Origin of the sequence: Paraburkholderia kururiensis JCM 10599 = LMG 19447 (assembly GCF_003986935.1) — a bacterium.
Classification (GTDB): Bacteria; Pseudomonadota; Gammaproteobacteria; order Burkholderiales; family Burkholderiaceae; genus Paraburkholderia; species Paraburkholderia kururiensis.
Window position 1 is genome coordinate 57,672 of the sequence record NZ_RJZE01000004.1, and the last position, 115,343, is coordinate 173,014.

Here is a 115,343-nt window from a genome sequence, read left to right on the forward strand (position 1 = left end):
CCACGAGCGCCGGCGCATAGCAGGGCGGCCGCGCGACCACGACCGGGCCGGGCACCCACGCCCACACGCGGTCGATATATGCCCAACGTCCATAGTGGAACGGCGCGAAGCCCCAGGGCGCGTCGTCGATCCAGGTCCAGCCCCATGGCGCGATCCAGGCCCAGTGCCCGGCGTGGTATGGCACCCAGCCGGCCGAGACGGCGACCGTCGGAACCCACACCTCGCCGTAGGTCGGATCGTGCCGCCACGTGCCGTTGGCATCCAGTGCTTCGTAACCCGGCATTTCGCGCGAGACGTAGCGGGCCGAGACCGACGCGTCTTCGGCGCGGTCGCGCGCGGCGACCCAGCGGTCGAAGCTGTCCGGTGCGGGGGCCGCGCCGCCCGCCTGCTGCTGGAGGTTCGTGCCGACGAAGCGGATCTGCTCGCCCGCGCTCATGGCATACGAGCCGCCGTCGCCGTACAGGGTGGCCGTTCCCGAGCGCAGCGTGACCGTCGTGGCGCTGCCGTCCGGCGCCACGTCGACGCGAAAGAGGCCGGCGTTCGTGGCGACGAGCGCGACGTTCGGCGTGTCGACCTCGAAGCTCTGGCCGGCGGGCAACGCGCGCACGTGCGCCGAAAGAGAGCCTTGCGTGACCTTGAGCTGTGTGACCGTGTCGGTGAGGTCGACGATGTCGAGCGCGGTCTGCTGGTCGAGCCGCAGCGCGGTGGAACCGGCATGCAGTTCGGCGCGCGCGCCGCTGTCGGCCCAGAGCTGGTCGCCGGTGGTGAGCGGGCGGTTCAGCACGGCGTAGGACCAGTCGGTGAGGCCCGCAGGCTCCATCGTGACCGTGCCGTTGAAGTAGTCGAGACGCGCGACGCGGCCCGGCGGATCGCCGGCCGCCGCGCCTGCCGGCACGCCGCCCGGTGCTGCGGGCGATGGCACGGTGTCCTGAGCAAATCCAGGTGGGGCAATGAGGGCGAGCGCCGCGCATAGCGATAGCGCGCCCGCGTGGATGCGATGCAAGCTTGTTGTCATTATTGGAAGCTCCGTTGTTATGGATCTGTCAGCGTGGACCGTCGCAAGCGGGATCAGGCCGGCTTCACCTGCGTCGTCACGTCTGCTAACGCCGTGATTGTTAAACGCGATGACACGCGCGAACCCGTCGCTGCGCACGACATTGCAACGAAATGTGAGTCCTGTATCGCGTACGGTATGAGCCGTCTGCATAGGGCGCGACAGGACCCGAAAGGGCACGAGCAGGCGTGCGTTGGTGGTATGGTCGGGCTTCGGTGTGTCCGTTTTCGGCGCGTCGGTGCAGTGCGTGCGCGGGCGTTGTTCGTTCGGCGCGCTGCGCCGGCCGTTGCACCCATAACCACAAGACAGGGAGCCCGCATGATCGATGCCGTCAAGGAAATCGCGGACTGGAACGCCAACCGCGAGCCAGAGCGGCTCGCCATGAAATACCGCGCCATGCGCACCTCGCCGTTCGTGTTTCTGCGCGGCACGTGCCATCTCTTCTACCGCCGCGTGCCGGCGCAAGGCGTGCTCGCCCAGGCCCCCGCGGTGTGGATCTGCGGGGACATGCATCTGGAAAACTTCGGCAGCTACAAGGCCGACAACCGGCTCGTCTACTTCGACATCAACGACTTCGACGAGGCCTGTCTCGCGCCCGCGCTTTACGAGATGGTGCGGCTCCTCACGAGCGTGCTGGTGGGCGCCGCGGACCTGAAGCTCTCGCGCGCCGAGGCGCTGGGCCTGTGCCATTCGGCCGTGGACGCCTACGCGCGTGCGCTCGCGTTCGGCAAGGCGCGCTGGGTGGAGCCCGAGACGTCGGACGGCATGGTGCGCGAACTCTTCGACGGCCTCGCCAAACGTACACGCGTGGATCACCTCGACCGGCGCACCGAACTCAAGGGCAAAAAGCGCGCGCTGCGCGTGGACGGCAAGAAGGCGCTGCCCGTGGACGACCCCACGCGTGAAGCCGTGACCGCGTTCATGGCGAGCTTCGCGAAAGAGGCCCAGACACCCGACGCCCCCGCGTTCTATCGCGTGATCGACGTGGCGCGGCGCATCGCGGGTACGGGCAGCCTCGGCGTGGACCGATACGTCGTGCTGGTGGAAGGCAAGGGCTCGCCGGACGGCAACTATCTGATCGACCTGAAAGAGGCGCTGCCTTCCTCCGTGGCGCCGAACCTGAAGACGAAGCAGCCGCACTGGCCCACCGAAGCGCAGCGCGTGGTGGCCGTGCAGCAGCGCATGCAGGCTGTCTCGCAGGCGTTCCTGCATGCCGTCACGTTCAACGGCCGCCCGTATGTGCTGCGCGGCCTGCAACCTTCGGAGGACCGCGTGGCGCTCGCGGGCTGGGACAGCAAACTGCCGCGGCTCGAAGGCGTGGTCAATACGATGGCCGAACTCTGCGCATGGGCGCAGTTGCGCAGCGGCGGCCGCCAGGGCTCCGCGATTGCCGACGAGATGATCGCCTTCGGCGAGAAGACCGACTGGCAGATGCCGCTCATCGAACTGGCGCTGCAATGCGAAAAACAGGTGCAGGACGACTGGCGCGCGTATTGCGAGGCATACGACCGCGGCGCGTTCGGGGCGGCGGCGAAGGCGTAGTGGCGTGACGGAACGAGGGTCAGAGAGAGGCGGAGAGAGGCGGAGAGAGGGCCAGCAAGAGGTGCGGCGGCGGGCCATCGAACGATGACTGGCGTCGCGCGCAACGTCGTCGGTCTGCGCGTGCGCGTATGAGGCCGCGATCGGCATCATCGCGGCGCTCCTTGCCGGGTGCGTGCTGCTCGTCAGCAGTGCGGGTCGTTTGCGCGCATGGGGCGCCGCGAGCAGTGGGCTGAAGCGAAAGCGCGTGGTGGTCTGCGGTCCTGCCTGCATCCATACGTGCACCAACGCTCGCACTAATGCGCACGCCATCGCCAGCGCCGCCATCGACAACGTCGCTATTTGCCGCGCCGCTTCCCAGGCTGACGGGCCAGCCTCGCGCGCGCCTCGGCCGCCGCTTGCGGATGCCCCAGGTCGCGGGCCACGAAGTGCGCGATCTTGCGCCCGGCGAGGCTCACGTTCACGTAGTCGTTGGGCGCCTTGGTCTGCGCGCCGTCGGCGGCCGAGTGGTACTCGATGCGCAACTGGCTCTGCGTGGCCACCACGCGCAGGTAGCCGTAGTGCGTGTCGTCGTAGTTTTCGAGCACCACCTGGTCCGTGTCGTTCGATGCGGCCTGCACGACTTGCGGCGCGCGCGGCGCGGGCGAACCGGGCTTCGCGAGCTTGACGAGCCCGTGTCCGCCGTTGCCGCACACCACATACGGAATCTGCGTGCCGTCCGAGCCGCGCGTGCGCGTGTAGCGCTGATAGTTGTGCGCGTGCCCCGAGAGAAACGCGTGCGGCCATACGCCGTGTCGTTCGCAGATGGCGTCGATCTGCGCGAGCATATCGACGCTCGAACTATGCCGGCCTATCGCATAGGGCGGGTGGTGCGTCGCGAAGAGAAGCGCGCCTTCGTAGCCTTCGTCTTTGATCCGCTTGAGCGCCGCGTCGAGAAAATCGAGCTGGCTCGTGCCGATGTGCGGATCGGCGATCACGCCCGGGTCTTCGAGCGTATTGCTGTAGAGCGCCAGCACGCGCACGAAGGGTGCTTCGAACGTGAAGAACACGCCGGGCTGGATCTGCGCGGTGCGCGAGAGGCCGCCCGCTTCGGGCGTCACCGCGAAGTCCGACGCGCAGAAGTTGCGCAGGTACGCATCGAGGCTGGTGGCGTGCGCCTCGGGCGACACCATGCCGTCGTGGTTGCCCGCGCAGGCGAGGATGGGCGCGGGATAGTCGCGATAGGGCTCGTAGAACTGGTCGTAGTAATACTGGCCCTCGCCGAAGCTGTAGACGATGTCGCCCAGCAGCAGCGCGAATTGCGGCACTTCGGCGGGGTCGGCTTCGGTGAAGTCGGCGGTCATCTTGTCCGCGACTTCGTTTTGCGTGGCAGGGCCTTTGACGCTGCCGCAGTCGCCTGTGGCGTGAAAGACGAGCTGCCCCGCCGACGTGATCGAATCAATCGCTTTCTGGTTGCCGCCGAAAACATCCGCGAGCGCGACCTGCGGCTCGACGCCGCCGCGCGGCGCGGGAAACGGTAGCGCAAACAGCTTGTGCTCGGCGTTGAGCTTGTCGATTTCCTTGTAGGCCGCATCGTCGGAAGGATGCGGGACGCGAAACACGCTGGGGTCCGGCGTGGGCTGCGGCTGCGCGAACACGGGATGGTCGAGCACGCGCGGCGCGGCGAACGCGTTCATACCCGCGGTGGTGTTCGTGCTCGCACCTGGCGTTGTGCCGCTGTCCGGCCGGCGTTTTTCTTTCGCTGCGGTTGCGCTTTTCTTCGATTGCGTTTTCGACGTCGATTTCGCGGCCATGGGGCGTTCTCCTGTCGGTGGGCATCGGGCTGCAAGTCGCGGCGGCGCCATCGGGCACGGCGCGCGGCGTGCTGCGTACGACAGGAAGGCGGGGGGAAAGTGCCGTGCAGGGAGCGGTGAAAAAAGCAGCGAAAAAGCAGCGAAAAAGCAGCGAAAAAGCAGCGAAAAAGCAGCGAAAAAGCGGGGAAGGAGCGTGAAAGACGTGTGAAAGAAGCGGCGATTGCACCGCTTCCCGGTCGACTCGTTCAGCCGCGTCGTTTAGCCGAAGCACTCAATCAAAGCAGTTCCTGAACGCCACCGCGGCGATCACCGGCACGGAAAGCACCAGCGGAATCGCGAAGTAGGGCACTTCGAGGTCCACGACCCAGCTATAGACCAGCCAACCGATTCCGGCACCGAGCGTGGCGAGCCCCACGAGCACCGTGAGGATATTGAGCACGAGGTTCGACGGGCGCCAGCGCGGTCGTTCCTCTTTGGAAGACGTCTTCATCGCAGTTCCGGCGCAATGCGCGGCAAGGGGACAACGGGATATGCGATGAATTTTACTCTGCGGTGAGGCAGCGACGCATGGGGACTATCGGCACGGTCCGGGCGCGGACGTGTCCTCGGGCGTCGACTGAAAGCTATCCGTCGCGGCTTCATGCTCACCGGTTTCTTGCCACGCATGAATCGCAACGCGAAGCGCACGGGTTTCAGCATCGTTTGCGGGCGCGGTCGCCATCACGCGCCGGTTCGCCCCATTTGCGGCTTTTCGGGGACGCATTGACGTATCCGCTCTCGGACTGCCGCCCCATTTCTGGCCACATTTCCGGCCATATTTCCCACGTAATTCCCGGGCTCATGCGAATGGATGTCCGCCAATGCGAAACGCCGGTGTTGTAATGTCGCGACATTTCAAAAGAAAAGGCGCGGTCGAAATGCGCAAATGCGAAAACGTTTGCGCTTGTTTAGTTTCAAGTATTTGAAGCGGGTTGTTAAAACCGCGTGATGGGCGAAAACCACGTCAGCTAACAAAGTTTGACGCTTGAACAAAATACTCCGCCATGCTCATGCGGTTAGAATCCACGCGCAGGACAGAACAGGCGCGAGGCGCGATTCGGTAGGACGAGGCCGGCAGAGGCTCGCCGCGGGGTGCGGCGGGGATATTGCCAGCGCACCGGAAAAATGGACGCAGTAGCGAATTTCCGGTGAAATACACGAATTGCGAAGACCTGGATTCACGATAAGCAACATTCCGGACGCACGCGGCCGCATTCGAATTTTGCCGCAATCGCATTGCGCGAATTTGATGAGCGCCCGGCGACCATAAAAGGGCAGGATGTTGACGACGAAGAAGAACGCCGGGCAATACGGCGGTAATGAGAGCAGGTGCCGGGGGGCTCATTTTCAGCGCGCGGCTGCGGGCTTTTCGGCCGCATTTTTCATTGCGCTGGCTGTCAATGCCGTGCCGTCGCGTGTGCTCGCTCAAGAAGCGCAGGTGACGGCGGCCGGTGGCGAATCTCGCGCCCACGCAAGCACGCAGGAAAGCAAGGAAAGCCCGCGTCCGAACATTGCCTTCTTCGACGGTGCCGATCCGCCCGTCGATTTGCTGCAGGCATTCGACGCCGTGGTGCTCGACCCCTCGCGCGGCTTCGATCCCGCCGCGCACCCCCTGCCGCACACGCTCTGGCTGGCCCGAACCGACACGGCGAACGCGGGCACGCAGGTTCTTCCCTACGTCGAGTCGCTCTGGCAGAAAGGCTATCGCGGCTTTCTGCTCGACACGCCCGCCGCCGTCGAAGCCTTCGACGCCATTCACGCCGCGCATCCCGAAGCGCGCCTCATCATCGGCGGCAGTCATCCGTTGCAGGCCGCGCGGCCTCATGCTGGGGCGGCCGGCGGCCTTCGTGCGGGCGCGGCCGGCGGCCTTCGTGCGAGCGCGGCCGGCGGCCTGTATGCCGTGGTGGGCGGCTCGCTAGTGAAGGGCGGCGCCTCCGCGGACAACGCCTCTACGGACAACGCATCGGCCGGCACAACAGACCAGCCCCCCACGCTCGCCGAGGCACGCGCCTTCACCGAACAAACCGGCGTGCCCGTCATCTCCATCGATTACTGCCAGCGTACCGACCGCGCCTGCGCACGCGACACGGCGGCGAAGGCCCTCGCGGCCGGCGTGCTGCCCTACGCGACGGACCCGGCGCGCGACATCGTGGGCATCGGCGCCATCGAGGTGCTGCCGCGCAAGGTGCTCGTCGTGCAGGACCGCGACCCGAAGGCGAATCTCGACATCACGCCGGGCGTGGACTATGTGTCGACGCCGCTTAACTACCTGGGCTACGACGTCGAGTTCGCCGACTTCAACGCGCCGCTGCCGCGCGACGTGACGCCCGACCGCTACGCGGGCGTCGTGGTGTGGATCACCGGCAACTCGGTGCCGAACCCCGTGCAGTGGGAGCGCTGGCTCGGCGCGCGCATTGCCGACCACGTGAAGGTGGCGGTGTTCGGCCACTTCGGCTTCGACGCCGCCAACGACATGGGCCCGCAGCTCGACCTGCTGCCGGTGGCCGGCAGGCCGGCCGGCGCGCTTTCGGTGGTGGTACGCGACCCGATGATGGGCTTCGAAGTGGACCCGCGTGCCGATCCGCGCGACCTCGCAGGCCTGCGCGCGGGCGCGAAAAGCCGGCCGCTGCTGCGGCTGTCGGCGGGCGACGGCGTGGTCTTCGATCAGGCCGCCATCACGCCGTGGGGCGGCTTTACGCTCGACCCCTACGCCGTCTACACGCTCGATGCCATTTCGCAGGACCGCTGGGCCATCAATCCGATGGCGTTCCTCAAGGACGCGCTGCGCCTGTCGCCCATGCCGTCGCCCAACGTGACCACCGAAAACGGCCGGCGCCTTTTCATGTCGCACGTGGACGGCGACGGTTTTGCCTCGCGCACCGAGTTTCCCGGCCCCGACTTCTCGGGCGAAGCGCTCTACGAGCGCATCTTCACGAAGTACAAGGTGCCGATGACGCTCTCCGTCATCGAAGGCGAAGTGGGTCCCGCGGGCCTGCATCCCGACATCTCGCCGCGGCTCGAACAGATCGCGCGCAAGATGTTCGCGCTGCCGTACGTGGAGATCGGCTCGCACACGTACTCGCATCCGTTCCGCTGGGACTGGCTGGACCTCGTCACGGGCAAGCGCATCGACAACGGCGAATCCGACGACGGCTTCTCGCTCAACATCCCAGGCTACAAGTTCAACATCGACCGCGAGATCACCGGCACCATCGACTACATCAACTCGCGGCTCGCGCCCCCCGGCAAGCGCACCATGGTGCTGCAGTGGCCTGGCGACTGCCAGCCGCCCGGCGTGATTGTGCGCAAGGTCTACGCGGCACACGTCTACAACATCAACGGCGGCGACACGATCATCACGAAGTCGGCGCCCAGCTGGACGAACATTGCGCCCATCGGCGTGGAGAAGGGCACGGGGCCTGACTCGTTCCAGCTCTACGCACCCAACCAGGACGAGAACGTCTACACGAACGACTGGCTCGGCCCGTTCTACGGCTTCACGCGCGTGCTCGAAACGTTCGACATGACGGATCGCCCGTATCGCTTCAAGCCCATCGACGTCTACTACCACATGTACAGCGGCACGAAGATCGCGTCGCTGCGGGCGCTCGACCAGATTTTCGCGGCGGTCTTGAAGCAACCCGTGCTGCCCGTGCATATCACCGACTACGCGCGCAAGGCGCTCGACTGGCGCACTTTCGCGGTGGCGCGCGAGGTGGACGGCAGCGGCTGGCGCGTGCGCGGCAACGGCGAAGTGCGCGAGCTGCGCTGGCCGCAGACGCAGGCGCCGGACCTCGCCACGGCCACGGGCGTGACGGGCTATAGCGACGGACCGGACGGCACCTACGTGCACATCGACGGCGGTAGCGCGCGCTTTGCGTTCGAACCCGTGGGCACTCAAAGCGGCACGGATGCAGGCCCGCGCGCGCTGCCCTACATCGCCGAGGCCAACGGCTTCGTGCGCAACTTCCGCCGCACCGCGAACGGCATGACCTTCGACTTCGGCGGCTACTACGAACCGTTCGTGCGCATTGCCAACGGTGCGCGCTGCACGGCGAGCGTCGCGGGCCGCGCGGTGGCCGCACGGCGCGACGGGGCGTTCCTGCGCTTCGATACGCCGGGCGTGGCGGGCGAAACGGTGGACTATCAACCCGTGAGCGTGACCTGTGGCAACTGAGCGCTCATCCCTTCGTCCCGTCCAGGGCGCGCATGGCGCCGTGCAGGTGCGCGCGGCGTTGCCCGCGAAGCGCCCGCGCATCGCACCGCTCTGGCTCGTGCTGCTGATGGCCGGCGTGGTGGTGCTCACGCTCTACGCCGCGTGGCCGGGCGGCGGCCTGCGGGCGCGCGTGGCCACGTCGCCCACGAGCGCGCTGAGCGTCGCCTATCTCGAAGCGTGGCTGCGTGTACAGCCCGACAATGAGGAGTTCCTGCAACTGCTCGGCACGCAGTATCGCGAAGTGGGGCGGCTTGACGACGCGCTTCGCGTCGCGCAGCGCATGGCGCGCTCGCAGAGTCCCGACATGCGGCGCGCGGCGCTGCTGCTGCGCCTTGGCATCGACGAGCAGAAAGCCTTTGCGTACCCCGAAGGCAGCCGCGAGCGCGAGGAAGCGCTCGAACAGGTGCGCGAGGAACTGCACGCCGCCGCGGCCATGCAATGGGACACGGACGACCTGCAACACCTCGCGTCGCGCGCCGCGGCCACGGGCACGCCCGCGCTCGCACGCGATCTGTATGCGCGGCTTTCGCAGCAGGACGCGGCGGGGCGCCGCCAGTGGGATGAAGCGCTGGTCCGCTACGCTGTGGAAACGGGCGCGTATCGCGAAGCGGCCGACGCGTACTTCCGCCTGCAAGACAGCGCGACGACGCTCGACGCGCGGCGCAGCGCATTCCTCTCCGGCATTCGTACGCTGCAGGCGGGCAATCTGCTCGCCGATGCGCTCGAGGCGGCCCAGCAACACGCGGGCGCGCTCGAAAACGACAAAGCGACGCTGATCGTGCTGCTCAACCTGGCGCGTGCCGCGCAGCGGCCGGATCTCGTGGACCGTTATGCGAAGGCGCTGGCGAAATACGCGGCAGCGCGGCCATTGCCATTGCCGGAAGACACGCAGCGTGCGGCGCGGTTTGCTTACATGGATGGCCCGGTCGTGGTGGCGAACGCGCGCGGCATGCGCGAGCCGGCGGGCCTGTACGTCGCAGCGTGGCGTGAGGGATTCGGCGCGCGCATCGTGCGGGTAGCGGCGTCGGCACCGGCACCGCAGGCCTCGGCCGCAGCGCCGGCTTCGGCTGCGTCCGCCAACACAGCCGCCACTGCAGCCGCCAACACAGCCGCCACCGCAGCCGCCACGGCAGCCGCAAAGCCCGCCGCTTCCAGCGCCCCCGGCTCGACCGACGACGTCGCGAGCCTCGTCTTCACCTCGTTTGTCGAATCGCGCGATCTCGACAACGCGCAGAAGATCGCCGAACAACAGGTGGCGCGGCATCCCGATTCGGCGCTGTGGTTAAAGCGCCTCGCGCAGGTGGCCGAGTGGAACCACGCGCCCGCGCTCGCGCTGAAGACGTGGCTTGCCTACGCGCGCACCTCAAACGATGCCGAGGCGTGGCAGACCGTGCAGCGCATGGCGCCCATGCTCAACGACGACGAAGCGTACCTCGCCGCCATGATCCACGCGTCGGCCGCCGCGCCCGCCGACATGAAGCTCGTGGACGCCGTGACCTCCACCTACGAGCGGCTGGGCCGCCCCGAGGACGGGCTCGCGTTCCTGCGCGCCCATCCGCGCGACGGCGCGGGCGATGCCGTTGACGAACGCATCGCCACGCTCGCCGAGCGCGCGGGCCATGACGATCAGGCGCTCGCCGTCTACCGGCAGCTGCTGGCGCGTCATCCGGGCAACACGCTCTATGCCGTGCGGGCCGCGAGCCTGCTCTTTCGCCGCAGCGACTTCGCGGGTGCCTACGCGACGCTGCAAAAGTCGTACGACGCGGCGAAAGACGACGACGTGCTCTACTGGCGCAACTACGCGCAGGTCGCGCGGCTGCTGCAAAAGGACAGCGGCGCGAACGACGCCTACCGCCATCTGCTCGCGGGCGGCAAGGAAAGCCCCGACGACCTCGCCGCGATGACCTACTTCTACAGCGCCTGGCCGCTCGATGCGGGCCGCACCGCCGAGCTTCAGTACCGGCGCGACGGCACCGTGCGCGCGCTGCAGCTCGCGCTCTTCAACTACACGAGTGCGCGTGCCTGGGACCGCGCGGCCGCGCTGCTCGCAAGCCTCACGCCGAAGCAGCGCGAGCAGGCCGAAGCGTCGGTGGAATTTCTCACCACGCGCGCCGAGTACGAACGGCAGATCGACCACGTCGCGGACGCACTACGCGACCTCGAACGCGCGGTCACGCTGCCGGGCGCCACGGACGACGCCCGCGCCGCGCTCTTGTGGACGCTCGTCGACGACGGCAACGACACCGCGCTCAAGAGCGCGCGCTGGCAGTGGTGCGAGAACGCGCAGCAGTTGCCCGCGCTGTGGGGACCGTGCGCGGCGGCCCTGATGCGCATGGACCGACCTGTGGCGGCATTGCGTCTGTTGCGCCTGCAATCGGCCACGATGCAGCGCGACCCGCTCTGGCTGCTCACCTACGCCGATGCCGAGGAACAGGCGGGGCACCCCGACCTCGCGCGCTCCATTCGCCGTCATGTGTGGCGCCGGCTGCAGCGCGAGAACCCGGCGACGCTCGCGGCAACCGGGCAGGTGGCGAAGACCGGGCTGCTGCAGGACGAAGACATGCGCGAGCAGTTGAGCGGCCGGCGCGTGACGCTCGCGCAGACCTTCGAGCGTGCCGATGTTTCGCTGGCGCTGCTCGATGACCTGATTGCGTCGGACGCGGGCCGCGCCGGGAGCGGCAAGGGCGGCAACGGCCAGCCGCAGCCGGAGCAGCGCACGCTGCTGGGCAACACGCCGGGCCTGCTGCCGTTGCATCCGGCGAACACGGGCGGCAAAGCAGCCGCTCAACCCGTCGACCCCCAACGCCTGAAGTCGGCGGTCGCCAAGGACGTGGCGCTCGCGTGGGCGCTCTCGCAGGAAGCGAATCCGCTTGCCAAGCGCTGGCTCGCGCAGCAGTATGCGAACCGGCTCGCGCAGCCTGCCGACGCACGGCTCACGCTCGCGCTCGCCGACGGCGACACGGCCACGATGGAACGTCTGCTCGACGAGGAGGGCGGCAAGCTGCCCGTCACGTCGCGCATCGACGCGTCGATTGCCGTGGATCGTCCCACCGATGCCGAGCAGCTCGCCTTCAATGCGCTCGAAGGCGCGCCGGACAACACGGACTACCAGACGCGCCTGACCGACACGGCGCTCGCCTGGCCGCAATCCATCGACGCCGACATCTCGAACCACATCGAGCATCCGCTCGACTACACGGAGCTAGCTCTGTCGGCGAGCCGCAAGCTGACGGGGCGCTACCTCGTGGGCGTGACGAGCGTGCAGCGCTTCCAGCATTCGGCCGACGAGACCCAGCTCGTGAACGTGCCCGCGCAGGACCGCTCGATCGGCTTCTACGTGGAGCGGCGCACCAACGACACGTCGGTCACGCTCACGGGCGGCCGGCGCGAAGGGCTCGACAGCTTCTATACGGCCAACGTCGAGGCGGAAGTGGGCCGCAACTCGCCCGTCACCTTCACCGTGCGCGCGGGCCGCAACCAGACGGCGACCGAATCGCAGGCGCTGCTGGTGGGCGGCATGAAGGACAACGTGGCCGGCACGCTGCTCTGGAACGTCACGCCGCGCTGGTACGTGTCGGGCAACGTGGAGGCCGACCGCTTCTACAGCCAGGCGCGCAACTACCTGGGCAGCGGCGTGCTGACGACCGGCGAGATCGGCTACCGCATTCGCACCACGTACCCCGACTACACGCTGCGCGTGGTCGGCACGCGCGGCAGCTACGGCGCAAGCGGCGCCGCGGACGCGCTGATTTCGCGGCTCCTGCCCGCTACGGCCGGGCCCGCGACGGCCGCGACCTTCGTGCCCCAGACCTACGCGCAGTACGGCTTCTTCGCCAGTGTGGGCGGCGCACTGCGCGAGCAGTACACGCACGCGTGGCGGCCGTTTGCGGAAGTGGGCATCGTCCACGACTCGCTGCAGGGCTGGGGCCCGCAACTGAGCGCGGGCGTGGCGGGCAGTGTGTTCGGCGGCGACCATGCCGCTGTCTACGTGGAGTATCAGCGCGTGTCGCAACTCGGCACTTCGGTGCGGGTGATCGGCGGGCGCTACAGCTGGTTCTATTGAGGCAGGCGAGCGGAGCGGCGAAGGCGAAGGTTCGCGGGACCGCTCCGGCAGAAACTGGCAGAAACGGGCAGACCCGGGCAGACCGTCGAACGGCGCTGCCCGCGAGCCGGCCAGATGCGAAGTATCTTGAGGAGAATATCAATGAAAGAAGAACGTGGTTCGTGGTTCGCGCGGTTTGTTCCGATGGTCTCGCGCGCGTCGTTGTTCGTCGCCGCGGCGGCACTGATCGCCGCGTGCGGCACCGTCCGGCAGACCAGCGCGCCGGCTCTTTCGGCACGCGATGCAGTGGCTGTGGCGTCTATCGCCAACTACACTGAAACGCCCGCGGCGGGTCGCAGCACCGAAGCTATCGCGGCCAGCGTGCTGCGCGCCAACGGCTTGACCGACGTGCGCGTGGCGCCCGCCGGCACGGGCGGCGGCGCAGCGCTCTTCGATACGGCGCAGCGCGCGGACATGGACCAGCAGCTCGAATGGGCGCGCTCGCAGCAGGTCCGCTACGTGCTGACGGGCGCGGTGGAAGAGTGGCGCTACAAGGCCGGCGTGGACGGCGAGCCCGTGGTGGGCCTCACGTTCGAACTCGTCGACGTGCAGTCGGGCCACATCGTGTGGAGTTCGACGGGTTCGAAGAGCGGCTGGAGCCGTTCGAGCCTCGCGAGCGTGGCGACGTCGCTGATCGGCAACGTGCTCTCGCCGCTCTCGGTGCGCCGTTGATCTTGCTTCTCGTGGGACGTTGCGCGGTGCCTCATATGCCACATGAGGTGGCACATCAGCCGGTGCCGCGCGGCGCACGCCCCGTTGTCCGATCGCTCACAGGAAATCAGCCGTGAACAGCGCTGCTGCCTCAACCGAAACCCGCGAGTCCAGGGCGCGTAGCGCCAACCCGCTGGGCAACCTCAGCCCCGTGCGCCGCTTCGTGGCGCCCGCGGTGCCCGGCCCGTTCGCCATCGTCGAGACGGTGCTGTTCATGGCGATCGCGATCGGCCTCGCCTGGGCGTACGACCACGCCGACCCGCTGATGCTGCACGCCGGCTTCGCGTGGCTGTGGCTCGCGCCGCTCGTCGTCGCGCTGCGCTACGGCACCTTGCTGGGGCTGCTCGCGGGTGGCGTGGTGGTGGCGGCCTGGTACGGGCTCTATCCGCGCGGCAGCGCGTGGCCGCTCATGTACTTCACGGGCGGCTTCATCCAGAGCATCGTGGCGGGCCATTTCGGCGACACGTGGGGCAGCCGCGCGGCCCGTTCGCGCGCACTCAACGACTACCTGAACGACCGGCTCGTCGCGATCACGAACAGCCACTATCTGATGCGCCTCTCGCACGAGCGCCTGGAAAAGGACCTGCTCTCGAAGCCCACCACGCTGCGCGATTCCATTACCGAACTGCGCCGGCTGTCGGTGGCCCAGTCGGTGGGGCAGTCGAACGGCGGGGGGCAGCCGGGCGTTGCGCCGGCAGTTCGTGCGGACGCGCTGCCCGGTGCGCAGCCGCTGCTCGAATTCGTCGCACAGGCGTGCCAGATCGAAATCGCCGCGCTGCATCCCGTGCGCGGCGGCCGTATCGCGGAGCAGGCGGCGGCGCGCATCGGCGAGCCGTTCGATCTGGACATGCACGACGAACTCGTCGCGCACGCGGTCGAAACGCTGGGCGTGGCGCATCTGAAGAGCGTGCAGAACGGCACGAACGGGGAAGCCACCATCACGAGCACGCGCTACGTGGTCTGCGCGCCCGTGGTCTCCGCCGACGGCGAACTCATCGCGCTCGTCGTCGTGAAGCGCATGCCGTTCCTCTCGCTCAACTACGACAACCTCCAGCTGCTGCTCGTGCTGCTCGGCTACTACGCGGACGGCGTGGAGCACACGAGCCTCGTGCAGGGCGTGCTGGACGCCGTGCCGGGCTGCCCCTACGACTTCGCGCTCGACCTCGCGCGGCTTGCGCGCCTCAAGCGTTCGGCGGGCATCGATTCGTCGCTCGTCGCGCTCACGTTCATGCGCGACGAAGCGGGCGAGTCGCTCTTCGAGCACGTCATGCGCCGGCGCCGCGCGCTCGACGTGATGTGGCCGGTGCAGAGCAAAGACCGCTCCGTGCTCATCAACCTGATGCCGGCAACGGACACCACGGGTATCGACGGCTACCTCGCGCGCATCGAGGCGAGCCTGAAGGCCCAGTTCGATACGGACCTCGAAGGCGCACGCATTGGCGTGCATACGCTGCATCTGGAACACGGCGATCCGGGGCCGGCGCTCGGGCGTCTTCTGAAACGGGCGGGCGTCGATGCCGAAGCCCGCTGATCTCGCCATGACGGTATTCGCCGTCGTCGTTGCGCTCGTCGCGCAATTCGTGGCGCTGGCCGCGGTGCTGCGTCCGCCTGCGGGCATCGATCCGCTGCTCGCGTTCGTGCCGCTGCAACTCGCCGCGGGCCTGATCCAGGCCTTCGCGCTGCGCCGCGTATTGCCGGCGCGCTACCGCGAGCCGCGCACGGCGGCCATCGTGCTGCTGTGGGCGCTCTGCACGTTCGTGCCGCTCGCGGGCGGCCTCGTCGTGCTGGCAAGCGCGATCTGGGCCATCTGGCTGCCGGCTTCGCACAAGAGCGAGCGCCTGGCTGAAGTGCCGCGTCCCGAGTTCGTTTCGTATCTCGTCTCGCGCGTCACGCACGGCGGCGGCGCGCGCCTGCAGGCGCGCCTCGTCAATACGCGCGTGGCCTCGGACGACCGGCTCTCCGCGCTCGTCGCGATCCAGGGCATGCCCACGCGCACCACGGGCACGCTGCTGCGCGAGCTGCTGGCCGATCCGCTCGAAGACGTGCGGCTCATCGCGTACGGCACGCTCGACAAGGCCGAGAACGAAATCATGCAGCAGATCTTCGAGGCGTCGAACACGCTGCAAACAGCCACGAGCGGCACGGAGCGCCATGCGCTGAACCGTCACCTCGCCGAGCTCTATTTCGAACTCATCTATCAGAATCTCGTGCAGGGCGCCGTGTATCGCCACACGCTCGAACAGGCGGACCGCCATGCCGAAGCGGCGCTTGCGAGCGACGGCCGCGATGCCGCGCTGTGGCTGATTCGCGGACGGCTCGCGCTCGCTAACGGCAAGCCCGATGAAGCGGCGGCCTACATCGAACTCGCGCAACAACTCGGCTTTCCGCGCGAACGCCTGATTCCGTGGCTGGCCGAGGCCGCCTACCTGCGCGGCGACTACCGGCAGGTGACCGCGCTCGTCGCCTCGCTCGGCCATGCCGCGGCGCTGCCGACGTTGAAACCCGTTGCGAGGTACTGGCTGTCATGAAAGAGTCGCTCAAACGCCGCGCCGATGCCGTGGACGTCTGCCTGCTGCTGGAAGGCACGTTTCCGTTCGTGCGCGGCGGCGTGTCGAGCTGGGTCAACGAGATGCTGCGCGCGTACCCGTCCATTCGCTTCGGCATCGTGTTCATCGGCAGCCGCCCGGAAGACTATGCGGGCGCGGCCTATGCGCTGCCCGACAACGTCGTGCACTTCGAGGCGCATTACCTCTACGAAACGGCGGCAGCCGAGGCGCTCGCCACGAACGCCGTGCCCGGCGACGCGGCGGCCTTCGCGCGCTCCGCGGAATTGCACGCGGCCCTGCGCCACGGCGACGACGCCGGCTCGCTGCTGGTCCACATGATGCCGATGCTGGGCGAGCACGGCGCGCTCAACGAAGCGCAGTTCACCTCGAGCCGGCGCGCGTGGGACTACATCGTCGAGCAGTACAACACGCACTGCACGGACCCGTCGTTCACCGACTACTTCTGGACCGTGCGCATCATGCACAAGCCGCTGTGGCTCCTCGCGCGCGTGGCGGAAAAGCTGGTGCCGGCGCGCGTCTATCACACGGTGTCCACGGGCTATGCCGGTTTTCTGGGCGCGCTCATGCACTACCGCACGGGCCGGCCGCTGCTGGTGTCCGAGCACGGCATCTATACGAAGGAACGCAAGATCGACCTGCTGCAAAGCGAATGGATTCGCGACAACCGCGGCGCGTTCGAGCGCGACATCTCGCAGATCAGCTACTTCCGCGAACTCTGGGTTCGCTTTTTCAGCACGCTCGGCAAGCTTGCCTACGACGCCGCCGACGACATCGTCGCGCTCTACGAGACCAACCGCCAGCGCCAGATTGCGGACGGTGCGCCCGCCGAGCGCACGCAGAACATTCCGAACGGCGTGGACGTGGAAGGCCTCGCGCCGCTCGTCGCGAAGCGCCAGGGGGGCCCGCATCGCGTGGTGGGGCTGATTGGCCGCGTGGTGCCCATCAAGGACATCAAGACTTTCATTCGCGCCATCTTCATCGCGTCGCGCAGCATGCCGGAGATCGAAGGCTGGATCATCGGGCCCGAGGAAGAGGACAAGGCGTACGCACTCGAATGCCGGGCGCTCGTCGAGAGTCTGGGGCTGGCTTCGACGGTGAAGTTCCTGGGCTTTCAGCGCATTGACGACGTGTTGCCGAAGGTGGACGTGATTGCGCTCAGCTCGATCAGCGAGGCGCTGCCGCTCGTGGTGCTGGAAGGCTTCGCCGCAGGCGTGCCGTCGATCACGACGGACGTGGGCTCGTGCCGCCAGCTGATCGAAGGCATGGACGAGGAAGACCGCGCGCTCGGCGTAGCCGGAGCCGTGGTGCCCATCGCGAACCCCGCCGCATTTGCAACCGCCGTGCTCGATCTCTTCGCCGACGACGCGCGCTGGCAGGCGGCGCAACAAGCGGGGCTCGCGCGCGTGCGCCGTTATTACACGAAGCCGCAGATGATCGACCGTTACCGGGCGCTTTACGAACGCTTGTCCGCGGCACCGGATCGCGGACGCGCGTCCGGTTCGGCGGCCCGCGCCGCAGGCTGCCCCGTGCACGGCGGCGCTTCGCACGGGCAGGAGGCACGCTAATGGCCGGCATTGGTTTCGAACTGCGCAAGATCATGAAGCGCGAGACGCTCACGGGCGTCGCGCGTGCGTACGCGTATGCGGGGTTGATCAGCTCGGGCCCGCTGATTCTCTCGATCGTGGGCATTCTCGTGATCGGCGTGATGAGCCTGGCGTTCGTGATTCCGCAATACGCGATCGTGCAGTTTCAGGTGTCCGTCACCTATCTGATCGCGTTCAGCCTGATTCTCACGGGGCCGCTGCAGCTTTCGTTCACGCGCTTCATCTCCGACCGCCTCTTCGAGAAGCGCCGCGACCTCGTGCTCTCGAACTACAACGGCGTCGTGCTGGTGGCCACGCTCGCCGCGGGCGTGATCGGCGTGGCCGTGATGGCGATCGGTTTTCGCGCCGAGCCGCTCGGCTACCGGCTCTTGATGGTGGCGGGCTTCGTGCTGCTCAGCAACATCTGGATCGCGGTGATCTTTCTGTCGAGCGTGAAGCAGTACCGCGAGATTCTGCTGGCGTTCTTCGTGGGCTATGCGTGCACGGTGGGCTTTGCGCTGATGCTGAACCGTCACGGCATTGTCGGGCTGCTGGGCGGTTTCGTGGCGGGGCACCTCGTGCTGCTGGGCGGGCTCTCGGGGCTTATCTATCGCAACTTCGTGAGCCCGCGGTTGATCTCGTTCGAAGTGTTCGAGCGCCGCTACGCGTACCCGCGCCTCGCACTCGTGGGGCTGCTCTTCAACCTTGGCGTGTGGATCGACAAGCTGATGTTCTGGTACGCGCCGGCTACGGGCTCGGTCGTGATCGGGCCGCTGCATGCGTCGGTGATCTACGACATTCCGGTGTTCATCGCCTACGTGTGCGTGATGCCGGGCATGGCGGCGTTTCTCGTGCGCATCGAGGCGGATTTCGTCGAATACTACGACGCGTTCTACGACGCCGTGCGCAGCGGCGCCACGCTGCACCACATCAGCGAGATGCGCGACATGATGGTGACGAGCGTGCGCGCGGGCCTCTACGAGATCATCAAGGTGCAGGCCGTGGTGCTGCTGCTCATCTTCGCGTTCGGCGCGGGGCTGCTGGAAGAGCTGCACATTTCGGTGCTCTACATGCCGCTTCTGATCGTGGACGTGGTGGCCGCGAGCCTTCAGGTGCTGTTCCTCGGGCTCCTGAACGTCTTCTTCTACCTCGACATGCGGCGCACGGTGCTGAGGCTCTGTGCGGCGTTCGTCGTGCTGAACGGTGTGCTTACGGCCATCACGCTCCGGCTTTCGCCGAACACGTATGGCTACGGCTTCGCCTTCGCGCTGATGATTCTCGTGATTGCGGCGGTGCAATTGCTGGACCGCAAGTTCGCGGCGCTCGAATATGAAACGTACATGCTGCGGGCGTGAAGTGGAGGCTGATGGCGAGCCTCGTGGTGAGCGCGGCGTGGCGGATGCAACGATGCGTTGGCTGATGTGCGTCCCGAGGCGTGTCCTGATGCGCGTCTTCGGGCGACGCCTCGTTGGTCACGCGATGGCGTGCGGGGCCGGGCTCGTGGCGAGCGCCGCGGTGGCCGTTGCCCAGCCTGGTCCGGCTGGCGGTGCAGCGGGCGCCACGGCGGCGCAGCCCGAAGCGTCGGTCGGCAGCGCGAGTGCGCCGCTGCCTTCGATCGCGCTCTACTACGGCGTGCAACCGCCCGTGGACCAGCTCGCCGCATTCGACACGGTGGTGGTGGAGCCGGACAGCGGCTTCGATCCGGCGGCACAGCGCACGCCGTGCACGCAATGGTTCGCGTACGTGAGCGTAGGCGAGGTGACGAAGGAGCGCAGCTACTACACGGCCGTGCCGAAGCACTGGTTGCTGGCGAGCAATACCGTGTGGGAATCGACGGTGGTGGACCAGAGCGCGCCGGGCTGGCCCGCGTTCTATCTGAAGCACGTGATCGCGCCGCTCTGGGCGCGCGGGTATCGCGGCTTCTTTCTCGATACGCTGGATTCGTATCAACTTGCCGCGAAGACCGACGCGGCGCGCGCGCGGCAGCAGGCGGGGCTCGTGGCCGTGGTGCGCGCCATCAAGGCCCGCTATCCCGATGCGCGGCTCGTTTTCAATCGCGGCTTCGAGATCCTGCCGCAGGTGCACGGCCTCGTGTATGCCGTGGCGTTCGAGTCGCTTTTCAGCGGCTGGGATCAGGCGAAGAAGCGCTATGTCGCGGTGCCGGCCGACGACCGCGCATGGCTGCTCGGGCAGGCCCGCACGATTCGCGAGCGGTACGGCCTGCCGGTGATATCGATCGATTACTGCGATCCGCAGGACCGTCAATGCGCGCGCGACACAGTGGCGAAGATTCGCGACGCGGGGCTTGTGCCGTATGTGACGGATGGCGGGCTTACGACGGTGGGCGTCGGTGTGCCGGGGCACTGCGCTGTAGGCGCTGCGTCGGAGACACCTTCGGCCACGCCCGCGAGCGCGCCATTGCCCTGAATCTGCTTTAGCGCAGTGGTGTGCAATTGCCTGGCGAAGGCGACTGCGTGACGGACGTAACTGCGTTGGGTACGTAACCGCGTTAGGCACGTAACCGCGTTAGGCACGCAACTGCGTAACTGCATTGAGCACGCTTAGGTGCGCAACTTTAGGTACGCGACTTTAAGCACGCAATTTTTACGCACGCAATTGCGCGACGGCCAGCACCAACACCATGCTGCCGATCGCGCCATCCAGCACGCGCCACGCCGCGGCCCGGCGGAACAGCGGCGCCAGCGCCCGCGCGCCGTACCCCAGTCCCACGAACCACACCGCGCTCACGGCCATCGCGCCGAGCGCGAAAGCGAGCCGCGCGCCTTCCGGCTCGCGTGCGCCCGCCGTGCCGATCAGCAGGAACGTGTCGAGATAGACGTGCGGGTTGAGCCACGTGAAGGCCAGCGTCATCAGCACGATGGGCAGCGCGGCCTGCGCCGCGGGGGCCACCGCACTCGTTGCCGCAGGCGCCGGAGTGCCGCGCGCATCGACGTCGAGCACGGCATGGCCCGGTTGCACCGCGCGGCGCAGCGCGCTCAACCCGAACCACGCGAGATATGCGAGCCCGACATAGAGCAGCGCGTGCACGAAGGTGGGATAGCGCGCTACCAGCACCGAGGCACCGCCCACGCCCGCGCCGATCAGCACGAAGTCCGACAGCGTGCAGAGCGCCACGATCTTGCCCACGTGCGAACGCATGATGCCCTGCCGCAGCACGAACGCGTTTTGCGCTCCGATGGTGACGATCAGCGACGCGCACAGCGCGGCGCCGTGCGAAAAAGCGCTCCAGTTCATAGCGGGTCCGGTGAGTAGACGAACAACATGAGATGGCGCTAGTCTGCGCAATCGGCTGTCGTAAGAGAAGCTAATTTACTTAAACTGGATTAAGGAACGCTAATGCTCGACTACGCCTTGCTCGATGCGCTGGCGGCCGTGGTGCGCCACGGTTCGTTCGACCGTGCCGCCAGCGCGCTCAACGTCACGCCGTCGGCGGTGTCGCAGCGCGTCAAGCTGCTGGAGGAGCGCATGGGCAGCGTGCTCGTGAAGCGCGGGCAGCCGTGCGTGGCGACCGCGTCGGGTGCGTTGCTGTGCCGGCATACCGAACGCGTGCGGCTGCTCGAAGCGGAACTCACGGGGCACGTGCCGGCGCTTTCGGCCGCGCTCGGCGAGGCCTGGCCCACGCTGCGCGTGGCCGTGAACGATGACAGCGTGGGCACGTGGTTCATCGACGCCGTGGCGGCGTTCTGCGTGGAGCGCGAGATGCTGCTCGACCTTGTGATCGACGATCAGGACCACACGGCGCAGCGCATCCGCGACGGCAGCGTGCAGGGCGCGGTGACCACGCAGGCCGAGCCGGTGCAGGGCTGCCGCTCCACGCGGCTTGGCCGCATGCGCTACCTCGCCGTGTGTTCGCCGGCCTTCATGGCGCGCTACTTCGCCGAGGGCGTGACGCGCGATTCGCTGCGCCGCGCGCCGTGCATCGAGTTCAACCCGAAAGACCAGCTGCAAAAGCGCTTCGTGCGGCGCATCACGCGCGCCGAGGTGGACCCGCCGCTGCACTGGATTCCGCACGTCGCGGGCTTTCTGCGCAGTTGCCTGAACGGCATGGGATGGGGAATGTGCCCGGAGCGCATGGTGGCGGAGCACCTCGCGCGCGGCGAACTCGTCGAGATGGCAGCGGGCCGCCATCTCGACGTCGATCTCTACTGGCAGAGCTGGCGGCTTTCCATCGGCTGGCTTGACGACTTCGGCACCATGCTCAAGCGCCGCGCGTCGCAGTTTCTGGATTGATGAGGAGGCCTGGGCCTCGGGTTTCGCCGGGGCTTCGTGCGTGCCCGCACGGCTCAGCCGGGTTCGGCTCAGCGCGCTTTGCCCGGCGAGGCCTCGCTGGCGTCCACGGCCGGCACGCCCGCGCCTTCTTCGGCGAGCACCGCGTCGCGCGTTTCCGGCATGGCGGCCCACACGAGCAGCACGGCAAGCGCACCGGCGCCGGCAAGCCCGAAGAAGCTGATCGCGTTGCCGAAGTGATCGGCGATGAAACCGGCCACCGCTGTGCTGAGCGTGGCCCCAATGCCCGCCGAGAGTCCGAAGAGCCCGATGCAGAGGTTGTAGCGCCCTTTGCCGCCTGCCACGTCCGCGGCGATGAGCGGCATCAGCACACCGAACACGGCGGCGCTGATGCCGTCGAACATCTGGATCGGCACGAGCAGATACGGGCTTGCCACGCCGGCGAACAGCAGCGCGCGCACGGGCAGCGCGGCGAAGCCCAGCAGCAGGATGGGCCGGCGGCCCCAGCGTTCCGCGGACCGTCCCACCCACGGCGACATGAGCGCGACGATGGCCTGCGGCACGATGATGCACGCGGCGATCACGAGTTGCACGTTGTCGCCCATGCTCGCCGTGACTTCGCCCGCGGCGAGGTTGAGCATGGCCGCATTCGAGAGATGGAACAGCACGACGCACGCCGCGAAGATCAGCATGCGGCGGTCGCGCAGCAGATCGAGCAGCGACTCGCGTTCCTCGGCGGGCGGCTTCGGCACGTCTTTCGGGCCGCGGTGCAGCAGGCGCGAGGGCGGCCCCGTGTGCTCGATCATCGCGAGCGCGACGAGCGCGGGCAGCGCGAGCGCGGCCGTGAGCCAGAACACCGCGCGCGCCGAAAAGTACTGCCCTGTGAGACCCATCAGCCCCGCAGCCACCGCGCTGCCGATCGACGCCCAGCGCGCGTTGCGGCCCAGCCGGTCGCCCAGATCGTGGCGTCCGACGAGCGTGAGCGAAATCGCGGCCATGGCGGGCACGAGCATGCAGCTCGCGAAGCCGTGAAAGACTTCGGCCGCCATGACCGGAACCACCGTGGGGCTCGATGCGAGCAGCACCGCGCAGAGAATGATGGCGCCGATCGCCCACGCGGCAGCGGCCTTCTTGTTGCGCAGCGCGTCCACGGCGGCGCCGCCCGGCACCTGGCTCACCATCGCGCTGATCGTGCCCACCGAAAGCGCGAGCCCGATCTCGCCCTGGGTCCATTTGTGCGAGGCGAGATACGACGCAATGAACGGACCGAAGCCCGTCTGCACGTTGGCGACGAAGAAGTTGACCCAGTCGAGAGCGCGGAGACTGCGTGCGTTGACCATGGCGCCGCCCGTCATTTCGGATTGCGCGCCACGGCGGCGCCTTTGTCGCCCTCGCCTGGGGAGGCAGGCGGGGCGGGCGCAGCGGGTGGCGGCGACGCGGTGGTCACGGCGGGCACGGCCGGTGAAACGGCCTGGATCGGCCGGTTCGCGGCATAGGGCGGCGACGCGTTGATCTGCGCCTCGGACAGATCGATGAGCGGATGCAGCTCCTTGTCTTTCGTGACGAAGCGCAGCGCCGACCAGTTCGCCGCAATCGTGCGCCGCTGCTGGATCAGGCCGCTCACGTCGAGCACGATGGCCTGCGGCTGCGCGGCGCCGTCGATCAGCACGTCCACCACGCGGCCTACCTTCGCGCCGTTGGGGCGCTCCACGGTGGCGTCGAGCATCGGCAGTTGTACGGGCGTGACCGGCAGTTGGCCCCCTTGCGGCGCCGTGGGCGTGGGCGCAGGGCGCGGACGGTCCGGCACGGGCAACTGGCCGGGCGACGGATTGAGCGTGATGGGCGCCGTTTTGGCGGCCGGGTTCACGCGGATCGCGCTCCACGGGAAGCTCGCCTTGCGGTCGCCAATACCCATGAAGCCTTGCAGATTCACGACGATCTGCACGGGTTTGCCGTTCGCGTCGGCGACCATGTCCACAGCGCGGCCCACCACCTTGCCGTCGGGCTTCTGCACTTCGGCGTCGAGCAGCGTGCGCGTGGTGGCGCGATCGATCATGCGCGTCGTGATGAGCGGCGCCGGTGCGGGCGGGGGAGGCGCCGGCGCGGGCGGCGGCGGAGCCGGCTCGGGCTTGCGCGGCTTGAAGATGGTGTGGTGTGGCTTCTTCGGCGCGGGTGCCCTGGTTTCCTCCGGCGCGCTCGCTTCCTCCATGGGCTCGGCGACCACGGGTTCGCTCGCGGGCTCTTCGGGCTCCAGCACTTCGGACTTGTCGATCACGGGCGCGGGCGGCCCCAGCCGCACCATGCTGCAACCGGACAGCAGCGCGAACGCGGCGACCACGAAAGCCAACCAGACTGCGTTGAGAAGCGAACCACCGTGAACATCACCCGAAACACAACCAGGAACGCTGCCGGGACGTGTGAGACCGCGTCTCATCAACTGACACTCCTTGAGCCGGGCCCGTCGCGCGAGGTGCGCGCCGCGGCCGGTGCAATTGAAACGTAACGTGCGGGAGAGTTTAACCCGCGTAGGTGTAAACACGCGGAGCCGCCGCGTGTGCCGCCGTGCGGGCGGCGATATAAGCATCGCGGCATGGCCGGCATGCGGACCCTGCGATGGGAGCCCCTATTGTGTTCGCCTACGCTCCGTAACAACGCAAAAACAACACGAAAACGGCACCGGACGCGTTTTGTCCGACGTGGCGGGCGGGAGCGGACATCGCAGGGCAGGGCGATTGTAGACGAAGAATCGCCCGCCGCAGCCTGCGGTTGAAAACACTAAACGAAACGGGACACCCCTGACGACGGTGCGCCGCGGCGCGCCGTTTCAGCATGCTCATCAAGGAGGCACGCATCATGATGGAACCCCAGGCCCAGTCGATTGCAGACGCCGGCGCAAAGCACGCAGAGCATTTCGGCGGCGGGATCGTCGAGCGCTACTTCGGCATCGCGGCGCGCGGCAGCACCGTGCGGCAGGAAGTCGTGGCGGGCGTCACGACGTTCTTGTCGATGGTGTACTCCGTGTTCGTCGTGCCCGGCATGCTGGGCAAGGCCGGCTTCGATACGAGCGCGGTGTTCGTCGCCGTGTGTCTTACCACGGCATTCGGCTCGCTCCTGATGGGCCTGTGGGCGCGGCTGCCCATTGCGATTGGCTGCGCGATCTCGCTCACGGCGTTCACCGCGTTCGGACTCGTGCTGGGCAAGGGGCTGCATCCCGGCGTGGCGCTGGGCGCCGTGTTTCTGATGGGCATCGTCTTCACCGCGATTTCAGTAACAGGCGTGCGCTCGTGGATCCTGCGCAATCTGCCGCACGGCATTGCGCATGGCACGGGCATCGGCATCGGGCTGTTCCTGCTGCTCATTGCGGCCAATGACGTGGGGCTCGTCGTCAAGAACCCGGGCCCGGGGCTGCCTGTTTCGCTGGGGCACGTCACCGCGTTGCCGGTACTGATGTCGGTGGCGGGGCTCGCGGCCATCTTCGGCCTCGTGCGGCGCCGCGTGCCGGGCTCGATCCTGCTCGTGATCGTCGCCATCTCGGCGCTGGCGCTCGTGCTCGATCCGGGCGTCGCGTTTCACGGCGTCTTCGCGTGGCCTTCGCTTGCGGCGCCCGGGCATGCGTCGCTGATCGGCGCCATGGACATCAAGGGTGCGCTCTCGCTCGCCGTGCTGCCGAGCGTGCTCGCGCTCGTCATGACCGCCGTGTTCGATGCGACGGGCACCATCCGCGCGGTGGCGGGCCAGGCCGGCCAGCTCGACGCGAACGGACGCATCGTCAACGGCGGACGCGCGCTGACCGCGGATTCGCTGTCGTCCATCTTTTCGGGCTTCATGGGCGGTGCGCCCGCAGCGGCCTACATCGAATCGACGGTGGGGGTGGCGGCGGGCGCGAAGACCGGGCTCACGGCGGCCGTGGTGGGCTTGCTGTTTCTCGTGGTGATGTTCTTCGCGCCGCTTGCGGGCCTCGTGCCTTCGTACGCGACGGCGCCTGCGCTCATGTACGTGGGGCTCATGATGCTCGCGAACGTGAGCCGGCTCGACATGGCCGATACCATCGACGCCATGTCCGGACTCGTCTGCGCCGTGTTCATCGTGCTCACGGCCAACATCGTCACGGGGATCATGCTGGGCTTCTGCACGCTCGTGATTGGCCGCGTGGTGAGCGGCGAGTATCGCAAGCTCAACGTGGGGACGGTCGTGATTGCCGTGGCGCTCGCGGCGTTCTATCTGGGCGGCTGGGCCATCTAGCCCCGGTTCGATCTCTTTTCCCCACGGCGCGACCGCGCGGCTATCGCCCTGACGCTCAAACCAGAAGCAAAACTAAAGCGAAAGGGCGAACGCCGGCTTCAGCAGTTCCTCGATGGCCATCACGATCAGCCCCATGGCGCCCGCGGCCAGCGTCAGCGTGCCGTACTCGTCGTGGTACGAGTCATAGACGCACGCCACCACGAACAGAATCGCGAGCAGGTTGGTCAGCCATTCGAAATTCAACTCGAGCGTCATCTCAGCATCCGGGCAACGGAAGCGCCGCTTCGTTTTCGATCAAGCGGACAAGGCCGTAGGTCGCCCGGATTCTAGTCTGTCCACATTACGGAACGGCAACACCGGCAGCCCGCGCGGTGCGGTCTTTCATCGGGGCCGAATTTTGTCGGCTTGCGGCCTGGTCGGCCGATGTGTATATACAAGTGATGAGGCAGCGCGAAGTGCTTTTGAGCCACCGCCCCGAGCCGCCACTGCGCGCCCGACGCGACCCTCCGCCCATCTCCAGAAAATCGTGCCGTAACCGTGGGAGAAGGGCGAGAGTGTCACGGCGACGTCTTCATCTCATGGAAATCCCCAGGCCGGGATTTTTGAAAAACCGGTTGTATAGACAAGCTCGGCCCGCTAGACTTTCGCCAACTTGTATAGACAGGACGCGATGACGATGATTCTCACCCCCGGCCACCTCACCTTGCCCCAGCTGCGCCAGATCGCGCGCGAAGCGGTTACGTTGCAGCTCGACCCCGCGAGCTTCGCCGCCATCGACGCCGGCGCGCGCGCCGTTGCCGAGATCGCCGCGAAGGGCGAACCCGCCTACGGCATCAACACGGGCTTCGGCCGGCTCGCGAGCACGCATATTCCGCACGACCAGCTCGAACTGCTGCAACGCAATCTGGTGCTCTCGCATGCGGTGGGCGTGGGCGAGCCGATGTCGCGGCCGGTGGTGCGTCTGCTCATGGCGCTCAAGCTATCGAGTCTCGGCCGTGGTCACTCCGGCATTCGCCGCGAGGTCATGGACGCGCTCATCACGCTCTTCAACGCCGACGTGCTGCCGGTTATTCCGGTGAAGGGATCGGTGGGCGCCTCGGGCGACCTCGCGCCGCTCGCGCACATGTCGGGCGTGCTGCTCGGCATCGGCGAAGTGTTCATTCGCGGCGAGCGGGCCAGCGCTCAGGAGGGCTTGCGCGTAGCGGGCCTCAAGCCGCTCACGCTGCAGGCGAAGGAAGGCCTCGCGCTGCTCAACGGCACGCAGGCTTCCACGGCGCTTGCGCTCTACAACCTCTTCGCTATCGAAGACCTGTATCGCACGGCGCTTGTTTCGGGTGCGCTCGCGGTGGATGCGGCAGCCGGCTCGGTGAAACCGTTCGATGCGCGCATTCACGCGCTGCGCGGCCATGAAGGACAGATCGAAGCGGCGGCCGCGTATCGTGCGCTGCTGGAAGGCTCGGCCATCAATCTCTCGCATCGCGATTGCGGCAAGGTGCAGGACCCGTATTCGCTGCGCTGCCAGCCGCAGGTGATGGGCGCGTGCCTCGACCAGATGCGCCACGCGGCGCGCGTGCTGCTTGTGGAAGCCAACGCGGTATCGGACAACCCGCTCATCTTCCCGGACACGGGCGAGGTGCTCTCGGGCGGCAACTTCCACGCGGAACCGGTGGCCTTCGCCGCGGACAACCTCGCGCTTGCCGCCGCGGAAATCGGCGCGCTCGCCGAACGCCGCATCGCGCTCCTGATCGATGCCACGCTCTCGGGCCTGCCGCCTTTCCTCGTGAAGGACGGCGGCGTGAACTCGGGCTTCATGATCGCGCACGTTACGGCCGCGGCGCTCGCGTCGGAAAACAAGACGCTCGCGCATCCCGCCTCGGTGGATTCGCTGCCCACGTCGGCGAATCAGGAAGACCATGTTTCGATGGCGACGTTCGCCGCGCGCAAGCTCGCCGACATCGCAGACAACACCGCGAACATTCTCTCCATCGAACTGCTCGCGGCCGCCCAGGGCGTGGACCTGCGCGCGCCGCACGCCACGAGCCCCGCGCTGCAGCGCGTGATGCACGCGGTACGCAGCGAGGTGGCGCACTACGAACTGGACCACTACTTTGCGCCCGACATCGCCGCCATCACGCGCCTCGTGCAGAACGGCGCGATTGCCTCGCACTGCCCGTTCGCGTTCGAGTCGGAACAGATGCAAGCGACACAAGAGGCGCAATAACAGCATGAACGCACCGGCCTACCAGGGCATCAAGGACTTCATCCTTGCGCGCATTCATGCGGGCGAATGGGCGGAGGGCCACCAGGTGCCGTCGGAAAACGAGCTTGCGCGCGAGTTCAAGGTGGCGCGCATGACCGTGAACCGCGCGCTGCGCGAACTCACGGCCGAACAGGTGCTCACGCGTGTGCAGGGCGCGGGCACCTTCGTTGCGCGGCCCAAGTACGAGTCGACGCTCGTGGCCATTCGCAGCATCTCCGACGAAATCGCCGCGCGTGGCCATCGCTATCGTGCGGACGTGCTGCTGCTGGGCGCGGCCATTGCCGACGAAACGCTCGCGCCCGAAATGGAGATGAAGCCCGGCAGCCCGGTGTTCCACTCGCGCGTGCTGCACTTCGAAAACGACGAGCCGGTGCAACTGGAAGAACGCTGGGTGAACCCCGCGGTGGCGCCCGACTATGCCTTGCAGGACTTCACGAACACCACGCCGAACCAGTACCTCGTGCGCGTGGCGCCGCTGCAGCGTGTGGAATACCGCATCGAGGCACTCGCCGCCGACGCCGCCACGCGCGCGCTGCTGACCATGGAGGAAGGCGAGCCGTGTCTCGTGCTGCACCGTCGCACGTGGTCGAAGGGGCAGGTGGCGTCGGTGGCCAACCTTTGGCATCCGGGCAGCCGCTACCGCTTTACCGGTCACTTTTGAGCGGCGCTTGAGCGACACAAAGCCCGCATCGTGATTGCGCATCGAGCCGAACCGAACTCACTGAACTGAACTCACTGAACTGAACGAACCCGCCTGAGCCGAACCGAACCTGAGAGAGCCGACATCATGAACGACCCGAAGCACATTGATCCGCGTTTCGATCCCACCCGCACCATTCGCGCGCCGCGCGGCAGCGAGCGCGTCTGCAAGAGCTGGCTTACCGAAGCCGCGTATCGCATGATCCAGAACAATCTGGATGCCGAAGTGGCCGAGCATCCGCACGCGCTCGTGGTGTACGGCGGCATTGGCCGGGCCGCGCGCAACTGGGACTGCTTCGACCAGATTCTGGCGTCGCTCAAGGACCTGAACGACGACGAGACGCTGCTCGTGCAGTCGGGCAAGCCGGTGGGCGTGTTCCGCACGCATGCCGACGCGCCGCGCGTGCTCATTGCGAATTCGAACCTCGTGCCGCACTGGGCCACGTGGGACCACTTCCACGAACTCGACCGCAAGGGCCTCATGATGTACGGCCAGATGACGGCGGGCAGCTGGATCTATATCGGCTCGCAAGGCATCGTGCAGGGCACCTACGAAACGTTCTTCGCGGTGGCGAACCAGCATTTCAAGGGCGACCCGAAGGGCCGCTGGATTCTCACGGGCGGTCTCGGCGGCATGGGCGGCGCGCAGCCGCTCGCGGCCACCATGGCGGGCTTCTCGATGATCGCCGTGGAATGCGACGAGACGCGTATCGACTTCCGCCTCAAGACGCGCTACGTGGACCGCAAGGCGAAGACGCTCGACGAAGCGCTCGCGATGATCGACGAGGCGAAGCGCACGGGCCAGCCGGTCTCGATCGGCCTGCTCGGCAACGCCGCGGACGTGTTCGCCGAACTCGTGGCGCGCGGCATCACGCCGGACTGCGTGACGGACCAGACGAGCGCGCACGATCCGATTCACGGCTACTTGCCGCAGGGCTGGAACATCGAAGACTGGCGTGAGCGCCAGAAGACCGACCCGCAGAGCATCGTGCAGCCCGCGAAGCAGTCGATGGCGCACCAGGTGCGCGCGATGCTCACGCTGCAGCAGCGCGGCGCGGCCACGCTCGACTACGGCAACAACATCCGTCAGATGGCGCTGGAAATGGGCGTGCAAAACGCGTTCGACTTCCCGGGCTTCGTGCCGGCGTACATCCGGCCGCTTTTCTGCGAGGGCAAGGGGCCGTTCCGCTGGGTGGCGCTGTCGGGCGACCCCGAGGACATCTACCGCACCGACGCGAAGGTGAAGGAGCTGATTCCCGACGACGCACATCTGCACAACTGGCTCGACATGGCGCGCGAGCGCATCGCGTTCCAGGGGCTGCCCGCGCGCATTTGCTGGGTGGGCGTAAAGGATCGCTATCGTCTGGGCCTTGCGTTCAACGAGATGGTGAAGAAGGGCGAACTGAAGGCGCCCGTCGTGATCGGCCGCGATCATCTGGACACGGGCTCCGTGGCGAGCCCGAACCGCGAAACCGAGGCGATGAAGGACGGCTCGGACGCCGTGAGCGACTGGCCGCTGCTGAACGCGCTGCTCAACACCGCGGGCGGCGCGACGTGGGTTTCGCTGCACCACGGCGGCGGCGTGGGCATGGGCTTCTCGCAGCACGCGGGCGTCGTGATCGTTTGCGACGGCACGGACGCAGCCGCGAAGCGCATCGAACGCGTGCTGTTCAACGACCCGGCCACGGGCGTGATGCGCCACGCGGACGCCGGCTACGAACTCGCGCAGCAGACCGCGCGCGAAGTGGGCCTCAAGCTGCCGATGCTGGGCCGGTGAGGGCTTCGGCGTGCAGCCCGCGGATTGCAATCGCCTCGCCATGAACGACATCACGCTGGTGCGTGCCGCGACGCTCGTCGCGTCGCCGTGGAAGAACGGCGGCGGCGTGACGCGCGAAGTGGCGGCCGCGCCGGAAGGCGCCGGCTTCGATACGTTCGCGTGGCGCGTGAGCATCGCCGACGTGGCCGCGGCCGGGCCGTTCTCGCGTTTTCCGGGCATCGACCGCACGCTGGTGTTGCTCGCGGGCGCGGGCATGCTGCTCGACGCGCACGCTGATGACACATCCAGCACGACGCACACGCATGCGCTCGATGAGCCGCTCGACGTCGCGCGTTTCGCGGGCGAGGCCCGCATCGACGCAAGGCTCGTGAACGGTCCCACGCGCGACTTCAACCTGATGGTGCGCCGCGGTGCGGCCACGGCGAGCCTCGACGTATGGCGCGGCAACGTGCAGCGCGAGCTTTCGGGCGACACGGTGCTGCTGTTCTGCGCGGTGGGCCCCATGCGCGTCACGCTGCGCGGCATGGCGCCTGTCGAACTTTCGACCGACGACACGTTGCGCGTGGACCGCACGCAAGCTTTGCACGTCAGCGCCGAAGGCGAGGGCGCGCTGCTGGCCGTGACGGTGCGGCATGTCTGACGCGGCGCGCCCTCGCGCGTTCGCGCGGGCCGCCGGGCGCCCCTCAATCCGAATCCGACGAACTCCAGGAACGCCATGAACCAGACTGTCTGGCATCACCTGAATCTCTGCCCGCAGGGCGACCCCGGCGAGTCCATCGCGGATGCGGCGCTCGCGGTGCAGGACGGCACGATCGTATGGCTCGGCGCACGCGCAGCCTTGCCTGCCGAATACGCGGCGTGGCCGCGCGAAGATCTGGCCGGCGCGTGGGTCACGCCGGGACTCGTGGATTGCCACACGCATCTCGTCTATGGCGGCCAGCGTGCCGACGAATTCGCGATGCGGCTTGCGGGCGCGAGTTACGAGGAGATCGCGCGTCAGGGCGGCGGCATCGTCTCGACGGTGCGCGCCACGCGTGCGGCGAGCGAAGACGCGCTCTACGCGGCCGCGGCCGCGCGACTCGAACCGTTGCTCGCCGAAGGCGTGACGGCCATCGAGATCAAGTCGGGCTACGGCCTCGACCTCGCCGGCGAGCGCAAGACGCTGCGCGTGGCGAGGCAACTGGGCGAGCGCTATCCCGTGACCGTGTACACGACGTTTCTTGGCGCTCACGCCTTGCCGCCCGAGTTCGCGGGCCGCGCCGACGACTACATCGACGAGGTCTGCCACAGCATGCTGCCCGCACTCGCGGACGAAGGCCTGGTCGATGCCGTGGACGTGTTCTGCGAGCGCATCGGCTTTTCGCTCGCGCAGAGCGAGCGCGTTTTCGAAGCCGCGGCGCGGCGCAACCTGCCGGTGAAGATGCATGCCGAGCAGTTGTCGCTCTCGGGTGGCGCAGCGCTTGCGGCGCGCTACCGTGCGCTTTCGGCCGACCATCTCGAATTCCTCGACGAAGCCGGCGTGATCGCGATGAAGGAAGCGGGCACCGTGGCCGTGCTGCTGCCGGGCGCGTACTACTTCATTCGCGAAACGCAGTTGCCGCCGCTCGATCTGCTGCGCCGCCACGGCGTGCCCATGGCCATTTCGACGGACAGCAATCCGGGCACGTCGCCCGCCACGTCGCTGCTGCTCATGATGAACATGGCGGCCACGCTGTTTCGCATGACGGTGCCCGAGGCGCTGCAAGGCGTGACGCGCCACGCGGCGCGTGCGCTCGGCAAAGCCGACGTGCACGGCGCGCTCGCGGTGGGGCGGCGCGCGGATTTCGCGGCGTGGCGCGTCGATACGCTCGCGGAACTCGTGTACACGATGGGGCATCCGCTGTGCGCGCGCGTAGTGCGCGGCGGTGCGACCGTTTATGAGCGGCCCGCGTATGGCGTTGCGCGGCACGAACTGCCCTTCGGGCGCTGAACCGCGCAGCGCCTTCGACACAGACAGGCCCGCGAGCTTTTACGATCAAGCGCCTCACAAGGCACACCTCACCATGACACAGCAATCCCTGTTTGCCGCGCACGCGTTCCTGCCCGACGGGTGGCGCCGCAACGTCCTGCTGCAATGGGACAGCAACGGCACGATCACGGCGATTACGCCCGACTGCTCCGCGCCCGCCGACGTGCCGCACGCTGCGGGCCCGGTGTTGCCCGGCATGCCGAACCTGCACTCGCACGCATTCCAGCGCGCCATGGCGGGGCTCACCGAATATCGGGCCAACGCCACGGACACCTTCTGGAGCTGGCGCGACCTCATGTACCGCTTCGCTGCGCGCATCACGCCCGATCAGCTGGCGGCCATCGCGCGCTGGCTCTATGTGGAGATGCTCAAGGCGGGCTACACGTCGGTGTGCGAATTCCATTACGTGCACCACGCCGAAGACGGCGCGCCGTATGCGAGCGTGGCCGAACTCGCGCAGCGCGTGGTGGGCGCGGCACATGAAACCGGCATCGGCATGACGATGCTGCCCGTGCTCTATCAGTACAGCGGATTCGGCGCGAAGCCTGCGCGCGAGGATCAGCGCCGCTTCATCAACACGCCCGAGCGCCTGCTTGCGCTGCTCGACGGCTTGCGCCGCGCGTGTCCCGAACATGCGGGCCTGCGCTACGGCGTGGCGCCGCATTCGTTGCGTGCGGTGTCGGAGGCGTCGCTGCGCGAAGTGCTCGAAGGGCTCGACGCGCACTTTCCCGGCGCGCCCGTGCATATCCACATCGCCGAGCAGACCGCCGAGGTGCATGCGTGCCTCGCGACGGAAGGCGCGCGCCCGGTGCAATGGCTGCTCGATGGCTTCGACGTCGATGCGCGCTGGTGCCTCGTGCATGCCACGCACGTCGATGCGCACGAGGTGGAGTCGCTGGCGAAACGCGGCGCCGTGGCGGGGCTCTGTCTGACCACGGAGGCCAATCTGGGCGACGGCATTTTCCCCGCGCACGATTACCTCGCGGCGGGCGGCCGCTTCGGCGTGGGGTCGGACAGTCACATCGCAGTGGACTGGCGCGCCGAATTGCGGCTGCTCGAATACGGGCAACGTCTCGCGCGGCGCGAGCGCAACGTGCTGGCGTCGGCTCAGGTCACGCACGTGGCCGACCGGCTCTTCGCCGATGCCCTCGCCGGCGGCGCGCAGGCCACGGGCCGCGCCGTGGGGGCACTCGAAGTGGGGCGCCGCGCCGACTGCATCGTGCTCGACGGCGAACACGCGAGTATCGCGGGGCACGAGCCGCGTGCATGGCTTTCGGGCGTGGTGTTCTGCGAGCACGGCGAATCGCCGGTGCGTGACGTCTACGCGGGCGGCGCGATGGTGGTGGAAAACCGCCGCCATCGCGACGAGCACGAGGCCTATGCGCGCTACCGTGCAGCGCTCGCGGCGTTGTTGCAGTAAGGTGCCCGGTAAGTTGCCAGGTAAGTTGGCAGGTAAGTTGCTGCAATGAGCGAGCGCAATTGAGCGGCAGACGTAAATTGCCCAGGCAAACCGCGCATGCAGCATGACCTGCGCAAGTCTCCCATGCTGCGCATTCACAGCTGCGTGTTTGCGCACTTCGCCGTTACTGGACCGACATGAACGCATCCTCAATCGCAACTGCCGCACCGGTTTTTTCGCTGCAACGCGGCAGCGCGCCGCTGCTGATCTCCATTCCGCACCTGGGCACGCGCATTCCCGACGACATCGCGGCCACCATGACGCCCGCCGCGGCGCGCGTGGACGACTGCGACTGGCATCTGGACCGTCTGTACGCGTTTGCGAAGGCACTGGGCGCGTCGATTCTCACGCCTGTCTACGCGCGCTACGTGATCGATCTGAACCGCCCGCCCGACGGCGCGAGTCTCTATCCGGGCCAGGACACCACGGGGCTTTTGCCCGTGGACACGTTCGACAAGGCACCGCTCTACCGCGATGGACACCTGCCCGACGACGCCGAAATGGCGCGGCGCCGCGAGGCGTACTGGCGTCCGTATCACGACGCGCTGAAGAACGAACTGGCGGCGTTGAAGGGGCAGCATGGCCGCGTGCTGCTGTGGGAGGCGCATTCCATCCGTTCGCACGTGCCGCGATTCTTCGAGGGACGTCTGCCCGATTTCAACTTCGGCACGGCGAACGGTGCGAGCGCGCTGCCGGGACTTGCCGAGGACATGGCCGCGCTCGTGACGCAGCACGGCGGCTATACGGCGGTGGCGAACGGCCGTTTCAAAGGCGGCTACATCACGCGCGAGTACGGCAAGCCCGCCGAGGGTGTGCACGCCATCCAGCTCGAACTCACGCAGATCACCTACATGCAGGAGCAGATGCCGTACGCCTACGACGAAACGCGCGCGGCACAGGTGGCGCCGCTCATCGAGTCGCTCGTGAAGGCGGCGCTCGCGCGGGTAACGGCGTAATGATGTCGGGCTGCTGAGCGGCCCGCCGATCGTCTGTCCCCGCCGGGCGGTTGCGTGCCGCACCGCAAAACGGCTACCCTTTCACGACGAAGCGCCGCGCGGACCTGCCGGAGTGTGACCCCGAGGTATGACCCCGAGGTATGACCCCATTGCGCGGGCGCCCAGCCTCTTTGGCAAAAACCTGGACGGACCCACATGGACGACCCAGCAATGGACGAATCCGGTGAATCGCTGCTTCCGGTCTGGCGTGCCAACCTCGTGCTGCTCACGCGCAAGGTCGGCGCGGCGACGCGCCTCGCGCGCATGATGACGTTCTCCGAGTCCTATCTCAAGCTCATCCTCGCGGGCCAGCGCGACTTCAGCGACGAGTTCGTGCGCGGTGTGGAGGCGGTGACCGGCTTGCCCGCGGGCTGGATGGACGCGCCCCGCGAAGACGCCGACATTCCCGACGACACGCGCGCCTCCATCGACAACGAAATCCCGCACGCGCGCTTTCGCGGCACGGCGGCGCCGGTGCGCAAGAAGTCGGTGCTGCGCGCGCCCGAGCCCATCTTCGGGCAGCCCGCGCCCGCGAAGCGCGACGACCCGCCCGCCGACGTCGAAGCGCACCGCCGGCTTGCCGGTCTGCGCAAGGTGCGCGAGCTTGCCGTGCAGGACGTGAAGCGTATCGAGCGGCATCTCACGCTGCTGCCTGTCGAGCATGCAGCGTTGCGTACTCGCATCGACGACGTGATCGCCGCCGCCGACCCTGACGCGCGCGTGCGCGCCGATCTCGCGGGGCGGCTCGAGCAGATCGAGAAGCATCGCGAGTTGCTGCTGCGGCATGTCGAAAAGCTGCATGCGTTGCTCGCGCGGGTGGGCGAGAACGAACCGTGACCGGCCGACGAACGCGCGCCGCGCCGGCACATCGATTGCGACGGCGTGGCCCGCTTCAGCGCCTCAATCCTGTCAGGATCTGTTCCGCGAGGAAGTCGCAGGGCGGCCGGTTCGAACGGCCGCTGCGCGCGAGCACGATTTCGAGTTCGGGGAGCTTCGGCAGACCCTGCGCGCGGCCGAGTTGCGTGAACGCCTCTGGCACGGCGCAGCGCGCGAGCGGCGCAATCGCAAGACCCGCGGCCACCATGCTGCACAGGCCCATCAAGCTCGGGCTCTCGTAGGAGGTGCGGTAGGGAATGCGGGCCCGCTCCAGGGCGCGCAACGCATTCGCGCGTGCGACGCTGCCCGTGCCGAACACGGCGATGGGCAACGGCCTTTCCTTCCAGATTTCACGGCCTGTCGTCGTTGCTGCCGCAGAGCCTGCCAGGCCCGGACCTGCGCGGCCCGGACCGGCCCACACCATCGGCTCCAGGCGGATGAGTTCGCCGGGCAGTCCCTTCATGCGCGTCACGCAGGCGAGATCGATGCGATTGTCCTTGATGAGCGGGGCGAGCGCGTGGCTCGGCAGCCCGATCACCTGGATCTCCACCTTCGGCCAGCTCGCCGAGAACTGGCGCAATACCGGCGGCAGCAGCGACGACGCGTAGTCGTCCGGCACGCCAATCGACACGCGCCCCTTCACCTCGGGGTGCGCCATCGACGCCCAGGCTTCGTCGCGCAGCGCGAGCATGCGGCGCGCGTAGCCGATCAGCATCTGGCCGTCCTGAGTGGGCACGGCGTTGCGCGGGCCGCGTACGAACAGCGTTTTGCCGAGCGACGTTTCGAGCGAACGGATCTGCATGCTCACCGCGGATTGCGAGCGATGCACGAGCGTGGCGCCGCGCACGAAGCTGCCCGCGTCGGCGACGGCGACCACCATCGCGAGTACATCGAGATCGAGAGCCTTCATGAGCGGGAAATCGGGTTGGATAACGGAGAAGGGCGTTGAATCTGCCATCAGGAAATCTGATTGCAGCGTTCAATATAACGCGTTTGCCTGAATCCGCCGGCGACTTGCATACTGGCCCGGTCCTGACAACGTGCCGCTGCCGCGGCGGGAGACCGATGCAATGCCGATGAGTTACGACGAGTTTCGCCAACGGGGCATGCGCCTCGACATGTCGCGCGGCAAGCCCGCGCCCGAACAGCTTGCGCTTTCGCAGGCGCTCGTGGACGACGCGCCGCGCGCAGGCTGGCTGTCGCGCGACGGCATCGACTGCCGCAACTATGGGTACTTGCCTGGTCTACCCGAGGCGCGCGAATTCGGCGCGGCGTTTCTCGGCGTGCCTGCAGCGCAGGTCGTGGCGGCGGGCAACTCGAGCCTCGAACTCATGCACGACGCGATCGCCTTCGCGATGCTGCGCGGCATGAGTGGCACGAGCGGCGCAGCAGGTTCGGCCGGTTCAGCCTGTTCAGCCCCATGGCGCGCGCAGGGCGACGTCGCGTTCCTGTGCCCCGTGCCCGGATACGACCGGCACTTTGCGATCTGCGAGGCGCTGGGCATTCGCATGGTCAGCGTGCCCATGCAAGACGACGGTCCCGACATGGACGCGGTCGAACGCGAACTCCGTCGCGACCCCGCCATCAAGGGCATGTGGTGCATGCCGCTCTACAGCAACCCGAGCGGCGCAATCTGGTCGGACGCGACGATCCGGCGCCTCGCCGCGATGCCGGCCGCGCCCGATTTCAGGCTCTTCTGGGACGACGCGTATCGCGTCCACCACCTCACCGGTACGAAGCACGAGACGCTCGACGTGATCCGCGCCTGCGCCGAGGCGGGGCACCCTGACCGCGCGCTCGTGTTCGCGTCGCTCTCGAAGGTGACGTTTAGCGGCGGCGCCGTGGCGTTTCTGGCATCGTCGCCGCGCAATGTCGAGTGGTGGCAGCACTGCGTATCGGTGCGCACCATCGGGCCGGACAAGCTCAACCAGTTGCGTCACGTGCGCTTTCTGCCGGACCGCGCCGCGCTGGATGCGCTCATGGCGCGGCATCGCGCGCTGCTGCAGCCGAAGTTCGATGCGGTGCTGGAAGCGTTCGGCGAGCGGCTGGCCGGCGTGCCCGGCGTCACGTGGACGCGGCCCGCAGGCGGCTACTTCATCAGCCTCTACGCGCCGCATGGGCTCGCGAAGCGCACGGTTGCGCTCGCGGCCGAGGCGGGGCTCGTGCTCACGCCCGCAGGCGCCGCGTTTCCGTACGGGCGCGATCCGCACGACACGCATCTGCGCATCGCGCCGTCGTTTCCTTCGCTCGACGAGGTTCGGCTCGCGGCGCAGGGCATTGCGGTGTCGCTGCTGCGGGCGATCGACGAGGCGCGTGATTGAAGCGGTGGGCTTGAAGTAGGGTGAACGAAGCGGTGCATCCGACGCACCGCGCAGCCATTCACCCCCGCATGCGTGTTGCGACGAAATCGCCGCCCACTTTCCACGTCGCGCCGTCTACGTCCAGCGACGTGCCGGTCCAGCGAAACGTGTCGGCCGTGATGTCGGTGAAGTTCCAGCGGATCGGCGTGCCGTCCGCGCGCGTGCCGATCTGCACGATATCGTTGCCCACGCGGCGGCCGATCAGCTCGCTGCGCTGGCCGTCCACAGGGTCGATCCACGTGACGCGCCATGCACGCAGCGCGGCGTCCCAGACACGCAGCGTCGTGCCGTAGCCAAGCGGGCCGTTGGCTTGCGTGTCGCGCGTGCGGCCTTGCCATTCGCTTCGCGCGGGAAAGATCCAGACGTCCTGAATCGCGCGGCCGCCCAGCACCCGGCCGAAGTGCGCCTCGGCCTTCATCGGTGCGGTGCGCATGTCGGTGCGCATGTTGGTGCGGTAGTGCAGCACCTCCAGCGTCCAGCTGCCCAGGAGCCAGCCGTAGAGGTCGTCGCTTGCGGCGATGTCGGCAGCGCGCGCTCGTGCGCCGAGTGCGGGCCACAGCGCGCCCTCGCATGCGTCGGCGCGCAGCGGATTCAATGCGTGCGAAGTGGAATCGAGGCGCGTGGCCTCGGCGTTCTGCGGGCTCATTCGGCAGTCTCCTTGAGGGTGCGTGCCGGGCGTCACGCCGGCCGCGTCGATGTGCTAAAAACGAGCATACGAGACCTCGCGGGGGACTTCCTGGTGAAAATTGCGGCGGATCTGCAGCAGGCACTGGCGATGCGCGTACGCGACGGCGCGGCCGGCCGCACGACGGCGCGCCACCTGGCGGCGGCCGAGGGCTGGCGCGTGGACGACGTGCTCTGCACCTTCGGCCCGCGCGATCAGCCGTTCGAGGAACGGCACGGCAGCGTTTGCATTGCGGTCGTGGCGGCGGGGTCGTTCGGCTATCGGTCGGAAGCGGGGCGCGAGTTGATGACGCCGGGTTCGCTGATGCTCGGCAACGCCGGCGCCTGCTTCGAATGCGGCCATCGCCATGGGGCCGGCGACCGCTGCCTGTCGTTTCACTACACGCCCGCATGGTTCGAACGGCTCGCCGCCGACCTCGGTGTGCGCAGCGGCAGCCTGGCCTTTCGCGCCACGCGCGTGCCGCCCACGCGCAGACTCGCGCCGCTGGTTGCGCGGGCGATGGTGGGCGCCGCGGCACCGGCCGGCGTCGCCTGGCACGAACTCGCCGTGCAGATTGCCGCGGTCACGCTCGCGGTGATGAACGAGCACGAGAAGGGACGCGCCACGTCCCATGCCTCGCGCGGCACGGCCACGGCGTGGTCGCGGGTGGCGCAGACCGTGCAACTCATCGAAGCGACGCCGGGCGAAGACCACACGCTCGCCACGCTTGCCGCTCGTGCCGGCGTGAGCGAGTTCTACTTCCTGCGCACGTTTTCGCAGGTGACGGGCATCACGCCTCATCAGTACGTGCTGCGCACCCGTCTGCGGGCCGCGGCGCTGCGCCTGCGTCGCCCGGAGGCGGGCGGGACGACGGTGCTCGATATCGCGCTCGATTGCGGCTTCAACGACGTCTCCAATTTCAATCACGCGTTTCGCGCCGAGTTCGGCATGAGCCCGCGCGCCTGGCGTGCCGCGGCGCGAGGCCCATCGGCGAGCGTCAGTGCCGCGGACGCGGTCACGGCAGAACCGCCCGGGACGCCGCGCGCATGAACCGCGCGCCGACGATGCCGACGCCGCATGCGGCCGCACGGTCTCGCGCCGGCATCGCATCGATGCCACGTTTTGCGGGCCTCTTCGTGTGCGCCTTCGTGCGTCCATTCGTGCGTCCACTCGTGCGCCCATTCACGCGCGCGCTCGCCGCCGTGATGTTCGCGCTGCTCGTCCTGCCGTGTGCACACGCCGCTTCGGCACCTGAGCCCGAGCCCGAAGACGTGCCGCCTTCCACGGTCGAACGCGACGTGCATCTCTTCGTCGTCCAGAAAGACGGTTCCGTGGAAGAGCACGACGACACCGTGCTGCGCGCCAACACGAACGCGGGCGTCGACGAAATCGCCCAGCGCTACGTCTGGTTCAACAAGGACACGGAGCGCGTGGCGCTGCTCGCCGCCGAAACCATCGAGCCCGACGGCACGGTGCGGCGCGTGGAGCCCGAAGGCATACGCGACGTGCAGGAGCCGCGTTCGTCGGGCGCGCCCACCTTCGAAGACGGCGTGCTGCGTACCGTGATCTTTCCGGGCGTCCAACCCGGCGCGCGCGTGCATCTCGCGTTTCGCAAGACGCGCGTGGCGCCGCGAACGGGCGCGACGTTTGCCTACTTCGTGGAGCCCACGGGCGGTCCCGTCGAGTTCCAGCAGCTGATCTACGACCTGCCCGAAGACGTGCCGCTATACGCGGACGCACGCGGCTACGTGGCGCTTGCGCCCGTCACCGCGAACGGCCGCACCCGCTACACGTTCGAGTACCGCCACGGTCCCTATGCGCCGCAGGAGGCCGGTGCGGCGGGCTACGTCACGTGGGGCGACCGCCTGATGGTCTCGACGGTGCGCGACTACGCGGCGTTCGCAGCGCTCTATCGCGATGCCGCCGCGGACCCCACCGCGACCGATCCGCAAGTGGCCGCGCTGGCGGCCGCGCTCACGGCGCATGCGGCCACGCCGCGCGAGAAGGCCCGCGCGATCTACGACTGGGTGCGCTTCAACATCCGCTACGTGGCGCTGTTTCTGGGCGAAACGGCGACCGTGCCGCATCGCGTGACGGATGTTCTGCGCAACCGCTACGGCGATTGCAAGGACCACGTCGCCGTGTTCACCGCGCTGCTCGCGGCGGCCGGCATTCGCGCCGAGGCTGCGCTGATCGGGCTCGGGTCCGTCTATACGCTGCCTTCGGTGCCGGGCTATGGCTCGGGCGCGATCAATCACGTGATCGTCTGGATGCCTGACCTGCAGTTGTTCGCCGACACCACGGCAGGCGGCACGGCATTCGGCTATCTGCCCGGTATCGTGATGGACCGGCCCGCGCTGCTCGTGGACGAAGGCGTGCTCACGCGCACGCCGGCCACGCAACCGCGTGCTCGCAGCGTGCATCTGTCGATCGACGTGGGCGCGGACGGCAACGCGGCCTACGCGTATCACGTGGACGACGACGGCGTGAGCGCCGAACTGGAGCGCAACATGTTTCGCCGCGCCACACGCCAGCGCGCGCAGCAGATAGCGGCGGACCGTCTGCGGCAAACGGGGTTCACGGGCACCGCGAAGATTCGCACGGCGCCGCTCGCGCCCACGGAGGGCCCGTTCTCCACGACGACGACGGGCACCATCGAGCACGCCGTCTGGCCCGACGGCACCACGGCGATGCCGGCGCTGTCGAGCCTCGCCGGCGGCATCGCGAGCCAGGTTCAGGCGTGGCTCGCCGTGCCGCGGCGCACGCAGCCGTTCGTTTGCATCGACGGCGATTTCGACGAGACCGCGCAGATTTCGCTGCCTCGCACCGTGCATGTGGAAGATCTGCCCACGGACACCGAAGCGCGTGACGGCTTCGTGGACTATGCCTCGCACTATGTGTTCGACGCAGCGTCGCAGACGCTGCAGATCGAGCGCCGGCTGCATACGCACTTCGGGCGCCAACTCTGCACGCCCGAAACGTTCGACGCGATGCGCGCCTCGCTCGTCGCAATTGAACGCGACGCGCTCTCGCAGATCGTGGTGCGGGCGAAGCCGGGTGGTCCGGCTCACGCTCCGCATTGAGACGGGCGAGGCGGGGACTGCGCGAGCTCCCCGCTTGTCGTTCGGCTCATGAAGCTGCGTATGAACCTGCCTATGAACCCGCTCATGAACCCGTCAGCGTATTCGTCAGCTCCAGCGCTGGTGTGGTGGTGTTGCCGCCCTGCGCGACGAGCAGATGGATCTGGTTTGGCGCGAGCTGGCTCAATACGCCGGCAACGGGCACCGTGGTGATGAGCCAGTCCGCGTTGTTGGCGAGGCTGAAGGTGCTGGACTGGAAGATCGGCGTCTTGCTGCCCGCGGTGGTCGCGATGGCGACGTAGTTGCCGCCCGAGAGATAGATGGAGTCCTGGCCGCTTGCCGGCACTGCGTTCTTGAACGACACGCCGGCCATTGTCGGGCTCACGGTGTTGATGTTGGTGTTGGGCGGCACGATGTAGAGGTCGACGTTCTGCGCGTTGGCCGTGGCGTTGAAGGCGCGCACGCGGGCGTCGTTGGAGAGCAGGCCCTTATCGAACGGATCGTCGATCAGGCCGATGTCGGGCGCGGCGAGCCCCGGCAGCGCGAGCACGGTGTACTCGTGGCCCTTGGCAACGTCGGGGAAATTGCCGCTCGCAAGTGCGGTCGTGGTGCCCGTGTTCGCATAGGCGACTGCCGTTGCGCCCGTATTGATGTTCGCGAAGTTCGTGACCTGCTTGTACGAGATGCCGGTCTGCAACGGACTGCCGTTCACGAGAAAGTCGACGGTCGGGCCGCCTGCGATGGCGTGCACGAAATGAATCTCGGGGTTTTGCAGTCCCAGTTCCTTGCCCACGTCGTGGCCACTGCCGCCGCATGCGGCCACGAGCGCAGCCACGGCCACGACCGAACCCAATGTACGAAATGCCTTCATGTTGTCACCTCATCGAAGAGGGCGAGCCGCCCATGTTTGTCGTGCGGCCGTCGCTGCCAGGTGCCATGCGTGCATAGGCACGCGTGTTGTCCCCCTGGCAGCATCGCAAATGGACGGCGCGCGTTCTTATCCCTGTTGTTCGTCGCGCGAAAGGCTGCGGGAGCGGCGCTCGACGAACATCGTTTGGACGGCGGCAAAAGCGCAATCGGTGTGCCACGCATGGCACGAGCGCGTGCGCGGAGGGTGCAACGCGAGGCGGCGCAAGGGGGAAGAGGGCACCGAAAGGACGTTCTAATCGGGGTATTGCGGTGCGCAATGGCAGCGGCGGCGGACAGTGGCTCTGCAATTCCGCCAGGGGTTTTGCAAGAAAGGGTAAGGAATTGACGTGGAGGAATGAATGCCGAGGAATGAATGCGGAGGAATAAGCGCGGCGCCCCGAAGACATTGCCCGCGCGAAAAAAACGGGCGGCCCGTGAACCGGGCCGCCCGCTTCGTCTGACCAGGACTGCCGTGACCTGGAGCGATCCGGACGGCAGCCGCAGATCAGCCGCAGATCAGCCGATCAACTGCCTTTGGTCACGACGGTCACCCACGCACCGTTCTTCACCTGGTACATCGTGGACGAGCCGTGCTTCAGCGCGCCGGTGCTCTCGAACGCGATGTGGCCCGTCACGCCGTCGAAGCTGATGTTCTTGAGCGCGGCGCGATAGACGTTCGGCGAGGTCGACTTTGCCGCTTCCATCGCCTTGATGGCGGCCCACGCCGCGTCGTAGCCGAACGGCGCGTACGAGAGGATGTCGACGCCGAAGCGCTTCTTGAACTTCTGCGAGAAGTCCTTGCCGCCGGGCAGTGCCGCGAGCGGACGCCCGTATTCCCAGGCCATCACGCCTTCGGCTGCGTCGCCCGCGAGCTTGATGAACTCGGGGTCCATCACGCCGCCGCCGCCCACGAGCTGCGCGCGCAACCCGAGCTGCTTCATCTGCTTGGCGACCGATGCCGCCTGCGTGTCGAGTCCGCCGAAGAACAGCAGGTCGGCATCCGTCGACTTGATCTTGGTGAGCTGCGTGCGGAAGTCCACGGCCTGGTTGTTCGTGTACTCGTGCGTGACGATCGTGCCGCCCTTGGCCTTCACGGCCTTCTCGAATTCCTCGGCCTCGCCCTGGCCGAAGGCCGTGCGGTCGTCGAGAATCGCGATGCGCTTGGCCTTCGTCACCTCGACAGCGTAGGCGCCTGCGGTGCCGGCGTTCTGCGCGTCGGTGGAGATCACCATGAACGCATTGGCGAAGCCCTGGCTCACGATGGTCGGATTGGTGGCGGCGGGGTCGATCATCGGAATGCCGGCGCCTTCATAGATGCGCGAGGCCGGAATCGTGGTGCCCGAGTTGAAGTGGCCCACCACGGCGGACACGTTCTGGTCCACCAGCTTCTGCGCGGCCTGCACGCCGATGCGCGGGTCGGCCTGGTCGTCTTCGGCCACGAGCACGAAGTGCGCGACCTTGTCGCCGATCTTGATCTTCTGCGCGTTGGCCTCGTCGAGCGCAAGCTGCACGCCGTTCTGCAGGTCCTTGCCGTAGCCGGCGTTGGCGCCCGTGAGCGGTGCGGCGAAACCGATCTTGACGTCGGTGTCCTGCGCGTGTGCCGCGAGCGGCGACATCGCAAGCGCGCCCAGCAGCACGGCGAAGGGTTGGAGGGTCTTGCGAAGACTCATGTTGTGCTCCTTCTTGTCGGCGGTTCGTGAAAGACGCGATTGCAGCTGCGCCGGGCCGCATGCGCGGCGCCCCCCTGAGGCGTCGCGGCACGTCGCGGTCATGCAGTGCGCGCAGGCAGTCTGCCAGCAGGGCACGGACGGTGTTATCCAGACGTCCCCTGGGGGAGCGCAACGGAGCGAAACGGAATGAAACGATTTCGTATCCCGATTCGCCGCGCGTCGTGCCGTGCGTGTGGTCTCGTCGCCGGTGCCTGGCTGGCAGTCTGGCACGAATATAGGAAGCCAAATTGTTTGCGTCTTGGTCGAAGCCCTCGTTTTGGCTGCGCATTTCGGCACAGCGTACGAGGGCGCAAAGAGGCAGGAAGAAGAGGTGTTCGCCGCGGACTTGCAGGCGGTGCGGGAAGCGGGGGCCTGGAGGCGTGGCGCGAGCGAAGGGGCGGCGGGGAGAAGTCAGGTAAAGCGGTGTGACAAAGCGGCGCAGACCGAAGTGGCGCAGACCGAAGTGGCGCAGACCGCCGCGTCGCTACCCGCCCAATAGCATGACGATTTCAGCGGTCCGCCTGAAGTTCGAGCAGCGTCTCGCGCAGACGCATGAGCGGCTCTTTCGTATCGTCGGAGGCCCAGGTATCGAGGTCATCGAGCGCGCGCTGGCAGCCGTCGAGCACCACGTCGAGATCGACGGCCACGCCGTTGGCGAGCGCAAAGCGCAGCGTCGCGGCAAAACGCTCGCAGTCGTCGTCGCCATAGGCGATGTCGAGGTTTTCTGCGATCACGGCGGCGATGTCGCTGCGTGCGCGATCTTCTTCAGGGACGAAGTCGATGATGCCGCGCGCCACGTCGGGCGCGTGATAGAGCGCGATGTCGAGCCACTGCGCGGCGTCGAACTCTTCGCTCTCCATCTGGCTCTCGAAGTATTCGATCGCCTCTTGCTCGTGCGTTTCGCCCGCGTCCACGTTCAGGCACAACTGCTCGAAATACTCTTCCTGTTCGCTGCGGATGGGATGGCTCATCGTGAATCTCGTCGTCTGATGCGTGAAGCGGGGGAACGGTGGAATGCGGCGGTGGAGCGCGTGGGGAGCCCTTATGGCGCGCGGCCCGCATTATAGGCGGTCCGCCCGAATGCCGGCGCCGACGCTGTTCAGCCCTTCAGCGGCATTAGCGCCTTCAGCGCAATTCGCGCCTTCAGCACCATTAACACCATCTGCGCCTTCAAGGCGCATCGGGCCGCCATGCCTCGAACCAGTCGCGCGGCTGCGCAATCTCGTTCTGCGCGGCCACGAGTTCGAGTTCGTAGCGGCCCGCGTCCCACGTCTCGCGCATCACGGCGTTGACGGCGGCGAGGGTGTGCTCGAATGCCACGCGCAACGTGTTGCCGTTCATCAGGCAGGCCACGAATACGGCGCTCGTGAGGTCGCCTACGCCCACGGGCTGTCGCGCGAACGGATAAAGCGGACGCTGCCCGACCCACGCTTCGCGCGCGGTCACGACGAGCATGCTGTAGGTATCCGCGGGGCTGTTACGGTCGAGCAGCTGCTTCACGAATACCGTTTTCGGTCCACGCTGGATCAGTTCGCGGCAGGCCGCTACGGCCTCGTCCGCCGTTTCGAGTTCGCGGCCCGCGAGGCGTTGCAGCTCTGCATGGTTGGGCAGCAGCACGTCGGCGGCAGCGGGCATGTGCTCGGCGATGAAGGCCGCCATGCCGGGATCGGGGTCGCTGCCCGCGCTCGCGCTCATGACGGGGTCGCAGAAATAGAGCGCGCGCGGATTGACCGCTTTCACGAGCCGCACGATCTCGAGCACAGCTTCGGCTTGCCCCGGCGTGCCGAGATAACCCGAGAGCACGGCGTCGCAGCGCGGCAGCATGCCGATGGCGCCGATGCCTTCCACGAGGTCCTGCATCTGCGGCGGATCGATGACGCTGCCGGTCCAGTGGCCGTACTGCGTGTGATTCGAGAACTGCACGGTGTTGAGCGGCCAGACGTTCACGCCGAGCCGCCGCATCGGAAACACGGCCGCGCTGTTGCCGGCGTGTCCGAAGACGACGTGGGGCTGGATGCTGAGAACGTTCTTCATGATGCGCTCATGGCCATGCGGCTTCGTTGGTCTGGAGTCCATCGTGAGTGGGGCCCGCTGGCGTGGCGGGGGCGGGTCGGGCCGACTGGCGGGCGCCGCTCAAACGTGTGACCAGAGCTTGCCGCCGTCTGTGCTGCTTGACTCGAAACGCCTGCGGTATGCGGTGAACGATACCCGAAAACCGCACCGCAAGGCGCTTCCGGCTGCCGGTGTTGTACGGAAACTTCAGGAATGTTCAAGCCATTTGAGGCTCGGGCCGGCGTGACGCATGTACGACATCGGTGCTGCCTCGCCAGGGCAATCTGCTCAGGTGATCCGCTCAGTTGGCCGGCTCAGTTGGTCCGCTCAGGCAAGCTCGCGGTAGAGCGCGAGATACCGCTGCGCCGAGGCGCCCCAGCCGAAGTCCTGACGCATGGCGCGCTGCTGCGTGACGCGCCATTCGCGGTGGCGGCCATACAGCGCGAAGGCGCGGCGGATCGCCGCGGTGAGCGCGTCGGGCTCGAAGCGTTCGAACACGAAGCCGGTGGCGAGGTCGTCGGCCAGATTTTCGAGCGAGGCGTCAATCACCGTGTCCGCGAGGCCGCCCACGCGATGCACGAGCGGCAGCGCGCCGTAGGCGAGCGCGTAGAGCTGCGTAAGACCGCAAGGCTCGAAGCGCGAGGGCACGGCCATCACGTCGCTGCCGGCCACGATCTGATGCGCGAGCGCTTCGTCGAACCCACGCTCCACGGCCACTGCCTCGGGATGCGCGTGGGCCGCGCGCACGAGCCCTTGCTCCAGCGCCGGGTCGCCGGTGCCGAGCACGACGAGTTGCCCGCCGCGCGAGACGATCTCGGGCAGCGCGGCGAGCAGCAGGTCGAGGCCCTTTTGCTCGGTGAGCCGACTCACGACGCCGAACAGTAGCGCATCGCTTTTCTCCGCGAGCCCGAACCGGCTTTGCAGCGCGGCCTTGCAGGCGCCTTTGCGCGCAAGTCGTATGGGCGTGTAGCGCGCGGCGATCAGCGTATCCGTCGAAGGATTCCACACGCTGTAGTCCACGCCGTTGAGAATGCCCGTGAGGTCGCGCGCGCGTCCGCGCAATAACGCATCGAGCCCGCCGCCCTGCGCGAGCGTCTGGATTTCGCGGGCGTAGGTGGGGCTCACCGTGGTGAGCCGGTCTGCGTAGTAGAGGCCGGCTTTCAGGAACGAAAGCTGACCGTAGAACTCGACGCCGTGCATGTCGAAGAAGGCTGGCGGCAGACCAAGCTGGCCGAACTGATGGGCCGGGAAGATGCCCTGGTAGGCGAGGTTGTGCACGGTGAACACCGAGCGCGCCGGGGCATGCCCGCGCTCCTGTGCCGCGGCGGCGAGGTAGGCGGGCGCCATGCCCGCGTGCCAGTCGTGAGCGTGCACGATCTGCGGTGCCCAGGCTGCATCGAGATGCTGTGCGAGCTGTGCCGCGGCCCAGCCGAGCAGCGCGAAGCGCTGGGCGTTGTCCCCGTAGGGCACGTGCTCGTTGTCGAGATAGGGATTGCCTGGGCGGTTGTAGAAGTCGTCGGCGCGGATCACGTAGACGGCTACGCCCGTGCCCGGCAGCTTGCCCAGTTCGAGCGTGGCTTCGCGTGCGCCGAAGCGGCGTGCGAGCGGCGCGACGGGGCGTAGATCCGCAAGGCCCGCGAGCACGGGAGGAAAGCCGGGCAGCAGCGCGCGCACGTCGGCGCCCAGTTCGACGAGCGCGGGCGGCAGCGCCCCCGTCACATCGGCGAGTCCGCCGGTTTTCAGCAGCGGATACAGCTCGCTCGCAACGTGCAGGGCGCGGATCGTCATCGGGCAAGGCTCCTTGCGGGCTTGGGGTGGCGGCTCAGTGCGCCTGCTGGCGCCTGAGCGCTTCTTCCGTCACGAGCACCACGCCGCTTTCGGTGCGATAGAAGCGCTCGGCGTCGCGCACGGGGTCTTCGCCGATCACCGTGCCGTCCGGCACCGTGCAGCCGCGGTCGATCACGACCTTGCGCAGCCGGCAGCTCGCGCCCACGGTGACCTGCGGCAGCAAGACTGCCTCAGCGATGTTACAGAACGATCTCACGACCACGTTCGACGACAGCACGGAGCGCGAAATCTGCGAACCCGAGATCACGCAGCCGCCGCAGACGATGAGGTTCGTGGCCGACCCTTGCAGACCGTTGAGGTCGCGCACGAACTTGGCGGGCGGCAGTTGCTCCTGGTGCGTCCAGATGGGCCAGTTGCGGTCGTAGAGGTCGAGCGCCGGAATGGTGGAGGCGAGGTCGAGATTGGCGGACCAGTAGGCGTCCACCGTGCCCACGTCGCGCCAGTACGGCTCGACGGCCGGCGCCGACGGGTCGGTGGGCCGCGTGGAGACGCACGACAGGCTGAACGGATGCGCCAGCGCTTCGCCCTGGGTCACCACGCGCGGAATGATGTCCTTGCCGAAGTCGTGATCGGTGGCCACGCTTGCGATGTTTTCTTCGAGCAGGCGGTAGAGGTAGTCGGCGTTGAACACGTAGATGCCCATGCTCGCGAGCGCCACGTCGGGGTGGCCGGGCATGGCGGGCGGGTCGGCGGGCTTTTCGACGAAGCCGGTCACGCGGCGGTTTTCGTCTACGGCCATTACGCCGAACGCGGTGGCCTCCATGCGCGGCACCTCGATGCAGCCCACGGTGCAGTCCGCGCCGCTCGCCTCGTGGTCCGCGATCATGCGCGTGTAGTCCATCTTGTAGACGTGGTCGCCCGCCAGCACGATCACGTACTTCGGCCCGATCGAGCGGACGATATCGAGGTTCTGGAACACGGCGTCCGCCGTGCCGCGATACCAGTGCGCGCCCTCCACGCGCTGCTGCGCGGGCCACAGGTCGATGAATTCGTTGAACTCGCCGCGCAGGAAACCCCAGCCGCGCTGCAGATGGCGCAGCAGCGAATGCGCCTTGTACTGCGTCACGACGGCGATGCGCCGGATGCCTGAATTCAGGCAGTTCGAGAGCGCGAAGTCGATGATGCGGAATTTGCCGCCGAAGTAGACGGCCGGTTTTACGCGCTTGTTGGTGAGCGGACCGAGCCGCGTGCCGCGTCCGCCGGCGAGGACGATGGCGAGCGTCGTGCGCTGCAGATCGTTGAGGCGTGCCGGAGTGTCCATGGGTGTCTCCTTGTTGTGCCCCCGGGATCAGGTCTGCGGCGGTGCGGCTGCCGGTTGTTCTTGTTGTGCGGAATCGTCGTGCGTGCTTTGGGCGTTTCGTTGTTTCGTCGGGTGTTTTGTCACGGCGCAGCCACGTCCGTTAGTTCTAGCACCGAATGCCCGCCCACGGAAAGGCGGATTTGCCACGGGCAGGCGGTCGTTGCGGCGCAACACGCGGCGCTGCGGGAGCGCTGCGGGGACGCTGCACGCCGCTGCAGGAGCGGGCGAGGCCCGCTAGAATCGGCGCGGTCGTTCTGGCTGATACCCGTGCTGTCGTTCGTCAGGAGTCTGTGCCCTCATGTCCGTGTCTTCTTGCTTCGCCCGGTTGCGCCGTCCGTTGTGTGCGGCATCTTTTGGTGCGGCATCTTTTGGTTGGGCATCTTTGGGTGCGCGCGTTGCCGTTTGCCTTCTCGTATGCGCAGCGACCGCGCCGGCCGCTTTCGCCGCCTCGCCGGTTGCCAACGAGGGCCCCGCCTATGGCCCCGAGTTGCAGGGCTTCGACTATCCCGCGCCCGTGCAGCAGTTCGAGTTCACCTCGCAAGGCGTGGCGTTGCACATGGCCTACATGGACGTGGGGCCCGCGCAGGCCAACGGCCGCACGGTGGTGCTGCTGCACGGCAAGAACTTCTGCGCGGCGACGTGGGAAGGCACGATCCGCAGACTTACCGGCGCGGGCTACCGCGTCATCGCGCCCGACCAGATCGGCTTCTGTAAATCGAGCAAGCCCGCGCACTACCAGTTCAGCTTCCAGCAGCTCGCCCGCAATACGCATGCCTTGCTCGCTTCACTGGGCGTCGCGCGCGCCACTGTCGTCGGACACTCGACGGGTGGCATGCTCGCCGTGCGCTACGCGCTCATGTACCCGCGCGAGACGGAGCAACTGGTGCTGGTGAATCCGATCGGACTGGAGGACTGGAAGGCGAAGGGCGTGCCCTCGCTTTCCGTGGACGACTGGTACGCGCGCGAACTGAAGACCACCGCCGAGGGCATTCGCCGCTACGAGCAGGCCACTTACTACGCGGGCGAGTGGCGCAGCGACTTCGAGCCGTGGGTGCAGATGCTGGCGGGCCTCTATCGCGGGCCCGGGAAGGAACAGGTGGCGTGGGACTCGGCGCTGCTGTACGACATGATCTACACGCAGCCGGTGGTCTACGAGTTCGGACTGATCGAACCGCCTACGCTGCTGCTGATCGGCGACAAGGACACCACTGCCATCGGCAAGGACGCAGCGCCGCCCGAGGTGCGCGCGAAGATCGGCCATTACCCCGAGCTTGCGAAGGCGGCGGCGCGGGCTATTGCGCATGCAACGCTCGTCGAGTTCCCCGATCTGGGTCACGCGCCGCAGATGCAGGACCCGCAGGCGTTCCACAAGGCGTTGCTCGAGGGACTCGCGCAGTTGCCCGCGGCGCGCTGAGTTTCGACGGTCGTTCGATGGTGGTTCGACGGTCGTTCGATGACCCGATATCAGGCGCCAGCGCTCGCTGCCGCGATTTCATCGCGCACCTGCGCCGCGATCTCGAACGATCTCAGGCGCGCGGTGTGGTCGAAGATCTGCGCAGTGAGGATCAGTTCGTCGGCGCGGGTCTCTTCGATGATGGACGCGAGCCCCGCGCGCACGTCTTCGCGCTCGCCTACCACCGAGTACGAGAGCGAATGCGCGACGCCCGCGAATTCGAGTTCGGTGGCTTCGAGCGTGTCGACGGGCGGGGGCAGCAGTCCCGGCGTGCCGCGACGCAGATTCAGAAACTGCTGCTGGAGCGACGTGAAGAGCCGCCGCGCCTCGTCGGCGGTTTCGGCCGCGAACACGTTGACGCCCACCATCGCATAGGGCTTGGCCAGTTGCGCCGACGGCCGGAACTGGGCACGGTACAGCCGCAGCGCGTTCAGCAGGTAGTCCGGTGCGAAATGCGAGGCGAAGGCGAACGGCAGTCCGAGCGCCGCGGCGAGTTGCGCGCTGTAGAGGCTCGAACCCAGCAGCCACAGCGGCACGTCCTGCCCCGCGCCCGGCACGGCGCGAATGCGCTGGCCCGGCACCGGTTCGGCGAAGTAGCGCTGCAACTCCACCACATCGTCGGGAAACGAATCGGCGCTGGCCTGCAGGTCGCGCCGCAGGGCGCGGGCCGTCGTCTGGTCCGTGCCGGGCGCGCGGCCGAGCCCGAGGTCGATGCGGCCCGGGTACAGCGCGGCGAGCGTGCCGAACTGTTCGGCGATGACGAGCGGCGCGTGGTTGGGCAGCATGACGCCGCCCGAGCCCACCCGGATGGTGCGCGTGCCGCCGGCGACGTGACCGATCACGACCGAGGTTGCGGCGCTTGCGATGCCCGGCATGTTGTGGTGCTCCGCGAGCCAGTAGCGGCGGTAGCCCCAGCGCTCGGCGTGCTGGGCGAGGTCGAGCGTGTTGCGCAGCGCGTCCGTCGCGGTGGAGCCGGTGGCGATGGGCGCGAGGTCGAGAACCGAAAAGGGAATCATGGAAAGGGCGAGCCGGATCGTTTGCCGTGCGTGGTCCGTGAGCCGTTGATCGCGTCCGGGCTTGAGCAAAAGGGCGCAGAGGCGGCACCTGTGGACCCGAAGCGGTGGCGAACGGCCGGCGCAGCGCAGCAGGGTGAAGGAAAACCGATTGTGCCAAAGCGGCCCTGATCGCGCTGACGGCCGCCCGATGCCCCTGCGGGCTTCAGGGTCGGCGAGCCGGAATAGGGCGGCTCGAGGGGTGCCCACTACGCTCGCCCATAAAAGCGAGGCGATAAAACGGTTGTCTATGCGGGCAGGAATTTTTCGCCATTTCATCCGTGCGATTTTGGAAACTAATCACGCCCGATTTAGCCGCGTTGTTGCACCGTTGTAAAAAGTGCGAAAAAAGTCGTGTAAAAGCCTCAGTTCATGCGGGCCATCAGGCAAGCCGCGCGCGGCCCTGTTAAAATTTCGCCACCATGAATGGGCGTGCGGTTGCCATTCAACAGGAAGTGCGGCGCGAAGTGGGTCTGCACTGCCTGCCCCGTATTCGTAGCCCCTTTTTCCGTCGAGCCACGGAAAGCGCGTTGAGCCCGTCCGCCCATCCGGCAGGACCGAGCGCCGTTGTGCTTTCATTTGCCTGTCAGGTGGCCGAATCAATATTACGGTCAATTACGGGAACGCGGATCGCACGCCTTCAACCCGGCAGGCTGCCGGCGCCATGCCGGCGCGGCAGCTCATGTGCGGGGCGCAAGCAGAAGGAGTCGGGATCGTGCGAAAGAGCATTCCCAGCAATGTTTTACCGAACGGCCGTGCGGCCCGAGGGCGGCGCGCCGTGCGGGGTAGCGGCCAATGACGCTTCCATCGTTGCCTGTTTTGGAGTGGCTCGCCATTGCGCTGTGCTGCGTGGCCACGCTCTACGCCGTTGTCGCGGCGCTCGCCATGCCGTCGTTCGGTACCGCGCGCTTCACGCGCGAAGCCGTGCGGCGTGCCCGCGCCCAAACGCCGATGTCGGTCAGCGTGCTCAAGCCCTTGTGCGGCGCGGAGCCGCGTCTTTACGAAAACCTTGCAAGCTTCTGCGAGCAGTCGCATCCATGCTTCCAGCTGCTGTTCGGCGTGTCGTCGCCTGCGGACCCCGCGATTGCCGTGGTGCGCCGGCTCGAAGCCGCCTATCCGCACCTCGACATCGAACTCGTGGTGGACCCGCGCGTGCACGGCAGCAACCTCAAGGTCAGCAACCTCATGAACATGGTGGCGCGGGCGCGTCATGAGGCCATCATCATCGCGGACAGCGACATCGCCGTCGAACCGGACTACCTGAGCACGGTTACGGCGCCGCTCGCCAACCCCGAGGTGGGCGTGGTCACGTGCCTGTACCACGCGAAGAGCATTGGCGGCTTCTGGCCGCGCGTGGGCTCGCTTTTCATCAACGAGTGGTTCGCGCCCTCGGTGCGGGTGGCCCACGCGGCCGGTTCCCGCGATTTCGGCTTTGGCGCCACGCTTGCGCTGCGCCGCTCGACGCTCGCGAAGATCGGCGGCTTCGAGGCGCTCAAAGACTGCCTCGCCGACGACTACATGCTGGCCGAACACGCGCGCGAGCAAGGCCTTGCCACCGTGCTCGCGCCCGTGATGGTGGAAACCGACGTCATCGAGCCGAGCCTGCGCACACTCTGGCTGCGCGAAACGCGCTGGTTGCGTACCATCCGCTCGGTCAACCCGTCCGGGTTTGCGTTCCTGTTCATCACGTTCACGTCGCCGTGGCTGCTCGCGGGTGCGCTGTTCGCCTGGCTGCTGGATGGCAGCGGTGCCACGGCGGGGCAGCCGTTTGCGGCGAATCTGCTGGTGGCGAGCACGGTTGCGGGTATCATCGCGCGTGTTTTGCTGCATGCGCGCAGCGCGCGGCATGCCCGGGCGTTCTGGCGCGACCTGCCGCTCGTGCCGCTGCGCGATGGTTTGCTCGCGCTGCAGTGGCTCGGCGCGGTGTTCGGCACCCACGTGGTGTGGCGCGGCGCCCGGATGGCGGTGGCCAATCCGGTGACCGCGCAGCCGCGGCCTTCCGTGGTCGAGGTGTCGGACGGTCGCTGAGGGGCAGCGCTTGGGGGCGGCGCTTAGGGGCAAAAGGTCCCGAAGGCGAGGGCGGCCAGCTGTCGCAAGGCGCTGGCGCCACGCCCGAAGCGCGATCCCGAACACGAGGCCGCAGTGCGCCGCGCGCCCATCAGCATCGGTTAAGCAGGACGACGTAGGCTGCCCCTTCAGGCGCCCGCACCCCACGTGCAGGCAAGCGCCGCGAAGCCGAGGCACGACGTCGATAAAAGCAGGCGCGCCCGCACGGGCGCCATTCAACAAGAGTCTTCAGTTACAACGCAGGTTGCCGGAGCATTCATGAAAACGCTGTTTTTGCAGGCACCGTCCTACGACGGTTTCGACGGCGGCGCGGGTTCGCGCTATCAGGCCAAGCGCGAGATCCGCTCGTTCTGGTATCCCACCTGGCTCGCCCAGCCGGCTGCGCTCGTGCCTGGTAGCCGTGTCGTCGATGCGCCGGCCGACGGCCTGTCGGTCGAGGAAACGCTGAAGATCGCCAACGACTACGACCTCGTGATCATCCACACGAGCACGCCGTCGTTCCCGACCGACGCGATGTTCGCGCAGGACCTGAAGAAGATGAAGCCGTCGCTGCTGGTCGGCATGGTGGGCGCGAAGGTGATGGTCGATCCGCACAACTCGCTCACGGCGAGCGACGCAATCGACTTCGTGTGCCGCGAGGAATTCGACTACACCTGCAAGGAACTCGCCGAAGGCAAGCCGTTCTCCGAGATCAAGGGCTTGAGCTGGCGCGCGAAGGACGGCTCGATCGAGCACAACGAAGCGCGTCCGATCCTCGAGAACATGGACGAGCTGCCGTTCGTCGCGCCCGTCTACAAGCGCGACCTCAAGATCGACAACTACTTCATCGGCTACCTGAACTATCCGTACGTGTCCATCTACACGGGCCGCGGCTGCAAGTCGCGCTGCACGTTCTGCCTGTGGCCGCAGACGGTGAGCGGCCACCGCTACCGCACGCGCTCGGTCGAAAACGTGCTGGAAGAAGCGAAGTGGATCCGCGACAACATGCCGGAAGTGAAGGAACTGATGTTCGACGACGACACCTTCACCGACGACCTGCCGCGCGCCGAAGCCATCGCCATTGGCCTCGGCAAGCTCGGCATGACGTGGTCGTGCAACGCGAAGGCCAACGTGCCGTACAAGACGCTGAAGGTCATGAAGGAAAACGGCCTGCGCCTCTTGCTGGTCGGCTTCGAATCCGGCGACGATCAGATCCTCGTGAACATCAAGAAGGGCGTGCGCACCGATTTCGCGCGCCGCTTCAGCGCGGACTGCAAGAAGCTCGGCATCAAGATCCACGGCACCTTCATTCTCGGCCTGCCGGGCGAGACGCAGGAAACCATCAAGAAGACGATCGAGTACGCGAAGGAAATCAATCCGCACACCATCCAGGTGTCGCTTGCCGCGCCGTATCCGGGCACGACGCTCTACAAGCAGGCCGTCGAAAACGGCTGGATGGAAGAGAACAAGACGATCAACCTCGTGAGCAAGGAAGGCGTGCAGCTTGCAGCCATCGGCTACGCGCACCTCTCGCGCGAGGAGATCTACCACCACCTCGAGCAGTTCTATCGCCAGTTCTACTTCCGTCCGTCGAAGATCTGGGAAATCGTGCGCGAGATGCTGACGAGCTGGGACATGATGAAGCGGCGTCTGCGCGAAGGCGTGGAGTTCTTCCGCTTCCTGCGCGCGCACGAGGCGTAATGCAGTCCACCGGGCTCGCGCCGCAGCGTCCTTCCGGCCGGGTCCGCACGCTGATCATTACGGCGGACGACTTCGGCCTGCACGAGCGCGTGAACGAGGCCGTAGAGCGCGCGCACCGCGACGGCGTGCTCACGGCGGCAAGCCTCATGGTCGCCGCACCGGCGGCGCGCGACGCGGTGGAGCGCGCGCGCCGTCTGCCGCACCTGCGCGTGGGCCTGCACCTGGCGCTAGCCGACAGCGACGCCATGCTGCCGCCCGCGCAGATTCCCGCACTCGTCGATGCCAACGGCCGTTTCGGCAGCAACATGGTGCTGGACGGCGTGCGCTTCTTCTTTCTTCCGCATGTGCGTCGCCAGCTCGCGCGTGAAATCCGCGCGCAGTTCGAAGCGTTTGCCGCCACGGGCCTCACGCTCGATCACGTCAACACGCACAAGCATTTCCATCTGCATCCCACGGTGCTTTCGCTGATCCTCGAGATTGGCCGCGACTACGGCATGCGCGCCATGCGCCTGCCGTGCGAGGCCGATGCGCCGGCGTGGCTGCGGCCGTGGATCAGTCTCGTGCGGGCGCGGCTCGTGCGCGCCGGTATCGACCACAACGACTACGTGGTGGGCATGGCCAACACGGGCGGCATGGACGAGCAGGTCTTGCTCGACACGCTCGCGCGGCTGCCCGACGGCGTGGGCGAAATCTACTGCCATCCGGCGGCGCCTGCGGATTCGGGCGAGGGCCCGATCACGGCCTCCATGCATGCCTACCGCCACGCGGACGAACTCGCGGCCCTGCTGTCGCCGCGCGTGGCCGCCGCCATCGAAGCTGCGGGTGCGGTGCGCGGCGGCTTTGCCGACGTGTTCGCGCGAGGAGCACGCGCGTTATGAAATGGCTCAAGTGGATGGGCTTTCCCGTCGGTATTGCGATCCTGATCGCCCTCGTCGTGCACGAAGGCGCAAGCGACGTGGTGCACGTGATCGGGCAGGCCGGCCCCACGCTGCTGTGGCTCGTGCCGTTCCACGCGCTGCCGCTGCTGCTCGACGCCCACGCATGGCGGCTCTTGCTGGGCGGCCGCGCGCCGCTCGCGTTCCTCTGGTGGGTCGCGACGGTGCGCGAGGCTGTTTCGCGCCTGCTGCCTTCCGTGGGGGTGGGCGGCGAGATCGTCGGCATCCGGCTCGCGCGCTGGCAGGTGCGCGATGCGAGCCGCGTGAGCGCGTCCGTGATCGTCGAGGTGCTGATTACCATCGCGGTCCAATACGCGTTTTCGGCGCTCGGTCTCGTGTTGATCGTGGCGAGCACGCATCACTCGGATTCGCTGCGCACCATCGGGCTCGCGCTGCTGCTTTCGCTGCCGGTGCCGGTCATTACTGTGGCGCTGCTGCGTCGCGGCGGCATCTTTCACGCCATCGAACGCTGGGCGGGCCGGTTGCTCGGCGACGCGCATCCGCTCCTGCAAGGCATAGACGGCCAGAAGCTCGACGCCGACATCGACGCGTTGATGTGCCGTACAGGGCTCCTGTTCCGCTCGTTCGCGTGGCAGCTGGGCGGCTACATGCTGGGCGCGCTGGAGACCTACTGGGCGCTGGCGCTGCTCGGGCACCCCGTATCGATTGGCGGCGCGCTCGCCATCGAGGCGCTCACGCAGGCCGTGCGCCACGCGGCATTCATGGTGCCCGCAGGGCTCGGCATCCAGGAGGCCGCCGTGGTGCTGCTCGCGCAGATGTTCGGCGTGAACCACGAGGTGGCGCTCTCGCTCGCGCTCGTGAAGCGCATGCGCGAAGTGGTGTTCGGCTGCATGGCGTTGGCGTCGTGGCAACTGGCCGAACTCGTGCGCGGCCGGCGGCACGTGCGGCCGGCAGGCGCGACGCTGGCGGTTGCCGCGGCGAGCGCGGATGCGTCGCACACGGCCGGCGGCACGCGTGCCGCCAGCGAATCGCAACGCGCGGCGGGCCGCGACGACGAACAGCGCACGCGCGAGCAGGTCCGGTAGTTTTTCAGTACGTCCTTTCTGTGCTATCTGCACTATCTGGGCTTCGATCAACCCGTGCGGTGATCGTCCCCTCGTCTTTGTTGCCCTCGGCGGCGGCATCCCGTCTCTCACCTGAAACACGACGTGCGATCCGGAACGATATCGGCGCGCAGCTCATTGCGCACGCCGCGCTGTGCGGTGCGGAAATTGCGACGGCCTATCGCACACGGACCCCGCGCCGCTGTGTGGACCGCGCGCGAAAGCGGTGCGCAAAAACGCCTTTAAACAGGCATGGTCGATGCTTGAATGCCTCGCATCGGTGACATACGACGCCTGAACAGGGCTGTTCGACGCTCTGGGGTGACCGCGCACGGTCCGCATTCACGCTGATGGTGCATACGTCGCCGCGGCGGGTTTCGCCGGTGTCTTGCTCAGTACCGCGCCCGTGCCGCTGGGCGGGCCGAGGCAAGACGCCAGACCGAACCCTTGTTTCCCGCTATTTCGAAGCACGTGTTGCCGACTCTCTGGAACATTTCGAAGGAGCTTTCCGCGTCATGACCCGATTCAACACCCGTTCTTTTCAGGACGTGCGCCGCACACTGATCGAACGACGCGAAATTGCGTTGCTCGACGTGCGCGAGGAGCATCCGCACGCACAGGGCCACCCGCTTTTCGCTGCCAATCTGCCGTTGTCGAGGCTCGAACTCGACGCACCCGTGCGCCTGCCGCGCCGCTCGGTCCCCATCGTCGTGCTCGACAGCGGCGAAGGACTTGCCGCGCGCGCTGCGCAGCGTTTCGTCGAACTCGGCTATACCGACGTAGCGCTGTTCGAAGGCGGCCTGAAGGGCTGGACCGCCGCCGGCGGCGAACTTTTTCGCGACGTCAACGTGCCGAGCAAGGCGTTCGGCGAACTCGTGGGCACGGAGCGCCGCACGCCGTCGCTCGATGCGCGCACCCTGCAGGCCATGCTCGACCGCGAAGAGAACGTCGTCGTACTCGACGCGCGCCGCTTCGACGAATACCAGCTCATGAACATTCCGGGCAGCATCAGCGTGCCCGGTGCGGAACTCGTGCTGCGCGCGCGGCAGATTGCGCGCGATCCTACGACGCACATCGTGGTCAACTGCGCGGGCCGCACGCGCAGCATCATCGGTGCGCAGTCGCTGATTAACGCCCGCGTGCCGAATCCAGTCAGCGCGCTGCGCAACGGCACCATCGGCTGGAGCCTGGCGGGGCAGCCGCTCGCGCATGGCAGCGCGCGCCGCTATGACGCAGCGCTCGACGACGTGCTGCGCCTCGAAGCCGCGGACCACGCCCGCGCCCTCGCGGACCGCGCCCGGGTGGGCCGCACGACGCGCGACGAGGCACGCCGCTGGGCCGACGAGCGCGTGCGGACGATCTATCGCTTCGACGTGCGCTCGCAGGAGGAGTACGAAGCGGGCCACGTGCCCGGCTTTCGCCATGCACCCGGCGGGCAGCTCGTGCAGGAGACCGACACGTTCGCGCCCGTGCGCGGCGCGCGCGTGATTCTTGCGGACAACGACGGCGTGCGCGCGAACATGACCGCGTCGTGGCTCGCGCAGATGGGCGTGGAGGTCTATGTGGCCGACGGCCTCACGCGCGGCGATTTCAGCGAGGAGGGACCCACCACCGCCGTGCGCGATGCACTCGCGGCCCCCGTCGCTCAGGAGGTGACCCCCGCGGAACTCGCGTCGTGGTTACACGAGCCGGGCACCGTCGTGATCGATCTGACCACGAGTACGAACTACGTGAAGCGCCACATTCCGGGCGCCTGGTTCGCCATTCGCTCGCTGCTGGCCGATGCCGTGCATCAGCTGCCGCAGGCGCGCCGCTACGTGCTCACGTGCGGCACCAGTACGCTTGCGCGCTTCGCCGCGCCGGAACTCGCGGCGCTCGTGGACGGCAAGCCCGTGCACGTGCTCGCGGGCGGCACGGCTGCGTGGATCGACGCGGATCTGCCGGTGGAAGCGCGCGAGACGCGGCTCGCTTCGCCGCGCATCGACCATTACCACCGTCCTTATGAAGGCACCGACGTGTCGCGCGACACGATGAACGCCTACCTCGAATGGGAGTGCGGGCTCGTCGCGCAACTCGCGCGCGACGGCACACATGGTTTTTTCGTGATCTGAGTGTCGAACGGCCGGTGGCCGGCGTGTGTGTCCGCATGCACGCGTGTACGCGGGTGATGCGCGAAATTGGTGTAAACGCGGTCTCGATAAATGCCGGTGTTGAGTCTAGATTGTGGGGCACCGAGACACACCGAATAGTCGAGGGACCAGCAAGCCGCGTGAGACGGCCCATCAATCACGGGGATGGCGCGCAGGTCGGAGGCATTCGCCTCCGACCGTGTGCGTCATCTGCGCTCATCCGCTTTCCGCCGCCCGGTTCGCGCATGTCGCGAGCCTGAAGCGTTCGTCGCTTCTTCGTCGCTTCTTTGTCCCTCCTTCGTCCCTTCTCGCTGTTTTCCCCCGCACACGGTTATGCTGTCGGACATTGCGTTTGGCGCACGCCCGTTCGTGCATGCATTCGACCATGTTCAACCCACACCCTCGCAGGTGGTTCGCGCGCGTGATGCTCATGACCGCGCTGGCCGCCAGCGTCACGCTAGGCGGCTGCGATAGCCGCGAAGGCGACCGGCTCGTGCAGAAACTCAAAGCAATCTTCAACGCCATCAAGCCCGACTTCCTGTTGCTGCGCGGCCTCACGCCCGGCGTTTCCACTGAAGAGCAGGTGCGCGACCAGATGGGCCGGCCCGAGACCGAACGCGTGTTTACCGACGGCTCGAAGCGCCTCGAATATCCGCGCGGCCCGCAAGGGCTCAACACCTACATGGTCGATATCGATCGGGACGGCAAGCTCAGCGCCATCACGCAGGTGCTCACGGCCGAAAACTTCGCGAAGATTCGCCCCGGCATGAGCGAGGACGAAGTGCGCCGCCTGCTCGGCAAGCCCGGCGAGATCGCGGTGTATCCGCTCAAGCCCGAAACGGTGTGGAGCTGGAAGTGGCGTGAAGGCGGGGTCAACGAAGAAGCGTTCTTCAACGTGCACTTCGGGCCCGATGGCCGCGTCTCGACCACCTCGCGTTCCGACATCATCCGCGGACATTAGCGATACTGGCAGCGTACCGGCGACATGTGGGGATAGACCCGCGACCTACGCCTGATCGAAGAGGACCACACAGACTCATGCAACGCAGAATTCGACCTCCGCGCATCGCGCTCGTGCTCGGCGGCGGCGCCGCACGCGGCTGGGCTCATATTGGCGTGATCCGCGCGCTGCACGAGGCAGGCATCAAGCCCGACGTCGTGTGCGGCACGTCGATTGGCGCACTGGTGGGCGCCGTGTACGCGAACGGCGACCTCGACTGGCTCGAAGAATGGGTGGGCCGGCTCACGTGGCAGGCCGTGGTGCGCCTGCTCGACCCGCGCTTCACGGGTGGCGGCCTGCTGGGCGGCCGCAAGCTCATCAATCTCTTCGCCAACCGCTTCGACGGCTGTCTGATCGGCGAGTTGAAGATGCCGTTCACGGCCGTGGCCACCGAACTCGATACGGGCCGCGAGGTGTGGCTCCAGGAGGGCAGCGTGGTGGACGCGGTGCGCGCTTCCATTGCGATTCCGGGCATCTTCACGCCGATCTGGCATGACGGCGCCTGGCTCGTGGACGGCGGGCTCTCGAATCCGGTGCCGGTTTCGGCGGCGCGCGCGCTGCGCGCCGACTGCGTGATCGGCGTGGATCTCAATCACGACATCCTCAATGGCCGCGATCTGGGCGGCGCCGTGGACGACACGCCCGTGCCCGACCCCGACGCGCCGCCGCCCGTCGCGCTGCGCCGCAACGGCAAGCCGTTTCCGCGCTGGCTCCAGCCCGGGCCGCAGACTACTGATGTGCGCGTGCGGCCCGCGCCGGGCGCACGCGTGCCGTCGCTGCTCAACTCCATTGCGCAGAGCATCGACATCATGCAGGTGCGCATCACGCGCAGCCGCCTTGCGGGCGAGCCCGCGGACATCATGATCCAGCCGCGCCTGGGCGGCATGGGCATCTTCGATTTTCACCGCGCGGCGCCTGCCATCGAAGAGGGCAAAGCCGCTGTGGCCTACATGATGCCGGCCATCCGCGCGCGGCTGGGGCTGGACGGCTGAGGCCGAAGCCGGAAAGCAAGCGGGCCAGGAAACCGGAAGAACACAAGGCGGCGCGGGCCCTCCGGTGGGCTCGCACCCGTTGCCGGTCTATCGAAAAAGCGACCGCAAACTTGCGAATTTGCGGCGCGCCGACAATGGCTGCAGTCGCTTGACGGCGCGGTGAAGCCCGCCGTGGCGCGGCCTGGCGAGCCGCCATCGCGTCACGCGAACTTATTGCGTTGCAGCATCGCAACCGCGTCCGATTGAGCAATTCATTTTCGCTTGCGAGTATCCGCGCCATGCAGCACGGTGGCCCGTTGCGGCAAGGCCTACACGGCCTGCGTGGCCCGGCCTGCGTGGCCCGGCCTGCGAGGCCCGGCCTGCGAGGCTCGACCTACGCAACCCGCCCCGAACAAAATACCCACGGAGACAACCCAGTGTTCCTGTACGGCTTCGGCCCGATACTTCTTGCCGGCACGGTCCAGACCATCGAGCTTTCCGTGCTCTCGCTCGCTGCGGCCGTGTTGCTCGGCCTCGTGGGCGCCGCGGCGAAGCTCTCGTCGAACCGGCCGCTCGCCGCGGCCGGCACGGCCTACACCACGCTGATCCGCTCGGTGCCCGACCTCGTGCTGATGCTGTTGCTCTTCTACAGCATCCAGATTGCGGTGAACAACGTGACGGACCTGCTCGGCTGGGACCAGATCGACATCGACCCGTTCGTGGCCGGCGTGCTCACGCTCGGCTTCATCTACGGCGCGTACTTCACCGAGACCTTCCGCGGCGCCTTTCTCGCCGTGCCGCGCGGCCAGCTCGAAGCGGGCTACGCCTACGGCATGAGCGGCGCGCGCGTGTTCGCGCGCATCCTCTTTCCACAGATGATGCGTTTCGCGCTGCCCGGCATCGGCAACAACTGGCAGGTGCTCGTGAAGGCCACGGCGCTCGTCTCCATCATCGGGCTCGCCGACGTCGTGAAGGCCGCGCAGGACGCGGGCAAGAGCACCTTCAACATGTTCTTCTTCATTCTCGTGGCGGCGCTCATCTATCTCGCCATCACGACGGTTTCGAACGTCGTGCTGCTGTGGCTGGAACGCCGTTATTCGACCGGCGTGCGGCACGCGGAACTGTAAAGGCTCAGGCGACCATGATCGAAATCCTCACGCAATTCGGGCGCGCGTTTCTCTACTGGGACGGGCAGCGCCTCTCCGGTCTTGCCGTGACGCTGTGGCTGCTGGTGGCTTCGGTGGGCATCGGCTTCGTGATGGCCGTGCCGCTCGCCGTGGCGCGCGTCTCGAAAAAGCGCTGGATCTCCACGCCGGTGCGCTTTTACACGTACGTGTTTCGCGGCACGCCGCTCTACGTGCAACTGCTGCTCATCTACTCGGGGCTCTACAGCCTCGAGTTCGTGCGCTCGCACACCGTGCTCGACGCGTTCTTTCGCAGCGGCTTTCACTGCGCCATTCTCGCGTTCGCGCTGAACACCTGTGCCTATACGACCGAGATCTTCGCGGGCGCCATTCGCGCCACCTCGCACGGCGAGGTGGAAGCGGCGCGCGCCTACGGCATGACGTGGCTCACGATGTACCGGAGGATTGTGTTACCGTCCGCGCTGCGCCGCGCCCTGCCGCTGTACAGTAACGAGGTGATCCTGATGCTGCATGCCACCACCGTTGCGTTCACGGCCACCGTGCCGGACGTGCTCAAGGTGGCGCGCGATGCGAACTCCGCCACTTACGCCTCGTTCGAGTCGTTCGGGCTCGCGGCCTTGATCTACTGCGCCGTATCGTTCGCGCTCGTGGCGGCGTTTCGCCGCGCCGAACGCCGCTGGCTCGGCTATCTCGCCGTGCGGCGGCACTGAGATTCAAGACACCGAAGCAGTGAGTCAACGGGTTGACCCTGCCGGCCCATATGGCTGCCGGCCCGCATTCTGACTGGGAGAGCATCTTGCCCCAAACCACGCAAACCGAAACCTGCAAGCTGAGCGCGCAGGACATCCACAAGCGCTACGGCGACAACGAAGTGCTCAAGGGCGTCACCCTCAACGCGAAGAAGGGCGACGTGATCAGCATCATCGGCGCGAGCGGGTCGGGCAAGAGCACGTTCCTGCGCTGCATCAATTTTCTGGAGCGGCCCAACGCGGGGCAGATCGTCGTCGACGGCGAGACCGTGCGCACGAAGGCCGACCGCTACGGCAACCTCGAAGTGGCGGACCACAAGCAGTTGCAGCGCATCCGCACGAAGCTCGCCATGGTGTTTCAGCACTTCAACCTCTGGGCGCACATGAACGTGCTGGAAAACGTGATGGAAGCGCCCATTCACGTGCTCGGCGTGCCGCGCCGCGAAGCCGAAGACCGCGCCCGCGAGTACCTCGAAAAAGTGGGCCTCGCGCCGCGCGTGGAGAAGCAGTATCCGTCGCATCTTTCGGGCGGCCAGCAGCAGCGTGTGGCGATTGCGCGGGCGCTGGCCATGCATCCGGACGTGATGCTGTTCGACGAGCCGACGTCGGCGCTTGACCCCGAACTCGTCGGCGAAGTGCTCAAGGTGATGCAGAAGCTTGCCGAGGAAGGCCGCACGATGATTGTCGTGACGCATGAGATGGGCTTTGCGCGCAACGTCTCGAATCACGTGATGTTTCTGCATCAGGGCCGCACCGAAGAAGAGGGCACGCCCGGCGACGTGCTCGGCGCGCCGAAGAGCGAGCGTCTGCGGCAGTTCCTGTCGGGCAGCCTCAAGTAAGGGCGCGCGGCGGTGGCCGTTACCACCGTTACCACCGTCGCCGCTGTTGCCGCTGTTGCCTTTTGAGCAGCATTCCCCATCGCTGTTTTCCCACTCCACACCGCACTCGCGCTGACTTCACGATGGCCCGCACGTCCAGCCCCGCTCGCACCACGCAGGTGGCCATCGTCGCCTTGCCGCCCGTGTCGATGTCGGGCGTGGGGCCCATTGTCGATACGCTCAATCTCGCCAACGAGATCGATGGCCGCGCGCTGTACCGCTGGCAGGTATGCTCGTGGGACGGCCGGCCCGTGCCGCTTGCGGGCGGCGCGCACTGGGCCGCGGACGCCGCGTTCGGCGACGCGCTCGCGTGCGACTGGCTGATCGTCGTGAGCGAGCGCTTTCAGCAGTTCGCCGACTATCGCCTCTTTCTCGCGAGCCTTGCGCGCGTGGGGCAGCGCACGCCGCTCGTGTCGGGCATTCATCACGGCGTCTGGTGGCTCGCCATGGCCGGACAACTGTCGGGCTACCGCGTGAGCGTGAACTGGGAGGCTTACCAGCAATTCGCCGAGCAGTTCGAGCGCTCCATCGTCACCCAGCAGATCTTCGAGATCGACCGCGATCGCGCCACCTGCGCGGGCGGCCAGGCCACGCTCGACTTCATGCTCGCGATGATCGGCCGCGAGCACGGCCCGGAGCTGGCCGAGCGCATTGCCGATGCAATGGGCACGGGCGCGATTCGCAGCGGCGAGGAGCGTCAGCGCATTCCGTTCGTGACGGCGCCCGGCGAGCGGCATCCGCGCCTGAACGACGCGCTGCTGCTCATGGAAGCGAACATCGAAGACCCGCTGACCACCGACGAAATCGCGAATCTCGTCGGCGTATCGCGCCGGCAGCTGGAGCGGATTTTCCGGCAGTACCTCGGGTCCATGCCGTCGAAGTACTACCTGGGCTTGCGGCTCGCCAAGGCGCGCACGCAGTTGCAGCGCACGAGCAAGTCGGTGGTGCAGATCAGTCTCGCGTGCGGGTTTTCGTCGGCGGCGCATTTTTCGAACGCGTACCGCGAGCGCTTCGGCGTGACGCCGCGCGAGGACCGGCGCAACTGGATCGAAAAGCAGCACGGCGGGGCGGCGGGCGAGGGCGGCCGGCCAACCCGGTTGACGGCCGACGAGCCGCGCGCCACGGCGCTGATCGAACGGCCCGACGAAGACGGCTTCGAGCGCTGAGGGTGCATCGCGCATCGCGGCATGCAGGAACGGCAAGCCCGATAGAACGCGTCGCCTTCACGCAAGACGGTACCGGCAGGGTTTCCTACACTACTTTCATTAGCGCCTCGCGCGACTTCCCACAGGATTGGCCATGAACGACCTGACAGTGACCCGACAGACCTTCGACGAAGTGATGGTGCCCGTGTTCTCGCCCGCGGCTTTCGTGCCGGACCGCGGCGAGGGCTCGCGCGTGTGGGACACCGAAGGCCGCGACTACATCGACTTCGCTGGCGGCATCGCGGTCACGGCGCTCGGCCACGCGCATCCGGCCCTGCTCGACGTGCTGCGCGAGCAGGGCGGCAAGCTCTGGCACATCGGCAACGGCTATACCAACGAGCCCGTGTTGCGCCTCGCGAAGCGTCTCGAAGCGCTGACCTTCGCCGACCGCGCGTTCTTCGCGAACTCGGGCGCGGAGGCGAACGAGGCCGCGCTCAAGCTCGCGCGCCGCGTCGCGTTCGACCGCTTCGGCGCCGACAAGTACGAGATCGTTTCCTTCACGCAGTCGTTTCATGGCCGCACGTTTTTCACCGTGAGCGTGGGCGGCCAGCCCAAGTATTCCGAGGGCTTCGGCCCGGTGCCCGAGGGTATTCGCCATCTGCCGTACAACGACATCGCGGCGGTGAAAGAGGCGATCGGCGCGAAGACGTGCGCCGTGATCGTGGAGCCGGTGCAGGGCGAGGGCGGCGTGATTCCTGCCGACCCCGTGTTTCTGCGCACATTGCGCGAGCTGTGCGACGCGCACGGCGCCGTGCTGATTTTTGACGAGGTACAAACGGGCGTGGGCCGCACGGGCCACTTCTACGCGTATCAGGGCACGGGCGTGACGCCCGACATCCTCACCACGGCGAAGGCGCTCGGCAACGGCTTTCCGATCGGCGCGATGCTCACCACGAACGAACTCGCCGCGCACTTCAAGGTGGGCGTGCACGGCACGACGTACGGCGGCAATCCGCTCGGCGCGGCTATCGCGGAAAAGGTGGTGGAGATCGTGAGCGACCCCGCAGTGCTCGCCGGCGTGAACGAGCGCGGCGAAGCGATTCGCGCGAAGCTCGCGGCGCTCAACGCGCGCTTTGGCATCTTCCGCGAGGTGCGCGGCAAGGGTCTGTTGATCGGCGCGGAACTGACCGAAGCGTGGCAAGGCCGCGCGAAAGACTTCCTCACCGCTGCGGCGAAGCGCGGCGTGATGATGCTGATTGCCGGCCCCGACGTGCTGCGCTTCGCGCCGTCGCTCATCATGCCGATGGACGACCTGAACGAAGGCTTCGCGCGCATCGAACAGGCTATCGAAGACGTGGTCGGCACCGCTTCGAGCGTTGCGGCCGAAGCCGCGGCGCGCTGAACGGCACGCCGAACGGCGCGCTTCGCGCATTCATCCACCTACTGGAACGACGATGCTATTCGTACGCCCCGCGCGACTGGCCGATCTGGACGCGATCGCCCACATGGCACGCACCGCGCAGCCGGTGCTGCATTCGCTGCCGCACGACCGGCAGGCGCTGGAGGCGCGCATCGCGCTCTCCGAAGATTCGTTTCGCGCCGACGTCGATTTCCCCGGCGAAGAGTTCTACCTGTTCGTGCTCGAAGACAGCGAGACGGGCCACCTGCTCGGCACGGCGAGCATCGTGGCGGCGGCCGGTTACTCCGAGCCGTTCTACGCGTTTCGCAACGACGCGCTGATTCACGCGTCGCGCGAACTGCACGTGAACCGCAAGATTCACGCGCTCACCATGTCGCACGAACTGACGGGCAGGAGCCGGCTGGCGGGCTTCTATATCGAGCCGTCGTTGCGGGCAACGGCGGCGGCGCATTTGATGTCGCGCGCCCGCATGATGTACATCGCGGCGAACCGCAAGCGCTTCACGCCCGAGGTCTTCTCGCTGCTGCTCGGCGTGACGGACGAATCGGGCGTCTCGCCGTTCTGGGAAGCCGTGGGCCGCAAGTTTTTCGGGCGCGACTTCCGCGAGATCGAAGTGGCCTCGGGCGGGCGCAGCCGCACCTTCATCGCCGAAGTCATGCCGAGCTATCCGCTCTATGTGCCGCTGCTGCCTGAAGCGGCGCAGCGCGTGCTGGGCGAGCCCGACGAGAAGGCGCTGCTCGCGTGGGAGATTCATCTGGAGGAAGGCTTCGAGACGGACCGCTTCGTCGATATCTTCGACGCCGGCCCCGTACTCACGGCGCAGGTGGATCGCACGGCGTCGGTGCGCAGCAACGAAACGCGTGCGGTGCGCGAAGACGGTGAAGCGTCGGCGAGCACCGCAGCGTACCTCGTGGCCCGCAACCATGCCGACGACTTCCGCTGCGTGCTGGCCGAACTGCCCGTGCCGGTGGAGACCCACAGCCACACGACCCGCGGCGACGCCTGCACGAGCCGTCACCGCGGGGAGGCAAACGCACCGCTCACCGCCGCCGCGCGCGCGGTACTCGGCGTGCAGGAAGGCGACGCCGTGCGCTGCGTGCGCCTGCATCGCGACGCAGAAGGCGCGGAAGATGCGCAAGACACACAAGACAGCGGCCCCTACCCAACCAGGGACGAACCGATGGGAGACGCACCATGATCGTCGTTCGCGTCGTGCAGACGGGCGATGTGGATGCGCTCGTCGGGCTCGCCCAGGAAACGGGGCCGGGCCTCACCACGTTCAAGCCGGACCGCGAGGCGCTCGCCGCGCGCATCGCGCGAGCTCTGCGCACGATGGAAGACCGCGCCGAGCCGTACGAGAAGGGCTACTTCTTCGTGATGGAAGACACGGCCACGGGCGACGTGGCGGGCGTGTGCGGCATCGAAACCGCCGTGGGCCTGCAGCAGCCGTTCTACAACTACCGCGTGAGCACGGTGGTGCACGCGAGCCAGGACCTCGGCATCTGGACGCGCATGCGCGCGCTCAACATCTCGCACGACCTCACGGGCTACGCCGAAGTCTGCTCGCTGTTCCTCTCGCCGCGCTATCGCACGAGCGGTGTGGGCGGGCTGCTTTCGCGTTCGCGCTTCATGTTCATCGCGCAGTTTCGCGAGCGCTTTCCGCAACGCATCTGCGCCGAATTGCGCGGCCATTTCGATGCGGACGGCACCTCGCCGTTCTGGCGCGCGGTGGGCTCGCACTTCTATCAGATCGACTTCAACGCCGCGGACTATCTGAGTTCGCACGGCCGCAAGTCGTTTCTTGCGGAGCTGATGCCGCGTTATCCCGTCTACGTCGAACTGCTGCCCGAGGAGGCGCAACGCGCCGTGGGCCTCACGCACAGCGACACGCTGCCCGCGCGCCGCATGCTCGAAGCCGAAGGGCTGCGCTACGAGAACCACGTCGACATCTTCGATGCAGGTCCGGTGCTCGAATGCCATATCGCCGACCTGCGCACGGTGCGCGAAAGCGTGGTCGTGCCGGTGGAGATCGTCGCGGCACATGAGCCTTCGAGCGAAGCGGCGCAAGCCCGCTCGCTGGTATCGAATACGTCGCTTGCCGACTTTCGCGTGGGCATCGCGCCGGGCGTCGTGGAAGAAGGCGTGTTCCGCCTCTCGCCCGACGAAGCCGCCGCGCTGCGCGTGGCCGCGGGCGACCCCGTGCGCGTGCTGCCGCTCAAACAGAAACAGGGATGACCATGAACGAGCTTTTCATCGACGGCGAATGGGCCGCCGCCAGCGGACCCGCCTTCGCCTCGCGCAACCCCGGCACCGGACAGACCGTGTGGGAAGGCCGCAGCGCATCGGCCGAAGACGTGGACTATGCCGTGCGCAGCGCGCGCCGCGCGTTCGCCGCGTGGTCGCACACGACGCTCGACGAGCGTTGCGCGATCGTGCGCCGGTTCGCCGCGCTCATCAACGAACGCAAGGAAACGCTGGCCGAAGCCATTGGCCGCGAAACCGGCAAGCCGCTCTGGGAGGCGCGCACGGAAGTGGCGTCCATGGCGGCCAAGGTCGAGATCTCGATTCAGGCCTACCACGAGCGCACCGGCGAAAAGCGCACGCCGATGGCCGACGGCGTGGCCGTGCTGCGGCATCGTCCGCATGGCGTCGTGGCTGTGTTCGGTCCGTACAACTTCCCGGGGCATCTGCCGAACGGGCACATCGTGCCGGCGCTGATCGCGGGCAATACGGTGGTGTTCAAGCCTTCGGAACTCGCGCCCGATGTGGCGCGGGCCACGGTCGAAGTGTGGCAGGCCGCGGGCTTGCCGGCGGGCGTGCTCAACCTCGTGCAGGGCGAGAAGGACACCGGCGTGGCGCTCGCGAATCACCGGCAGATTGACGGCCTGTTCTTCACGGGCAGCTCGAACACGGGCACGCTGCTGCATCGCCAGTTTGGTGGGCGGCCCGAGATCGTGCTCGCGCTGGAGATGGGCGGCAACAATCCGCTCGTGGTGGCGCCCGTGGCCGATCTCGATGCAGCCGTGCATCACACCATTCAGTCCGCGTTTCTTTCGGCGGGGCAGCGCTGCACGTGCGCGCGCCGCATTCTCGTGCCGCGCGATGCGTTCGGCGACCGCTTCGTCGAACGCTTTCGCGACGTAACCTCGCGCATCGAAGTGGGCGAGTACAACGCCGACCCGCAACCGTTCATGGGCGCCGTGGTCTCCGCGCGCGCCGCGGCGCGGCTCGTGGAGGCGCAGACGCATCTGCTCGCGAACGGCGCCAAGGTGCTGCTGAAGATGGAACAGCGCGACCCGTCGCTCGGCTTCGTGAACCCCGCGATTCTCGACGTAACGAACGCGAGCGATCTGCCCGACGAAGAGCACTTCGGCCCGCTCGCACAGATCGTGCGCTACGCGACGTTCGACGAAGCGATGGAGCGCGCCAACGACACCGCCTACGGTCTCTCGGCGGGCCTGCTCGCCGACGACGAAGCGCTCTGGGCGCGTTTTCGCGGCCAGATTCGCGCGGGCATCGTCAACTGGAACCGGCCGACCAATGGCGCCTCGAGTGCCGCGCCGTTCGGCGGCACCGGACGCTCCGGCAACCATCAGCCCAGTGCGTATTACGCGGCGGACTACTGCGCCTACCCGATGGCGTCGGTGGAAAGCGCCGAGTTGCACATGCCCGCGAGCGTTTCGCCGGGCCTTCATTTCTGAGGATCGACGCGATGCAAGCCTTTGAAGCGAATTTCGACGGACTCGTGGGGCCCACCCACAACTACGCCGGGCTCTCGTTCGGCAACGTGGCGTCGAAGAACAACGAGAAGTCCGTGGCCAACCCGAAGGCCGCCGCGAAGCAGGGCCTGCGCAAGATGAAGCAGCTCGCGGACCTTGGCTTCCAGCAGGGCGTGTTGCCGCCGCAGGAGCGGCCCTCCGTGCGCCTGTTGCGCGAACTGGGTTTCTCGGGCAACGAAGCCGCGATGCTGGCGCGCGCCGCGAAAGACGCGCCCGAATTGCTCGCCGCCGCCAGCTCGGCGTCGGCGATGTGGACCGCCAACGCGGCGACGGTGAGCCCGTCCGCTGACACGCACGACGGCCGCGTGCACTTCACGCCCGCGAACCTGTGCAGCAAGCTGCATCGCGCCATCGAACACGAATCCACGCGCCGCACGCTGCGCGCCATTTTCGCGGACCCGGCGCATTTCGAAGTGCACGACGCGCTGCCGGGCACGCCCGCGCTGGGCGACGAGGGCGCGGCGAACCATACGCGTTTTTGCGCCGAATACGGCTCGCACGGCGTCGAGTTTTTCGTCTATGGCCGCAGCGAATACCGGCGCGAGCGCGAGCCGAAGCGTTACCCGGCGCGTCAGAGCTTCGAGGCGAGCCGCGCTGTCGCGCATCGCCACGGGCTAGACGAAGACGCGACTGTCTTCGCCCAGCAAAATCCGGACGTGATCGACGCAGGCGTGTTCCACAACGACGTGATCGCCGTGGGCAACCGCCACACGTTGTTCTGCCATCAGCGCGCGTTTGTCGAGCAACAGCAGGTGTACGACACGCTGCGCGAGAAGCTCGCGAAACTCGCTGCGCCGTTCGAGGTGATCGAGGTACCCGAAGCGGCGGTGAGCGTGGAAGACGCCGTGTCGTCGTATCTGTTCAACAGCCAGTTGCTCACGCGCGCGGACGGCCGCCAGGTGCTCGTCGTGCCGCAGGAATGCCGCGAGAATGCGCGCGTGGCGATGTATCTGGATGGTCTTGCCGCGGGCAGCGGTCCCATTGATGACGTGCTGGTTTTCGATCTGCGCGAGAGCATGAAGAATGGCGGAGGCCCCGCGTGCCTGCGCCTGCGCGTGGTGCTCAACGAAGCGGAGCGGGCGGCGGTGGCGCCGGGCGTATGGATCGACGACGCGCTGTTCGGACGGCTCGATGCCTGGATCGAACGGCACTATCGCGACCAGCTTGCGCCCACGGATCTGGCCGACCCGCATCTGCTGGTGGAATCGCGCACGGCGCTCGACGAACTCACGCAGATTCTCGGTCTCGGTTCGCTGTATGACTTCCAGCGCTGAGCCGGGCGGGAGGCTTCACTTGAGCACGCACGGGGGCACGCCGGCCGAGATGCTCGGAGACTTCCTCGCGTTCACGCTGGCGGGCCGGCGTCTCGCGTCGCATGAAGCGCAGGGAGCCACTGCGCACGGCGTGCGCTGGCGCTGGCACGACGAAGGCGTGCTGCAACTCGAACCCGCTGACAACGCGAGCGGCGGGCGCAGCGTCGTCGCCTCGGCGGGCGTGCATGGCGACGAGACTGCGCCCATCGAACTGCTGTCGCGGTTCGTCAGCGACATTGCAGCGGGACGCGCGGCGCTGGCGTGTCGCCTGCTCGTCGTGCTGGGCAACATTGCGGCGATGCGCGCCTCGTGTCGCTATCTCGACGACGACCTCAACCGGCTCTTCAGCGGACGCCACGCGCAACTTGAAGCAAGCCGCGAGGCGCCGCGCGCCGCCGCGCTCGAACGTGCAGCAAACCGCTTCTTCGACGATGCGCCCACCGCACCGGGCGCGCGCTGGCACATCGACATGCACACGGCGATTCGCGCCTCCGTATTCGAGCAGTTCGCGCTGCTGCCCTACACGGGTGCGCCGCCCACGCGCACGATGTTCGAATGGCTCGCCGACGCGCGCATTGCCGCCGTGCTCATTCACACGGCGAAGGGCGCGACCTATTCGCACTACACGGCCGAACGTTGCGGGGCGATAGCGTGCACGCTGGAACTTGGCAAGGTGCGGCCCTTCGGTGCGAACGATCTGACGCGCTTCGCGGGCGCGGACCTCGCGCTGCGACGGCTGGTGAGTGACACGACCGGCGAGGCTGCGGCACCGCTGCCGCGCGTCTTCACCGTGATCGACCAGATCACGAAGCAAAGCGAAGCGTTCGAACTCTTTCTCGCGCCCGACGTGCCCAACTTCACGCCGTTCGAAAAGGGCACGCTGCTCGCGCGCGACGGCGATTACCACTACGCGGTGCGGCACGACGAAGAGCGCATCGTGTTTCCGAATCCCACTGTGAAACCGGGGCTGCGCGCGGGGTTGCTCGTGATCGATACGACGCGTGAGACGCTGGCGTCGCTGAGTTGAGGCGATTGGCTTCGGCGGTCCGCGTCTTTGGCTCGATTTCTATTGCTGGACCTTCATCGCCGGACTTCAGTCGCTGGGCGTCGATCGATCTCGTTCGCCCTCACGCGGATCGTGCCGCTACAAACCTTGTAGAGCCTTGCCTGAGCGCGACGCGAAATTGCATCTTCGTGGGACGGTGCTTGCGCGCTTCGAAGTGCTGAGTCGGGCGGCCAGATATGAAACCCGCGCCATCGCCTTTGCTGGCTCAGGCGCCGATACGAACCACGCATCTGTAGAATCACGCGCTCGCCGCTGTTGCGGCGCATCACAATGGCGTGCCGTATTTGAGCGGACATTTTGTCGTTGCGATGCTGCGCTACCGGAATCGGCCGATGTCAGCTCGTGCCGCTTCCGGCCGCACGAACCGTTTGTGTTTTCGTATCCATTGACCCCGCAAAGGGCGCCTTCATGAAATTGAACTCGAAATTGAACTGGAAGAGTATGGCCGCCGGCGCGTTGTTCGGCGCGGCAGCACTGGCAACGAGCGGCGCGATGGCCGCCGAGATCAAGGAAATCCGCTTCGGCCTGGAGGCGTCGTATGCGCCGTTCGAGTCGAAGACGCCGGCGGGTGACCTGCAAGGCTTCGACGTCGATGTCGGCAATGCCGTGTGCGCGAAGCTGAAGGCCAAATGCGTGTGGGTCGAGAATTCGTTCGACGGCCTGATTCCCGCGTTGGAGGCACGCAAGTTCAACGCGATCAACTCGGACATGACGATCACCGACCAGCGGCGCCAGGCGATCGACTTCACCGATCCCATCTACACCATCCCCAACCAGATGATCGCGAAGAAGGGCAGCGGCTTGCAGCCCACGGCGGCGTCGCTGAAGGGCAAGCACGTGGGCGTGCTGCAAGGCACGATCCAGGAAACGTACGCGAAAGCGCGCTGGGCGCCCGCGGGCGTGGACGTGGTGCCTTACCAGACGCAGGACCAGATCTACGCGGACCTCGCGGCAGGCCGGCTGGATGCTTCGTTCCAGGACGCCGAGGCGGCATCGAAGGGGTTCCTCAAGCGTCCGCAGGGCGCGGGCTTCGAGTTCGCCGGACCGCCCGTGAGCGACGAAAAGCTGCTGGGCGCGGGCGTGGGATTTGGCGTGCGCAAGGGCGACAAGGTGCTCAAAGATGCGCTGAACGGCGCGCTCAAGGAGCTGAAGGCCGATGGGACGATCGATCGGCTGGCGGGGAAGTATTTTGATGTGAAGGTGGTGGTGAAGTAGGGTTTGCCTGTTGGTTGAAGAGCAGTGAGGATGGCCGCGGGAACGCGGCCGTTTTTTTGGGGAATGGCGCTTGACGGACACTTGGCGGACCCCTTAACGGACCCTTCGCAGATGTCCGTTGGCTCGGCAAGCTAATCACGGCTCGTGCGCGGGTAACGGACGTCTTCGACCGCTTTACGCCCTGGCTTGCTTTGCCGGCGCCGCCTTCGCGGCTGTACCGTTCAGGCCGTGAGCATATTCAATCTGCGCACGGGTCTTTCACTTTCACTTCATTGCTTGACCCCGAGTAGTTGATCGCCGTGCGGCGGCGGTGCCGAAGACTAATATCGCCTTTGGCGCTGAAAGCTCAGCGTTGCCGGTAGCCGGGACAACGAAGGTCGGTACCGCAAAGCGGTCGCGAATCATGGGAGGGAAGGGCCTTGGTGCGCTTCGCCTCCCATTACATCTTGTTCCGCTTCTTTGGGCAGCCTCGTAACCCAATGGAATCAAAGCGCCTGTACCTGCACCACCTGTCCTGGCTGGCCCGCCACCTGAGGTGCGATCACCAGATAGCGTCGCGTGCCGTCCGTTTGCGCATCGTTGACCGAAACCACCTGGCGGATCTGCCCTATGGCATTCACGATGGCGGAGCCGGCCGGGTTCGTCATGAAGTTTGCGAGGCTCTCGATCGCACCGCTGCCGTCTGGATTGTTCGATAGACCCAAAACGTAGGGCTGTTTAGGGTTGAGGCCGGTCACAGAGGCCTGCAGAACCTGGAGCAGTCCCTGGTCGAACAGCGCCACGCTGGTCGGCGACTGCCCGGACGATTGCGCTTTCGAACCTGCCGAAACCATTTGAATGTGCGCCGTCTTGCCCGCAACGCCCAGCGGTTGCAGATTCTGCGTACCGTCGCCATCCGGCACCGCGTCGGGCACATAGGTTACGGCTTGCGGCGCCTGACCAATCGGCACCTGCGCGATCACCTTGTTGGTGGTCGTATCGATTGCGGCGAGGGCATCGCCGTTTTCCAGTCCCACGTAGATACGCGAACCATCGCCCGATGGCCAGAGCCCGTGCGGCAGGTTGCCGACGGGAATCGTCGCGACCTGGGCGTAGTTGTCGGTCCGGAAGACCTTCACCTCATTGAGGCCACCCACCGTCACGTACGCGAACATACCGTTGGCGTTCCTGACGATATTCACGTGGTTCGTAATGGGACCCGTGTCGAGTGTCTTGAGCAGCCTGAACGGCGGCTTTGCTTCGAATACCTGCGTGCGGCCCACGTCCTTGAGGGTGAACCAGACCTGCTTGCCGTCCGGCGTCGCCGCGATGTTCGGGCAAAACGGGCTGTCCTGCTTCACCCTGGCGACGATCTGATGATCCGCAACCGATACGACGTCTGTTTCCGGGTTGAACGACGAGCAGACATAGCCGTACTTGCCGTCGGGCGAGAAGATCTGCATGCCGGGTCCGGCCGGGGTCGTGATCCTCGTCTTTTCCTCGAATGTCTTTCCGTCGAGCACCGCGACGTAGTTCTCGCCGCGCACCGTAACCCAGACTTCCTTGCCATCCGGCGTAAAGAACGCTTCGTGGGGCGAACGTCCTACGTACGTCACGTGTTTGACCGCATTTGTTGCGGTATCGATGAACGACACGGAGTTGGACCCGATCGACACGACAGCGAGCGTTTTGTGGTCGGGCGAGAAGCCCATGCCGTGCACCAGCACCTGGCCGCGATAGAGCGGACTGAAATTACCCGGCGAAGGGTCGCCGAGGCGAATCACGCCGAGCAGCCGGTTGTCGGCCGGGTCGGTTACGGAGACGGTGTTTGAAAACTGCTCCGCCGCGTACACGCGATCGTGGTGACTTACCGGCACGTCCGGCACAGATGCTGCGCCGGGTGCCTGGCCGGCGAATGTGGCAGTGGACAGCGCAAGCGCGATTGTGCCCGCGAGCGTATCGAGCCGGAAAAAGCGAGGTTTCATCAGTTTTCCCTGGTGGGTGACATCTGGCCTGAGTGGTTCATCTGCATGTGCATTGCGCTATTGCTGTGCGCAGCACTTGCTGTCGACGCGGCGCGAGTGGCGCCGATCTGGTCAGGAGCCGGGACCGATGGCGGAAGCGTCTGCCCCAGCGCCATACGCATCGCTACGATTTCCTGCTGTTGCTCGACGACGATCTCCTGCGCGATACGGCGCAACTGCTCGTTCTTGCCGTAGCGCAATTCGGCCTGCGCCATGTCGATGGCGCCCTGATGGTGCGGAGCCATCATCGCAACGAAGTCCCGGTCGATGTCGCCGGTGGGATTGACGGTCATGGCGTCCATCATCTTCGTCATGGCGACGTCGTTCTCCTTCAGATAGGCCGCCTCCGGCCCGGGTACCAGACCCGCTGCCTGATCGATCTGAGGGAGCGCAGTGAACAGCAGAAGGGCCGCGGCCTGCGGCCATGGCCTAAGGGATCGCATTCATCATCTCCTCATGGGTGGATGTTGCTGCAGGGCGAACACGGCCCACGAGGCTTTATTCCTGCGATGGAAAACAATTCATAGAGATACGGGCAGGACTGCTGCAGGAAAAGCAGCCGCCCAATTCGACATGACAATTTGATATTCCGCCGCTACCACAGATGTATTTTCTGTATGGCAAGTAGCGCTCTACATGGCATTCATCCAATGCCTTTGAAGAAGACACTGTGATGAACACGAAAGCGTATGGCGCATTGGACCTGCAACCGCGTAAAGACCCATCCCCACCCTCAACCTCCCTCCCACCGTGCCGTAATCCAGAACGTGATGTCGCAATGTATCCACTCAAACGTAAGCGAATCGAAGGCACGTAACGAGACGAAAGCGGCATGGAAAAACAGGTCGAAACCACTAGCCATCCGCTGCCAGCACCCAACCCGCCAGGATAGAATTTGACCTTGTTTTCGCGGCCCGCAAACGGTTCACACCTGGCCCGCACGCAAGCGGTGTCACACCGCATCGAAGCAAGCACGCAAGCACCGCGATACACAGAAAAGCCGCACACACCACCACAAAGACTCACACGAACACCAAGGCGCGACGCGCTTCCCGGGGGACCGCAATGACGACAAGAGCAGCCGCAAGGGCAGGGGCCGAGACGGGCGAAGAATCGGGCCGCGAACTGGGCCGCGAACCGGGCAAGCAGCACGGCGGCTACGAAGTGGAGTTCGCGCGCCAGCCCATACTCGATCGCGACGGCATGCTCTGCGCGTTCGAGTTCAAGAGCCGCATTGTCGCGCCCGAGCATGACGACAGCGACGACGATGACGATACCCCCGAGCTGCGTCTCGCCCGCCGCGAACGGCGCGCGGCGGTCGCGTTCATCGAGGCGCTCACGCATCGCGACGTGCGCGGTGCGCTCGCCGGCCACGCGGGTTATGTCGACGCAACGCGCGCGATGCTGCTCGACGAGCTGGTGCAACGCATTCCGCCCGAGCGCTTCACGTTCGAACTCGCGCCCAACATCGAAGTGGACAGCGAACTCATCGCGCGTCTCGTCACGCTGCACGCGCGCCGCTATCGCTTCGTGCTGGATGCGGTGACCCAGGCTGACGAAACGCTTGCGAAGCTGCTGCCCTACGCGGAGGCGGTCAAGATCGATCTGCGGCTCATTTCGCGCGCGCTATTGCCGAAATTCGCGAGCGTGCTCAAGTCCGCGGGCAAGCTGCTCATTGCGCTCGGCGTGGATTCGCAGGCCGACTTCGAACTGGCGCGCGACCTCGGCTTCGACCGCTTCCAGGGCTATTTCTTCGCGCTGCCGCATGCGTCCAGCACGCGGCGGCCCAGCGCGCCGCGTCACGCGCTGCTCAACCTGCTGAAGCTGCTGTCAGCGGACCCCACGGTCGCGCAGCTCGAAGCCGAACTGAAGCTGAACCCGGTGCTCGTCATGCACCTGATGCGCCTCGCCAATTCGAGCGCATTCGGTCTTGGCCACAAGGTCACGACGTTGCGCGAGGCCATCAACGCCACGGGCACGAATCGCATTGCGCGCTGGACCCAGCTGCTGCTCTATGCCGACGGCCGCAAGGTCTCGCTCGAAGACGATCCGCTCCTGCAACTCGCCGCTACGCGCGCGCGTTTCATGGAGCTGGCGGTGGGTCAGTTGCCCGATGCGGGCCGCGACGAGGCCGACGCGGCGTTTCTCGTGGGCGTGTTCTCGTTCGTCGATGCGGTGTTTGGCGGCACGCTGGAAAGCACGCTCGACGCGCTCACGATGTCACGCACGATCCGCGAGGCCATTCTGCATCGCGCAGGTCCGCTGGGGCGTCTGTTGACGGTGGTGGAACGGCTGGAGCGCGCGGCGTGGGACGAGGTCGATGCCGTCTGCGCGGAGCTTGCGCCTTTCACGACGCGCGACGCCGTCGCGCTGGCGCTTGCTGCCGGCGAATGGGCGGGCATGGCGGACCATCATGCCGAAGCGGAAGGATTGGAGCGGATCGAAGACTAATCGGTCGATCCGTGGAAGGAATGAGTCACTGAGAGGAAAGCGCGCCGCCGCAATCGCGGCGCCGTATAGCCCATCAAACGGCACATCAAACGGCACTTCAAGCAGCACCCCTCGCGCGCCGCCGCTATTGCACCTCGATTTCCCGCGCCGGCACCGACACGAAGAACCGCCCTAGCTCGCGCGCCAGTTCATTGAGCGCGCTCATGGCCTGCGGCGTGATCTTGCGCGGCTCGTGCGCGTCGGACCAGTCGCCGTAGAGCAGGGCAACGGGCGCGCCGCCTTCGGCGGCCACGGGCAACAGCACGAACGCGCGTGCGTCGTCGAAGGCGTGGCGGAACCACGCCGGCAGCCGCGTCACCATCTTCGGATCGCGCGCGTTCTCGATATAGATGCCCACCGCGTTCGCAATCGCGAGATGGAATACGTCCGGCTGGAACGCGGCGTCGAAGGCGAGCTTCGGCAGCGCCTGCTCCACGCCTGGGCCGAAGCCGAACTTCGCCTCGAAGGCGTTCGAGCCGCGTCGCACGAAGACGATCGTGCGCGTGAAGCCGAGTCCGGCGAGCACGGTTTCGGAGGCCAGTGCGAGCGCGGGCTGCAACGAGTTGTCGGGCGGCAAGGCCCGCAGGTCTGCGACGCCGGCAGCAATGCGCGCTTCGGGGTCGAGCGCTTCGCGGGCAATCGCATCGGCGTTGGCCCGCAGTTCCATGATTTCGCGCATCACGCCTTCGCCGGCTTCCTCGCGGGCCAGCGCCACGCTCATTTCCACGAGCACTTCGGGGTCGGTGGAGAGGGCGCGGCTGTAGCGGTGCGCGAGATCGGTGATGTGCGCTTCGCGTTCGCGCGGGTCGATGTCGGGCGCGATCAGCACGCTCGCCACGTCGGTCGAATAGTTGGTGGCGGCGCGCAGCCACTGGATGGAGCGTGGTTCGTCGGCGGCGTGCGGGTCGTAATGGCTCATGCCCGCGCGGATCGTTTCGGGCAGGCGCCAGCGCGAGGCGGCTTCAAGCCCGAGTTCGTCGAAGGTGACGCCGAGCACGGCAACGCTCGCTTCGTTCTCGTCGGCGCCGTCGTTGCAGCGCCGGCGAATCTGGTCCCACTCCGCTTCCAGATAGAACACGACGAGCAGCTTGCCCACCTGGCGCATCAGCGTGCAGACCACGGCTTCTTCGCCCACGCGCAGGTCGCCGTGCTCGGTGAGCTTGCGCGCGACGCAGCCCGAAAGCATGGTGCGGTTCAGTTCGAGCTTGGCGTCGATGCGGCGCGGCGCGGAATGATGGAAGTGATCGACCAGCTTGAGGCCCACCACGAGGTGGCCCACGGCGTCCATGCCGAGCACCATCAGCGCGCGCGTGACGGTGGTGATGTTGCCGCCGAAGGCCATGTACATGGCCGAGTTGGCGAGGCGCAGCACTTTCTGCGTGAGCGCGAAATCGGAGAGCACTACCTGCACGAGTGCGGCGAAGTCGAGGTCGTCGTTGCCCATCGCCGCCACTGTCGTGCGCAGCGACTGCGACAGCATCGGGAAGTCGCCGCGCTCGTTCATGCGCGCCCACAGCCTGTCGAGTACCGCCGCCTTTACCGTCTGCCCCATGTCAATTCCGCGAAAACCCTGCCAGTCCTGGTCCGGCCACTTGCGCCACGAGGCGCCGTCGCCGGCCGTCGATAAGATGTGCTGCACGCATCAGGCCGCCGCATGGAGATGGAGTTCGCGCGCTTCGAAGCGCTGCGCGAGCTCGTCGGAGGGCAGCGCCTTGCACACGAGCCATCCCTGTATGTGGTCGCAGCCCATCTCGGTCAGCAACGTGCGCTGGGCTTCGGTCTCGACGCCCTCGGCCACGAGTTCGAGGTCCAGCGTGCGCGCAAGCCCCACCACCGCGTTGACGATGGCCTGATCGTTGCGCGAGGTTAGCAGATTTTCGACAAAGCTCCGGTCGATCTTGAGTTTGGCGAGGGGAAACCGTTGCAGGTACGCAAGGCTCGAGTAGCCGGTGCCGAAGTCGTCCACGGCAAAACGGATGCCGATAGCCGTTAATTCCTCGAGCAGCACCTTCGCGTGCGCCGGGTCGTGCATGAGCAGGCTTTCCGTAATCTCGAACACGAGCCGGCACGGGTCGAGCCCGGTGAGGCGAATGGCTTCGCGCACGCTGTCGGTGAAGCGCGGATTGCGGAACTGCTGCGCGGAAACATTCACGGCCACGTATTGCAGTGCGATGCCCTGGGCGTCCCACTGGATCAGTTGCATGCAGGCGGCCCGCAGCACCCAGTTGCCGAGATAGTTGATGAGCCCCACCGACTCGGCGAGCGGAATGAACATCGAAGGCGGCACGAGCCCGTGCACCGGATGCTGCCAGCGGATCAGCGCTTCCACGCCCACCACGCCGCGCGTCTGGCTGCTCGTGATGGGCTGGAAGTGCAGCGAGAACTCGCCGTTGCGCACGCCGTCGTAAAGGTCCGATTCGAGCTTGAGGCGCTGGGCGTCGCTCGGGTCGTTGTCGGGCACGTGGAAGGCGAGCGTGTTGCCGCCCGCGGCCTTGGCCTGCTGCAGCGCCTGGTCCGCCCAGCGCTGCAGCCGCGTGTCGCCCGCGGCGGTGCCGGGGCTGTCCGGCGTATCAGAGGCGTGACGGGCGTCCGGGTAGAGCGCGATGCCGATGCTCGCCGACAGATGCACGGGCTGGTCGCGGTACGCGTACGGCTGCAGGATCGAGGTCAGCATGCGCCGCGCGAGCGACTCCGCGTGCAGCGAGACGGCCGTCGCGTCGGGACGCATGGCGTTCGAGGGAATCAGGATCGCGAACTCGTCGCTGCCTACGCGGGCCACGGTTTCGTGCTCGCCCACGAGGTGCGTGAGCCGGCGCGCGGTATCGCAGAGCATGGCGTCGCCCGCGTCGTAGCCGAGCGCCCGGTTGATGCGCTGATAGTCGTCCACGTCGAGCAGCAGCAGGGCGGCGGGCAGGCCGGTCTCGTCGGCGGTGCGCTGCGCCGCGGCGAGCGCCGGCGCGAGCGCGGTCACGTTGGGCAGGCCCGTGAGCTTGTCGTGATTGAGCGCGTGGGTCAGCTGGACCTGCGTGGCCTGCCAGGCCGAAACGTCGAAGCCGGCAATGGCGTAGCCGTCCACGCCGTCGTGCGGATTCTTCACGACGCGCAGCTCGACGGCCACGGGGTAGGTGAGCGACTTGACGAGATTGAGTGTGTCTTTTTCCACCACACCGCTTTGGGCTGCGCGCGCCAGCAGCGCATCGACGCGGGCGATGTCCGACGCAGCCACGAGGTCGTGCAGCGTGGCCGTCTCCAGGTATTCGCGGTGATAGCCGGCGAAGCGCAGGCTCGCGTCGGAGATGTAGAGGAAGCGCAGTTCGCGGTCCACCTGGGCGAGGAAGTCCACGGCGCCGGCAGCCTGTTCGAACGGATTGGGCGCCGGGGGGAGCGCGGCTATGTCCCGTGCCCGCGCCGGGGCGCCGTGGCTCTCGTAGCCGCCGTTGTCATCGCTCTGGCTGTTTCGGGCGCTCTGGTCGCCCGGGGTATGGCCGGCCTGCCCGGCACCGCGCAGCTGATCGGTTGGGTTCGCGGCGTGGCCGTGGGGCCGCCGAACGAGCGCACGCAGGCGCTCGACGACCGTGCTCAGTATGTTCTGGCGTGGCGCGGTGTTCCTGTTCGCTTCCATGTATGGTCGGCAACCCTGTTTCCCGCACGGCCCGGTCTGCGGGCGCGTGATGTGCTTCGAGGCGGAGCCGGGGCGTACCCGAGGCACGTGTTGACACCGCCCATCAGAGCAGGTTATCGACCGGCGAGCATAAATCTTTAGACTCGATTTAAACATTTTGGGGCGCTGCGACTATGCGCCATACGCCCGGTGCGGTGCCGCATGGATTCGGTTAAAGTGGCGCGGTTGTTGCCGGTCACATGCGCGCCCGAACGCATGCGCACCGGCTCACATGGGTCCCGGCGTTATCAGACGCGTGACGGGGCGGTCCGTGAAGGCCGCTGCAAGGGCGGTAAGGGCAGTATGCAGACTGGATGGAGAGCCTGAGCATGTCTGAATCATCGTCGCTGGACACCGCGAGCGTGCCGCCTTCGCCATGCGCATGCGCCCCGGCGGGCGATGCACCGTGTCAGCAGGCCGAGGCCGCCGGTCCGTCCGACGGCGTGGACGACGCAGCGGCCACCGCTGCCGGCTCCGATAGCGGCTTCGGTAGCGGCTCCGACGATAGCGGCTCCACGCAGTGCCGCGTCGACGGCTGTATCGCCAGCGCGTGCTGCAGCGTTGCCCAGGCGGCCGCGGGCGCCGCCACTGCCGAGCCCGTCTCCACGCAGTTCGTCTACGTGGGCCGTCAACCGATTCTCGATCGCAGCGGTGCGCTGCATGCCTACGAACTACTGTTCCGCTCGGGCCTTCACAACTACGCGGAAGTAACCGACGAGGCGCGCGCCACGGCGCAGGTCGTGGTGCGTACGATCGGCAGCATCGGCGTGTCGGCGGTGCTCGGCTCGCATCGCGGCTACGTGAACATTGGCCGCGAGCTGCTGTTCGACGACATCGTGCATCTGATGTCGGCCGACCGCTTCGTGCTGGAGATTCTCGAAACCGTGACGTTCGACGCGCGCCTGATCCGGCGTGTCGACGAATTGCGCCGCAACGGCTTTCTGATTGCGCTCGACGACGTTTGCGCGCTGACGCCGAGCGTGCTCGCGGCGCTGCCTCACGCGGACATCGTCAAGGTGGACTTTCTGGAGACCGGCCGCGACGCACTGCCCGCGCTCGCCGCGGCGCTGCGCCGCGAAGGCAAGACGCTGCTCGCCGAAAAGGTGGAAACGGAAGAGGACTTCGAGCTGGCGCGCGACCTCGGCTTCGACCTGTTCCAGGGGTATTTCTTCGCGCGGCCGCAGGTGCTGAGTGCGCGCCGCGTGCGCTCGTCGCGCGAGGCGCTGCTGCGGCTACTCGCGCTCGTGGCGCGCGACGCGGGCATCGCGGAGCTCGAAGTCGAACTCAAGCGCCACCCCACGGTGGTCGTGCAGTTGCTGCGGCTCGTCAATTCGAGCGCGTTCGGTTTGGGGCGGCCCATCTCGTCGCTGCGCGAGGCCGTGATCGCTGTGGGCACGCGCCAGATTGCGCGCTGGGCGCAACTGCTGCTCTACGCGAACGGGCGCGACATGCCCTGGCGTTCCGACCCGCTCGTGCAACTGGCGGGCACGCGCTCGCGCTTTATGGAACTGGCGGCGCGCTGGCTCAAGCCGTCGAACGAAGACTTCGCGGACCAGGCCTTCATGACCGGCATCTTTTCGCTCGCTCACGTGGTGATTGGCGCGACGCCCGAGCGGGCGCTCCACAAGCTGGGTCTTGCGCGCCCCATTCGCGATGCGATCGTCGATTATGCGGGCGAGCTGGGCGCGTTGCTCGCGCTCGCGGAGGCGTCCGAACGCGGCGAATGCTTGCGCGTGACGGTGGCGGGCACGGAGCTTGGGCCCGAGGTGCTGGCCGAGTTGAGCCTCTCCGCGGCGGCGTGGTTCGGGGCGCACGCGGGCGACTGAAGCGGTGGCGAACGCGTGCCGGCGCATTGTGGTTCAATGACCGTTCGCCCACCCCGCGAGGAATTTCGAGATGAAACGCAGCGACATGAAGCGCAGCATCAGGCGCGGCACCATCAAGCGCAGCGCGACTTGCGCGGCCCTTGCGGCCGTGTTCGGCGCAGGCCTGTCGATCTACGCGGCGAGTGCATCCGCCACGCTCAAACCCGGCGACGCCGCGCCGAACTTCACCACCGAAGCATCGCTTGGCGGCAAGACCTACACGTACTCGCTCGCCGATGCGCTCAAGAAGGGCCCGGTGGTGGTGTACTTCTATCCGGCCGCCTTCACGAAAGGCTGCACGATCGAAGCCCACGAATTCGCCGAGGCCGTGGACGAGTACAAGAAGTACGGCGCCACCGTCATCGGCGTATCGCACGACAACATCGACACGCTCACGAAATTTTCCGTGAGCGAGTGCCGCAGCAAATTCCCGGTGGCCGCCGACGCCGATTCGAAAATCATCAAGGCCTACGACGCGTCGATGCCGATGCACTCGGCCATGGCCAACCGCGTCTCGTACGTGATCGCGCCGAACGGCAAGGTGCTCTACGAATACACGAGTCTCTCGCCGGACCAGCACGTGGCGAACACGTTGCGCGCGGTCAAGGAGTGGGCCGCCGCGCACAGTCAGCAGTAAAGCCGGCGCGGCGCGTGCCGCGGAGGTCTTCCGGTCTTTCGGCTCAGGCCGTGAGATCGACGATTACGCCCGCGGCACGCCAGTGCATGTTCTGCGTGCGTTGGGCCAAAGCTTCGAGCAATGCGGGCAAGGTCACGCTGCTTGCGCTTCCGGCGCTGCCCGTATCGAGCGTGGAGAGGTAATCGTTGAGCGCGCCGTTCAATTGACCGATGGCGCCCGTCATGGTGCCGCTTTCCGTGGTGGTGGAGGCGGACGTGTCGGTGCTGACGGTCGGGGTGGTCGTGAGACCCCATTCCCAGTCGTCGCTGTTGCTGCTGTTCGTTGCGGGCGTAGTCAGCGCGCCTGGATTCGCGCGAGCCGACGCCGCAAGCGCGGCGAGCGAGGTGCCGAGGTCGCGGTAGGGGCCTGTTGCGGCGTCGATGGCGCCGGCTTCATGCACCGCGCCCGCCATGCTACTCGCGCTCGTATCGTTCGTTGCGCCCGTCTGCGGGTTGCTCAATCCCGCTTGCGCCGCCAATGCGCTTTGCAGCACCAGCGCCTGGTAGAGCGCGACGAGAAAGCGTTCCTTCGCGGACTGCGTGTCTTCGGCCGAAGCGCCGCTCGTGCTCGTTATCGTGCCGCCCGCGGTACTCGTGATGCTGGATGCCGACGTGGCGACCGTAGCGGGATCGATGCCGAGCTGCTGAAGGCTTTGTTCGATGGCGGCCAGCAGCGGACCGTTGCTCGGGTTGCCGGTGGGGAGGTTGCCCGTGCGAGAGGGCGGCTTCTGGGGCGGCACGGCCGCAGCGGCCGGCGCATTCGTGGTGGAGGCCAGTGCGGCCGTCCATGCGCTTTGCGTCATGTCTGATTCCCCGAAGCCTGTTGGCCGTACGCGCTTGCCGCGCATTGATTATTCACCGCATGCATTCCGGCCACGGCGATTCGACGTGCCGTTGGCGTTCCCGTATTGCATTGGAATGCCAACGGATGCTAGCACGTCAAAATCTTACGGATTATCCGGCTTTATCACCCGCTATTACGCTATTACCTGCCCTGGCGAATTGCTCAATACGCGACGTACGGACCGCTGCCGCCGGGCGTGGATTGCTGCTCGATGGCCGCGTAGACCGTGCGTCCGTAGAAGAACGGCAGTCCCCAGTCGAAGATCGACGACGTGACGAACGCCGGCCCGGCGAGCAACGGCATTACGGCGTCGCCTGCGTAGGTCTGCGCAAGCGCGCTGGCGTTGCCGACGTCGAACGAGACAGACGCGGTGATGCCGTTCGCCCCCTGCATCACGGCGCTCAATTGCTGCGTGGACGACGGGCAGTAATACGCGCTGTTGGGGCTCGCGCACACGGGCAGCGCGCCGGTCTGGAAGAACACGCCGGTGGAGCCGCTGTCGACGATGCTGCGCGAGTAGGTGGTGCCGTTGTGCGTAGTCGTGAATGTGCCGTTGCTCGCGCTCACGCCGATCACCTGCGCGTTGCCGAGCCCGTTGTTGCTGCGCGTGCCGATGCCGAAAATCAGCTGTCCCGTGAGCGATGCCTCGCCGCCCGACGTGACGGCAGGCAGCGCGAGCAGCGAGCCGTTGTTGTCGGTGGCGAAATACGGAATGGGATTGGCCACCTGGAACGCTTCGGCAAGCGGGATCGACGTGCAGCCCGAACTCGTGCAGCCGTAGTAGGTGGCGGGCACCGCCTGGTTCACGCAGTTGTAGCCGCAGTCGTGCTTGAACACGCCGATGCCCAGTATGCCGTTGGCCGCCAGCGCCGACGGCGTGTTGCGCGACGCGCCCACGTTGGTGCAGTCCGTGGGCGTGGTGTTGTAGGACGGGTCGATCACCTGGATGGGCAGCGACGCGGCCTTTTCACCGGCGATCTGCACGTCGGCGATGCGCACGGGGCCCCACGTGTAGCCGTCGAAGAACTGCATGCATTCGGCGAGCTTGTTGCCGGAGGCGTCCTGCTCCTGCGGGAGCGCAACGGACGCGGGCAGTTGCGAGGCGAATACGCGCAGCCCCCACGAGCCGGTATCCACGAGCACGTGGTCGATCGTCTGGCACTGCGCAGTGCCCGGGGCACACACGGTCACGCTGACGAACGGCATGTTGGGCACGCTGCTCACGCCGGCGTCCACGGTGACGGCCGCGGCGTTGGCGGCGAGCGCAGGCTGCGACGACGTCGTGTTGGTGACGGGCTGCGCCGGCGCAGCGGTGTTCGTGCTGGTGCTGCTGCCGGTGTTGGCACTCGCCCCCGATCCGCCGCCACCGCCGCCGCCGCAGGCGGCAAGAATCAAAGACAGGGCGAGCGCGATGAAAGACGTGCTGAGCGCGCTGCGCGATGAACATTGAGCAAACATGATCGCACCCGCCCTTACTGGATGACGCCGACGTCGACACCGGCCGGCACTGCTCTCGGCAGCCACGCATGACCCGCGAAGGCGCGCAGATGGCCGCCCGAATAAACGACGAGGTCATTGTTCGACACGGCAAGCGGCGTGGCCTTGCGCGTTGCGTTGGCCGCGACGTACTGGTCGAATGCGGCGCCCAGCATCGCCTTGAGGTCCGGCAGCGTGGGGCCTTCCCACGCCACGCCGAAGACGATGCCGCCCGGCGCCACGTATTCGCGCACCACGGTGCCCGAGGCGAGCGTGATCTCGTGCACGGTATAGGCTGCTTGAACAACCGCGGCATGCGCGACGGCGCGCAGGCTCGCTACATCGTGGTTCACGCTGATCGCGCTTTCACCGAGCGTGGCATGAGCGGGTCCGGCGAGGGCAAAAGCGCCCCCCAGCATTGCGCAGGCAATGCCCATAAAAGACTTCGGCTTCAATTGATTTCCTTCGACGTCGATACGCCTTTGACTGACAGATCGTGTCCGCAGACGGCGGACGGCAAGCGCAGACATGGGCGGGGCCGGCGCGGGTCGCCGGGGTGCGTCGCGATGCTGCGTGGATGCGTCAACGGAGGACCGACGCGAATCTTTAGCGGTGCAAAGAGAGACCGTGCAATCGTTTGCGCGAAAGATGGAACGATTTCCTGCTGCGGCGCCGTTTGAAAATCAGGCCGACGCGGCCGGCTTGTGTGGCAAGACGGTCTGTTTTTGCGGAAGCAGGCGTTTTAAGCGAACGGGCGTTAGCGAGGCCGTTGTTCGGCCGAAAAAAATTTCAGGGCAGACGAGTCCGCGCGAGATTCTTAAGCGGGTTCTTCATACGCGGGTACATCGCTTGCTGAATGATGGGCACTCACCTTGTTCGTTGGGTACGGCAGGGGAGAGGACAGCGACGCGGCGACCCTGCGGCGTCGCTTCACGGCCGTGGCCCGCGTATGGAGGCGTCTATGCTTGGAACCATTCTGATCGTCGTACTGCTGCTATTGCTCGTCGGCGCGTTTCCCGCCTGGCCTTACAGCCGGAGCTGGGGCTATGCGCCTACCGGCACGCTCGGCCTGATCGTGGTGATCGTCGTCGTGCTGGTGGTGTTGGGGCAGATATAGCCCTCAGCGTGTCATGCAGTGGGCCGCGCGGGGCAGGCGCGGCCCACTCTTTATTGCGCATCCTGCGAGGTGCGAGGCAGCGGGTTTGACCTGCTTCCCAAGCCGGTTATTTCACCGCTCCCGCTTCGAACGTCCCCGGCCTCCGCCTGCTGTCCCACCACACGCGCAGCCGATCCATGTAGAGATACACCACCGGCGTCGTGTAGAGCGTGAGCATCTGGCTCACGATCAACCCGCCCACAATCGAGATGCCGAGCGGCGAGCGCAGTTCTGCGCCTTCGCCGCGTCCGAACGCAAGCGGCAGCGCGCCGAGCAGCGCGGCGCACGTGGTCATCATGATCGGGCGGAAGCGCAGCAGGCACGCCTGATAGATGGCGTCGCGCGAAGAGAGCCCCTCGCGCGAGGCCTGGATCGCGAAGTCCACCATCATGATCGCGTTCTTCTTCACGATGCCGATCAGCAGAATCACGCCGATCAGCGCAATGATGCTGAACTCCGTATTGAAGAGCAGCAGCGCGAGCAGCGCGCCTACGCCCGCCGAGGGCAGCGTGGAGAGAATCGTGAGCGGATGGATGTAACTCTCGTAGAGAATGCCGAGCACGATGTACACGGCCGCGAGCGCCGCGAGAATCAGGATGGGCTGGTCCGACATCGACTGCTGGAACGCCTGGGCCGTGCCCGCGAAGCTGCCGTGGATCGTGCCCGGCATGCCGATGCGCGCCATCGTGTCGTAGATGATTGCGGTCGCCTGCGAAAGCGAACGTCCCGGCGGCAGATTGAACGAGATCGTGGAGGCCACGAACTGGCTCTGGTGATTCACGGAAAGCGGCGTGTTGCCCGGCCCGAACTTCGCGATGGCCGAGAGCGGCACCATCGTTTCCTTCGACGTGGAGACCGCCGCGCCTGACGACGCCCCCGACTTGCCGCTCGACGCAATCGAATTGATCGCGAGATTGCGCGCCGAATCGGCCGCGATGGTGGCCGCGCTCGATGCCGTGGTGCCCGCCGTGCCGCCCGCCGCGCTTGACGTGGTGGCGGTGGCGGCCGTGCTCGGGCCGCTCACGGTGCCCGCGGCGGCGTTGGTCGTCTGCACGCCGCTCGCGCTGCCGCCCGAGGTGCTCACGTAGATCTGCTTGAGCATGTCGGGGCTCTGCCAGTATTCGGGCGCCACTTCCATCACCACGTGGTACTGGTTGAGCGGGTTGTAGATGGTCGATACCTGACGCTGGCCGAACGCGTCGTAGAGCGTGTTGTCGATCTGCGCGGGCTTGATGCCGAAGCGTGCCGCGGTGGCGCGATCGATGGTCACCATCGCTTCCAGACCGCCTTGCTGCTGGTCCGAATTCACGTCGGCGAGTTCGGGGCGCGCCTGCAATGCCTCGGTGAGCTTCGGCGTCCACGTGTAGAGGTCGCTCGTGTTGTCGGCGAGCAGCGTGAACTGGTACTGCGCATTCGACTGGCGTCCGCCCACGCGAATGTCCTGCACGGCCTGCAGGAATGTGCGTGCGCCCGCCACGTGCGAGAGCGGTCCGCGCAACTGCTGGATCACCTGGTCGGCCGTTGCCTTGCGCACGCTCTTGGACTTGAGCGAAACGAACATGAAGCCCGAGTTGGTCTGCCGGCCGCCCGTGAAACCCACCACCGTATCGACGTTGGGATTGGCCTGCACGATGCGCATCATCTCGGAGAACTTGATCTTCATGGCCTGGAACGACGTGGCCTGGTCCGCCTGGATGCCGCCGATGAGCCGCCCCGTGTCCTGCTGCGGGAAAAAGCCCTTGGGCACGATGATGTAGAGCCACACGTTGAGGCCGATGGCGGCAATCAGAATGAGGAGCACCGTGCGCGGATGGCGCAGCGACCAGCCGAGCGTGCGTTCGTAGCCGTTCTGCATGGCGACGAAGCCCGCTTCGAGCCAGCGCGAAAAGCGGCCTTCCTTGCGTGCATCGTGCGGTTGCGCGAGCAGCCGCGAGCACATCATCGGCGTGAGCGTGAGCGAGACCACGAGCGACACCGCAATGGCCAGCGACAGCGTGAGCGCGAACTCGCGAAAGAGCCGCCCCACGATGCCGCCCATCAGCAGAATGGGCAGGAACACGGCGACGAGCGACACGCTGATCGAGAGCACCGTAAAGCCCACCTCGCGCGCGCCGAGCAGCGCGGCCTGCATGCGCGGCAGGCCTTTCTCGATGTGCCGCTGGATATTTTCGAGCACCACGATGGCGTCGTCCACCACGAAGCCGGTCGCGATGGTGAGCGCCATCAGCGAGAGGTTGTCGATGGAAAAGCCCATCAGGTACATCGCCGCGAAGGTGCCGACAATCGAAATGGGCACCGCCACGCTCGGAATCAGCGTAGCGCGCCAGTTGCGCAGGAACAGGAACACCACCATCACGACGAGCGCCACCGCGATCATCAGCGTGTGCTCGGTGTCTTTCAGCGAGGCGCGGATCGTCACCGACCGGTCCGCCGCGGGTGTGACGTCGACGTCCGCCGGCAGCGACGCCTTCAGTTGCGGCAGCATCGCGATCACGCGGTCCACGGTTTCGATGATGTTCGCGCCCGGCTGCCGGTACAGGATCACGAGCACCGAGCGCTTGCCGTTCGAGAGGCCGAGGTTGCGCAGGTCTTCCACCGAATCCACCACGTCGGCCACATCCGAGAGCAGCACGCCCGCACCGTTGCGATACGCGATCACGAGGTCGCGGTATTGCGCGGCGTGGCTGGCCTGGTCGTTGGTGTAGAGCTGCACGTGGTTCGGGCCGAACTCGATGGCGCCTTTCGGACTGTTCGCGTTGGCCGAGGCGAGCGCGGCGCGCACGTCTTCGAGCCCGATGCCGTAGTGAAAGAGCGCCTGCGGTTTCAGCTCCACGCGCACGGCAGGGTTCGCCGAACCGCTCACGTCCACTTCGCCCACGCCGTCCACCTGCGAGAGCGATTGCTGCAGCACCGTGGCCGCCGAATCGTAGAGCTGGCCCGCCGTGAGCGTGTTCGACGTGAGCGCGAGAATCAGAATGGGCGCGTCGGCCGGATTGACCTTGTGATAGGTCGGATTGCTGCGCAGGCTCGAGGGCAAATCCGCGCGCGCCGCGTTGATGGCGGCCTGCACGTCGCGCGCGGCACCGTCGATGTCGCGGTTCAGACCGAATTGCAGCGTGATGCGCGTGTTGCCGACCGAACTCATCGAGGTCATCTCGGTGACGTCGGCAATGGTGCCCAGATGGCGTTCCAGCGGGCTCGCCACGCTGGTGGCCACGGTCTCCGGACTGGCGCCGGGCAGCGTGGCCTGCACGGAGATGGTGGGGAAGTCCACCTGCGGCAGCGGGGCCACCGGCAGCCGCGCGAAGGCGAAGAGGCCGGCGAGCGCGATGCCGATGGCGAGCAGCGTGGTGGCGACGGGCCGGGCGATGAACGGGCGCGCGAGGTTCATGGCTTATGCCTCGGGCGTCGTGGCCGAAGTGCTGCTGCCTGTGCCGCCGCCCGTGCCGTTGTTTTTGCCGCTACTGCCGCCGCTTTCCATGCCGAACCGCTCACGCAGCCGGCGCGCGAGCGAATCGAAGCCGAGGTAGATCACGGGCGTCGTGAAGAGCGTGAGCAACTGGCTCACGATCAACCCGCCCGCAATCGCGATACCGAGCGGCCGGCGCAGTTCCGAGCCCGCGCCTGTGCCGAGCATGAGCGGCAGCGCGCCCAGCAGCGCCGCCATCGTCGTCATGAGAATAGGGCGGAAGCGCAGCAGACACGCCTGGTAGATCGCTTCGCGCGGCGGCTTGCCTTCTACGCGCTCGGCCTCCAGCGCGAAGTCGATCATCATGATGGCGTTCTTCTTCACGATGCCGATCAGGAGCACGATGCCGATGATGCCGATGATGTCGAGGTCATGGCCCGTCAGCATCAGCGCGAGCAGCGCGCCCACGCCGGCCGAAGGCAGCGTCGAGAGAATCGTGATGGGATGGATGAAGCTCTCGTAGAGCACGCCCAGCACGATGTACATCGTCACGATGGCCGCGAGAATCAGGAACAGCTCGTTGGAGAGCGATGCCTGGAACGCGAGCGCTGCGCCCTGGAAGCGCGTCTGGAACGACGCGGGCAGGCCGATGTCCTGCTCGGCCTGGTCGATCGCCTTGACCGCCGCACCGAGCGAGGCGCCCGGCGCGAGGTTGAACGACACCACGGTGGCCGGGAACTGCGAGAGGTGCGTGACGAGCAGCGGCGCCGCACGCTCGTGAAAGCTCGCGATGGCCGAGAGCGGCACCTGCCCGTTGGTGGCGGTGGAAGATGGCAGGTAGATCGAGTTGAGCGAGTCCGTGTAGTGCTGCATGTCCGGCTGCGACTCGAGAATCACGCGGTACTGGTTCGACTGCGTGAAAATGGTCGAGATGATGCGCTGGCCGAACGCGTCGTAGAGCGCGTTATCCACGGTGGCCGGCGTGATGCCGTAGCGCGAGGCGGTGGCGCGGTCGATCTCGATGTAGACGGACTGGCCGTTCTGCTGAAGGTCGGTGGCAACGTCGGCGAGTTCGGGCGACTGCTGCAGACGGCGCACGAGCTTCGGCACCCACGTCGCGAATTCCGCGATGTTGGGCGTGGTGAGCATGAACTGGTATTGCGTGGGGCTCACCGTCGAGTCGATCGTGAGGTCCTGCACGGGCTGCATGTAGAGCGAGGCGCCCGGGAAGTGCGCTACCTGCTGCTGGATCTGGCGGATCACTTCGCTTGCCGTGTCGCTGCGCTCGTCGCGCGGCTTCAGGTTGATGAGCATGCGGCCGCTGTTGAGCGTGATGTTGGTGCCGTCCACGCCGATGAACGAAGTGAGGCTTTCCACGTTCGGGTTCTTCAGCACTTCGGCGGCGAGCGCCTGCTGGCGCTCGGCCATCGACTGGTACGAGACCGACTGCGGCGCCTGCGTGATGGCCTGAATCACGCCCGTGTCCTGCACGGGGAAGAAGCCCTTCGGCACGAAGACATACAGTACGGCGGTGAGCACGAGCGTGCCGAGCGCCACGAAGAGCGTCAGGCGATGGTGGTCGAGCACCCAGCGCAGCGCTACCGAATAGCGTTCGATCACGTAGTCGATGAACGCGTGGGCGCGTGCTTCGAAGCCGCCGTTCTCTTTCGGCGGCGTGTGGCGCAGCAGCTTCGCGCACATCATGGGCACGAGCGTGAGCGACACCACCGCGGAGATCACGATGGTGACCGCGAGCGTGATGGCGAATTCGCGGAACAGGCGCCCCACCACGTCGCCCATGAAGAGCAGCGGGATCAGCACCGCGATCAGCGACACCGTGAGCGAAATGATCGTGAAGCCGATCTGCTTCGAGCCCTTCAGCGCCGCTTCGAGCGGCGTGTCGCCTTCCTCCACGTAGCGCGCGATGTTTTCGATCATCACGATGGCGTCGTCCACCACGAAGCCCGTGGCGATGGTGAGCGCCATCAGCGAAAGATTGTCGAGCGAGAAGCCGCACAGGTACATCACGGCGAGCGTGCCGATCAGCGAGAGCGGCACCGAAAGGCTCGGAATGATGGTGGCGTAGATGTTGGCGAGAAACAGGTACATCACGAGCACGACGAGCACCACCGACATCAAGAGCTCGAACTGCACGTCGCGCACCGAGGCGCGAATGGTCGTGGTACGGTCAGTGACCACCTTCACGTCGAGCGAGGCCGGCAGCGACTGCTGCAGCGTGGGCAGGAGCCGCTTGATGCTGTCCACCACCTGGATCACGTTCGCGCCGGGCTGGCGCTGCACGTTGAGAATGATGCCCTGCGTGTTGTTCGCCCACGCGCCGAGCTTGGTGTTTTCCGCGCCCTGGATGATGTTGGCCACATCCGTGAGCATCACGGGCCGGCCGTTGCGGTAGGCGACCACGGCGCTCTTGTAGGCCTCGGCGTCGGTCAGCTGATCGTTCGCGTTGATCGTGTAGTTGCGCGTGGGGCCGTCGAAGTTGCCCTTCGGCGTGTTCACGTTGAGGTTCGCGATGGTGGTGCGCAGGTCGTCCAGATTGAGCCCGTAGGCCGCGAGCGCGCGCGGGTTGGCCTGAATGCGGATGGCGGGACGCTGCCCGCCCGACAGCGAAACGAGCCCGACGCCCGCCACCTGCGAGATTTTCTGGCCGAGCCGCGTGTCGGCGAGATCCTGGATCTGCGTGAGCGGCAGCGTCTTCGAGGTGATGGCGAGCGTGAGAATGGGCGCGTCAGCCGGGTTGACCTTCGCGTAGATGGGCGGCGCGGGCAGGTCGGAGGGCAGCAGGTTGCCGGCTGCGTTGATGGCGGCCTGTACCTCCTGTTCGGCGACGTCGAGCGGCAAGTCCAGGCTGAACTGCAACGTGATGACCGACGAGCCCGCCGAACTCTGCGACGACATCTGGTTGAGCGACGGCATCTGCCCGAACTGCCGTTCGAGCGGCGCGGTGACCGAAGACGTCATGACCTCGGGGCTCGCACCCGGGTAAAACGTTTGAACCTGGATGGTCGGGTAATCCACTTCGGGCAGCGCCGAGAGCGGCAAGAAGCGCAGCGCGACGAGGCCGACCAGCATGATCGCCGCCATCAAGAGGGCGGTGCCGACCGGGCGCAGGATAAAGGCGCGGGATGGATTCATGCGGCGTTACTGGTTGGCGGCGGCTTGCGAGGCGTGGCGGCGGTGGCCGTGAGCGCCCGAGGCACCCGAGGCACCCGAGGCTGCGTAGGCCCCTGACGCACCCCGCCCACCCGACGCGCCACGCGGCATGTCGGCCGGGATCGTGATCTTCGCGCCTTCGCGCAGGCGGTCGGAGCCGTCGATCACCACGCGCTCGCCCGCGGCAAGGCCGGACTTGATGCTCGAGCGTTCGCCGTCCACCGGCCCCACCTTGACCGGACGCACCGTGACCGTGTTGTCCGGCTTCACGACATAGACGAACTGGCCCATCGATCCGTTCAGCACGGCCGAGGTCGGCACGATGACCGCATTTTTCAGTACGTCCACGAGCAGGCGCGCGTTGACGAACTGGTTCGGGAAGAGCCCGAGCCCAGTGTTTGGGAACAGCGCGCGCAGTTTCACGGTGCCCGTGGTGGTGTCGATCTGGTTGTCCACGGTTTCGAGGTAGCCGCCTTCGAGCGACGTGGTGTTGCTGCGGTCGTAGGCCGTGACCGACATCTTCGTGCCCGTGTGCAGCTGCTTCATGATGGCGGGCAGGTTGTCCTCCGAAGTGGTGAACACCACGCTGATGGGCTGGATCTGCGTGAGCACGACGATGCCGTTGGTGTCCGAGGGCGTCACGTAGTTGCCCGGATCCACCTGGCGCAGGCCGACGCGGCCCGAGGCGGGGGCCGTGATGCGCGCGTAGGCCAGATCCAGCTTGAAGGTGGCGACGTTGGCGCGGTCGGACTTCACGGTGCCCTCGTACTGCTTGACGAGCGAGGCCTGCGTGTCCACCTGCTGGCTCGCGATCGAGTCCTGCGAGAGCAGCGTCTGATAGCGCTTGAGGTCGAGCCGTGCCGTGGCGAGCAGCGCTTCGTCGCGTGCCAGCTGGCCCTCGGCGTTCGCGAGCGAAATTTCATAAGGGCGCGGATCGACCTGGGCGAGCACGTCGCCTTGCTTCACCATCTGCCCTTCCTTGAAGTTCACCGACTGGAGCGTGCCCGAAAGCTGGGTGCGCACCGTGACGTTGGCGAGCGGCGTGACGGTGCCGAGCGCGGTAATCACGATCGGCATGTCGCCGGGCGACGCGGTGGCCACGTGAACGGGCTGCGGCATGTTGGCGAACGCGCCGGGGCCGCCGCGTCGCGCCATGGGGCTGCCCGGGCCACCGGCTCCGCTGGCGGCGCCGGGCGCGGCGGCGCCGCTTCCCGCGCTCCACGGATGCCAGCGCGCGATCACGATGCCGGCCACGATGAGCGCGACGACGAGCAGCCCAAGGGCACGGCTGCGGCCGCGCGGCTTTTGCGGCGGCGGGTTGCCGCCCGGCGAGCCTTGCGTGCCGTGATTGGCACGCGTGCCATGTGTGTCCTGAGGTCCGGTCGGCGCGGACGGCGTCCGCGATGCCTGGGCGGGCTCGTCGTTGCGCGGCGTGTCGAGAGGCTTTTGTTGTTCGTCCATCGGTCAGATCGGTAACTGGCGTGTAGGTGGAAGCGGCGCGGCCGCTGCGGCGGGCGCCTGCGGAGTGGTCACGTGGCGCGGGCGCCGGTCCCGCAGCGGTACGGCCGCCGAGGCGCGCGGAATCGGCTCGATGCTACGCGAGGAACGTGGAAGAAGCGGTGACGTTCCCGCGATGACGCTCATCGGAATGGGCGGTCAGGCCGCGCGGTGGCCTGGGTTGCGGTCTGCCCGGTGCGCCGGTCCGCGGCCTTTCGCTGGCCGCATGCGCCGCGCCTTGTCCTGGGAGGCTCGTTCTCGGCGAACGGGACGAAGAGGCGGCAACGGGTATCGGATGTGCAATCGGTTGAGTGAGCGGGTGTGGTCGGCATGTGCGGCAAAAACAGTGCAAGCGAACGGCGCGACAGCGGTGCATACGGCGCGTGGGCGCCGGACCGTGAGGATGCGGGCAGCGGACAGGGCAGCGGGACACTGCGCCGCGCAACGGCCCCTCGCTCGCGCCTCGCCGGAACGGCACGCAAGCCGCACCGGCGGCCGTGTCGAAGAACCATGATGCTACGTCCGCGCCCAAGTTACAGTCCAGCGACGTATTTTTCGGTGGATTACGCGCGGGTCATGCAGGCCGCGCGGGAGGTGTGGCTGGAGTGGCTGGCGCAGCTTCGGTGCCGACGGTGGCGTGATGGAGTGCCCGACGGCCGGGGTCGAACAAGAGGCGACCAGCAGACGGGCGCCGCCGCCCCTTGTCCCGCGGGCCAGGCCGCGAATGCGACAGACCGCCCGGCCTAGTTGTCCAGCCGCTGCCCCGGCGTGCCGCCGATCTCGCGCACGATGTTCGCAATGCATTCGGCGAGAGCCGGCACGGCGCGCTCGATCAGCCAGTCGCGCGGACACTGGTGCGCCGCTCCGCCGCAATTGACGGCGTAGCGCTCGCCGGCCGGCCCGACGAAGCCCGCGGCGATCGCATTGAGCCCTTCATGCCATTCGCCCGTCGCAATCGCAAAGCCTTGCGTCGCGGTCTCTTGCAGCGCTGCATCGAGCCGTCCGCCGATCAGCGCCCAGTCGTCGCCTGTGGCTGCCTGCAGCGCGACGAGCATCTTGTCGCGCTCGGGCGCGTCGAGCGCGGCCAGATACGCGCGGCCTACGGCGGTGCGCGGCATGTAGATTCGTGAACCCACTTCGAGCCGCGATACCAGCACCGCAGAGCGCGGCCGGATGGCGTCGATCACGACCATGTCGAGCCGGTCGCGCACGGCGAGATGGACCGAGAGCGCGGTGCGCTCGGCAAGCTCGATCAGGAACGGCCGGGAACGCGCCCGGATGTCGAGGTTGCGTAGAAAGCCATGCGAAAGCTCGAGCACGGAGGCCGTCAGCACGAAGCGTTCGCTGTCCGCGAGACGGAGCAGGAAGCCCGCGTTCACGAGCGTCGCAGTGATGCGTGAGAGCGTCGCCTTCGGGATGCCGGTCTGTTCGGTGAGTTCGCGGTTGCTGATGGGCGCGTGGGCTGCGGCGACGCAGCGGAGCACGGCAAGGCCGCGTGCGAGCGCCGTGACTTCGTCGCCGGATCCGTCCTTGTCTTTGGCGGGATTGGCGACCGGGTGGGGCGTCGTGGTCATGGTCAGTGTTTATGAAACATCATTTCAGTTTAGTTGAGCAACCTACGGAGGCCGGCATTGTCGATCTGGCCGCTCATCTCATATTGTGAGTCTCGTTCCGGGGCATGGGGTTTATCGTCGGAATGCTGATTTTCGCGACAGATCATTCTACTGTACCGCGGCGTGCCGTCCGGCGCGGGCGATGCGCGCAAAGCCAAATTTTTCTTGACTTCGTCAGCATAAATGGAAAAAATGGAACCCGATTTCGAATTGCCGCTTCGGTGCATCATTTATTGTCCGGCTCCCGATGTGTGTCAAAATATGCGAATTGCATAATATGCCGCGACAACCAGGACGCACAGGCGCTTTCATGCACGCTCCAGCCCGGCCGGCTGTGGTGCACTCCGTCCCCGCACGAGTCCTCCAGGACTTCGGATTACCGTCTCTCAGGTTCTAGCACGGCCCTCGGAATGGCTAGAACTTTTCAAGCGTCACGCGACAGCGTGGCGCTTTTTTTTCGCCCTGCGTTTCTCTCTCCGAACGGCGTCGATTCGATGGTTCGCGTCTACATCTCTGGCGCAAACATGAATTTATATTCATGAACCGGAGCGCGAGCCGACATCTCGACGCGGGTAAAATCCGCGCATCGAAAAAGGAATGCGATATGGCGCAATTGCGCGTACTGACCGTCGAAGATGATGCCGTCACGGCAAACGAGATCATCGATGAACTCAGGAAATGCGGTTTCGAAGTCGACTGGACCGACAACGGCAAGGAAGGCATGAGCCGGGCGATGAGCGAGCAGTACGATGCCATCACGCTGGACCGCATGCTGCCCGGCGTGGACGGCCTCACGATCCTCACCACCATGCGCACGATCGGTGTGCAGACGCCGGTGCTGATGCTCAGCGCGCTGGGCGATGTCGATGAACGTATTCGCGGCTTGCGCGCCGGCGGCGACGACTACCTCACCAAACCGTTCGATCCCGAGGAACTCACCGCCCGGCTCGAAGTGCTGCTGCGGCGTGCCCAGGCGCGAACCGTGGCGCCGCAGACGGTGCTGTGCGTCGGCCCGCTGAGCCTCGATCTCATTTCGCGCAAGGTGCGCCGCGACGACGAAGAAATCGCGCTGTTGCCCACGGAGTACCGCGTGCTCGAGTTCATGATGCGTCATGCGGGCAAGACGATTACGCGCACCATGCTGTTCGAGGCCGTCTGGGGTTATCACTTCGATCCCGGCACCAATCTGATCGACGTCCATATGGGGCGTCTGCGCAGAAAGATCGACCCGCCGGGCGTGGCGCCGTTGATCCAGACGGTACGCGGCGCGGGTTACATGATCGGCTGATCTATTAAGTACTCCCCTTGAACGAACTTTCTTCTTCCCCGCCGATCGGCGTGGGCCGGCGTTGGCACACCACGACATTCCGTTGGCTCTCGGGTTATGCGGCGATCTTTGCGGCTTCCATGACGTTGCTCGTGGGCGTCATCGCGTGGGCGGCGACGAACGCGATGGAGCACGACACCGACGACATCATGGCCTGGCAGCTCATCTACTTCGACTCCATACCCGACGTCGAACTGGCGGGCGCCATACACAGCCGTCTCGAACACGAACGGATGCACACGAACTTCTACGGCCTCTTCACGGCCGACGGCCGCCATATTGCGGGCGACGTCGTGCACTTGCCGCCGCGGCTCACGTTCGACCGCAATGGGCGAACGCTGCGCCACACCCTGAAACTCGTGGACGGACAGCAGTCTCCGATCGTGCGTGCCATGTGCGAACGGCGCGCGAACGGCACGATTCTGCTGGTCGCGCGCGACCTCACGCACATTCTCAAGATGCGAGAGGCCGTGATTCGGGCGCTCGTGATAGGTGGTCTTCTGGTCCTCGTTGCAGGTGTTGCCGGCGGGCTCGTACTGAGCGTGCGACAGTTGCGCCGCGTGCGCGAGATTCGGCGCGTCACGCAGCGCATTGCCCGTGGCGACCTCAATCAGCGGCTGCCGATTGGTGGACGCGATGAACTCGACATGCTCTCCCATCTCGTGAATCACATGCTCGAAGAAGTGGAGCGGTTGATGAGCGAGGTGAAGGGAGCGTGCGACGGCATTGCGCACGACCTGCGCACACCGCTTGCACACGTGCATACGCTGCTGGGACGAATCGCGGAGCGCACTGCGCAGTGCGGCGACGACGGCGTTGCGACCTTGCTCACGCGCGCGCGCAGTGAAACGGATACGTTGCTCGAGCGTTTTCGCGCCATGCTGCGCATCTCGGAGATCGGCGCGTTGCAGCGCAGAGGCGGTTTCGGTCGCGTCGATCTGCGTCTGCTCATTGAGGAGCTCGGTGAACTCTACGAGCCGCTGGCCGAGAGCCGGAACATGGGTTGGACACTGCTCGCCGAACCGGTCGATGAAATTCATGGCGACCGCGCACTGCTGTTCGAGGCGTTCAGCAACCTGCTCGACAACGCCATCAAGTTTTCGCCGGAAGGCGGGGCGGTGGGCATGACGTTGCGCGCAACGCCGTGGGGCCCGGCCGTCGACGTCTACGACGAGGGTCCCGGCATTGCACCCAACGAGCGCGATGCGGTTCTGCAGCGTTTCTATCGTAGCGAGCAGGGGCGTTACGTGCCGGGGTCCGGGCTCGGGCTCAGCATCGTATCTGCGGTCATGCGTGTGCACGATTTCACGCTGCATATCGAGGACGCGAACCGCCACGAGGTCAACGTGACGCACGCTGGTCCCGGCACGAAGATCACGGTCGAGTGCTGGCCGCGCGCGCTTGCGTGACCCGAACGGAGCCGTGACGCCATGCGAATCCTTCTTGTCTCCGCGCCGCACGCAGAGGGCGCGTGGCTGCATAAGGCATTGCGCGAAAGTACCCATAGCGTGCAACGGACCGAAGATTTGCGCGACGGCGTGTTTCTCGCCTCGCAAGAGCCCTACGACGTCATCGTGATCGTGGCAACCGAAGCGGCGGCGCTCACGCCCCTCGTGGAAACGTTGCCGCGCTTCGCGGCGGTCGGTGCGGCGTCGATCATCGTGCTGCTCGGCCGCGCGAGCGCCGGCGATCGGTCCAGAGTGCTGCGCGCGGGCGCCGATGCATGTTTCGACCAGCCATGGTCGTTCATCGAAATGCACGAACGGATGCAGGCGCTTCAGCGCACGGCAGCCGTGTCCCCGGTCCCGGCGTACGCGCCCGGCAGTATGCCGCGGCTCGATGGACTGACACGCGAACTGGTCGAGGAGCGCCGGCGCGTACCGCTGACCAAGCGCGAGTATCTGCTGATGGAGTGCCTGCTGCGTCAGACCAATGCGCCCGTGCCGCGCGAACAGTTGATTCGCTACGCGTGGCCCGAAAGGGAAGACATCGAACCGTCGAGCGTCAATCTCGTCGTGTCCAGGCTGCGTCGCAAGCTTGAGGCGCACGCGCTTCGCGCGCGCATCGAAACCGTCAGCCGGTACGGCTACGAACTGAATACCGGCCAATAGAAACAAAAGAAGGAGGGCAACGGCGTGGCGCCGTTGCCCTCAGGACGAACACGGTTTTCAGGAGCCGAAGTAGGGCACGCAGAAACTGGGCGGCCCCACGCAATCGGACTTTGCGCTGTTGGCCGGCGGCAGCGCGCAGCCGGCCAGCGCCGCGGCGGCAATCGCCGCGATGGCGTAGCGCGAAGACTTCTTCAAGAGGTTCATCGGGTTCAAGGTTGCCGCTCCACAGGCGGGCTATCCGGCGAGTACACGGGGCCTTGCCGGCGCCGCGTACGGTCGTGCCGCCTATGCGCAGGCAAAGCGATCAGTGAGCGTAGATGGTGGAATTGAGGTACGCGAGCTGCCCGTCCTTCTCTGCTTCCACGAGCTCCTGATAGACCTGAGCACGCGTTTTCTGCATGACAGGCTGCCCATAGGGCGGCACCCAGCCGCCTTGCGAAGGCGTTGCCGCGGTGTTCTGGGCGACTTGAGTGGCCGCCGTGGCCGGGCTCGAAGCGCTGGCGGACGGCGTGGACTGCGCGAAAGCGGACGTGGCCGAAGCGAGACCGACAAAGGTGGCAGCGATCAGCAGCGTTTTCATGTTGGCTATCCTCATTGACTGGATTGATGATCCGGTGTGCCAGGCAAGTTGTGCCGTTGCATTCCGGTCAGAGTCAGGATAGTGAGCAGCGCCTATCGAATTGAATGCGCGACCATGAAGAAAGTTTTAGAGATTGGCAGGCGCCGGGGAAGTGCTGGCGGCCGTTCTGAAAAAAGGGTGTCGCGCAGATGAACGAAGTTTCATTTTTCACCTGCTTTTTAACACGCCGCTGTCACCGCCCAATCCTACATTTTCCGCTCCCACCAGGCGGTGGCGAGGATGCGCATACGAGGCAAACCACGCTTCGCGAGGCGCAGGAGATTTCATTCTTTTCCGCGGAAAACTTGAACATGAAAAAAGCGTTGTTGACTACGCTCGCTGTGGCAGCGGGGACGGTTTCATCATTTGCCCACGCGCAAAGCAGCGTCACGCTGTACGGTACGGTCGATGCCGGTATCGACTACGTGAGCAACCAGAAGGGCGCCGCGGGTGCGGGACACAACAACTGGATCATGGAGTCCGGCAACCTGAGCACGGACCGCTGGGGCCTGCGCGGCTCCGAAGACCTGGGCGGCGGCCTGAAGGCCGTGTTCGACCTCGAAAACGGCTTCAATATTGCGAACGGCAAGCTCGGCAACGGCGGCGACGAGTTCGGGCGCCAGGCGTGGGTGGGGATCGGCAGCAACGCATACGGCACCGTTACGCTGGGTCGCCAGTACGACGCGCTGGTTGATTTCGTCGCGCCGCTTTCGGCCACGGGCTCCGGTTTCGGCGGCAACATTGCGGACCATCCCTTCGACAACGACAACCTCAACAACGACTTCCGCATGAACAATGCGATGAAGTTTCGCAGCGCGAATTACGCCGGTTTCTCGTTCGAAGGCGCGTACGCGTTCAGCAACATGGCGGGCGGCTTCTCGAACAACAACGCCTATACGCTCGGCGCGGCCTATGACGGCGGCCCGCTCAATCTTGCGCTCGCCTACTTCCAGTCGAACCAGCCGGGCGGCGTGAACAGCCCGACGAACACGGGCGGCGCGATGAGCAGCAACGACGGCAACGCGACCATCACCGGGGCGCGGGAACGCATTCTGGGCGCGGGCGGCCGCTATGCCTTCGGCAACGCGACGGTGGGACTCGTGTTCACTCGCACGACGGTCGACGACCCGCGCCAGATCGCACAGGGCGGCTCATACGGCGCAGTCAGTGGCGACTACCTCACGTTCAACAACTACGAACTGAATGGCCGCTACGCGCTCACGTCGCGCTTCAGCCTGGGCGGCTCGTATACGTTCACGGACGGACACTTCGGAACGGCGACGGGTGCTGTTTCGCCGAAATGGAATCAGTTCATGCTGCAGGCCGACTATGCGATGAGCCGCCGCACCGACCTCTATTTCGAAGGGGTGTACCAGCACGTCTCGGGTGCGGATGGCATCGCGGTGCTCGGCAACGCGTCGATCTATTCGCTCGCGGCGTCGTCGAACGACAAGCAGGTGGTGGTGGCGGCCGGTATCCGCCATCGTTTCTGAGGCAAGGGCTCGCGGCGACGCGACAAGAGGGCTGTAACGTATAACGCAGTGATCTTGAGGCCGCCTGCATTGCAGGCGGCTTTTTTTTCGACTGCTCCGGCGCTCGTTTGCAGGGTTCTTTGCCGCACTTGTGCCGCGGTCAAACTGTGCCGTGCAGGCGACGCATCAGGATGCCGCAGCCGCTGCGGTCTGCAGCGACTGCGCCGACCAGCCGCCACCCAGCGCCTCGATCAGACCGACAGCTGCTTTCAGCCGCCGCGTGTGCAACTCCAGCGCTGAAATCTGCGTGGTGAGCGCGGTGGTTTGAGCCGTGACCACGTCGAGATAGCTCACCACGCCATCGCGATAACGCGACATGGAAAGCGCGAGCGTGCGCTGCGCGGCGTCGAGCGCAGCATTCTCTCGCGTGGATTCGTCTCCGAGATGATGGAGCAGCGCGAGATTGTCTTCGACCTGCTGGAAAGCGAGCAGCACGGTGGCCTTGTAGTCGGCGCCGTTTTCGGCAAGCTGTGCGCGCGCTTCGCGCACGACCGCGGCACGCCGTCCGCCGTCGAAGAGCGTCATCATCAGATCGGGGCCGATCGACCAGAGTTCGTTGGGTGCCGCGAGCCACGGCGAGAACGTGTCGCTCTGGAAGCCGCCGGCGAGGCCAAGCGAAATGTCGGGAAAGAATGCCGCCTTTGCCACGCCGATCTGCGCGTTGGCGGCGGCCACGCGACGCTCGGCGGCGGCCACGTCGGGACGGCGCTGCAGCAGCGCGGCGGGAATGCCGACGGGAATGTGCGGCACGTGCGGTGTCGCGGTTGCGGGTTCGAGCGAGAACTGCGAGGCCGGCACGCCCGTCACCGTGGCGATGGCGTGCTCGAAGAGCGCCCGGCGTGCCTTGATGTCTTCCGCGGCGGCCTGGGCGGATTCGAGCTGCGTCTGCGCACGCGAGACGTCGAGTGCCGAAGCGATGCCGCCGTTGTGGCGGCTCACCGTGAGTTGCAACGCGCGGCGATACGCGGCAATGGTGTCGTCGAGCAGTTGCGCCTGCCGGTCCAGACCGTTTAGCTCGAAGTACGCGGTGGCAAGGCTCGCCTCCAGACTCAGGCGCAGCGAGGCGAGATCCGCACTGGCCGCGTCGAGTTCGGCGCCACCCGCCTTCACCTCGTTGCGTACCTTGCCCCAGAGGTCGAGGTCGTAGCTCGCGCCCAACTCCAGCGTATTCGAACCGTAGACGTTGGGTTGATCCACGCCTCGCAGAGGGCGGCGTGCGGATTGCCGGTCGCGCTCCACGTCCACCTCGGCGCCCACGGTGGGGAAGAGCCCCGCGCGGGCCTGCGTCAACAGCGCCGCGGCTTCGTCGTGACGAGCCACGGCTGCCGCCACGTCCGGATTGGCCGCCGCGACTTGCGGCTCAAGCCTGTCGAGCACGGGGTCGTTGAATACGCGCCACCAGCCGTCGCGCTCAATGCGGTCGGCAGGGCGGGCCGTTTGCCACGGTCCGGCTTCCTTGAAGTGCGTCGGAATGGCGGTAGCAGGCGCGTGGTAGGGCGGCGCAAACGAGCACGCGCCCAGCGTGGCCACGACAAGCGCCACCGCCACGGCGAGAGTCTTCTTAGCCATGCGTCTGCTCCGCGTCGTGGGCCGCGGGTGTTGCCGCGACCTTCTCTGTCGACGCTACGCGCACGGCGTCGCCTTGCGCGAGCGAGTCGGGCGGGTTGTCGATCACACGGTCGTCAGGCTGAAGCCCGGAGGCGATTTCGACCTGCGTTCCGAGGTCCGTGCCGATGCTCACGTGGCGCAGCTGCACGTGGCCCTGTGCGTCGGCTACGGCCACTTGCAGCCCGCTCTGCCGGAAGATGAGCGCGCTGGCCGGAATCATGAGTCCGTGCGCGTTGCCGGCCAGCGCGAGATGCACTTCGGTGTATTCGCCCGGAAACAGCAGCCCTGCGCGGTTGTTCACGGCGAGTTGCACGAGCAGCGTGCCCGACGACGGCGTGATGGCGTGATCGGTGTCCACGAGCTTCGCGTCGAACCGCATGTCCGGACGCTCGGGCACGGTCAGCGTCGCTGTCATGCCGGGATGGATGGCGGCCGACTCGCTTTGCGGCACGCTCACGTAGACGCGCAGTTGATGCGCGTCCGAAACGGCGAAGAGCTCGGGGCCGCTGCCGCTGCCGGCGTCGATCAGCGCGCCCACGTCGGTCTTGCGCGCCGTGACCACGCCGTCGAACGGCGCCGTGATGCGCTTGAACGATTCGAGCGCTTCGAGGCGCCGCACGTTCGCCTCGTTGGCTTCGACGGTGGCCTGCCGCGCGAGCAGGTCCGCCGTTTTCTCATCGGCCTCCTGCTGCGAGACCGAGTCCTGCTTGAGCATCTCGGTCCAGCGGCGTGCGGTGGTGGCCGCGAGCTTTTCGTTGGCGATGGAGTTCTGCAGATCGGCCTTGGCCTGCTGCAACTGCTCGTCGAGGTCCGGTGTGTCGATCAGGCCGAGCAATTGCCCCGCCTTCACCTGCGTGCCGATGTCGGCATACCACGCATGCAGATAGCCCGAAACGCGTGCATAGATGGGCGCGTTGACGAACGCGGCAAGGCGGCCGGGCAGCACGAGCGACTGGCTGGCCGCCGTGTGCTGCGGCGTCACGGTGACGACGGTGGGAATCGCCTGCGCCTGGGTCCACGTCGTGAGTTCCTGTCTGGCGTGAACGCGGCTAAAGATGCCGCCCGACACGACACCGGCCACAACGAGGATGGCAACGGCGCCGGCCGACTTCAAGGCACGCAGCCGCTGCGGCTGGCTGATCTCGATCTGCACTTCAGTGGACATGGGTTTCTCCCGGTTCCATGGCTGGGTGATCTGAATGATGGGCACCGTCGCGGCGATGCACGAGGCTGAAAACGACGGGGACGAACAGCAGCGTGGCGCACGTGGCCCAGATGAGGCCGCCGATGACCGCGCGTCCGAGCGGTGCGTTCTGTTCGCCGCCGTCGCCGAGTCCGAGCGCCATCGGCGCCATGCCGATGATCATGGCGAGCGCCGTCATCAGCACCGGACGAAAGCGCGTGAAGCCCGCTTCGAGCGCGGCCACGAGCGCGTTGCCCGTGACGGCGAGCCGCTCGCGTGCGAACGAAACGACCAGGATGCTGTTGGCCGTGGCCACGCCCATGCACAGAATCGCGCCGGTGAGCGCGGGCACCGAAAGCGGCGTGTGTGTGGTGAACAGCATCCACACGATGCCGGCGAGCGCGGCGGGCAGGGCCGTGACGATCACGAACGCGTCGCTCCACGAATGGAAGTTCACGACGATGAGCAGGTAGATCAGCACGATGGCGCCGACGAGACCCAGCAGCAGGCCCGTAAATGCGCTGTTCATGGTCTCTACCTGGCCGCGCAGCGTCACGACCGACCCTTTGGGCACGTCGTGCGCGGTGGCATGAATTGCATCGGCGATGCGCGTGGCGACTGCGCCCAGGTCGAGCCCTTGCGGGGTGGCGAAGATGTCGTAGAGCGGCTCGATGTTGTAGTGCGAGACCACGGCATCGGTCTCGCCGCGCGTGATCGTGGCGATGCCGCCCAGAATCTGCGAGGCGCCGCTCTTGTCCGTGACGGGCAGATTCTCGAGGTCCGAGAGCGTGGTCATGCGGTACTGCGGCGTCTGCGCAATGATCGGATACGACACCCCGTTGTGCGGGTTCAGCCAGAAAGTGGGCGCGACCTGGCCCGTGCCGGACAGGCTCGCCACCACGGAATTGGTCACGTCCTGTTCCGTGATGCCGAGTTCGTCGGCGCGCGAGCGATCCACGGATACGGTGAACTGCGGATAGGTGGACGCCTGCTGGATGCGCGTATCCGCGATGCCGGGAATCAGCTGCAGGCGGCGCAGGAGTTCGTTCGCATAGCGGCGATTCGCGGGCTGGTTGGGACCGCTCACCTGCACGTCGATGGGGGCGGGCGCACCGAAGTTCAGGATCTGGCTCACGATGTCGGCCGGCAGGAACGAAAACGTCGTGCCGGGGAACGCGCGCGGCAGCACGGTGCGCAGTTCGTGCACATAGCGGGCGGTCGGCGCGTGGTCCGCGGTGAGCGAGATCAGAATGTCGCCGTCCTGCGGGCCAATCGTGCCGCTGTTGCTGTACGTGAGGTTGATACCGCTATTGGGCAGCCCGATGTTGTCCACGATGTTCGCGAGTTCGGCGGGCGGTATCACGCTGCGCACGGTGGCTTCGATACGATCGAATTCGGCTGCGGTGTCTTCGATCCGCGTACCGATGGGGGCGCGTACGTGCAGCGCGATTTCGCCCGTGTCCACGTCGGGAAAGAAGTTGCGTCCCAGCCACGGCACGAGCAGGAACGACAGCGCCACCACCGCGAGAAAGCCCACGATGAAGCGCTTGCGATGCATCAGCGCCAGCCCGAGCACCATGCGATACAGGGCGCGCGCGCGCTCGAACCTACGCTCGAAGGCACGCTGGAAAAGTACGAGCGGGTTACGCGAACGCGGCGCGCGCGGATGCGCTCCGTGCGGCGACATCACCGCCGCCAGTTCGCCGGACGCGTGGCCGCCCGACGCGTGCGGCCGCAGCAGGTAGCGCGCCATCATGGGCACGAACGTGCGCGACAGCACGAACGAAGCGATCATCGCGAACATTACGGACTCGGCCATCGGCACGAACAGGAAGCGCGCCACGCCGTTGAGCAGCAGCATCGGCACGAACACGATGCAGATGCACAGCAGCGAAACGAACGCCGGCCCCACGATTTGCGCGGCGCCGTCGAGAATCGCGGCGCGCACGTTCTTGCCCTGTTCGAGGTGCCAATTGATGTTCTCGATGGTGACGGTCGCGTCGTCGACGAGAATGCCCACTGCGAGCGCGAGCCCGCCTAGTGTCATCACGTTGAGTGTTTCGCCCATCGCCGAAAGGGCTGCAATGGCCGCCAGCACCGCGAGCGGAATGGAAGCCGCGATGATGAGCGTGGAGCGCCAGCTTCCGAGGAAGAGCAGGATCATCAGCGACGTCAGCGCCGCTGCAATGACGCCTTCGCGCGCCACGCCGCTCACGGCGCCTTTGACGAAGGTGGACTGGTCGCTCATGGTGACGAGCTTGAGGCCGGGCGGCAGCGTGGCTTCGATACGCGGCAGCTTCGCCTTGACGCCCGCGATGATGTCGAGTGTCGAAGCCGAACCGTTCTTGAGGATGCTCATGAGCACGGCACGATGGCCGTCCACGCGCACGACGTTCGTTTGCGGCGGATAGCCGTCGCGCACGTGTGCGACGTCGCGAATGTAGATCACCGCGCCGTCCACGGTCTTTACGGGCAGGTCGTTGAGTTCGTCGAGCGTGAGCGGGCTGTTGTTGAGTGCGATGTTGTATTCGAACGGGCCGATCTTCTGCGTGCCCGCGGGAATGATCTGGTTTTGCTGCGCGAGCGCGGTGGCCACGTCTTCGGCCGAGAGCTTCTTTTCCTGGAGCGCCTGCGGATCGAGGTCGATCTGCACGTCGCGCACTTTGCCGCCGTAGGGCGTGGGGATCGCGACGCCCGGCACTGAAATCAGCTGCGGCCGGATGAAGTTGGTGGCGTAGTCGGCGAGCTTCTGTTCGTCGAGCGTATTGCTCGTGAGTGCGAGCTGCAACACGGGGACGGTCGACGCGTTGTAGTTGAGTATCTGCGGCGGCGTGGTGCCCGGCGGCATCTGCTTGAGCACCGTTTGCGAGATGGAGGTCACCTGGGCGGTGGCGGTGCGCACGTCCACGGTGGGCTGGAAGAAGATCTTCACGATGCCGTAGCCGCGATACGACTGCGACTCGATGTGGGCCACGTCGTTGACCGCGGTGCCGAGCGTGCGCTCGTAGTACGTCACGATACGGCCTGCCATGTCCGCGGGCGGCAGGCCGGTGTAGTTCCACACCACGCTGATCACGGGAATGCGGATGTTCGGGAAGATGTCGGTGGGGGTGCGCAGCGCGGCGAGCGGGCCAGCCAGAAGAATCAGCATGGCCAGCACGATGAAGGTGTAGGGCCGGTTCAGGGCTAGCCGGACTATTTTCAGCATCAGGAATGACTCCGTTCGAAACGCCTTGGACCGCGGCAAGCCGGGTGAGCGCGAAGGCTTTGCGCGGTGCCGCATTCGTGCGGCGATTGCATTCTGGCGGGGTAGCGCTAACAGCGACGGCCCAAAAAAATGAAAGAAGTTTTAGGACGACTGGAGAGGGGCGAAAGAGGGAGTCGCGAGAAAACAGAAGGCCCGCTTGCGCGGGCCGAAGCTCAACCGAGGAGATAACCGGAGCCCCGGATCGTACGGATGAGGGAGCGCTCGCCGGCCTCGTCGAGTTTCTTGCGCAAACGGCCCATGTGGACGTCGATGAGATTGGTGCCCGGATCGAACCGGCCGCCCCATACGGACTCGAAGATCATCGTGCGCGTGAGCACCTGGCCCGCGTGGCGCATCATGAATTCCAGCACGCGTAATTCCGTGGGCTGAAGCTTCAATACATGCGAGCGGTACGTAGCCCGGCGCTTGACGAGGTCGAGTTCGAGCGGGCCGACGCGCAGCACCGTTTCGTCCGCAGCGGGCTTCGAGCGGCGGCGCAGCAGCGCTTCGATGCGCGCGTAGACCTCGTCGGACGAGAAGGGCTTCGGGACGTAGTCGTCGGCGCCTGCGCGCAGGCCCTGAATGCGATCTTCCACGCCGGTCATGGAACTGATCATGAGCACCGGTGTTTCCATGCCGACGCCGCGCATGGTCGTGACGATGGCGAGCCCGTCGAGGTCGGGCAGCCGGCGATCGAGCGTGACGGCATCGTAGTCGCCTGCCATGACCATGGCGATGCCTTCGCGTCCCGTACGCGCGACGTCGACGATGAATCCGGTATGACTGAGCACGCGCACCAGGTCTTCGGCCGTGAGCTCGTCATCCTCTATGGTGAGTATCTTCGGCATGCTGACTATAGGGTGAGGCGTGTGCGGAATGTCATGCCACAGCGCGCAATACCGCGCCGGGACTTGTATTCGAAACGGTGGCCGGCGAAGCGCCATCGGAAGACGGCGTGCCGATTGGCCCGCGGTACTGCTCCACGGCGAAGTCGATGAAGCTGCGCACTTTCATCGTGAGGTAATGGCGCCCGGAATACACGATCGAGATACGTTGCAGGCCGCCGTTGATCTCGTAGCGGTCCAGCACGGTGACGAGCAGCCCGCGCGCGAGGTCTTCCACGACGAACGGCATGGGCAGCACGGCGATGCCCATGTCGGCGAGTGCGGCCGCGCGAACCATCGCGCCGCTCGTTGCGGCCAGGGTGCTGTTGACCGACACGCGATGCGCGCCTGTCGGCCCGTGAAATTCCCATACACGTGTGCCGTTCGAAACGGCGAGCAGATCGTGCCTCGCAAGCGCAACGGGGTCGCGCGGCATTCCGCAGCGCGCAACGTAGGCGGGCGAGGCCACCGCGATTTCTTTCACCGAAGTCAGATGTCGGCTCACGAGCGACGCGTTCACGGTCTGATGTTCTGTCGTGAAGATGACGTCGAAGCCGCCTTCGATCATATCGATGGGTGCGTCATAGAGCGTGACGTCGAAGTCCACGCGCGGATTGAGCCCGCGCCATGTGGCGAGCAAAGGCGCGAGGCCCGCCGCAAAGACAGTCGGCGCGGCGACGCGCAGCACACCGCTTGGGTCACGCACGGCGCGAACCAGTTCGGACTCCACCTCGTCGAGCTTTTCGATCACGGCCCGGCAGCCTTCCAGATAGACGCGTCCGGCTTCCGTCAACGAAAGGCTGCGCGTGGAGCGATTGAGCAGACGTACGTTCAGGTGCGCCTCCAGCATGCCGACACTGCGCGTCACCGCGGCAGCCGACATGCCAAGCTGCTTGCCTGCAAGATTGAAGCTGCTCAATTCGACGACGCGGGTGAATACCCGCATGGCTTGTAGCTGGTTCATGTACGGTCCGTTCAGTTCGGCAAGGCGTGAGCGTGAACCGACATGGCCATGTCGGGCTCCGACGAAGCGATTGCTTCTTTCATGCGGGCGAGGCTTTCGGTGGGAATCGCAAAACCGGTCCAGCCGAACCCGGTGTGCCGGAGGAAAAGCACGATGCCATCGAAGAGCGGATTGCGTTCGATGTACCAGCACGGGTCGATTTCGAGCAGATATTGATGCGTACGCGAGGGCTGTGTCGCAACCGCGGGTTGCATGTGCGCGCGGATCTTGCCCAGCTCTTCGATCAACCCATCGACTTCGGCTGCGTCGAGCATGGCTTCGTGCTCTGCAATCGCCACGCGTACCGCGTGCGCGCCGTATTCGTTGACCATCTCGACAGACATTGGATATCGCATCTTCATGATCTCCTGATTCGACAGGCGGATTATCGAACCCCGATTCGGTAAAGAGATTGAAGAAGTCGCGAGCCGAACATGAAAAGTTGTTTAAGGAAGCTGCCCCTTGCCGCGCGCTGCAACTGCTGACCACTATGTAGACGCGCAATGTTGGTCAAGACGTCCATCGGCAAAAAAACAACGACGCCGCAGCGCGTGATCGAACGGATATTCGTAGCTGATCCGCGCGCAAACAGGTGCGCGGTGTGCGCGCCGCATTTTGTGGAAGATTGAATTGCAGTATTTCGCGACGTGCCGATATTTCGGCCTCCATAGACTTCGTCGTCCACTGGTTTTCGCGCCGGCCATTGCCGATGCGCGCCGCCCTGGACCTGGACATTCCAGTACCTCGCATAAGGAACCACGATGATGAAGACAAGACAGAAGAAGACGATGCGGTTGAAACTACGCCTCTGCGCGTGGCTGCCTGCGTTGCTCGTTGCCGGCACCGCGCACGCGCAGTCAAGCATTACGTTGTACGGCCTGATCGACGAAGGGCTGAACTTCACGAGCAACGCCGGCGGACACAACGCATATCAGCTCAAGAGCGGCGACACCTACGGTAGCCGCTGGGGGCTCAAGGGCAGCGAGGACCTGGGCGGCGGTTACCACGCGATCTTCCTGCTCGAAAACGGCTTCGACAACAATAGCGGGACGCTTGGCCAGGGCCAGCGCATGTTCGGGCGTCAGGCCTACGTGGGTCTGTCATCGGACCAGTACGGCACGATCACGCTGGGACGTCAGTACGACACGAGCGTCGATGCGCTCGGTTTCGGCGCGTTGACGGCAGCCGGCGGCTGGGCCGGCGACGTGAACTCGCACCCGTTCGACAACGACAACGCGGACTGGGATTTTCGTATCGACAACGCGGTCAAGTACGTCAGCCCGACCTACCGCGGCCTGACGGCAGAAGCGATGTACGGGTTCGGCAATCAGGCGGGCGGTTTTGCCGACAACCGCATGTGGGGCGGCACGCTTAACTATCAGAATGGCGGGCTCAGCATGGCCGCGTCGTACCTGAAGTTCAACAGTCCTGGCGCGACCGCCGCGGGCGCGGTGGGAAGCGACGCGCTCTTCGTCGGTTCATCTGAGCAGAACATCGGCGTTGCCGCGTCGTACCGGTTCACGAAGGTGCTTGTGGGCGTCGCCTACTCGCACGTGGATGTGTACGATCCGACGGCCAACGCGTACTTCACGACGGCGGGTACGCAGCCTTCAGGCGGCCAATGGAATGCGTGGAAATTCGACAACTTCGAGCTGAACGGTCAGTACTACTTCAAGCCGAATTTCTGGCTCGGTGCCGGCTATACCTTCACGCAGGCTCACCTGCATTCCACGGCGGGCTCGTTCGAGCCGAAGTGGCATCAGATCGGGCTGATGCTCGACTATGACGTGAGCCGGCGCACGTCGCTTTACGTTCAGGGCGCCTATCAGCACGTGGTCAGCGCGCACACGGGTACGGATTTCGACTTCGCGAATATTCCTGCCGCGGCCGGTATGTCGACGAGCGAAAACCAGATGGTGTATCGCGTGGCGATGATTCACCGGTTCTAGCAGACCGCACGTCGCTACTGCGACGTCAGGTCCTGCGATGCTGAAACGCCGGTCTGCCGCACGCGTCTTTGCGTGGGGCAGACCGGCGGGTGAGGTCGCGCCTGGAGCTGGCGCTCAATCATGCTCAATTCGCTGCAGCGTTGTTGGCGGCAACGTGATCCGCAGGGTGGCAGTCGGCCTCGTATTTCGCGTGCAGCCGCTGCTCTGCCGTGTCGATATCGCTGGGATAGTCCGCGTCGTCGCCTGCGGACGGGTTGTATCCAACCGATTCGAGTTCCTCCAGTTCCTGCATCAGTTGTGCGTGCGTCACCTCGCCTTTGAGCGGGACGAACGGGTAGTCGTTGCATTCCTGCGGCGTAAGCTTCGCGGCGAGTGCGCTGGTGCTGGCGACGAGAGCAAAGGCGGAAATCAGCATTCTGGACGTGCGGTTCATGGCATTCCTCATTGAACATCGATCAGACAAGCTCGGGCGCGTCGCCCGAACGGGCGTGGCTGGGGCTGACGATGAAAAGCATAAGGAACACGAACTATCGCAACGGTATGCGCTTCGTGAAAGATATTTCACCGAAGCCCACGCCGAACGCTTGAGGAACCGGCATCCAGGCGTAGGGCAGTTACTGTCTGTCTGGACGAAGTCTTTCAAACGGCTTCCTCGTCTCATCACGCACAAGTGCCGAGACGACAGGTACGGGTTGATCGTTGAATTCAACGGCCCCGGATCGCTGAACGCGCGACGCGGCACGCCGCCAGGTCCCATGCGCCGCTGCCTACGGTCTTCAGCAGGATCGGCTTGTCCTTCGGCACCGGCTCTTTGGAGGCTGACGCCAGCGAGCGCACCACCGGCCAGTCCACCGCCGCCTGAATCAGAT

The 115,343-nt window shown here is 66.5% G+C and carries 89 protein-coding genes and 1 pseudogene (2 of these 90 cut by a window edge); 52 read left to right on the plus strand and 38 right to left on the minus strand.

The features are described from left to right. Positions 1 to 1,015, minus strand: the start of a protein-coding gene (locus PKKP23_RS05810; RefSeq protein ID WP_126876175.1) for a DUF6600 domain-containing protein. 1,283 nt of this gene lie to the left of the window's left edge; the window shows 1,015 of its 2,298 coding nt (coding positions 1–1,015); its start codon is at positions 1,013 to 1,015; the stop codon falls past the left edge of the window. A 357-nt stretch (positions 1,016 to 1,372) separates the two neighbouring features. Here PKKP23_RS05810 and PKKP23_RS05815 point away from each other — a divergent pair, with 357 nt between their 5' ends. After that, positions 1,373 to 2,596 carry a DUF2252 domain-containing protein gene (locus PKKP23_RS05815; protein WP_126876176.1) on the plus strand — a complete coding sequence of 408 codons (1,224 nt, stop codon included), beginning with the start codon at positions 1,373 to 1,375 and terminating at the stop codon, positions 2,594 to 2,596. Between the two features lie 335 nt (positions 2,597 to 2,931). On the opposite strand, the gene PKKP23_RS05820 is transcribed toward PKKP23_RS05815, so the two are convergent. Then, complete coding sequence (locus PKKP23_RS05820) at positions 2,932 to 4,269, minus strand: metallophosphoesterase family protein (RefSeq protein ID WP_033351503.1); 1,338 nt, start codon at positions 4,267 to 4,269, stop codon at positions 2,932 to 2,934. A 16-nt stretch (positions 4,270 to 4,285) separates the two neighbouring features. Here PKKP23_RS05820 and PKKP23_RS05825 point away from each other — a divergent pair, with 16 nt between their 5' ends. Next, a complete protein-coding gene (locus tag PKKP23_RS05825; protein ID WP_126876177.1) occupies positions 4,286 to 4,594 on the plus strand; it encodes a hypothetical protein in 309 nt (102 codons plus the stop codon). 63 nt (positions 4,595 to 4,657) lie between these two features. On the opposite strand, the gene PKKP23_RS05830 is transcribed toward PKKP23_RS05825, so the two are convergent. Further along, positions 4,658 to 4,876 carry a hypothetical protein gene (locus PKKP23_RS05830; protein ID WP_017776418.1) on the minus strand — a complete coding sequence of 73 codons (219 nt, stop codon included), beginning with the start codon at positions 4,874 to 4,876 and terminating at the stop codon, positions 4,658 to 4,660. An 828-nt stretch (positions 4,877 to 5,704) separates the two neighbouring features. Between PKKP23_RS05830 and PKKP23_RS05835 the strand changes: the two genes are divergently transcribed. The 8 genes and pseudogenes from PKKP23_RS05835 to PKKP23_RS05870 form a co-directional block, all read left to right on the plus strand. Beyond that, positions 5,705 to 8,602, plus strand: coding sequence for a polysaccharide deacetylase family protein (locus PKKP23_RS05835; protein ID WP_126876178.1), 2,898 nt, complete (start codon positions 5,705 to 5,707; stop codon positions 8,600 to 8,602). Then, complete coding sequence (locus tag PKKP23_RS05840; protein WP_338120136.1) at positions 8,592 to 12,704, plus strand: tetratricopeptide repeat protein; 4,113 nt, start codon at positions 8,592 to 8,594, stop codon at positions 12,702 to 12,704. Before PKKP23_RS05835 ends, PKKP23_RS05840 begins: the two co-directional genes overlap by 11 nt. Positions 12,705 to 12,887: 183 nt before the next feature. Further along, entirely contained in the window at positions 12,888 to 13,415 is a 528-nt protein-coding gene (locus tag PKKP23_RS05845) for a penicillin-binding protein activator LpoB (RefSeq protein WP_126876329.1), read from the plus strand. A gap of 112 nt (positions 13,416 to 13,527) precedes the next feature. Continuing rightward, on the plus strand, positions 13,528 to 14,985 hold the full coding sequence (locus PKKP23_RS05850; RefSeq protein WP_126876179.1) for a PelD GGDEF domain-containing protein: 1,458 nt from the start codon (positions 13,528 to 13,530) through the stop codon (positions 14,983 to 14,985). Beyond that, complete coding sequence (locus tag PKKP23_RS05855; RefSeq protein ID WP_017776423.1) at positions 14,969 to 15,982, plus strand: tetratricopeptide repeat protein; 1,014 nt, start codon at positions 14,969 to 14,971, stop codon at positions 15,980 to 15,982. The genes PKKP23_RS05850 and PKKP23_RS05855 overlap by 17 nt, the downstream gene beginning before the upstream one ends. Continuing rightward, the gene (gene pelF / locus PKKP23_RS05860; protein WP_126876180.1) at positions 15,979 to 17,586 is read left to right on the plus strand and encodes a GT4 family glycosyltransferase PelF; all 1,608 of its coding nucleotides are present in this window, start codon (positions 15,979 to 15,981) and stop codon (positions 17,584 to 17,586) included. Before PKKP23_RS05855 ends, pelF begins: the two co-directional genes overlap by 4 nt. Next, the gene (gene pelG / locus PKKP23_RS05865; RefSeq protein ID WP_126876181.1) at positions 17,586 to 18,959 is read left to right on the plus strand and encodes an exopolysaccharide Pel transporter PelG; all 1,374 of its coding nucleotides are present in this window, start codon (positions 17,586 to 17,588) and stop codon (positions 18,957 to 18,959) included. Before pelF ends, pelG begins: the two co-directional genes overlap by 1 nt. Positions 18,960 to 19,083: 124 nt before the next feature. Next, a pseudogene (locus PKKP23_RS05870) lies at positions 19,084 to 19,956 on the plus strand (endo alpha-1,4 polygalactosaminidase); the annotation flags it as partial. Positions 19,957 to 20,208: 252 nt separating this feature from the next. Here PKKP23_RS05870 and PKKP23_RS05875 read toward each other — a convergent pair. Further along, complete coding sequence (locus tag PKKP23_RS05875; protein WP_126876182.1) at positions 20,209 to 20,859, minus strand: LysE/ArgO family amino acid transporter; 651 nt, start codon at positions 20,857 to 20,859, stop codon at positions 20,209 to 20,211. Positions 20,860 to 20,961: 102 nt separating this feature from the next. On the opposite strand from PKKP23_RS05875, the gene PKKP23_RS05880 reads away from it, so the two are divergent. Then, positions 20,962 to 21,855 (plus strand): LysR family transcriptional regulator ArgP, encoded by an 894-nt coding sequence (locus PKKP23_RS05880; protein WP_017776428.1) that lies wholly within the window; start codon positions 20,962 to 20,964, stop codon positions 21,853 to 21,855. A gap of 68 nt (positions 21,856 to 21,923) precedes the next feature. Here the strand turns inward: PKKP23_RS05880 and PKKP23_RS05885 are convergent, their stop codons facing one another. After that, positions 21,924 to 23,207 (minus strand): MFS transporter, encoded by a 1,284-nt coding sequence (locus PKKP23_RS05885; RefSeq protein ID WP_017776429.1) that lies wholly within the window; start codon positions 23,205 to 23,207, stop codon positions 21,924 to 21,926. After that, positions 23,204 to 24,199, minus strand: a complete 996-nt coding sequence (locus PKKP23_RS05890; RefSeq protein ID WP_126876183.1) for a PRC-barrel domain-containing protein — start codon at positions 24,197 to 24,199, stop codon at positions 23,204 to 23,206. Before PKKP23_RS05890 ends, PKKP23_RS05885 begins: the two co-directional genes overlap by 4 nt. A gap of 506 nt (positions 24,200 to 24,705) precedes the next feature. On the opposite strand from PKKP23_RS05890, the gene PKKP23_RS05895 reads away from it, so the two are divergent. Continuing rightward, on the plus strand, positions 24,706 to 26,094 hold the full coding sequence (locus PKKP23_RS05895) for an NCS2 family permease (protein WP_126876184.1): 1,389 nt from the start codon (positions 24,706 to 24,708) through the stop codon (positions 26,092 to 26,094). A gap of 72 nt (positions 26,095 to 26,166) precedes the next feature. Here the strand turns inward: PKKP23_RS05895 and PKKP23_RS05900 are convergent, their stop codons facing one another. Further along, on the minus strand, positions 26,167 to 26,349 hold the full coding sequence (locus PKKP23_RS05900; protein ID WP_017776432.1) for a hypothetical protein: 183 nt from the start codon (positions 26,347 to 26,349) through the stop codon (positions 26,167 to 26,169). A 421-nt stretch (positions 26,350 to 26,770) separates the two neighbouring features. Here PKKP23_RS05900 and hutH point away from each other — a divergent pair, with 421 nt between their 5' ends. The 8 genes from hutH to PKKP23_RS05940 all read left to right on the plus strand — a co-directional run bounded on the left by hutH (position 26,771) and on the right by PKKP23_RS05940 (position 36,129). Further along, positions 26,771 to 28,315 carry a histidine ammonia-lyase gene (gene hutH / locus PKKP23_RS05905; RefSeq protein ID WP_126876185.1) on the plus strand — a complete coding sequence of 515 codons (1,545 nt, stop codon included), beginning with the start codon at positions 26,771 to 26,773 and terminating at the stop codon, positions 28,313 to 28,315. Positions 28,316 to 28,319: 4 nt separating this feature from the next. Further along, on the plus strand, positions 28,320 to 29,015 hold the full coding sequence (gene hutC, locus PKKP23_RS05910) for a histidine utilization repressor (protein WP_017776434.1): 696 nt from the start codon (positions 28,320 to 28,322) through the stop codon (positions 29,013 to 29,015). A gap of 126 nt (positions 29,016 to 29,141) precedes the next feature. After that, entirely contained in the window at positions 29,142 to 30,830 is a 1,689-nt protein-coding gene (gene hutU, locus PKKP23_RS05915) for a urocanate hydratase (RefSeq protein ID WP_126876186.1), read from the plus strand. A gap of 40 nt (positions 30,831 to 30,870) precedes the next feature. Then, entirely contained in the window at positions 30,871 to 31,470 is a 600-nt protein-coding gene (locus tag PKKP23_RS05920; protein WP_126876187.1) for a HutD/Ves family protein, read from the plus strand. A gap of 75 nt (positions 31,471 to 31,545) precedes the next feature. Beyond that, the gene (hutI, locus tag PKKP23_RS05925) at positions 31,546 to 32,799 is read left to right on the plus strand and encodes an imidazolonepropionase (RefSeq protein ID WP_126876188.1); all 1,254 of its coding nucleotides are present in this window, start codon (positions 31,546 to 31,548) and stop codon (positions 32,797 to 32,799) included. 73 nt (positions 32,800 to 32,872) lie between these two features. After that, on the plus strand, positions 32,873 to 34,258 hold the full coding sequence (locus PKKP23_RS05930; protein WP_126876189.1) for a formimidoylglutamate deiminase: 1,386 nt from the start codon (positions 32,873 to 32,875) through the stop codon (positions 34,256 to 34,258). Between the two features lie 176 nt (positions 34,259 to 34,434). Then, positions 34,435 to 35,253 (plus strand): N-formylglutamate deformylase, encoded by an 819-nt coding sequence (hutG, locus tag PKKP23_RS05935; RefSeq protein WP_126876190.1) that lies wholly within the window; start codon positions 34,435 to 34,437, stop codon positions 35,251 to 35,253. A 210-nt stretch (positions 35,254 to 35,463) separates the two neighbouring features. Further along, positions 35,464 to 36,129, plus strand: coding sequence for a hypothetical protein (locus tag PKKP23_RS05940; protein ID WP_126876330.1), 666 nt, complete (start codon positions 35,464 to 35,466; stop codon positions 36,127 to 36,129). A gap of 55 nt (positions 36,130 to 36,184) precedes the next feature. Here the strand turns inward: PKKP23_RS05940 and PKKP23_RS05945 are convergent, their stop codons facing one another. Beyond that, positions 36,185 to 37,078, minus strand: coding sequence for a LysR substrate-binding domain-containing protein (locus tag PKKP23_RS05945; protein ID WP_126876191.1), 894 nt, complete (start codon positions 37,076 to 37,078; stop codon positions 36,185 to 36,187). Positions 37,079 to 37,238: 160 nt separating this feature from the next. Between PKKP23_RS05945 and PKKP23_RS05950 the strand changes: the two genes are divergently transcribed. Beyond that, the gene (locus PKKP23_RS05950; protein WP_017776442.1) at positions 37,239 to 38,489 is read left to right on the plus strand and encodes an aspartate aminotransferase type Ic; all 1,251 of its coding nucleotides are present in this window, start codon (positions 37,239 to 37,241) and stop codon (positions 38,487 to 38,489) included. A gap of 58 nt (positions 38,490 to 38,547) precedes the next feature. Here the strand turns inward: PKKP23_RS05950 and PKKP23_RS05955 are convergent, their stop codons facing one another. Beyond that, complete coding sequence (locus PKKP23_RS05955) at positions 38,548 to 39,174, minus strand: hypothetical protein (protein WP_176048844.1); 627 nt, start codon at positions 39,172 to 39,174, stop codon at positions 38,548 to 38,550. A gap of 93 nt (positions 39,175 to 39,267) precedes the next feature. Here PKKP23_RS05955 and PKKP23_RS05960 point away from each other — a divergent pair, with 93 nt between their 5' ends. After that, positions 39,268 to 40,242 (plus strand): helix-turn-helix domain-containing protein, encoded by a 975-nt coding sequence (locus PKKP23_RS05960; protein WP_240658774.1) that lies wholly within the window; start codon positions 39,268 to 39,270, stop codon positions 40,240 to 40,242. A gap of 155 nt (positions 40,243 to 40,397) precedes the next feature. Then, positions 40,398 to 42,275 carry a DUF3857 domain-containing transglutaminase family protein gene (locus PKKP23_RS05965; RefSeq protein ID WP_126876333.1) on the plus strand — a complete coding sequence of 626 codons (1,878 nt, stop codon included), beginning with the start codon at positions 40,398 to 40,400 and terminating at the stop codon, positions 42,273 to 42,275. Positions 42,276 to 42,357: 82 nt separating this feature from the next. Here the strand turns inward: PKKP23_RS05965 and PKKP23_RS05970 are convergent, their stop codons facing one another. The 6 genes from PKKP23_RS05970 to glgC form a co-directional block, all read right to left on the minus strand. Next, positions 42,358 to 43,143, minus strand: coding sequence for a DUF4397 domain-containing protein (locus PKKP23_RS05970; RefSeq protein ID WP_017776446.1), 786 nt, complete (start codon positions 43,141 to 43,143; stop codon positions 42,358 to 42,360). 562 nt (positions 43,144 to 43,705) lie between these two features. Then, positions 43,706 to 44,851: a branched-chain amino acid ABC transporter substrate-binding protein gene (locus PKKP23_RS05975; protein WP_126876192.1), complete on the minus strand. Its 1,146-nt coding sequence runs from the start codon at positions 44,849 to 44,851 to the stop codon at positions 43,706 to 43,708. 548 nt (positions 44,852 to 45,399) lie between these two features. Further along, positions 45,400 to 45,861, minus strand: coding sequence for a hypothetical protein (locus tag PKKP23_RS05980; RefSeq protein WP_126876193.1), 462 nt, complete (start codon positions 45,859 to 45,861; stop codon positions 45,400 to 45,402). A 199-nt stretch (positions 45,862 to 46,060) separates the two neighbouring features. Further along, a complete protein-coding gene (pdxY, locus tag PKKP23_RS05985; RefSeq protein WP_017776451.1) occupies positions 46,061 to 46,924 on the minus strand; it encodes a pyridoxal kinase PdxY in 864 nt (287 codons plus the stop codon). A 345-nt stretch (positions 46,925 to 47,269) separates the two neighbouring features. Next, positions 47,270 to 48,730: a glycogen synthase GlgA gene (gene glgA / locus PKKP23_RS05990; protein ID WP_126876194.1), complete on the minus strand. Its 1,461-nt coding sequence runs from the start codon at positions 48,728 to 48,730 to the stop codon at positions 47,270 to 47,272. Between the two features lie 34 nt (positions 48,731 to 48,764). Further along, positions 48,765 to 50,051 carry a glucose-1-phosphate adenylyltransferase gene (gene glgC, locus PKKP23_RS05995; protein ID WP_017776453.1) on the minus strand — a complete coding sequence of 429 codons (1,287 nt, stop codon included), beginning with the start codon at positions 50,049 to 50,051 and terminating at the stop codon, positions 48,765 to 48,767. A gap of 337 nt (positions 50,052 to 50,388) precedes the next feature. On the opposite strand from glgC, the gene PKKP23_RS06000 reads away from it, so the two are divergent. Then, on the plus strand, positions 50,389 to 51,504 hold the full coding sequence (locus PKKP23_RS06000) for an alpha/beta fold hydrolase (protein ID WP_420873193.1): 1,116 nt from the start codon (positions 50,389 to 50,391) through the stop codon (positions 51,502 to 51,504). A gap of 50 nt (positions 51,505 to 51,554) precedes the next feature. On the opposite strand, the gene PKKP23_RS06005 is transcribed toward PKKP23_RS06000, so the two are convergent. Beyond that, a complete protein-coding gene (locus PKKP23_RS06005) occupies positions 51,555 to 52,559 on the minus strand; it encodes an LLM class flavin-dependent oxidoreductase (protein WP_126876196.1) in 1,005 nt (334 codons plus the stop codon). Positions 52,560 to 53,390: 831 nt separating this feature from the next. On the opposite strand from PKKP23_RS06005, the gene hpnI reads away from it, so the two are divergent. From hpnI to PKKP23_RS06095, 18 genes are all read left to right on the plus strand, one after another. Then, complete coding sequence (hpnI, locus tag PKKP23_RS06010; RefSeq protein WP_126876197.1) at positions 53,391 to 54,623, plus strand: bacteriohopanetetrol glucosamine biosynthesis glycosyltransferase HpnI; 1,233 nt, start codon at positions 53,391 to 53,393, stop codon at positions 54,621 to 54,623. A 297-nt stretch (positions 54,624 to 54,920) separates the two neighbouring features. Next, on the plus strand, positions 54,921 to 56,342 hold the full coding sequence (gene hpnJ / locus PKKP23_RS06015; RefSeq protein ID WP_126876198.1) for a hopanoid biosynthesis associated radical SAM protein HpnJ: 1,422 nt from the start codon (positions 54,921 to 54,923) through the stop codon (positions 56,340 to 56,342). After that, complete coding sequence (hpnK, locus tag PKKP23_RS06020; RefSeq protein ID WP_126876199.1) at positions 56,342 to 57,220, plus strand: hopanoid biosynthesis-associated protein HpnK; 879 nt, start codon at positions 56,342 to 56,344, stop codon at positions 57,218 to 57,220. The genes hpnJ and hpnK overlap by 1 nt, the downstream gene beginning before the upstream one ends. After that, positions 57,217 to 58,323, plus strand: a complete 1,107-nt coding sequence (locus PKKP23_RS06025; protein WP_126876200.1) for a lysylphosphatidylglycerol synthase domain-containing protein — start codon at positions 57,217 to 57,219, stop codon at positions 58,321 to 58,323. Before hpnK ends, PKKP23_RS06025 begins: the two co-directional genes overlap by 4 nt. Before the next feature lie 533 nt (positions 58,324 to 58,856). Further along, positions 58,857 to 60,452, plus strand: a complete 1,596-nt coding sequence (locus PKKP23_RS06030; RefSeq protein ID WP_126876201.1) for a rhodanese homology domain-containing protein — start codon at positions 58,857 to 58,859, stop codon at positions 60,450 to 60,452. 403 nt (positions 60,453 to 60,855) lie between these two features. Further along, a complete protein-coding gene (locus tag PKKP23_RS06035) occupies positions 60,856 to 61,431 on the plus strand; it encodes an outer membrane protein assembly factor BamE domain-containing protein (RefSeq protein WP_126876202.1) in 576 nt (191 codons plus the stop codon). Between the two features lie 77 nt (positions 61,432 to 61,508). Then, on the plus strand, positions 61,509 to 62,462 hold the full coding sequence (locus PKKP23_RS06040; RefSeq protein ID WP_017776462.1) for a patatin-like phospholipase family protein: 954 nt from the start codon (positions 61,509 to 61,511) through the stop codon (positions 62,460 to 62,462). 416 nt (positions 62,463 to 62,878) lie between these two features. Beyond that, positions 62,879 to 63,568, plus strand: a complete 690-nt coding sequence (locus PKKP23_RS06045) for an ABC transporter permease (RefSeq protein WP_017776463.1) — start codon at positions 62,879 to 62,881, stop codon at positions 63,566 to 63,568. Positions 63,569 to 63,582: 14 nt separating this feature from the next. After that, on the plus strand, positions 63,583 to 64,296 hold the full coding sequence (locus PKKP23_RS06050) for an ABC transporter permease (RefSeq protein WP_126876203.1): 714 nt from the start codon (positions 63,583 to 63,585) through the stop codon (positions 64,294 to 64,296). Positions 64,297 to 64,382: 86 nt separating this feature from the next. Beyond that, positions 64,383 to 65,174: an ABC transporter ATP-binding protein gene (locus PKKP23_RS06055; protein ID WP_126876204.1), complete on the plus strand. Its 792-nt coding sequence runs from the start codon at positions 64,383 to 64,385 to the stop codon at positions 65,172 to 65,174. Positions 65,175 to 65,296: 122 nt separating this feature from the next. Next, on the plus strand, positions 65,297 to 66,379 hold the full coding sequence (locus tag PKKP23_RS06060; protein WP_126876205.1) for a GlxA family transcriptional regulator: 1,083 nt from the start codon (positions 65,297 to 65,299) through the stop codon (positions 66,377 to 66,379). Between the two features lie 133 nt (positions 66,380 to 66,512). Further along, positions 66,513 to 67,760, plus strand: a complete 1,248-nt coding sequence (locus tag PKKP23_RS06065; RefSeq protein ID WP_126876206.1) for an aspartate aminotransferase family protein — start codon at positions 66,513 to 66,515, stop codon at positions 67,758 to 67,760. A gap of 52 nt (positions 67,761 to 67,812) precedes the next feature. Further along, positions 67,813 to 68,976, plus strand: a complete 1,164-nt coding sequence (aruF, locus tag PKKP23_RS06070; RefSeq protein ID WP_126876207.1) for an arginine/ornithine succinyltransferase subunit alpha — start codon at positions 67,813 to 67,815, stop codon at positions 68,974 to 68,976. Then, entirely contained in the window at positions 68,973 to 70,013 is a 1,041-nt protein-coding gene (gene astA / locus PKKP23_RS06075) for an arginine N-succinyltransferase (protein WP_126876208.1), read from the plus strand. Before aruF ends, astA begins: the two co-directional genes overlap by 4 nt. A gap of 2 nt (positions 70,014 to 70,015) precedes the next feature. Then, a complete protein-coding gene (gene astD, locus PKKP23_RS06080) occupies positions 70,016 to 71,479 on the plus strand; it encodes a succinylglutamate-semialdehyde dehydrogenase (protein WP_126876209.1) in 1,464 nt (487 codons plus the stop codon). An 11-nt stretch (positions 71,480 to 71,490) separates the two neighbouring features. Further along, complete coding sequence (astB, locus tag PKKP23_RS06085; protein ID WP_126876210.1) at positions 71,491 to 72,831, plus strand: N-succinylarginine dihydrolase; 1,341 nt, start codon at positions 71,491 to 71,493, stop codon at positions 72,829 to 72,831. Beyond that, positions 72,815 to 73,897 carry a succinylglutamate desuccinylase gene (gene astE / locus PKKP23_RS06090; protein WP_420873194.1) on the plus strand — a complete coding sequence of 361 codons (1,083 nt, stop codon included), beginning with the start codon at positions 72,815 to 72,817 and terminating at the stop codon, positions 73,895 to 73,897. The genes astB and astE overlap by 17 nt, the downstream gene beginning before the upstream one ends. Before the next feature lie 447 nt (positions 73,898 to 74,344). Continuing rightward, on the plus strand, positions 74,345 to 75,151 hold the full coding sequence (locus tag PKKP23_RS06095; protein WP_026121793.1) for an ABC transporter substrate-binding protein: 807 nt from the start codon (positions 74,345 to 74,347) through the stop codon (positions 75,149 to 75,151). Positions 75,152 to 75,636: 485 nt separating this feature from the next. On the opposite strand, the gene PKKP23_RS06100 is transcribed toward PKKP23_RS06095, so the two are convergent. Further along, on the minus strand, positions 75,637 to 77,115 hold the full coding sequence (locus PKKP23_RS06100; RefSeq protein WP_126876211.1) for a YncE family protein: 1,479 nt from the start codon (positions 77,113 to 77,115) through the stop codon (positions 75,637 to 75,639). Next, positions 77,115 to 77,597, minus strand: a complete 483-nt coding sequence (locus tag PKKP23_RS06105; protein WP_126876212.1) for a DUF305 domain-containing protein — start codon at positions 77,595 to 77,597, stop codon at positions 77,115 to 77,117. The genes PKKP23_RS06100 and PKKP23_RS06105 overlap by 1 nt, the downstream gene beginning before the upstream one ends. 760 nt (positions 77,598 to 78,357) lie before the next feature. Here PKKP23_RS06105 and PKKP23_RS06110 point away from each other — a divergent pair. Then, entirely contained in the window at positions 78,358 to 79,605 is a 1,248-nt protein-coding gene (locus PKKP23_RS06110; RefSeq protein ID WP_240658795.1) for an EAL and HDOD domain-containing protein, read from the plus strand. Between the two features lie 124 nt (positions 79,606 to 79,729). Here the strand turns inward: PKKP23_RS06110 and PKKP23_RS06115 are convergent, their stop codons facing one another. Then, the gene (locus tag PKKP23_RS06115) at positions 79,730 to 81,196 is read right to left on the minus strand and encodes an HDOD domain-containing protein (RefSeq protein ID WP_126876213.1); all 1,467 of its coding nucleotides are present in this window, start codon (positions 81,194 to 81,196) and stop codon (positions 79,730 to 79,732) included. Positions 81,197 to 81,286: 90 nt separating this feature from the next. Further along, on the minus strand, positions 81,287 to 83,266 hold the full coding sequence (locus tag PKKP23_RS06120; RefSeq protein WP_126876214.1) for a putative bifunctional diguanylate cyclase/phosphodiesterase: 1,980 nt from the start codon (positions 83,264 to 83,266) through the stop codon (positions 81,287 to 81,289). A gap of 368 nt (positions 83,267 to 83,634) precedes the next feature. On the opposite strand from PKKP23_RS06120, the gene PKKP23_RS06125 reads away from it, so the two are divergent. Together PKKP23_RS06125 and PKKP23_RS06130 are read left to right on the plus strand one after the other, a co-directional pair. Next, positions 83,635 to 85,131, plus strand: a complete 1,497-nt coding sequence (locus PKKP23_RS06125) for an EAL and HDOD domain-containing protein (protein WP_126876215.1) — start codon at positions 83,635 to 83,637, stop codon at positions 85,129 to 85,131. 85 nt (positions 85,132 to 85,216) lie between these two features. Then, the gene (locus PKKP23_RS06130) at positions 85,217 to 85,807 is read left to right on the plus strand and encodes a peroxiredoxin (protein ID WP_126876336.1); all 591 of its coding nucleotides are present in this window, start codon (positions 85,217 to 85,219) and stop codon (positions 85,805 to 85,807) included. Positions 85,808 to 85,850: 43 nt separating this feature from the next. Here PKKP23_RS06130 and PKKP23_RS06135 read toward each other — a convergent pair whose 3' ends face one another. The 3 genes from PKKP23_RS06135 to PKKP23_RS06145 all read right to left on the minus strand — a co-directional run bounded on the left by PKKP23_RS06135 (position 85,851) and on the right by PKKP23_RS06145 (position 88,602). Further along, positions 85,851 to 86,648, minus strand: coding sequence for a hypothetical protein (locus PKKP23_RS06135; protein ID WP_126876216.1), 798 nt, complete (start codon positions 86,646 to 86,648; stop codon positions 85,851 to 85,853). A gap of 203 nt (positions 86,649 to 86,851) precedes the next feature. Continuing rightward, a complete protein-coding gene (locus PKKP23_RS06140) occupies positions 86,852 to 88,147 on the minus strand; it encodes a DUF3443 domain-containing protein (RefSeq protein WP_126876217.1) in 1,296 nt (431 codons plus the stop codon). Positions 88,148 to 88,161: 14 nt separating this feature from the next. Next, on the minus strand, positions 88,162 to 88,602 hold the full coding sequence (locus tag PKKP23_RS06145) for a DUF2844 domain-containing protein (RefSeq protein WP_176048854.1): 441 nt from the start codon (positions 88,600 to 88,602) through the stop codon (positions 88,162 to 88,164). A gap of 524 nt (positions 88,603 to 89,126) precedes the next feature. On the opposite strand from PKKP23_RS06145, the gene PKKP23_RS06150 reads away from it, so the two are divergent. Continuing rightward, positions 89,127 to 89,282 (plus strand): DUF3309 family protein, encoded by a 156-nt coding sequence (locus PKKP23_RS06150; protein WP_017776485.1) that lies wholly within the window; start codon positions 89,127 to 89,129, stop codon positions 89,280 to 89,282. Positions 89,283 to 89,388: 106 nt separating this feature from the next. Here PKKP23_RS06150 and PKKP23_RS06155 read toward each other — a convergent pair whose 3' ends face one another. The 4 genes from PKKP23_RS06155 to PKKP23_RS06170 all read right to left on the minus strand — a co-directional run bounded on the left by PKKP23_RS06155 (position 89,389) and on the right by PKKP23_RS06170 (position 98,972). After that, on the minus strand, positions 89,389 to 92,712 hold the full coding sequence (locus PKKP23_RS06155) for an efflux RND transporter permease subunit (protein WP_126876219.1): 3,324 nt from the start codon (positions 92,710 to 92,712) through the stop codon (positions 89,389 to 89,391). 3 nt (positions 92,713 to 92,715) lie between these two features. Beyond that, positions 92,716 to 95,883 (minus strand): MdtB/MuxB family multidrug efflux RND transporter permease subunit, encoded by a 3,168-nt coding sequence (locus PKKP23_RS06160; protein ID WP_126876220.1) that lies wholly within the window; start codon positions 95,881 to 95,883, stop codon positions 92,716 to 92,718. Positions 95,884 to 95,889: 6 nt separating this feature from the next. Further along, positions 95,890 to 97,362, minus strand: a complete 1,473-nt coding sequence (locus tag PKKP23_RS06165; protein ID WP_126876221.1) for an MdtA/MuxA family multidrug efflux RND transporter periplasmic adaptor subunit — start codon at positions 97,360 to 97,362, stop codon at positions 95,890 to 95,892. 779 nt (positions 97,363 to 98,141) lie between these two features. Next, positions 98,142 to 98,972, minus strand: coding sequence for an IclR family transcriptional regulator (locus PKKP23_RS06170; RefSeq protein ID WP_126876222.1), 831 nt, complete (start codon positions 98,970 to 98,972; stop codon positions 98,142 to 98,144). A gap of 652 nt (positions 98,973 to 99,624) precedes the next feature. On the opposite strand from PKKP23_RS06170, the gene PKKP23_RS06175 reads away from it, so the two are divergent. From PKKP23_RS06175 to PKKP23_RS06185, 3 genes are read left to right on the plus strand one after another with little or no spacing between them, the layout of a single operon-like run. Continuing rightward, positions 99,625 to 100,299 (plus strand): response regulator transcription factor, encoded by a 675-nt coding sequence (locus PKKP23_RS06175; protein ID WP_126876337.1) that lies wholly within the window; start codon positions 99,625 to 99,627, stop codon positions 100,297 to 100,299. 50 nt (positions 100,300 to 100,349) lie between these two features. After that, positions 100,350 to 101,747, plus strand: a complete 1,398-nt coding sequence (locus tag PKKP23_RS06180; protein WP_126876338.1) for a sensor histidine kinase — start codon at positions 100,350 to 100,352, stop codon at positions 101,745 to 101,747. A 21-nt stretch (positions 101,748 to 101,768) separates the two neighbouring features. Next, entirely contained in the window at positions 101,769 to 102,449 is a 681-nt protein-coding gene (locus PKKP23_RS06185) for a response regulator transcription factor (protein WP_126876223.1), read from the plus strand. Between the two features lie 57 nt (positions 102,450 to 102,506). On the opposite strand, the gene PKKP23_RS34015 is transcribed toward PKKP23_RS06185, so the two are convergent. Together PKKP23_RS34015 and PKKP23_RS06190 are read right to left on the minus strand one after the other, a co-directional pair. Then, positions 102,507 to 102,662 (minus strand): hypothetical protein, encoded by a 156-nt coding sequence (locus PKKP23_RS34015; RefSeq protein ID WP_168724532.1) that lies wholly within the window; start codon positions 102,660 to 102,662, stop codon positions 102,507 to 102,509. Between the two features lie 91 nt (positions 102,663 to 102,753). Next, positions 102,754 to 103,029: a DUF4148 domain-containing protein gene (locus PKKP23_RS06190; RefSeq protein ID WP_017776493.1), complete on the minus strand. Its 276-nt coding sequence runs from the start codon at positions 103,027 to 103,029 to the stop codon at positions 102,754 to 102,756. A gap of 350 nt (positions 103,030 to 103,379) precedes the next feature. On the opposite strand from PKKP23_RS06190, the gene PKKP23_RS06195 reads away from it, so the two are divergent. Beyond that, positions 103,380 to 104,561, plus strand: coding sequence for a porin (locus PKKP23_RS06195; RefSeq protein WP_126876224.1), 1,182 nt, complete (start codon positions 103,380 to 103,382; stop codon positions 104,559 to 104,561). Positions 104,562 to 104,726: 165 nt separating this feature from the next. Here the strand turns inward: PKKP23_RS06195 and PKKP23_RS06200 are convergent, their stop codons facing one another. The 7 genes from PKKP23_RS06200 to PKKP23_RS06230 all read right to left on the minus strand — a co-directional run bounded on the left by PKKP23_RS06200 (position 104,727) and on the right by PKKP23_RS06230 (position 113,210). After that, positions 104,727 to 106,169, minus strand: a complete 1,443-nt coding sequence (locus PKKP23_RS06200) for an efflux transporter outer membrane subunit (protein ID WP_126876225.1) — start codon at positions 106,167 to 106,169, stop codon at positions 104,727 to 104,729. Beyond that, positions 106,162 to 107,373: an efflux RND transporter periplasmic adaptor subunit gene (locus PKKP23_RS06205; RefSeq protein ID WP_126876226.1), complete on the minus strand. Its 1,212-nt coding sequence runs from the start codon at positions 107,371 to 107,373 to the stop codon at positions 106,162 to 106,164. Before PKKP23_RS06205 ends, PKKP23_RS06200 begins: the two co-directional genes overlap by 8 nt. Beyond that, positions 107,363 to 110,599, minus strand: a complete 3,237-nt coding sequence (locus PKKP23_RS06210) for an efflux RND transporter permease subunit (RefSeq protein ID WP_017776497.1) — start codon at positions 110,597 to 110,599, stop codon at positions 107,363 to 107,365. Before PKKP23_RS06210 ends, PKKP23_RS06205 begins: the two co-directional genes overlap by 11 nt. Positions 110,600 to 110,811: 212 nt before the next feature. After that, entirely contained in the window at positions 110,812 to 111,486 is a 675-nt protein-coding gene (locus tag PKKP23_RS06215; protein ID WP_017776498.1) for a response regulator transcription factor, read from the minus strand. Between the two features lie 31 nt (positions 111,487 to 111,517). Then, positions 111,518 to 112,486, minus strand: a complete 969-nt coding sequence (locus tag PKKP23_RS06220; protein WP_240658776.1) for a LysR family transcriptional regulator — start codon at positions 112,484 to 112,486, stop codon at positions 111,518 to 111,520. Between the two features lie 11 nt (positions 112,487 to 112,497). Next, positions 112,498 to 112,881 (minus strand): hypothetical protein, encoded by a 384-nt coding sequence (locus PKKP23_RS06225; protein ID WP_033351536.1) that lies wholly within the window; start codon positions 112,879 to 112,881, stop codon positions 112,498 to 112,500. 29 nt (positions 112,882 to 112,910) lie between these two features. Further along, the gene (locus PKKP23_RS06230) at positions 112,911 to 113,210 is read right to left on the minus strand and encodes a hypothetical protein (protein ID WP_126876227.1); all 300 of its coding nucleotides are present in this window, start codon (positions 113,208 to 113,210) and stop codon (positions 112,911 to 112,913) included. Positions 113,211 to 113,313: 103 nt separating this feature from the next. Between PKKP23_RS06230 and PKKP23_RS06235 the strand changes: the two genes are divergently transcribed. After that, positions 113,314 to 114,474, plus strand: coding sequence for a porin (locus PKKP23_RS06235; RefSeq protein ID WP_168724537.1), 1,161 nt, complete (start codon positions 113,314 to 113,316; stop codon positions 114,472 to 114,474). Between the two features lie 124 nt (positions 114,475 to 114,598). Here the strand turns inward: PKKP23_RS06235 and PKKP23_RS06240 are convergent, their stop codons facing one another. After that, positions 114,599 to 114,907, minus strand: a complete 309-nt coding sequence (locus tag PKKP23_RS06240) for a DUF4148 domain-containing protein (protein WP_126876229.1) — start codon at positions 114,905 to 114,907, stop codon at positions 114,599 to 114,601. Between the two features lie 11 nt (positions 114,908 to 114,918). Between PKKP23_RS06240 and PKKP23_RS33735 the strand changes: the two genes are divergently transcribed. Further along, a complete protein-coding gene (locus PKKP23_RS33735; RefSeq protein ID WP_161978078.1) occupies positions 114,919 to 115,062 on the plus strand; it encodes a hypothetical protein in 144 nt (47 codons plus the stop codon). Between the two features lie 117 nt (positions 115,063 to 115,179). Here PKKP23_RS33735 and lhpI read toward each other — a convergent pair whose 3' ends face one another. Next, a protein-coding gene (gene lhpI, locus PKKP23_RS06245; RefSeq protein ID WP_126876230.1) for a bifunctional Delta(1)-pyrroline-2-carboxylate/Delta(1)-piperideine-2-carboxylate reductase crosses the window boundary here: on the minus strand, positions 115,180 to 115,343 show its 3' portion. It continues 751 nt past the right edge of the window; the window shows 164 of its 915 coding nt (coding positions 752–915); its start codon lies beyond the right edge, outside the window — the gene reads right to left on this strand; the stop codon is at positions 115,180 to 115,182.

Coding starts and splice junctions, on each gene's coding strand:
- PKKP23_RS05815 (WP_126876176.1), top strand. CDS start 1,373: ATGATCGATGCCGTCAAGGAAATCGCGGACTGGAACGCCAACCGCGAG.
- PKKP23_RS05820 (WP_033351503.1), bottom strand. CDS start 4,269: ATGAACGCGTTCGCCGCGCCGCGCGTGCTCGACCATCCCGTGTTCGCG.
- PKKP23_RS05830 (WP_017776418.1), bottom strand. CDS start 4,876: ATGAAGACGTCTTCCAAAGAGGAACGACCGCGCTGGCGCCCGTCGAAC.
- PKKP23_RS05835 (WP_126876178.1), top strand. CDS start 5,705: ATGTTGACGACGAAGAAGAACGCCGGGCAATACGGCGGTAATGAGAGC.
- PKKP23_RS05845 (WP_126876329.1), top strand. CDS start 12,888: ATGGTCTCGCGCGCGTCGTTGTTCGTCGCCGCGGCGGCACTGATCGCC.
- PKKP23_RS05855 (WP_017776423.1), top strand. CDS start 14,969: ATGCCGAAGCCCGCTGATCTCGCCATGACGGTATTCGCCGTCGTCGTT.
- pelF (WP_126876180.1), top strand. CDS start 15,979: ATGAAAGAGTCGCTCAAACGCCGCGCCGATGCCGTGGACGTCTGCCTG.
- pelG (WP_126876181.1), top strand. CDS start 17,586: ATGGCCGGCATTGGTTTCGAACTGCGCAAGATCATGAAGCGCGAGACG.
- PKKP23_RS05875 (WP_126876182.1), bottom strand. CDS start 20,859: ATGAACTGGAGCGCTTTTTCGCACGGCGCCGCGCTGTGCGCGTCGCTG.
- PKKP23_RS05880 (WP_017776428.1), top strand. CDS start 20,962: ATGCTCGACTACGCCTTGCTCGATGCGCTGGCGGCCGTGGTGCGCCAC.
- PKKP23_RS05885 (WP_017776429.1), bottom strand. CDS start 23,207: ATGACGGGCGGCGCCATGGTCAACGCACGCAGTCTCCGCGCTCTCGAC.
- PKKP23_RS05895 (WP_126876184.1), top strand. CDS start 24,706: ATGATGGAACCCCAGGCCCAGTCGATTGCAGACGCCGGCGCAAAGCAC.
- PKKP23_RS05900 (WP_017776432.1), bottom strand. CDS start 26,349: ATGACGCTCGAGTTGAATTTCGAATGGCTGACCAACCTGCTCGCGATT.
- hutH (WP_126876185.1), top strand. CDS start 26,771: ATGATTCTCACCCCCGGCCACCTCACCTTGCCCCAGCTGCGCCAGATC.
- hutC (WP_017776434.1), top strand. CDS start 28,320: ATGAACGCACCGGCCTACCAGGGCATCAAGGACTTCATCCTTGCGCGC.
- hutU (WP_126876186.1), top strand. CDS start 29,142: ATGAACGACCCGAAGCACATTGATCCGCGTTTCGATCCCACCCGCACC.
- PKKP23_RS05920 (WP_126876187.1), top strand. CDS start 30,871: ATGAACGACATCACGCTGGTGCGTGCCGCGACGCTCGTCGCGTCGCCG.
- hutI (WP_126876188.1), top strand. CDS start 31,546: ATGAACCAGACTGTCTGGCATCACCTGAATCTCTGCCCGCAGGGCGAC.
- PKKP23_RS05930 (WP_126876189.1), top strand. CDS start 32,873: ATGACACAGCAATCCCTGTTTGCCGCGCACGCGTTCCTGCCCGACGGG.
- hutG (WP_126876190.1), top strand. CDS start 34,435: ATGAACGCATCCTCAATCGCAACTGCCGCACCGGTTTTTTCGCTGCAA.
- PKKP23_RS05940 (WP_126876330.1), top strand. CDS start 35,464: ATGGACGAATCCGGTGAATCGCTGCTTCCGGTCTGGCGTGCCAACCTC.
- PKKP23_RS05945 (WP_126876191.1), bottom strand. CDS start 37,078: ATGAAGGCTCTCGATCTCGATGTACTCGCGATGGTGGTCGCCGTCGCC.
- PKKP23_RS05950 (WP_017776442.1), top strand. CDS start 37,239: ATGCCGATGAGTTACGACGAGTTTCGCCAACGGGGCATGCGCCTCGAC.
- PKKP23_RS05955 (WP_176048844.1), bottom strand. CDS start 39,174: ATGAGCCCGCAGAACGCCGAGGCCACGCGCCTCGATTCCACTTCGCAC.
- PKKP23_RS05965 (WP_126876333.1), top strand. CDS start 40,398: ATGTTCGCGCTGCTCGTCCTGCCGTGTGCACACGCCGCTTCGGCACCT.
- PKKP23_RS05970 (WP_017776446.1), bottom strand. CDS start 43,143: ATGAAGGCATTTCGTACATTGGGTTCGGTCGTGGCCGTGGCTGCGCTC.
- PKKP23_RS05975 (WP_126876192.1), bottom strand. CDS start 44,851: ATGAGTCTTCGCAAGACCCTCCAACCCTTCGCCGTGCTGCTGGGCGCG.
- PKKP23_RS05980 (WP_126876193.1), bottom strand. CDS start 45,861: ATGAGCCATCCCATCCGCAGCGAACAGGAAGAGTATTTCGAGCAGTTG.
- pdxY (WP_017776451.1), bottom strand. CDS start 46,924: ATGAAGAACGTTCTCAGCATCCAGCCCCACGTCGTCTTCGGACACGCC.
- glgA (WP_126876194.1), bottom strand. CDS start 48,730: ATGACGATCCGCGCCCTGCACGTTGCGAGCGAGCTGTATCCGCTGCTG.
- glgC (WP_017776453.1), bottom strand. CDS start 50,051: ATGGACACTCCGGCACGCCTCAACGATCTGCAGCGCACGACGCTCGCC.
- PKKP23_RS06000 (WP_420873193.1), top strand. CDS start 50,389: ATGTCCGTGTCTTCTTGCTTCGCCCGGTTGCGCCGTCCGTTGTGTGCG.
- PKKP23_RS06005 (WP_126876196.1), bottom strand. CDS start 52,559: ATGATTCCCTTTTCGGTTCTCGACCTCGCGCCCATCGCCACCGGCTCC.
- hpnI (WP_126876197.1), top strand. CDS start 53,391: ATGACGCTTCCATCGTTGCCTGTTTTGGAGTGGCTCGCCATTGCGCTG.
- hpnJ (WP_126876198.1), top strand. CDS start 54,921: ATGAAAACGCTGTTTTTGCAGGCACCGTCCTACGACGGTTTCGACGGC.
- hpnK (WP_126876199.1), top strand. CDS start 56,342: ATGCAGTCCACCGGGCTCGCGCCGCAGCGTCCTTCCGGCCGGGTCCGC.
- PKKP23_RS06025 (WP_126876200.1), top strand. CDS start 57,217: ATGAAATGGCTCAAGTGGATGGGCTTTCCCGTCGGTATTGCGATCCTG.
- PKKP23_RS06030 (WP_126876201.1), top strand. CDS start 58,857: ATGACCCGATTCAACACCCGTTCTTTTCAGGACGTGCGCCGCACACTG.
- PKKP23_RS06035 (WP_126876202.1), top strand. CDS start 60,856: ATGTTCAACCCACACCCTCGCAGGTGGTTCGCGCGCGTGATGCTCATG.
- PKKP23_RS06040 (WP_017776462.1), top strand. CDS start 61,509: ATGCAACGCAGAATTCGACCTCCGCGCATCGCGCTCGTGCTCGGCGGC.
- PKKP23_RS06050 (WP_126876203.1), top strand. CDS start 63,583: ATGATCGAAATCCTCACGCAATTCGGGCGCGCGTTTCTCTACTGGGAC.
- PKKP23_RS06060 (WP_126876205.1), top strand. CDS start 65,297: ATGGCCCGCACGTCCAGCCCCGCTCGCACCACGCAGGTGGCCATCGTC.
- PKKP23_RS06065 (WP_126876206.1), top strand. CDS start 66,513: ATGAACGACCTGACAGTGACCCGACAGACCTTCGACGAAGTGATGGTG.
- aruF (WP_126876207.1), top strand. CDS start 67,813: ATGCTATTCGTACGCCCCGCGCGACTGGCCGATCTGGACGCGATCGCC.
- astA (WP_126876208.1), top strand. CDS start 68,973: ATGATCGTCGTTCGCGTCGTGCAGACGGGCGATGTGGATGCGCTCGTC.
- astD (WP_126876209.1), top strand. CDS start 70,016: ATGAACGAGCTTTTCATCGACGGCGAATGGGCCGCCGCCAGCGGACCC.
- astB (WP_126876210.1), top strand. CDS start 71,491: ATGCAAGCCTTTGAAGCGAATTTCGACGGACTCGTGGGGCCCACCCAC.
- astE (WP_420873194.1), top strand. CDS start 72,815: ATGACTTCCAGCGCTGAGCCGGGCGGGAGGCTTCACTTGAGCACGCAC.
- PKKP23_RS06095 (WP_026121793.1), top strand. CDS start 74,345: ATGAAATTGAACTCGAAATTGAACTGGAAGAGTATGGCCGCCGGCGCG.
- PKKP23_RS06100 (WP_126876211.1), bottom strand. CDS start 77,115: ATGAAACCTCGCTTTTTCCGGCTCGATACGCTCGCGGGCACAATCGCG.
- PKKP23_RS06105 (WP_126876212.1), bottom strand. CDS start 77,597: ATGCGATCCCTTAGGCCATGGCCGCAGGCCGCGGCCCTTCTGCTGTTC.
- PKKP23_RS06110 (WP_240658795.1), top strand. CDS start 78,358: ATGCTCTGCGCGTTCGAGTTCAAGAGCCGCATTGTCGCGCCCGAGCAT.
- PKKP23_RS06115 (WP_126876213.1), bottom strand. CDS start 81,196: ATGGGGCAGACGGTAAAGGCGGCGGTACTCGACAGGCTGTGGGCGCGC.
- PKKP23_RS06120 (WP_126876214.1), bottom strand. CDS start 83,266: ATGGAAGCGAACAGGAACACCGCGCCACGCCAGAACATACTGAGCACG.
- PKKP23_RS06125 (WP_126876215.1), top strand. CDS start 83,635: ATGTCTGAATCATCGTCGCTGGACACCGCGAGCGTGCCGCCTTCGCCA.
- PKKP23_RS06130 (WP_126876336.1), top strand. CDS start 85,217: ATGAAGCGCAGCATCAGGCGCGGCACCATCAAGCGCAGCGCGACTTGC.
- PKKP23_RS06135 (WP_126876216.1), bottom strand. CDS start 86,648: ATGACGCAAAGCGCATGGACGGCCGCACTGGCCTCCACCACGAATGCG.
- PKKP23_RS06140 (WP_126876217.1), bottom strand. CDS start 88,147: ATGTTTGCTCAATGTTCATCGCGCAGCGCGCTCAGCACGTCTTTCATC.
- PKKP23_RS06145 (WP_176048854.1), bottom strand. CDS start 88,602: ATGGGCATTGCCTGCGCAATGCTGGGGGGCGCTTTTGCCCTCGCCGGA.
- PKKP23_RS06150 (WP_017776485.1), top strand. CDS start 89,127: ATGCTTGGAACCATTCTGATCGTCGTACTGCTGCTATTGCTCGTCGGC.
- PKKP23_RS06155 (WP_126876219.1), bottom strand. CDS start 92,712: ATGAACCTCGCGCGCCCGTTCATCGCCCGGCCCGTCGCCACCACGCTG.
- PKKP23_RS06160 (WP_126876220.1), bottom strand. CDS start 95,883: ATGAATCCATCCCGCGCCTTTATCCTGCGCCCGGTCGGCACCGCCCTC.
- PKKP23_RS06165 (WP_126876221.1), bottom strand. CDS start 97,362: ATGGACGAACAACAAAAGCCTCTCGACACGCCGCGCAACGACGAGCCC.
- PKKP23_RS06170 (WP_126876222.1), bottom strand. CDS start 98,972: ATGACCACGACGCCCCACCCGGTCGCCAATCCCGCCAAAGACAAGGAC.
- PKKP23_RS06185 (WP_126876223.1), top strand. CDS start 101,769: ATGCGAATCCTTCTTGTCTCCGCGCCGCACGCAGAGGGCGCGTGGCTG.
- PKKP23_RS06190 (WP_017776493.1), bottom strand. CDS start 103,029: ATGAAAACGCTGCTGATCGCTGCCACCTTTGTCGGTCTCGCTTCGGCC.
- PKKP23_RS06195 (WP_126876224.1), top strand. CDS start 103,380: ATGAAAAAAGCGTTGTTGACTACGCTCGCTGTGGCAGCGGGGACGGTT.
- PKKP23_RS06200 (WP_126876225.1), bottom strand. CDS start 106,169: ATGGCTAAGAAGACTCTCGCCGTGGCGGTGGCGCTTGTCGTGGCCACG.
- PKKP23_RS06205 (WP_126876226.1), bottom strand. CDS start 107,373: ATGTCCACTGAAGTGCAGATCGAGATCAGCCAGCCGCAGCGGCTGCGT.
- PKKP23_RS06210 (WP_017776497.1), bottom strand. CDS start 110,599: ATGCTGAAAATAGTCCGGCTAGCCCTGAACCGGCCCTACACCTTCATC.
- PKKP23_RS06215 (WP_017776498.1), bottom strand. CDS start 111,486: ATGCCGAAGATACTCACCATAGAGGATGACGAGCTCACGGCCGAAGAC.
- PKKP23_RS06220 (WP_240658776.1), bottom strand. CDS start 112,486: ATGAACCAGCTACAAGCCATGCGGGTATTCACCCGCGTCGTCGAATTG.
- PKKP23_RS06225 (WP_033351536.1), bottom strand. CDS start 112,881: ATGCGATATCCAATGTCTGTCGAGATGGTCAACGAATACGGCGCGCAC.
- PKKP23_RS06235 (WP_168724537.1), top strand. CDS start 113,314: ATGCGGTTGAAACTACGCCTCTGCGCGTGGCTGCCTGCGTTGCTCGTT.
- PKKP23_RS06240 (WP_126876229.1), bottom strand. CDS start 114,907: ATGAACCGCACGTCCAGAATGCTGATTTCCGCCTTTGCTCTCGTCGCC.